This window comes from Streptococcus constellatus (genome assembly GCF_902167705.1).
In the GTDB taxonomy this organism is placed as follows: Bacteria; Bacillota; Bacilli; order Lactobacillales; family Streptococcaceae; genus Streptococcus; species Streptococcus constellatus_A.
Genome location: NZ_CABHMZ010000028.1, coordinates 1 through 95,281 on the forward strand (window position 1 = coordinate 1; position 95,281 = coordinate 95,281).

The 95,281-nt window shown below is 39.5% G+C and carries 88 protein-coding genes, 3 tRNA genes and 5 pseudogenes; 18 read left to right on the top strand and 78 right to left on the bottom strand.

Going from position 1 to position 95,281, the window contains the following annotated elements; all coding sequences use genetic code 11:
* Nucleotides 1-106 precede the first annotated feature (106 nt).
* Nucleotides 107-346: pseudogene (locus FQ204_RS08495) on the bottom strand (SLOG family protein); the annotation flags it as partial.
* Between the two features lie 68 nt (nucleotides 347-414).
* Between FQ204_RS08495 and recU the strand changes: the two are divergent.
* Both recU and pbp1a read left to right on the top strand, forming a co-directional pair.
* Entirely contained in the window at nucleotides 415-1,017 is a 603-nt protein-coding gene (gene recU / locus FQ204_RS08500; protein WP_144210649.1) for a Holliday junction resolvase RecU, read from the top strand.
* Nucleotides 1,010-3,184, top strand: coding sequence for a penicillin-binding protein PBP1A (pbp1a, locus tag FQ204_RS08505; RefSeq protein WP_144210651.1), 2,175 nt, complete (start codon nucleotides 1,010-1,012; stop codon nucleotides 3,182-3,184). The genes recU and pbp1a overlap by 8 nt, the downstream gene beginning before the upstream one ends.
* A gap of 156 nt (nucleotides 3,185-3,340) precedes the next feature.
* On the opposite strand, the gene pepC is transcribed toward pbp1a, so the two are convergent.
* From pepC to FQ204_RS08560, 10 genes are all read right to left on the bottom strand, one after another.
* Nucleotides 3,341-4,678, bottom strand: a complete 1,338-nt coding sequence (pepC, locus tag FQ204_RS08510) for an aminopeptidase C (RefSeq protein WP_144210653.1) — start codon at nucleotides 4,676-4,678, stop codon at nucleotides 3,341-3,343.
* Between the two features lie 303 nt (nucleotides 4,679-4,981).
* Nucleotides 4,982-5,806 (bottom strand): ammonia-dependent NAD(+) synthetase, encoded by an 825-nt coding sequence (nadE, locus tag FQ204_RS08515; protein ID WP_144210655.1) that lies wholly within the window; start codon nucleotides 5,804-5,806, stop codon nucleotides 4,982-4,984.
* Nucleotides 5,803-7,263, bottom strand: a complete 1,461-nt coding sequence (locus tag FQ204_RS08520) for a nicotinate phosphoribosyltransferase (protein WP_144210657.1) — start codon at nucleotides 7,261-7,263, stop codon at nucleotides 5,803-5,805. Before FQ204_RS08520 ends, nadE begins: the two co-directional genes overlap by 4 nt.
* Nucleotides 7,264-7,523: 260 nt before the next feature.
* Nucleotides 7,524-8,900, bottom strand: coding sequence for an amino acid permease (locus FQ204_RS08525; protein ID WP_144210659.1), 1,377 nt, complete (start codon nucleotides 8,898-8,900; stop codon nucleotides 7,524-7,526).
* A 380-nt stretch (nucleotides 8,901-9,280) separates the two neighbouring features.
* Entirely contained in the window at nucleotides 9,281-10,192 is a 912-nt protein-coding gene (gene trxB, locus FQ204_RS08535) for a thioredoxin-disulfide reductase (protein ID WP_144210661.1), read from the bottom strand.
* 62 nt (nucleotides 10,193-10,254) lie between these two features.
* Nucleotides 10,255-10,479 (bottom strand): DUF4059 family protein, encoded by a 225-nt coding sequence (locus tag FQ204_RS08540; RefSeq protein ID WP_144210663.1) that lies wholly within the window; start codon nucleotides 10,477-10,479, stop codon nucleotides 10,255-10,257.
* 108 nt (nucleotides 10,480-10,587) lie between these two features.
* A complete protein-coding gene (locus FQ204_RS08545; protein WP_144210665.1) occupies nucleotides 10,588-11,331 on the bottom strand; it encodes an amino acid ABC transporter ATP-binding protein in 744 nt (247 codons plus the stop codon).
* Complete coding sequence (locus FQ204_RS08550) at nucleotides 11,331-12,140, bottom strand: amino acid ABC transporter permease (RefSeq protein ID WP_144210667.1); 810 nt, start codon at nucleotides 12,138-12,140, stop codon at nucleotides 11,331-11,333. The genes FQ204_RS08545 and FQ204_RS08550 overlap by 1 nt, the downstream gene beginning before the upstream one ends.
* Before the next feature lie 159 nt (nucleotides 12,141-12,299).
* A complete protein-coding gene (locus tag FQ204_RS08555) occupies nucleotides 12,300-13,643 on the bottom strand; it encodes a DEAD/DEAH box helicase (RefSeq protein WP_144210669.1) in 1,344 nt (447 codons plus the stop codon).
* A 96-nt stretch (nucleotides 13,644-13,739) separates the two neighbouring features.
* Complete coding sequence (locus tag FQ204_RS08560; RefSeq protein ID WP_144210671.1) at nucleotides 13,740-14,489, bottom strand: AraC family transcriptional regulator; 750 nt, start codon at nucleotides 14,487-14,489, stop codon at nucleotides 13,740-13,742.
* Nucleotides 14,490-14,786: 297 nt separating this feature from the next.
* On the opposite strand from FQ204_RS08560, the gene FQ204_RS08565 reads away from it, so the two are divergent.
* Together FQ204_RS08565 and pbp3 are read left to right on the top strand one after the other, a co-directional pair.
* Nucleotides 14,787-15,359 (top strand): sugar O-acetyltransferase, encoded by a 573-nt coding sequence (locus FQ204_RS08565; protein WP_144210811.1) that lies wholly within the window; start codon nucleotides 14,787-14,789, stop codon nucleotides 15,357-15,359.
* A 212-nt stretch (nucleotides 15,360-15,571) separates the two neighbouring features.
* Complete coding sequence (pbp3, locus tag FQ204_RS08570; protein WP_144210673.1) at nucleotides 15,572-16,813, top strand: D-alanyl-D-alanine carboxypeptidase PBP3; 1,242 nt, start codon at nucleotides 15,572-15,574, stop codon at nucleotides 16,811-16,813.
* 96 nt (nucleotides 16,814-16,909) lie between these two features.
* Here pbp3 and sufU read toward each other — a convergent pair whose 3' ends face one another.
* The 8 genes from sufU to FQ204_RS08610 all read right to left on the bottom strand — a co-directional run bounded on the left by sufU (nucleotide 16,910) and on the right by FQ204_RS08610 (nucleotide 25,599).
* Nucleotides 16,910-17,362, bottom strand: a complete 453-nt coding sequence (gene sufU / locus FQ204_RS08575; RefSeq protein WP_144210675.1) for a Fe-S cluster assembly sulfur transfer protein SufU — start codon at nucleotides 17,360-17,362, stop codon at nucleotides 16,910-16,912.
* On the bottom strand, nucleotides 17,349-18,581 hold the full coding sequence (locus FQ204_RS08580) for a cysteine desulfurase (protein WP_144210678.1): 1,233 nt from the start codon (nucleotides 18,579-18,581) through the stop codon (nucleotides 17,349-17,351). The genes sufU and FQ204_RS08580 overlap by 14 nt, the downstream gene beginning before the upstream one ends.
* A 15-nt stretch (nucleotides 18,582-18,596) precedes the next feature.
* On the bottom strand, nucleotides 18,597-19,859 hold the full coding sequence (gene sufD / locus FQ204_RS08585; protein ID WP_144210680.1) for a Fe-S cluster assembly protein SufD: 1,263 nt from the start codon (nucleotides 19,857-19,859) through the stop codon (nucleotides 18,597-18,599).
* A gap of 39 nt (nucleotides 19,860-19,898) precedes the next feature.
* Nucleotides 19,899-20,669, bottom strand: a complete 771-nt coding sequence (sufC, locus tag FQ204_RS08590; protein WP_144210813.1) for a Fe-S cluster assembly ATPase SufC — start codon at nucleotides 20,667-20,669, stop codon at nucleotides 19,899-19,901.
* Between the two features lie 91 nt (nucleotides 20,670-20,760).
* The gene (locus FQ204_RS08595; protein WP_144210682.1) at nucleotides 20,761-21,927 is read right to left on the bottom strand and encodes a glycosyltransferase family 4 protein; all 1,167 of its coding nucleotides are present in this window, start codon (nucleotides 21,925-21,927) and stop codon (nucleotides 20,761-20,763) included.
* Nucleotides 21,918-22,673 carry an adaptor protein MecA gene (gene mecA / locus FQ204_RS08600; RefSeq protein ID WP_144210684.1) on the bottom strand — a complete coding sequence of 252 codons (756 nt, stop codon included), beginning with the start codon at nucleotides 22,671-22,673 and terminating at the stop codon, nucleotides 21,918-21,920. The genes FQ204_RS08595 and mecA overlap by 10 nt, the downstream gene beginning before the upstream one ends.
* A 125-nt stretch (nucleotides 22,674-22,798) precedes the next feature.
* Nucleotides 22,799-23,641: an undecaprenyl-diphosphate phosphatase gene (locus FQ204_RS08605; protein WP_144210686.1), complete on the bottom strand. Its 843-nt coding sequence runs from the start codon at nucleotides 23,639-23,641 to the stop codon at nucleotides 22,799-22,801.
* A gap of 68 nt (nucleotides 23,642-23,709) precedes the next feature.
* Nucleotides 23,710-25,599, bottom strand: coding sequence for a DUF2207 domain-containing protein (locus FQ204_RS08610; RefSeq protein WP_144210688.1), 1,890 nt, complete (start codon nucleotides 25,597-25,599; stop codon nucleotides 23,710-23,712).
* A gap of 125 nt (nucleotides 25,600-25,724) precedes the next feature.
* Here FQ204_RS08610 and FQ204_RS08615 point away from each other — a divergent pair, with 125 nt between their 5' ends.
* Together FQ204_RS08615 and FQ204_RS08620 are read left to right on the top strand one after the other, a co-directional pair.
* Nucleotides 25,725-27,269: an ABC transporter substrate-binding protein/permease gene (locus tag FQ204_RS08615; protein ID WP_144210690.1), complete on the top strand. Its 1,545-nt coding sequence runs from the start codon at nucleotides 25,725-25,727 to the stop codon at nucleotides 27,267-27,269.
* A gap of 17 nt (nucleotides 27,270-27,286) precedes the next feature.
* Nucleotides 27,287-28,027 carry an amino acid ABC transporter ATP-binding protein gene (locus FQ204_RS08620; protein WP_144210692.1) on the top strand — a complete coding sequence of 247 codons (741 nt, stop codon included), beginning with the start codon at nucleotides 27,287-27,289 and terminating at the stop codon, nucleotides 28,025-28,027.
* Nucleotides 28,028-28,381: 354 nt separating this feature from the next.
* Here FQ204_RS08620 and FQ204_RS08625 read toward each other — a convergent pair whose 3' ends face one another.
* The 22 genes and pseudogenes from FQ204_RS08625 to rsmH all read right to left on the bottom strand — a co-directional run bounded on the left by FQ204_RS08625 (nucleotide 28,382) and on the right by rsmH (nucleotide 46,356).
* A complete protein-coding gene (locus tag FQ204_RS08625; RefSeq protein WP_003025899.1) occupies nucleotides 28,382-28,597 on the bottom strand; it encodes a hypothetical protein in 216 nt (71 codons plus the stop codon).
* 109 nt (nucleotides 28,598-28,706) lie between these two features.
* Entirely contained in the window at nucleotides 28,707-29,597 is an 891-nt protein-coding gene (locus FQ204_RS08630; RefSeq protein ID WP_144210694.1) for an SPFH domain-containing protein, read from the bottom strand.
* A gap of 129 nt (nucleotides 29,598-29,726) precedes the next feature.
* Nucleotides 29,727-30,326, bottom strand: a complete 600-nt coding sequence (locus FQ204_RS08635; protein WP_144210696.1) for a response regulator transcription factor — start codon at nucleotides 30,324-30,326, stop codon at nucleotides 29,727-29,729.
* Nucleotides 30,323-31,423, bottom strand: a complete 1,101-nt coding sequence (locus FQ204_RS08640) for a sensor histidine kinase (RefSeq protein WP_144210698.1) — start codon at nucleotides 31,421-31,423, stop codon at nucleotides 30,323-30,325. Before FQ204_RS08640 ends, FQ204_RS08635 begins: the two co-directional genes overlap by 4 nt.
* A gap of 4 nt (nucleotides 31,424-31,427) precedes the next feature.
* Nucleotides 31,428-32,159, bottom strand: a complete 732-nt coding sequence (locus tag FQ204_RS08645; protein WP_144210700.1) for an ABC transporter permease — start codon at nucleotides 32,157-32,159, stop codon at nucleotides 31,428-31,430.
* Between the two features lie 13 nt (nucleotides 32,160-32,172).
* Nucleotides 32,173-33,048, bottom strand: a complete 876-nt coding sequence (locus tag FQ204_RS08650) for an ABC transporter ATP-binding protein (protein ID WP_144210702.1) — start codon at nucleotides 33,046-33,048, stop codon at nucleotides 32,173-32,175.
* Nucleotides 33,035-33,232 (bottom strand): hypothetical protein, encoded by a 198-nt coding sequence (locus tag FQ204_RS08655; RefSeq protein ID WP_144210704.1) that lies wholly within the window; start codon nucleotides 33,230-33,232, stop codon nucleotides 33,035-33,037. Before FQ204_RS08655 ends, FQ204_RS08650 begins: the two co-directional genes overlap by 14 nt.
* Nucleotides 33,229-33,396: a hypothetical protein gene (locus FQ204_RS08660; protein ID WP_260843578.1), complete on the bottom strand. Its 168-nt coding sequence runs from the start codon at nucleotides 33,394-33,396 to the stop codon at nucleotides 33,229-33,231. Before FQ204_RS08660 ends, FQ204_RS08655 begins: the two co-directional genes overlap by 4 nt.
* Before the next feature lie 159 nt (nucleotides 33,397-33,555).
* Nucleotides 33,556-35,223 (bottom strand): DAK2 domain-containing protein, encoded by a 1,668-nt coding sequence (locus FQ204_RS08665; RefSeq protein ID WP_144210708.1) that lies wholly within the window; start codon nucleotides 35,221-35,223, stop codon nucleotides 33,556-33,558.
* A 2-nt stretch (nucleotides 35,224-35,225) separates the two neighbouring features.
* Nucleotides 35,226-35,591, bottom strand: coding sequence for an Asp23/Gls24 family envelope stress response protein (locus FQ204_RS08670; RefSeq protein ID WP_003025907.1), 366 nt, complete (start codon nucleotides 35,589-35,591; stop codon nucleotides 35,226-35,228).
* Between the two features lie 192 nt (nucleotides 35,592-35,783).
* Nucleotides 35,784-35,972 (bottom strand): 50S ribosomal protein L28, encoded by a 189-nt coding sequence (gene rpmB / locus FQ204_RS08675; protein WP_003025909.1) that lies wholly within the window; start codon nucleotides 35,970-35,972, stop codon nucleotides 35,784-35,786.
* Between the two features lie 134 nt (nucleotides 35,973-36,106).
* A pseudogene (locus FQ204_RS08680) lies at nucleotides 36,107-36,771 on the bottom strand (LiaF transmembrane domain-containing protein).
* 5 nt (nucleotides 36,772-36,776) lie between these two features.
* Complete coding sequence (locus FQ204_RS08685) at nucleotides 36,777-37,223, bottom strand: LytTR family DNA-binding domain-containing protein (RefSeq protein WP_144210710.1); 447 nt, start codon at nucleotides 37,221-37,223, stop codon at nucleotides 36,777-36,779.
* A 212-nt stretch (nucleotides 37,224-37,435) separates the two neighbouring features.
* A tRNA-Thr gene (locus tag FQ204_RS08690) sits at nucleotides 37,436-37,508 on the bottom strand.
* A 50-nt stretch (nucleotides 37,509-37,558) separates the two neighbouring features.
* Complete coding sequence (locus FQ204_RS08695; RefSeq protein ID WP_144210712.1) at nucleotides 37,559-38,020, bottom strand: GNAT family N-acetyltransferase; 462 nt, start codon at nucleotides 38,018-38,020, stop codon at nucleotides 37,559-37,561.
* A gap of 97 nt (nucleotides 38,021-38,117) precedes the next feature.
* Nucleotides 38,118-38,999, bottom strand: coding sequence for a class II fructose-bisphosphate aldolase (locus FQ204_RS08700; RefSeq protein ID WP_003070319.1), 882 nt, complete (start codon nucleotides 38,997-38,999; stop codon nucleotides 38,118-38,120).
* Nucleotides 39,000-39,202: 203 nt separating this feature from the next.
* Nucleotides 39,203-39,288: transfer RNA gene (locus tag FQ204_RS08705), tRNA-Leu, on the bottom strand.
* 186 nt (nucleotides 39,289-39,474) lie between these two features.
* On the bottom strand, nucleotides 39,475-41,433 hold the full coding sequence (locus FQ204_RS08710) for a peptide ABC transporter substrate-binding protein (RefSeq protein WP_144210714.1): 1,959 nt from the start codon (nucleotides 41,431-41,433) through the stop codon (nucleotides 39,475-39,477).
* Nucleotides 41,434-41,829: 396 nt separating this feature from the next.
* Nucleotides 41,830-42,813, bottom strand: a complete 984-nt coding sequence (mraY, locus tag FQ204_RS08715) for a phospho-N-acetylmuramoyl-pentapeptide-transferase (RefSeq protein WP_144210716.1) — start codon at nucleotides 42,811-42,813, stop codon at nucleotides 41,830-41,832.
* 1 nt (nucleotide 42,814) lies between these two features.
* On the bottom strand, nucleotides 42,815-45,073 hold the full coding sequence (gene pbp2X, locus FQ204_RS08720; RefSeq protein ID WP_144210718.1) for a penicillin-binding protein PBP2X: 2,259 nt from the start codon (nucleotides 45,071-45,073) through the stop codon (nucleotides 42,815-42,817).
* 3 nt (nucleotides 45,074-45,076) lie between these two features.
* Complete coding sequence (gene ftsL, locus FQ204_RS08725) at nucleotides 45,077-45,397, bottom strand: cell division protein FtsL (protein ID WP_144210720.1); 321 nt, start codon at nucleotides 45,395-45,397, stop codon at nucleotides 45,077-45,079.
* Between the two features lie 8 nt (nucleotides 45,398-45,405).
* On the bottom strand, nucleotides 45,406-46,356 hold the full coding sequence (gene rsmH, locus FQ204_RS08730) for a 16S rRNA (cytosine(1402)-N(4))-methyltransferase RsmH (RefSeq protein ID WP_144210722.1): 951 nt from the start codon (nucleotides 46,354-46,356) through the stop codon (nucleotides 45,406-45,408).
* Between the two features lie 149 nt (nucleotides 46,357-46,505).
* On the opposite strand from rsmH, the gene FQ204_RS08735 reads away from it, so the two are divergent.
* The 3 genes from FQ204_RS08735 to FQ204_RS08745 all read left to right on the top strand — a co-directional run bounded on the left by FQ204_RS08735 (nucleotide 46,506) and on the right by FQ204_RS08745 (nucleotide 48,995).
* A complete protein-coding gene (locus FQ204_RS08735) occupies nucleotides 46,506-46,694 on the top strand; it encodes a helix-turn-helix transcriptional regulator (RefSeq protein WP_144210724.1) in 189 nt (62 codons plus the stop codon).
* A 268-nt stretch (nucleotides 46,695-46,962) separates the two neighbouring features.
* The gene (locus FQ204_RS08740; RefSeq protein ID WP_144210726.1) at nucleotides 46,963-48,318 is read left to right on the top strand and encodes a TrkH family potassium uptake protein; all 1,356 of its coding nucleotides are present in this window, start codon (nucleotides 46,963-46,965) and stop codon (nucleotides 48,316-48,318) included.
* Between the two features lie 11 nt (nucleotides 48,319-48,329).
* The gene (locus tag FQ204_RS08745; protein WP_144210728.1) at nucleotides 48,330-48,995 is read left to right on the top strand and encodes a potassium channel family protein; all 666 of its coding nucleotides are present in this window, start codon (nucleotides 48,330-48,332) and stop codon (nucleotides 48,993-48,995) included.
* A 48-nt stretch (nucleotides 48,996-49,043) separates the two neighbouring features.
* Here the strand turns inward: FQ204_RS08745 and FQ204_RS08750 are convergent, their stop codons facing one another.
* From FQ204_RS08750 to FQ204_RS08825, 17 genes and pseudogenes are all read right to left on the bottom strand, one after another.
* Entirely contained in the window at nucleotides 49,044-49,301 is a 258-nt protein-coding gene (locus FQ204_RS08750) for a DUF896 family protein (RefSeq protein ID WP_144210730.1), read from the bottom strand.
* Between the two features lie 15 nt (nucleotides 49,302-49,316).
* Nucleotides 49,317-51,359 carry a glycine--tRNA ligase subunit beta gene (glyS, locus tag FQ204_RS08755; protein WP_144210732.1) on the bottom strand — a complete coding sequence of 681 codons (2,043 nt, stop codon included), beginning with the start codon at nucleotides 51,357-51,359 and terminating at the stop codon, nucleotides 49,317-49,319.
* Between the two features lie 2 nt (nucleotides 51,360-51,361).
* Nucleotides 51,362-52,276: a glycine--tRNA ligase subunit alpha gene (gene glyQ / locus FQ204_RS08760; protein WP_144210734.1), complete on the bottom strand. Its 915-nt coding sequence runs from the start codon at nucleotides 52,274-52,276 to the stop codon at nucleotides 51,362-51,364.
* Between the two features lie 713 nt (nucleotides 52,277-52,989).
* Nucleotides 52,990-57,509, bottom strand: a pseudogene (locus FQ204_RS08765) (S8 family serine peptidase).
* A 384-nt stretch (nucleotides 57,510-57,893) separates the two neighbouring features.
* A complete protein-coding gene (nagA, locus tag FQ204_RS08770; protein ID WP_144210736.1) occupies nucleotides 57,894-59,045 on the bottom strand; it encodes an N-acetylglucosamine-6-phosphate deacetylase in 1,152 nt (383 codons plus the stop codon).
* Nucleotides 59,046-59,246: 201 nt separating this feature from the next.
* The gene (locus FQ204_RS08775) at nucleotides 59,247-60,878 is read right to left on the bottom strand and encodes a Na/Pi cotransporter family protein (RefSeq protein ID WP_144210738.1); all 1,632 of its coding nucleotides are present in this window, start codon (nucleotides 60,876-60,878) and stop codon (nucleotides 59,247-59,249) included.
* Between the two features lie 158 nt (nucleotides 60,879-61,036).
* Entirely contained in the window at nucleotides 61,037-61,387 is a 351-nt protein-coding gene (gene rbfA, locus FQ204_RS08780) for a 30S ribosome-binding factor RbfA (protein ID WP_144210740.1), read from the bottom strand.
* Between the two features lie 92 nt (nucleotides 61,388-61,479).
* A pseudogene (gene infB / locus FQ204_RS08785) lies at nucleotides 61,480-63,843 on the bottom strand (translation initiation factor IF-2); the annotation flags it as partial.
* A gap of 71 nt (nucleotides 63,844-63,914) precedes the next feature.
* Nucleotides 63,915-64,311, bottom strand: a pseudogene (locus FQ204_RS10790) (translation initiation factor IF-2 N-terminal domain-containing protein); the annotation flags it as partial.
* Between the two features lie 16 nt (nucleotides 64,312-64,327).
* Entirely contained in the window at nucleotides 64,328-64,627 is a 300-nt protein-coding gene (locus FQ204_RS08790) for a YlxQ-related RNA-binding protein (protein ID WP_144210744.1), read from the bottom strand.
* Complete coding sequence (gene rnpM, locus FQ204_RS08795; RefSeq protein WP_144210746.1) at nucleotides 64,620-64,916, bottom strand: RNase P modulator RnpM; 297 nt, start codon at nucleotides 64,914-64,916, stop codon at nucleotides 64,620-64,622. Before rnpM ends, FQ204_RS08790 begins: the two co-directional genes overlap by 8 nt.
* Before the next feature lie 12 nt (nucleotides 64,917-64,928).
* Nucleotides 64,929-66,122, bottom strand: a complete 1,194-nt coding sequence (gene nusA / locus FQ204_RS08800; protein ID WP_144210748.1) for a transcription termination factor NusA — start codon at nucleotides 66,120-66,122, stop codon at nucleotides 64,929-64,931.
* Nucleotides 66,123-66,172: 50 nt separating this feature from the next.
* Entirely contained in the window at nucleotides 66,173-66,661 is a 489-nt protein-coding gene (gene rimP / locus FQ204_RS08805; protein WP_144210750.1) for a ribosome maturation factor RimP, read from the bottom strand.
* A gap of 428 nt (nucleotides 66,662-67,089) precedes the next feature.
* Nucleotides 67,090-67,725 carry a tRNA (guanosine(46)-N7)-methyltransferase TrmB gene (gene trmB / locus FQ204_RS08810; protein WP_144210752.1) on the bottom strand — a complete coding sequence of 212 codons (636 nt, stop codon included), beginning with the start codon at nucleotides 67,723-67,725 and terminating at the stop codon, nucleotides 67,090-67,092.
* Entirely contained in the window at nucleotides 67,722-68,519 is a 798-nt protein-coding gene (ccrZ, locus tag FQ204_RS08815; RefSeq protein ID WP_144210754.1) for a cell cycle regulator CcrZ, read from the bottom strand. The genes trmB and ccrZ overlap by 4 nt, the downstream gene beginning before the upstream one ends.
* Before the next feature lie 50 nt (nucleotides 68,520-68,569).
* Nucleotides 68,570-69,616, bottom strand: a complete 1,047-nt coding sequence (locus tag FQ204_RS08820; RefSeq protein WP_144210755.1) for an ABC transporter permease — start codon at nucleotides 69,614-69,616, stop codon at nucleotides 68,570-68,572.
* Nucleotides 69,613-70,344 (bottom strand): ABC transporter ATP-binding protein, encoded by a 732-nt coding sequence (locus tag FQ204_RS08825; protein ID WP_144210757.1) that lies wholly within the window; start codon nucleotides 70,342-70,344, stop codon nucleotides 69,613-69,615. Before FQ204_RS08825 ends, FQ204_RS08820 begins: the two co-directional genes overlap by 4 nt.
* 69 nt (nucleotides 70,345-70,413) lie before the next feature.
* On the opposite strand from FQ204_RS08825, the gene FQ204_RS08830 reads away from it, so the two are divergent.
* Nucleotides 70,414-70,824: an HIT family protein gene (locus tag FQ204_RS08830; protein WP_144210759.1), complete on the top strand. Its 411-nt coding sequence runs from the start codon at nucleotides 70,414-70,416 to the stop codon at nucleotides 70,822-70,824.
* Nucleotides 70,825-70,833: 9 nt separating this feature from the next.
* Nucleotides 70,834-71,121: a hypothetical protein gene (locus FQ204_RS08835; protein ID WP_144210761.1), complete on the top strand. Its 288-nt coding sequence runs from the start codon at nucleotides 70,834-70,836 to the stop codon at nucleotides 71,119-71,121.
* A gap of 268 nt (nucleotides 71,122-71,389) precedes the next feature.
* Here FQ204_RS08835 and brpA read toward each other — a convergent pair whose 3' ends face one another.
* From brpA to FQ204_RS08860, 5 genes are all read right to left on the bottom strand, one after another.
* Nucleotides 71,390-72,508, bottom strand: a complete 1,119-nt coding sequence (brpA, locus tag FQ204_RS08840) for a biofilm formation/cell division transcriptional regulator BrpA (RefSeq protein WP_144210763.1) — start codon at nucleotides 72,506-72,508, stop codon at nucleotides 71,390-71,392.
* Nucleotides 72,509-72,515: 7 nt separating this feature from the next.
* On the bottom strand, nucleotides 72,516-73,037 hold the full coding sequence (locus tag FQ204_RS08845) for a GNAT family N-acetyltransferase (protein ID WP_144210765.1): 522 nt from the start codon (nucleotides 73,035-73,037) through the stop codon (nucleotides 72,516-72,518).
* Complete coding sequence (tsaE, locus tag FQ204_RS08850; protein WP_144210767.1) at nucleotides 73,030-73,470, bottom strand: tRNA (adenosine(37)-N6)-threonylcarbamoyltransferase complex ATPase subunit type 1 TsaE; 441 nt, start codon at nucleotides 73,468-73,470, stop codon at nucleotides 73,030-73,032. Before tsaE ends, FQ204_RS08845 begins: the two co-directional genes overlap by 8 nt.
* Before the next feature lie 86 nt (nucleotides 73,471-73,556).
* Nucleotides 73,557-74,996, bottom strand: a complete 1,440-nt coding sequence (locus FQ204_RS08855) for an NCS2 family permease (RefSeq protein WP_144210769.1) — start codon at nucleotides 74,994-74,996, stop codon at nucleotides 73,557-73,559.
* A gap of 109 nt (nucleotides 74,997-75,105) precedes the next feature.
* Complete coding sequence (locus tag FQ204_RS08860; protein WP_144210771.1) at nucleotides 75,106-75,705, bottom strand: DUF1361 domain-containing protein; 600 nt, start codon at nucleotides 75,703-75,705, stop codon at nucleotides 75,106-75,108.
* Nucleotides 75,706-75,812: 107 nt separating this feature from the next.
* On the opposite strand from FQ204_RS08860, the gene FQ204_RS08865 reads away from it, so the two are divergent.
* The 6 genes from FQ204_RS08865 to serS all read left to right on the top strand — a co-directional run bounded on the left by FQ204_RS08865 (nucleotide 75,813) and on the right by serS (nucleotide 81,846).
* The gene (locus FQ204_RS08865) at nucleotides 75,813-76,625 is read left to right on the top strand and encodes a Cof-type HAD-IIB family hydrolase (protein WP_144210773.1); all 813 of its coding nucleotides are present in this window, start codon (nucleotides 75,813-75,815) and stop codon (nucleotides 76,623-76,625) included.
* A 480-nt stretch (nucleotides 76,626-77,105) separates the two neighbouring features.
* Nucleotides 77,106-78,095, top strand: a complete 990-nt coding sequence (locus tag FQ204_RS08870) for a PTS sugar transporter subunit IIB (protein ID WP_144210775.1) — start codon at nucleotides 77,106-77,108, stop codon at nucleotides 78,093-78,095.
* A gap of 17 nt (nucleotides 78,096-78,112) precedes the next feature.
* On the top strand, nucleotides 78,113-78,916 hold the full coding sequence (locus tag FQ204_RS08875) for a PTS mannose/fructose/sorbose transporter subunit IIC (protein ID WP_144210777.1): 804 nt from the start codon (nucleotides 78,113-78,115) through the stop codon (nucleotides 78,914-78,916).
* Nucleotides 78,917-78,935: 19 nt separating this feature from the next.
* The gene (locus tag FQ204_RS08880) at nucleotides 78,936-79,847 is read left to right on the top strand and encodes a PTS system mannose/fructose/sorbose family transporter subunit IID (protein WP_144210779.1); all 912 of its coding nucleotides are present in this window, start codon (nucleotides 78,936-78,938) and stop codon (nucleotides 79,845-79,847) included.
* A gap of 137 nt (nucleotides 79,848-79,984) precedes the next feature.
* Nucleotides 79,985-80,356, top strand: coding sequence for a DUF956 family protein (locus FQ204_RS08885; protein ID WP_144210781.1), 372 nt, complete (start codon nucleotides 79,985-79,987; stop codon nucleotides 80,354-80,356).
* 212 nt (nucleotides 80,357-80,568) lie between these two features.
* On the top strand, nucleotides 80,569-81,846 hold the full coding sequence (gene serS / locus FQ204_RS08890) for a serine--tRNA ligase (protein WP_144210783.1): 1,278 nt from the start codon (nucleotides 80,569-80,571) through the stop codon (nucleotides 81,844-81,846).
* 40 nt (nucleotides 81,847-81,886) lie between these two features.
* Here the strand turns inward: serS and FQ204_RS08895 are convergent, their stop codons facing one another.
* The 14 genes from FQ204_RS08895 to FQ204_RS08960 form a co-directional block, all read right to left on the bottom strand.
* Nucleotides 81,887-82,546 carry a VTT domain-containing protein gene (locus tag FQ204_RS08895; RefSeq protein WP_144210785.1) on the bottom strand — a complete coding sequence of 220 codons (660 nt, stop codon included), beginning with the start codon at nucleotides 82,544-82,546 and terminating at the stop codon, nucleotides 81,887-81,889.
* A 190-nt stretch (nucleotides 82,547-82,736) separates the two neighbouring features.
* Nucleotides 82,737-83,507, bottom strand: a complete 771-nt coding sequence (locus FQ204_RS08900; RefSeq protein WP_144210787.1) for an acetyl-CoA carboxylase carboxyl transferase subunit alpha — start codon at nucleotides 83,505-83,507, stop codon at nucleotides 82,737-82,739.
* Nucleotides 83,504-84,367, bottom strand: coding sequence for an acetyl-CoA carboxylase, carboxyltransferase subunit beta (gene accD / locus FQ204_RS08905; protein WP_144210789.1), 864 nt, complete (start codon nucleotides 84,365-84,367; stop codon nucleotides 83,504-83,506). The genes FQ204_RS08900 and accD overlap by 4 nt, the downstream gene beginning before the upstream one ends.
* Before the next feature lie 19 nt (nucleotides 84,368-84,386).
* Nucleotides 84,387-85,754, bottom strand: coding sequence for an acetyl-CoA carboxylase biotin carboxylase subunit (locus FQ204_RS08910; RefSeq protein WP_144210791.1), 1,368 nt, complete (start codon nucleotides 85,752-85,754; stop codon nucleotides 84,387-84,389).
* A 14-nt stretch (nucleotides 85,755-85,768) separates the two neighbouring features.
* Entirely contained in the window at nucleotides 85,769-86,191 is a 423-nt protein-coding gene (gene fabZ, locus FQ204_RS08915) for a 3-hydroxyacyl-ACP dehydratase FabZ (protein ID WP_144210793.1), read from the bottom strand.
* The gene (gene accB / locus FQ204_RS08920; RefSeq protein ID WP_144210795.1) at nucleotides 86,188-86,667 is read right to left on the bottom strand and encodes an acetyl-CoA carboxylase biotin carboxyl carrier protein; all 480 of its coding nucleotides are present in this window, start codon (nucleotides 86,665-86,667) and stop codon (nucleotides 86,188-86,190) included. The genes fabZ and accB overlap by 4 nt, the downstream gene beginning before the upstream one ends.
* On the bottom strand, nucleotides 86,668-87,900 hold the full coding sequence (gene fabF / locus FQ204_RS08925; protein ID WP_144210797.1) for a beta-ketoacyl-ACP synthase II: 1,233 nt from the start codon (nucleotides 87,898-87,900) through the stop codon (nucleotides 86,668-86,670).
* 66 nt (nucleotides 87,901-87,966) lie between these two features.
* On the bottom strand, nucleotides 87,967-88,701 hold the full coding sequence (gene fabG, locus FQ204_RS08930) for a 3-oxoacyl-[acyl-carrier-protein] reductase (protein ID WP_144210799.1): 735 nt from the start codon (nucleotides 88,699-88,701) through the stop codon (nucleotides 87,967-87,969).
* A gap of 2 nt (nucleotides 88,702-88,703) precedes the next feature.
* On the bottom strand, nucleotides 88,704-89,630 hold the full coding sequence (gene fabD / locus FQ204_RS08935; protein ID WP_144210801.1) for an ACP S-malonyltransferase: 927 nt from the start codon (nucleotides 89,628-89,630) through the stop codon (nucleotides 88,704-88,706).
* Nucleotides 89,623-90,597 carry an enoyl-[acyl-carrier-protein] reductase FabK gene (gene fabK, locus FQ204_RS08940; protein WP_144210803.1) on the bottom strand — a complete coding sequence of 325 codons (975 nt, stop codon included), beginning with the start codon at nucleotides 90,595-90,597 and terminating at the stop codon, nucleotides 89,623-89,625. Before fabK ends, fabD begins: the two co-directional genes overlap by 8 nt.
* Nucleotides 90,598-90,860: 263 nt before the next feature.
* Nucleotides 90,861-91,085, bottom strand: a complete 225-nt coding sequence (locus FQ204_RS08945; protein ID WP_003026017.1) for an acyl carrier protein — start codon at nucleotides 91,083-91,085, stop codon at nucleotides 90,861-90,863.
* A 53-nt stretch (nucleotides 91,086-91,138) separates the two neighbouring features.
* Nucleotides 91,139-92,113: a beta-ketoacyl-ACP synthase III gene (locus tag FQ204_RS08950; RefSeq protein WP_144210805.1), complete on the bottom strand. Its 975-nt coding sequence runs from the start codon at nucleotides 92,111-92,113 to the stop codon at nucleotides 91,139-91,141.
* Nucleotides 92,113-92,547, bottom strand: coding sequence for a MarR family winged helix-turn-helix transcriptional regulator (locus tag FQ204_RS08955; RefSeq protein ID WP_022527109.1), 435 nt, complete (start codon nucleotides 92,545-92,547; stop codon nucleotides 92,113-92,115). The genes FQ204_RS08950 and FQ204_RS08955 overlap by 1 nt, the downstream gene beginning before the upstream one ends.
* A 90-nt stretch (nucleotides 92,548-92,637) precedes the next feature.
* Entirely contained in the window at nucleotides 92,638-93,429 is a 792-nt protein-coding gene (locus FQ204_RS08960; RefSeq protein WP_144210807.1) for an enoyl-CoA hydratase, read from the bottom strand.
* Between the two features lie 166 nt (nucleotides 93,430-93,595).
* On the opposite strand from FQ204_RS08960, the gene FQ204_RS08965 reads away from it, so the two are divergent.
* Nucleotides 93,596-94,945: an aspartate kinase gene (locus tag FQ204_RS08965; RefSeq protein WP_144210809.1), complete on the top strand. Its 1,350-nt coding sequence runs from the start codon at nucleotides 93,596-93,598 to the stop codon at nucleotides 94,943-94,945.
* Between the two features lie 180 nt (nucleotides 94,946-95,125).
* Here FQ204_RS08965 and FQ204_RS08970 read toward each other — a convergent pair.
* Nucleotides 95,126-95,199: transfer RNA gene (locus FQ204_RS08970), tRNA-Asn, on the bottom strand.
* Nucleotides 95,200-95,281 lie beyond the last annotated feature (82 nt).

Genomic DNA, 95,281 nt, shown 5'->3' on the forward strand with positions numbered 1-95,281 from the left:
ATGGGAGTAGCTCATAGTTTTTCCTCGGGTTCTGTTTGTGTGGTTACTTACAGTTTACACCAATGAAACGCTATGAGTTTTTTTGTTGAACTATATTTTACAATTTATCAAAAGTAAAAATCGTCGCAATTTGAAAATCGTAGTCTTGCTGTAATTTCTTTGCAATTTCTAGCGTCCAAATTTCAAAACCTAAATTTCCAGTGAAAATCAGCCACTCCACTCCTTCTTCAAATAAACGAGTCAAATCACGCTGAATTGCTTTTTTAATAATCTTGATTCGAGGGTCTTTTTCATCGAAAATTCCCAAATCAAAATTTCGATAGCCTACTACTAATATACTAACCACTTAAATTATCCCTTTATTTCCTTTTTATGTTATAATAGAGTGATGTTATTGTACCAATAAGGAGATATATGGTCAACTATCCACATAAAGTTCCCTCGCGCAATGCGCTGAAGTTTCCTAAAAAGAAGTCAGTCGATTTTGCGAACCGAGGAATGTCTTTTGAAAAAATGATCAATGAAACAAATGATTATTACCTTAGTCATGGGTTGGCGGTTATTCATAAAAAACCGACACCTATTCAAATCGTAAAAGTGGATTACCCTAGACGTAGTCGGGCAAAAATCGTAGAAGCCTATTTTCGGCAAGCTTCTACCACAGACTATTCTGGTGTCTATCAAGGACGTTACATTGATTTTGAAGCAAAGGAAACACGACAAAAAGCTTCCATGCCGATGAAAAATTTTCACGCGCATCAAATTGAACACATGGAACAAGTCGTCAAACAAGGGGGAATTTGTTTCGTTTTATTACATTTTTCAACCTTAAAACTGACGTATTTGCTTCCCGCTCCTTATCTGATTAACTTCTTCAAGATTGACAAAGGGACAAAGTCCATGCCACTTGACTACATTCAAACGCATGGATATCCTATCTCACCGAATGGACTTCCTAGCATTCCCTATCTTGAAATCATTCAACAAAACTTACTAGGTGGTAAAACAAATGAATAAGCAATCTTTACTGACAGCTGCAAAATATGCTGCTATCGGTCTCATCACATTATTTATGCTTGGAGTTGTTGCTGGCGGAGGAATCTTCCTCTATCAAGTTCACAAGGCGCCTGCCTTGTCAGAAAAGAAGCTAGTTGCCACAACTTCCAGTAAAATTTATGATAGTGAAAATAATCTCATTGCTGACTTGGGCTCTGAAAAAAGAGTAAACGCAGCAACGAGTGATATCCCAACTGGCTTAGTGCAGGCTATAGTTGCAATTGAAGACCACCGTTTCTTTAGTCATCGCGGTGTGGATTCTGTTCGTATCTTGGGCGCTTTTTTGAACAACTTGCGCAAAGGAAATCGGCAAGGTGGTTCCACTCTGACACAACAGTTGATTAAATTGACTTACTTCTCTACCTCAACTGCCGATCAAACGCTATCACGTAAAATCCAAGAGGCCTGGTTAGCAGTACAGCTGGAGCACAAAGCCACTAAGCAAGAAATTATTACTTATTATGTAAACAAGGTCTACATGTCAAATGGTAACTACGGCATGCAAACAGCTGCTCAAAGCTATTACGGCAAAGATTTGAAAGATTTGAGCTTGGCTCAAACTGCTTTATTGGCAGGGATGCCTCAAGCACCAAATCAATATGACCCTTATACACAACCAGAGGCTGCTAAAAATCGTCGGAATCTTGTCTTATCAGAAATGTATAAACTCAAATACATCTCTGCTGAGCAATACGAAAAAGCAATCAACACCCCCATTACCGATGGTCTGCAAAGCTTGAAAAATTCTGCTTCTTATCCAGCTTACATGGACAATTACTTAAAACAAGTTATCGAACAAGTTCAGCAAGAAACTGGCTATAACTTGCTGACGACAGGGATGGAAGTCTATACTAACGTCAATAGAGCTGTTCAAGAACGCCTTTGGAACATTTATAATAGCAATGAATATGTTGCTTATCCAGATGATGAACTCCAAGTTGCTTCTACCATTGTGGATGCTACAAATGGTAAGGTTATTGCTCAACTAGGAGCTCGAAATCAAGCGTCAAATGTTTCTTTTGGTACCAATCAAGCCGTTGAAACAAATCGTGACTGGGGTTCAACTATGAAGCCAATCACCGATTACGCTCCAGCCATTGAAAATGAAATTTATACTTCAACAGCTGCTTACATTAGTGATGCCCCTTATCATTATCCTGGGACAACTACTCCGGTTTACAACTGGGATATGCGTTATTTCGGAAATATTACCATTCAGTATGCACTTCAGGAATCTCGGAACGTCCCAGCTGTCAAAACGTTAGAAGCTGTCGGTCTCAGCAAATCTAAGAAATTCCTTAATGGACTTGGTATTGACTATCCAGAAATGGTATATGCGAATGCCATTTCAAGTAATACCACAAAATCGGATAAGAAATATGGTGCTAGCAGTGAAAAAATGGCTGCTGCCTATGCTGCTTTTGCAAATGGAGGAACTTATTACAAACCGCAATATGTCAGCCGTGTTGTCTTTAGCGATGGAACCTCAAAAGATTTCTCTAATCAAGGTACAACCGCAATGAAAGAAACAACAGCTTACATGATGACAAATATGCTGAAAACAGTTCTTACTTCAGGTACTGGGACCAATGCAGCGATATCTGGCGTCTATCAAGCTGGTAAAACAGGAACTTCCAACTATTCCGATGATGAATTGGCGAAACTAACAAAACCTTACGGTGGTTCAAGTGTTGTGACCCCAGATGAACTATTTGTTGGTTATACACAGAAATATTCAATGGCAGTGTGGACAGGTTACACCAATCGTCTCACTCCTGTTCTGGATGACGGTGTGAAAGTTGCAACAGATGTTTACCGTGCGATGATGTCTTACTTGTCTGAAAGTGGGACAGAAGACTGGGAAATGCCTAGCGGTCTCTATCGTAGTGGAAATTATGTCTTTTTAGCCAATGCAACTAATAGATATCAACAAAATTATTATAATTCTACTTCAAGTTCTAGCCTTGAAGAATCGTCTTCATCTTCAAGCAGTCAAGAAAGCTCTACCCCAGAGTCGTCAAGCAGTTCCAGTTCCTCTTCATCAAGTACGGAACCGAGTGCTTCCACCTCTACAAATTCTTCTAATAGCGGTGGAAATTCAGAAACTCCTCCTTCACGAAATCGATAACAGGAAAAATTCTGAAGTCAAAATAGAAAATCAAAAACACGAACAATCTTATAGCCAGTTATTTACTGGTCTTGATTGCTCGTGTTTTTAATATTTCATTCTCTTGCAGAGTCTTTTGAAGCAAGATTAAAAGTTTATCTTGCTTCTTTTTTATTCTTATTTACTAGCCAAAGCTCCCATTGGATCCCACGGAGCAAGCACTTTTGGCTCTGCTCCATAGGCAGCTAATTCTTCAGCCGTTAAAAATTCTTTGCGGACAACGATTTGATAAGTGTACTCGTCCATCCAGTCATCGCTGGCAACAAAATAACCTTTGTCTCCAACCTTGTCGCCCCAAGAATTTTCCACTTTCCATTTTGTTGATTTTCCATTTTCATCCAAATCAACACCCGTCAGGACCATAGCATGGGTCATAAGACTTTCACTGTAATCCAAGCGTCCTGCCTTATCTTGTGTCAAATTGATGTCCATGCTTGATGTGAAGTCGTACATGTCATTAACCATAACGCCCGCTTTGCGGTTACTAGATTGACCTACATCAGAACCGAACCAAACGGTTTCTCCAGCTTGCATTTGAGTAATAGCCAACTCTTTCAAACGCTCCATATTGACATTCAAATAACGAACATCGCGCGCTCCTATGACATTTCCCAACATCTCAACGGTGTAAGATTTACCGTAAGGTTTGTCAGCTGTAGGGGCATTGATGATGGAAACGTAATCATCTAGTGGAAGGTCTACATATTTTTTGTAAAATGCTTGTGGTGTTAATCCATTTTCGCTATGGAAATTGTTGTCTTTATCACGGTAAGCAAAATCAAAAGTACGAGGCGGGAGTCCAAGAGACATCGCTAAGAAATTAAAGATTTCTTGCAAGAGCTCTTCTTTTTTAGCTTGAATAGCTGTCACATCTGCTCCACTAGTAACCAAATCACGCAAGATTTGTGCATCTTGACGGAGTAATTTATTGAGGTATTGGTTAAGCTCATGGCTATTGCTAGATAAAATGGATTCTGGGTAAACTGATTTCGGAACAACTCCATATTTTTCAAAAAGTGCCACAACCATATCCCATTGACCACCGTCTTGTTGAGGCGTGTCTAAGAGGAATTTCACTTTGCGACTGGTTAATTCTTGATCAGCTGTCGCCAGAACTTGCTCTAAGAACCAGTTGGATTTTTCATATTTATCCCAAAAGAATGTGTGCGCTTGAGACAATTCAAATTCTTCTAATTGAAAACCTGCAATCATTTTATGACGGAATGTATTGAGCGCTGCAAACATCCAGCAACGTCCAGATGCTTTTTGATTGCTGACTTTATCTTTGGTTAAGTCAATAGAAAACACAGGATTGTTTTCAATCGTACTGCTGCGTTTTTCAAGTGATGTTAATAAGCCATTGTGGCTGACTGCATTTTCAATCGCAGCATATTTGGCAGTTGCTTCATAATTTGCATATAATGTATCAGTAAATTGTTGATCTATAGAATTCATAGATACCTCCTTCTAATTCTAAACACTATTATAGCTTATTTTCAAAATTCTTCAAACAAAGGGAGTGGGACAAAAATCAGTAATTTCGAAGAAATTTGATTTTGTCGTCCCACTCCCGCACAGTTGAGTACGGCTGTAAAGATTGATTTATCAACCGCATAGAGCCCACTCAACCACTGCGACTTGCAAGAAACTTATAAAAATCGACGAGGTTAAGGACTTTTGTCCCAGCCTCTTTTGTTATACAACTAATTTTAGTAGTCTTCATATTTTAAAAAACGTGAGTCAGAACAATTCTCCTGCTTATTTCCAAAAATCATCGAAGATTGTAATCGGCAAATGACGTTTATGCTCCCCTTTATGCCACCAAGATTCAATGGTAGCCTGTGCCTCTGCTGATACAGATTTACCTTCCAGATAATCATCAATTTCGTTATAAGTGACACCGAGAGCGACTTCATCTGCAATGCCTGGCTTTTCTTCTTCCAAATCCGCAGTTGGTACTTTCTCATAGAGGGCAGAATCAGCGCCTAAGGCAGCCAATAGTTGTTTTCCTTGCCGTTTGTTGAGACGATAAAGTGGCAGAATGTCTGCACCACCATCACCAAATTTTGTAAAGAAAGCTGTTACATTTTCTGCGGCATGATCCGTTCCAATCACTGCTCCTTTATAAGAGCCTGCTAAAGCATATTGCGCAATCATGCGACTACGAGCTTTAATATTGCCTTTATTGAAGTCTGAGACAGTTGCTCCTGTAACCTCAACTGCTCGCGTCATGGCGTCCGCACTTTCTTTGATATTGACAACAAGACTGATATCTGGCTGAATAAAAGCCAATGCACGCTGCGCATCGTCTTCGTCAGCCTGCACTCCATATGGCAAACGCACTGCGATAAATTGATAGCTAGCATCGCCAGTCTCAGCTCGCATTTCTTCTATTGCCAGTTGCGCCAAACGTCCTGCCAAAGTTGAATCTTGCCCGCCCGAGATTCCCAAAACATAGGTTTTCAAAAAGGAATGTTTTTTAAGATAATCCTTTAAAAAATCAATGGATTTACGAATTTCTTCCTCTGGGTCAATGACAGGCTTCACACCTAATTGCTGGATAATCGTTTCCTGTAAGGTCATTTTGTTTCTCCCATTTGATTCGCTTTTTTGCGCATTTGATCAATCAAATCTACCTTGTCTTGCCATACATCACGCGCTAAGTCCACAGGGTAATCTTGCGGATTGAGGACACGTTTGTATTCGTCCCACAACTTATCAAATTCCTTACGAGCGTATTTTTGGATTTCCATTAGGGTTGGCAATTGGTATACGAGTTGACCTTGTTTAAAAACATCTACCAAAAGAGGTACTGCATCAAAATTCGTCACTGTTTTATTGATGTAGGTGTAAGTTGGGTGGAACATTTCTAATTCTGTTATTGCATTGACATCTACGCCGTCATAAGTGATATAATCTCCTTCTGACTTCCCTTTTGCACGGCTAGTAATGCGCCAAACTTGTTTTTTACCTGGTGTTGATACTTTCTCCACATTATTAGAGAGCTTGATCGTATTACGCAAATGACCATTTTCATCTTCAATAGCCACAATCTTATAAACTGCTCCCAGTGCTGGCTGGTCGTAAGCAGTAATAAGTTTTGTTCCAACTCCCCAAACATCAATTTTGGCTTTCTGCATTTTCAAGTTGAGGATAGTATTTTCATCCAAGTCGTTTGACGCATAGATTTTAGCATTTGGGAATCCAGCTTCATCTAGTTGCTGACGGACTTTTTTAGAAATATAAGCTAAGTCCCCCGAGTCAATCCGCACGCCAAGGAAATTGATTTTATCCCCCATTTCACGCGCAACTTGAATAGCAGCTGGTACACCCAGACGGAAAGTATCATAGGTATCCACTAAAAAGACACAGTCACGATGTGTTTGTGCATAAGCCTTGAATGCTTCATAATCATTGCCATAAACTTGAACAAGCGCATGAGCGTGTGTTCCCAAGACTGGAATATCAAAGAGTTTTCCCGCACGAACATTACTGGTACCATTTGCTCCGCCAATAACAGCAGCCCGTGTCCCCCAGATAGCTGCATCCATTTCTTGTGCCCGACGCGTACCAAATTCCATTAAAGGCTCGTCTTCAATCACAGAGCGAATGCGTGCAGCTTTTGTCGCCACCAAAGTTTGATAGTTTACAATATTTAATAAGGCTGTTTCCACTAATTGACATTGAGCAAGGGGACCTTCTACTTGAACAATCGGCTCATTAGCAAAGACCAAATCACCCTCTTGTGCAGAGCGTACTGTCAATTCCAATTTTAAATTTGCTAGATAAGCTAGAAATTCTTCATCATAGCCAAGAGAACGGAGATAAGCAATATCACTATCTGAAAACGTCAAATGATTTAAATAATGAATCATCCGCTCCAAGCCAGCAAAAACAGCATAACCGCTATGAAAAGGCTCTTTCCGAAAATAAACTTCAAAAACAGCTCGCTTATTGTGAATATTTTTTCTAAAATAAACTTGCATCATGTTGATTTGGTACAAATCTGTATGCAATGTTAAACTATCATCTGGATACATAACGACTCCTTGTAAGATGTATTTTCACTTATTATACCACAAATCAAAAGAGCAAGAGGAAATCTTGTCAATCTTTGAATGACAAAACAATAACTTTTAGAAACTATAAGATTGTGTTTGACTATCTACTAGAATATTTATCCACTACTTTTTCATCAGGAACTTGTCTCTGTTGACAGTCTTCTTACCAATATAAAAAACTAAGAAAATCTTGAAACAACTTGAAAAAATCGTATCATTTTCTTAGCTTTATTGCATATTTATTTCGCTTTAAATTTCCATTGACTGTAAATTCCAAATCCAACGATCCAAATAGCAGATCCGATTGCTCCTACAACGGTTGACTTTTGTAAAAAGAGCGTGACAAATACAAACGCAAAGAAGAGCAAGGTGAGTGGGTTGAGAAACTTGTAAGCTGGCATTAGATAACCGTCTGCCATAAATTCTTTTGATTTCCTGTATTTCAGGTGAGCAATCATAGTAAGTGCATAGATAGCAATGTAAACACCTGATGAAGAAGCTGTAATCAAAACAAAGGAATCTGACACTCCCGGCAAAACCTTGATAAAAGCAGCAAATGCAATCACTACCGCTGATGTCAAAATAGCATTTTGCGGAACGTTTTGTCTGGATAATTTGCCAGCACCAATCCTATCCAGGAAGCGATTTGGCGAGTCATGAGCAATTTGATACAAATGGCGTCCTGTCGAATATAAAGTAGAATTCAAGGCTGAAGCGGCTGATGTCAGTACCACAAAGTTAATCAAAGCTGCAGCCCATTTCAAGCCTGCTAACTTGAAAACAATCACAAAGGGGGAATCTGTCGTCGCCAAATCTCTCCACGGAATAATCGCCATAATCGCTAGCAAAGATCCACCATAGAAAAGGACAATTCGCAAAGGAATTTCTTTAATCGCTTTGGGCAATACTTGACGAGGATTTGCCGTTTCAGAAGTTGTAATTCCAATAAATTCAATAGCTTGATAAGCAAAGAAGACCATTTGAAAGCCCATGACAAAACTCATAAAGCCATTGGGAAAAAGTTGGAAATTTTGACTGATATTACTTAAACTGGCTACACCATTTGGTGTCTTAAAGCCTGTCAACACCATAAAAATCGCTGTCACAATCAAAGCAATAATCGCTACAATCTTAACCATGGCAAACCAAAATTCAACTTCGCCAAAAACTCGTACTGCAATCAGATTGACCATACTCAAGACAGCCAGAAAGACAATTTGAATCAGCCATGCTGGCCAAGTCGGAAACCAAAATTGGACATACTGCGCAACTGCCGTAATTTCTGCCATACCGATAAAAATGAGGGAAATCCAATAGGACCAACCAGAAAAATAACCCCAGCCTTTCCCAAGATACTTGGTAATAAAGTTGATAAATGTGTGCTGATCTGGATCATAGTACAGCATTTCTCCAATCGCCCGCATCATCAAATACATAAATACACCTGTAAGCATATAAATGAGAATAATAGACGGTCCTGTCAGACTAATCGAACGCCCTGCCCCTAAAAAGAGCCCAGTTCCAATCGTCCCAGCAATAGCAATGATTTGAACATGACGATTTTTTAAGCCACGTTCCATTTTATTTTCATTATTCTCAGAATTCTTTTCACTCATACGAAGCCTCCTTTTCACATGAACTTTTCCATTGTACCACAATTCTGACAATTCCACTAGTCATTTATGAGGGCACGAGAATTGAACAAGCCCAAAGAAGCCCTTTCATTCCCAAACCATCAGTGCATTGATGTTTTTTTGCTAACCAGAAAAGAAGCTGGGACGAAAGTCTCCAGCTCCAATGTATATAGTGCAATAAACCAACGACGTAGTAGCTGATTGCTCAAAGCACGGCTTTGAGGACTTGCGAAGCAAGTATCAAGGCTGTTCGCTTTTTAAGCTCAGAAGAGTACTTTTGACAAAAACTTTGTTTTCTTCATCCACCACCTCAACAGTCTCCCAGACTGTTGGCAATCTTACGGGAGTGAGACAGAACTCCCTTAAAAATTCTCTGTAATATATTTATAAACTTCTTGCCCTGCAACTGCCCCGTCACCGACAGCTGTCGTTACTTGACGAAGGTCTTTTTCACGAACATCTCCAATAGCATAGATGCCAGAAATAGCCGTTTTCATATGATTATCGGTTACAATCCAGCCTGCTTCATTGGTAATGCCCAAATTTTTAGCAAACTCACTAACTGGGTCTAAACCAACATAAATAAAGACACCGCCAAATTTACGCTCTGACACTTCACCTGTTTTGACATTCTCTACCACAACGCTGCTAACGCGGTTGTCACCTTTGATTTCCTTCACAACTGAGTCCCAGATAAAATGAATTTTTTCATTGGCAAATGCACGTTCTTGCAGTAACTTTTGGGCTCGCAATTCATCACGCCGATGAATAATCGTCACCGTTTTTGCAAAACGAGTCAAAAATACAGCCTCTTCCACTGCCGAGTCGCCTCCACCGACCACAAGCAAATCTTCATCTCGGAAAAAGGCTCCGTCACAGACTGCACAGTAAGACACCCCACGGCTGTTTAATTCTTCTTCACCCGGAACTCCTAGATGACGATGAACAGCTCCGGTCGCAATAATAAGCGTCTTGGTTTCAAAAACCTCATCTTCTGTAAAGACTTTTTTTATTGCTCCTTGGTGTTCGATTTTTTCAACAGAGCCAAACAAATGCTCCACTCCCAAATTTTCGAGTGGTTCAAACATTTTTTCTGCTAGTTCCGGACCACTGATATTAGCATATCCAGGATAATTTTCAATATCTGAGGTATTATTCATTTGTCCGCCTGGAATGCCACGTTCCAAAAGAGCAACTTTGAGATTACTTCTAGCAGCATAAAGCGCTGCCGTCATTCCCGCAGGCCCTGCTCCAATAATAATTGTGTCGTACATAAATTTACTTCCTTTATTGTAATCACTATTATTCTAATGCTATCAAGCTCTTTTTTCAAACATTATGCTTTGAGGATAAGCAAAATCCCCATCATTGCAAAGGATAAAATCGGAATCGTCATCACCGCAATCAATAGCATATCATACAGATGAGCTTGTCGCTCTTTGAGTGTTTTATCAACACGCCGAACAGCACGAAGCCCAATCCATAATCCTAGAAAACTCCCTACCAATAGCGCCGTAATCAGTAAACTCTCTAAATAGAGTAAAAAAACTCGAGACAGCATAGTCACTCCTCTATTCCCTAACTTTTGTTAAAGGCATTCAAAACAAATGCCGCAAACTTGAAAATAAACCCAGCTAGCAAGGCCAACTGGGCTTCTTTTTCTATTATATCAAATATATGTCCGTTTGTAACTGGCAAAAAATTCTTTTGTGCGTTCTTCTTTAGGATGGTTCATTATTTCATCTGGAGTACCCATTTCAATGATGTGTCCCTTATCTAAAAAGAGTACCTTGTCTGCCACTTGAGACACAAAAGACATGTCATGACTAACTAAAATCATGGTCTGGCCAGTCTTGGCTGCATCTGCAATGGATTTTTCAACTTCTCCTACTAACTCAGGATCAAGCGCTGATGTTGGCTCGTCTAAAAGCAGAACATCTGGTTTCATCGCAAGTGCACGCGCTAAAGCGACACGTTGTTTTTGTCCACCTGACAGATGACGTGGATAGTGATTTTCACGGTCTGACAGACCAACTTTTGCCAGTTCTTCTTTGGCAAGATTCGTCGCTTCTTGGTCTGAGAATTTTTTTACAACCAATAAACCTTCTTTGACATTGTCCAAAGCCGTCCGACGCTCAAATAAATTAAACTGCTGAAACACCATAGCCAACTTTCGCCGCAAGGTTAGGATTTCTTCCTTGCTAATCGTAGAAAAATCAACAGTAAAATCATCAATGCTAATCGTTCCGCTGTCTGGCTGCTCTAAATAATTCAGACCGCGTAAGAAAGTGGATTTCCCCGCACCAGATGAGCCAATCAAAGCAACCACTTCTCCTTTTTGAATCTCTAAACTAAGATTGTTTAAAACCATTTGTCCAGAAAAGGATTTGCTGAGATTTGAAATACGAATCATTATCGAACATCTCCTTTCGCCTGTATTTGTGGGTTGAGATTATCAGGCGCTTCAATCGCCATTTTCTTTTCGATAAACCGCCCAAGTGCTTCAATCACAATATTCACGCCCCAATAGACAAGAGCAACTGAGATAAAGCGCTCAAAGTAACGGTAATCTGCACCGCCCAAAATCTGCGCTTGAGCAAAAATCTCAACAACTCCTGCACTGAAAGCCAGAGAAGTCCCTTTGGTCAAGCCAATCAAAGAGTTAATCAAGGTCGGTGTGGCAACCACCGCAGCATTGGGAATAATAACACGGCGGTAAACCTGCCCGTTTGTCATTCCCAAACTACGAGCCGCTTCAATCTCTCCAGAATCCACTGATAAAATCGCTGCTCGAATAGTTTCACTGGCGTAAGCTGCTTCATTAAAAGCAAAAGCTACAATCGCAAATAGATAGGCTGGAATAGCATTGATATTCAGACCCGTACCAAATCGCAAGTTAATGGCTTTCAGAAGCAAAGGAATCCCATAATAAGTCAGCATAAGCTGAACAAGTACTGGTGTTCCTCGCAAAAAACTAACGAAAAAGGCTTGCAGAGGATACAAAATCTTCACACGGTTGATTTTGACAATAGCAAAAATGAGAGCTAAAATCAAGCCAAAAAAAGCTCCTCCTAAAGTCAATAGCAAAGTTGTCGGTAATTTTTCAATAATTCTGGGTAGTCCGTCAAACACAGATCGCCAGCTAAAAAGCTGTCCGTCTGGAATCTTCTGAACCAATTCTTGATACCAATTAGAGGCTAGAATCGCTGTTGTAACAATCATTGTAACTTCCCTTTCTCAATAATGTCTAATTCTATCACAATTTTACAATTTCACCAATTATTTACTACGATAAAAATAGACTAGCAAGACTAGTCTATCACATTCGTTCTATAAAGAATAATTGTTTTTATTTATGAGAGTGATAAAGAAATTTTAAGACTAAAAACTTTGACGTTTCGCTTTTCTTTCTGCACGACCGCGTGCGCGATTTTCAGCTCGCTTCGTTTTTCGGCGTTTTTCATTGACAGCCCACTGGATTTTTTTCTTATAACCCGGTTTGATTTTCTTCTTTTTCTTTTTAACCAGACCAATCATTTCCGTGTCCAATTTTTCCTGCGTTTTTTCACGATTGGCACGACGATCGCGGTCATAGGTATCTTGAAATTCTCCGTTTTTGATCATCTTGGGAATGAAGTGAATACCCAATTTTTCCAACTCACGAATATCTGAATCATCGCTCGGTTGATAAAGTGTAATGGCCGTACCTGGTAATCCATTTCTGCCAGTTCGTCCCACTCGGTGAACGAAGAAGGACAAATCTTGCGGAATCGCATCATTGATGACATGACTAACACCTTCAATATCAATTCCCCGCGCAGCTAAATCTGTCGCCACAATATACTCAAAATCTAGGTTCTTCACCTGATTCATAATCCGTTTGCGCTCCCGCGGTGCAATATCCCCATGAATCTTTGCCACTTTGAGACCTTGCGCTGTCAGATAGCTATGCAATTCATCCGCTCGTGTCTTAGTATTGACAAAAATCATAGCTAAATACGGCTGCAACAACTGTGTGATTTCATAAATCTGCGCATTCTTATCACGTCCTTTTGTCGAAATCAGCCAATTTTCAATGGTATCTGAAATAACTGTTTTGGTCTTGATTTGCTCAATGACAGGGTTTGATAGATATTTCTTTAAAAATGGCTGCAATTTTTGCGGAATAGTCGCAGAAAAGACTAGAAATTGCAAATCCTTCGGCAAACTGGACGCAATCTTATCCACCGTCACTAAAAATCCCATATCAAGCGTCATATCTGCTTCATCAACGACAAAAGTATGTGCCTTATGAATGGCTAAGTCACCTGATTCGACCAAATCATAAATGCGTCCCGGCGTGCCAATGACGATGTGCGGCTGGCTGGAACTCAATTTCCCAATCTGACGGTTTTTATCAGTTCCACCAACGTAATGAGCCACTCGGATTTCCTTGTCCGAGAAAGCAGCAATTTGGCGTGCAGCCTGATAAATCTGCCTAGCCAGCTCACGACTAGGAGCAGTAATGACAACCTGAACACTATCTGCGTCTTCATTCAGCTTTTGAAAAATCGGCAGCAAGAAAGTGTGAGTTTTCCCTGAACCTGTTTTAGACTCTCCTACCAAGTCTCGACCAGCAAGTACAACTGGAATCAGTTTTTCCTGTACTTCTGTCGCCTCAACAAAGTTCAAATCCTTGAGTGCCTCTTGAATGTAATCTTTAAACTTAAATTCTGTAAATTTCATGTTTTCCTCTATTCGTCTCTTATCCTATCTATTATACCAGAACTTGCTTTAAAAATAAAAATGAATCATTTTTCGTTTTTTTCTATCAACCGACGGCTAATTTTTTGTTTGAATAGCCTCATTTGGCAAACTCTGCTGAAATTGTCGTGGAGTTTGTGTCGTATATTTTTTAAAAATTTTACTAAAATAACTCTGGGAGGAGAAGGCAAGAATTTCTGAAATTTCCAGCAAGTTGAAGTTTCTGGATTGAATCATATTTTGAGCAACTTCTATCTTTCGGCGAAGAATATAGCTACTCAGCTTTTCCTTCATTTCTTTTTGAAAGAGCTGAGATATATAGTTGGGCGAATAATCAATGTGACTTGCCAACATGTCCAAAGTGATAGTTTGGTGAAGATGATCTTCAATATACTCAATACAACGGAGAATCGGAAGCTGCTGAATCGTTTGTTTACGTTGCTTTTGCACACTTTCTGCAAAAGTTCGCATCATTCGTTCCTGCAAATGATTGATACTGTCTATGTCGTGAAGTTTATCCATCTCCTGAATGAATAGGTCACTAGTATTGTATGCTTCTTCCTCAGGCATGCCACCTTGAATAGCAAATCGGGTGGCTAGCGTAGTAGAGGCGACAAAAAGATAGCGTTTTTCTCGCAGAGGATCAGTAGACAAGGCGCCAGTCAAATCAGAAGTGAACATGGCTTGCCCCGCATTAGCAGCCTCTGTTGGATTCCCTTCTTTTATCCATAGATATTGTTGTAATTCCTCGTCATAGCGATGGTGGTGAAAATTACTTTCCCGATTAAGATAGGCTTGGTAACGGATTTTGTCTTGAAAATGATTCATTTGTTTTTTCCTTTTATCAGATATATTTTATCAAAAATAGAGGTTTTTTACCAAAAAAAGAAAAGTTTTTAAGCTATACTGAGTTAAATAAACAAAGGGAGGTACATTAAAATGGATATGAAAAAACCGAGCAATGCAAATTTGACAAAAGATGAGCAGAGCTTATACCAAACATTGAATCAGTTGCATGATTTAGAAGGCGGGACACAACGGAAAGAACATATTCGGACAGTCCTTCGTTCGGCTAAGAATCGTACCAATTTATTGTCTACATTTCATCAAAGGAGGATTGGACTCATGACAATAACAGAATTAGAAAAATTGGAGGCAGGCTTGCCTTATGATTTTACGGATAAAGAAGTGAACGCCCGTAAATTGGATGCCTTAATGGCTTGTCAAATATTGAACAGTATCACCCCAATGGAGAAAGAAAAACGACAAGAAGCAGTGCGAAAACTGTTGGGTTCATCTGGTGAATCGCCAACGATTCTACCTGTTTTTAACTGTGATAATGGTAAAAATATTCACGTTGGTGATCATTTTTTGATGAATTATAACGGTAAAATTCTAGACATTGCGCCTGTACATATTGGTGACTACGTGATGATTGGTCCAAATACCTTAATTACAACGGTAGGACATCCTCTGTCGCCCAAAAAGCGTAGAGAAAATCTAGGGATTGCTCAGCCCGTCACAATTGGTAATGATGTCTGGATTGGCGGCAATGTGACTATTTTACCTGGTGTGACCATTGGCAACAATGTCGTGGTAGCTGCCGGCGCTGTGGTAACCAAGGATGTGCCAGACAATTGCGTGGTTGGAGGTATTCCTGCAAAAATCATCAAAAAAATTAAAAATGATGTTGAATAGCAAGCAAGAGAGTCCATGTTGACAATTACTCACATCGGCAATAGAAAGCGTAGCAATCAGCATGTTCCTTTTTGTACTGTGGTCAATATGATAAAGGATAATAAAAGTAAAAACTTTGTTTTCTATATTGCTTCTCTTATTTCCTCCCTTTTCGATGAAGCTCTTCTTATTTTATGATACAATAATAATAAGTTCACAAAAAAGGGATTACCATGAAAAAATTTATTATTACTCTTGTTACGACTCTCTTGCTTATCTTAACTCCTACCGTTTGGGCCGATAATTTTGAAGTAGGTGCCAAGCATGCTATTGCAGTTGACGCTACAACTGGAAAAATCTTATATGAAAAAGATGCTAATCAGCCAGTTGAAATTGCTTCTATTACAAAATTATTGACCGCTTATCTGGTCTATGAAGCCATTCATCAAGGAAAATTCACTTTACAAACCTCAGTGGATATTTCTGACTATCCTTATCAACTAACCGTTAATCCAGACGCCAGTAACGTTCCGCTGGAAGCAAGACAATACACTGTCGAAGAGATGTTAGAAACTTCTTTAATAGCAAGTGCCGATAGCCCAGGGATTGCCTTAGCTGAAAAAGTTGCTGGTAGTGAGAAAAAATTTGTGGATTTGATGAAAGCTAAGCTACGGCAATGGGGTATCAAAGATGCTACTATCGTCAATGCTTCTGGACTGAATAATTCTGTTTTAGGAGAGGAACACCTTTATCCCGGTTCAGGCAAAGAGGATGAAAATAAACTAAGTGCTTACGATGTTGCAGTTGTCGCTCGGCGTTTAATCCTTGATTATCCAGAAGTTCTAGAAATCACCAAAAAAGCTACTTCTACTTTTGCAGGGATGACGCTTACATCATCCAATCGCATGCTCGAAAACATGCCAGCTTTTCGAGCTGGAGTAGATGGTCTCAAAACTGGATCTTCTGATAAAGGAGGCTCTTCCTTTGTCGGAACAGTTCAGCAAAGAGGCATGCGTTTGATTACGGTTCTTCTCAATGTTGATCATGCAGACGAGGACGAAAATGCCCGTTTTACAGCTACTTCTAGATTTATGACCTATATTTATCAGCAATTCACGGTCCAAACTCTTGTGAAAAAAGGCGAAGCCTACAATAAAAGCTCTGCCCGCGTCATTAACGGTCAGAAAGATGAAGTTACTGCTGTTGCCAGCGAGAAGCTCACCATTGTGCGGAGATACAATCATAAAAAACCGACTGTCCATTTTACAACTGATAAAAATGGTTATACTACTCCTTTAAAAAAGGGTGTCGTTATTGGGAAATTGACCTATACAGACAATGATTTGATTGGAAAAGGTTATCTTGACAAAAAACCACCAACTATTTCCATGCTTTCAGCAGAAAAAATAGGACGCCCCTTCTTCCTCAAATCTTGGTGGAATGAATTCGTCCAATATGTCAATGAAAAATTATAAGAGAGTGGGGCAGGCTCAAACTGCGTCTTGTAAGGATAGCAATATAAATAAAGGAAGCTGAGCACTTTTGTCTCAGCTTCTTTATTTTAGTTTCATTTACTCAACTTTTTTAGACTTTCCAGCTTCTTCAATCGCCTTTTTAAGAGCGTTCCAGCCTAAGGTTGAACATTTGATACGCTGAGGAAATTTGGCAACGCCAGCCAAAAAAGCTGCGTCTCCTAGTTCCTTTTGTTGCTCATCTTCCTTACCTTGAACCATTTGGGAGAAAATTTCTGCTAAAGCTAGCGCTTCTTCCTTTGTCTTTCCTAGGACTACATCCGTCATCATACTGGCTGATGCTGTGGAAATACTGCAGCCAAAATTCACAAAAGCAATATCCTCAATTACTCCCTGCTCATCAAACTGAACCGACAGACTGATAACGTCTCCGCAAGTAGGGTTATTGAGACTAACTTGTTCTGCTCCATCCAAACGACCTTGATGATGAGGATGAGCCGAATGGTCTGTCACAACTGCTTTATAAAGGCTATTTAGTTTAGAAAGTGCCATCGAAAAACTCCTTTGTTTTCTGCAAAGCTTCAACAAGCTTGTCGCAATCTGCTTTGGTATTATATAGATAAAAACTAGCTCGAACAGTCGCTGGCACTCCTAGGTAACTCAACAAAGGTTGAGCACAGTGATGTCCAGCCCGTACAGCCACGCCTTCATAGTCCAGAGCTGTTGCTACATCATGAGGGTGAAGCCCAGCTAGATTAAAAGAAATAACACCTGACCGCTGAGTCAATTCCTCCGAACCATAAATTGTGAGACCCTCAATAGCTTGTAATCTTGGAAATATATAAGCCATCAATTCTTGTTCATATTGATGAACTGTTTCCATTCCGACCTTGTCCAGATAGTCAATAGCGGCAGCTAGACCTATAGCACCAGCTATATTGGGAGTTCCTGCTTCAAACTTCCAAGGCAGTTCTTTCCATGTTGCCTCCTGTTCATAGACAAAATCAATCATTTCCCCACCAAATTCGACAGGCGACATTTGCTCAAGTAGCTCTTCTTTGCCATAGAGAACCCCGATACCAGTCGGACCTAGCATCTTGTGACCTGAAAACGCAAAGAAATCAACGTCCAAGTCTTGAACATCAATCTCCATGTGAGGGACTGATTGGGCTCCGTCCACTACTAAAAGGGCATTTTTCTGATGCACTAGCTCTGCTATTTCTTTTATAGGATTTACCACGCCCAATACATTAGAAACGTGAGCCAGCGCAACAAATCGCGTCTTTTCAGTCAATTTCGACTGAAAGTCAGCGAGGTCTAACATACCGTCTTTCAGATAAGCATAAATCAATCTAGCCCCTGTTTTCTTACAGGCTTCCTGCCAAGGAATGATATTGGAATGGTGCTCCATAACGGAAATCAGCACCTCGTCGCCTGGCTGCAAGACACTTTCAGCATAGCGCGCCACCCAATTGAGCCCAGTCGTTGTTCCTCTCGTAAAGAGAACTTCTTTCATCGAAGTGGCATGGATAAAGGAGCGCACTCGTTCCCGCGCAGCTTCATAAGCCGCTGTTGCCCGCTCAGCTAGCGTATGAACACCACGATGAACGTTGGCATTATCTTTTTCGTAATAAGCTGCAATCGTCTCTAACACCTGCGTAGGCTTTTGGGTTGTAGCCGCATTGTCCAAATAAACCAAGGGCTCATCATTGACGATTTGATCCAAAATTGAAAAATCTTTCCGAAGGACTGCTACATCAAGTTTAGACATTTCTTTTCCTATCTCTTATTTCTTAGCCAAAATTTCATCAATATTTTCAATCATCTCAGCACGCACTTCTTTGACTGGGATTTCAACGATAACAGAGCCTAAGAATCCACGCACAACTAAACGTTCTGCAGTCGCCTTATCCAGCCCCCGACTCATGAGATAGTACATATCTTCTGGATCCACCTGACCAATAGAAGCTGCATGTCCTGCTGTGACATCATTTTCATCAATCAAGAGAATAGGATTAGCATCTGAGCGTGCTTGGTCAGACAGCATGAGCACTCGACTTTCCTGCTGGGCATCTGCCCCCTTAGCTCCCTTTATAATGTGGCCGATTCCGTTAAAGGTCAAAGTTCCCTTTTCCAAAATAACTCCATGTTGGAGGATATTGCCAATCGAATTGCAGCCGTAGTTGGTGACACGACTGTCAATCCCCTGAATCTGCTTGCCACGAGAAAGAGCTACTACTTTCATATCCGCATGACTTCCGCGTCCAAACAAATCACTGTCAAAATCAGCAATTACATTGCCTTCATTCATGACTCCAATTGCCCAGTCAATCATCGAATCATCGTCCAACTTACCCCGGCGACTGATATAGGCGGTCACATTTTCCCCCAGACGGTCAATAGCTGAAAACTTTATCTGAGCTCCTGCTTGGGCAATGACTTCCACCGTAATATTGGCTGTCGCAGAAACAATCCCAGAGCCATAGGTTTCCAATCGCTCTAAATAAGTTACTTTAGAATGCTTTCCTGCGATAATCAGGATATGCTTGTTAAATGGCACATCACTTTCACTATCTTGGTAAAAAATGCCTTCAATGGGCTGATTGATTTCAACATTATCTGGGATATATAGCACCGCTCCGCTATTGAAATAAGCTGTGTGGTAAGCTGCTAACTTGTCTTCATCATATTTGACTGAGGACATAAAATGTTTTTCAATAATTTCTGGGATTTCCTCAAGAGCAGAATAAAAATCTGTGAAGACGACGCCCTGCTCCGCCAAGTCAGCTGGCAATTGCTCTAAAACAGTCTGCGTCCCCAACTGAACCAATTTCAAATGATTGTTAAGTGCTGTGAAATCAGGTACATTTGCAAGAGTTTCACTTTCTGACAGCGTGCCGTTTCCCAAGTTCCAGCGGTGAAATTTCACGCGCTCAATAACTGGTAATTTCAACTCTTCTATTTTATCAAAGGCAGCTTGACGGAGATTTGCTAACCACTCAGGCTCCGCATGCATTTGTGAAAAATGTTTAATGGTTTCTTTTGTCATTTCATTCTCCTATCTTTTTCAAGCAAAAAGAAAGGTCGACTAGACTTCTTCTTGGTAATCAAAACCAAGTTCTTCAGCCAATTTGGCATAGCCTTCCTGCTCTAAACGAACAGCTAAGTCTGGTCCGCCTGAAGCTACTATTCGCCCGTCCATCATAACATGTACCACATCAGGCGTAATGTAATTCAACAAGCGTTGATAATGCGTAATAATCATAGCGCCAAAATGTTCACCACGCATGGCATTGACACCCTTAGACACCACTTTCAGCGCATCAATATCTAGTCCAGAGTCGATTTCGTCCAGTAGCGCAAAGGTTGGCTCCAGCATCAACAGCTGCAAGATTTCATTGCGTTTCTTTTCACCGCCAGAAAAGCCTTCGTTCAGATAGCGCTCTGCCATTTCCTCTTTCATATTGAGCAGTTCCATTTTTTCGTCCAATTTCATGATGAAATCACGAACAGATATTTTTTCGTCGTCTTCTTTACCTGCATTCATAGCTGCACGCAGAAATTCCGCATTGGTAATACCTGGAATTTCACTTGGATACTGCATAGCCAGAAAAAGCCCCCTACGAGCTCGTTCGTCCACATCCAGTTCCAAAATATTGACACCATCGAGCAGTACTTCCCCTTCGGTTACCTCGTAATTTGGATTTCCCATAATGGCTGCCGATAGGGTTGATTTCCCTGTCCCATTTGGACCCATAATGGCTGCAACTTCTCCTGTTTTAAGAGTCAGATTGACTCCTTTTAAAATTTTCTTTCCTTCGATTTCTACATGGAGATTCTTGATTTCTAAGACAGACATGGCAAACGTTCCTTTCTTTGTAACCATAATATACCTTATAAGTATAGCAAAAAAAAGCCAAAAAGGCTTTTATTTTGTTTTAATTGAGACTCTATTTCTTTCTTCTATTTCTGAACTTTGTGCGAATTTCTTCTCGATAAGCAGAATTTCCAATAAAGCGAAGAATATTGAGAAATGGTGTCCGATTTTGGCCCAAAACACCGATAAGCTCCGCTAAAAGTTCCACTCCAAAAAGCAGACCAATCATCAATAGTACTCCACCGATACGACTTGAGACATTTAACAAAAGAGAAATCATGGCAAAAATCATAGAAATGCCATAAATAACCAAGACTGTCCCACGGTGAGTCAGGCCCAAAGAGAGCAGGCGGTGATGAAGATGACGTTTATCGGGGGTATAAAATTTTTGTCCAGATAAAGTTCTGCGCACAATCGCTAAAAATGTGTCTGTAATCGGCACTCCTAGAATAATCATCGGAGTAATCACAGCGACGGCCGTCGCATTTTTCAAGCCTTGTAATGACAGAACAGCAATCATAAAACCGATAAACAGCGCTCCTGTATCTCCCAGATAAATAATAGCTGGGTGGTAATTATAAGGGAAAAATCCTGCAATAGACATGACCAAGACAAAAATAGTTAAGGTTAGAAAAACATTGTGATCTGGCAAGAAAAAGTAGGAAACAATTCCCATTGTCACCAGCGAAATAATGGATACACCACTCACTAATCCGTCCAACCCGTCAATCAAATTGACGGCATTGGTAATCGAAATAATCCAGATAACCGTCAAAATGAAAGATAGCCAAGGAGCAAAGTGCAGTAGTGGCCCGCCAAAAGGAATTTTAAAATGATTCAAACGGAAATCCGTCAATAACCAAATCAAACTGGCAGCTAACACAATTCCTGACATCTTTGCTAAGGGCTTCAACTCTTTCACATCGTCAATCAATCCTGTCAGAGCAATGATTCCGCCTCCTAAGACAACAGGCCAAATATAATCAAAATAACTTTTTCCATGAAAGGTCGCCTGCACAATCATCGGCATAAAAACAAGCGTAGCAACCGAAAAAGCAATGACAATGGCTAAACCACCGCTGCTTGGCATTGGTTTTTTGTTGATTCTTCGAGCATTTGGATAATCAACCGCACCTATCTTAAATGCCAATAAACGCACCAAAGGCGTGAGAATCACACCGATGAAAAAGGTTCCAAGCAACACCAAAATGAATTTTAAGGGAAAAGGAATCATAAGCATTTAACCTTTTGAAGACTGGCAACCGCCTCGTTGACAAGCAATAAATAACCGTGCTCTTGCAAAACAGCTCTCGTCACATCTGTGTCTTCTGCATGTTCACGCATAGAGGCAAGGAGCCAAGCTGGATAACGCTTTGGACGTCCTTCAATATCAACCAAGATTGTCAAATAATAGTGACCGTCCATTTTGTACAACTCCGAAGTGTTGACAGCATAATCTACTGTTTTAGAAAAAACAATCGCTTCTTTCAGGCTGGAAAATTTCAAAATATAATAGATATATTTTTGTGTGAGCTCGTCACTATTTTCCTCTTGTTCTTCCATATCAGAAGTACTTGTATTACTTTCTGCTTCTGCCGTTTCCAAAGAACGCACAGCCTCGATATCGTCTTTGCTTTTCTCAAAAATATTTTTTTCTAATGTCTTTAAAAATTCATCAGGAGACATTTGAGACAGCTCTTCTACATCTGGCAAATCTGCCAAATCATCGAAGTTCAGATTCTTATCAATCTTAGATTTGGTGACAAAGACATCCAAACGGTCGGGCTTTGGTGTCACACGAAAACTAAGCATGCCACTATCTAAAAAGCTCTCTGGCATTTCCAACTCATCTAAAATCGCATAGAAAAACTCTTCTGTTTTTTCTTGTGGGACTAGAAAATCTGCCATTTCCATCCCACGTTCTTCTAAATCTTCTAATTTTATCGTGATTTTAATCGTTGTATCACTAATTTGCTTCATTTCCATAGCATTACCTCATACTTCTAGTCTTTTCATTATACTAAAATTTCGGTTTTTTTACAAAAAATAGATAGCCTTTGTCTTCTTTTGTCAATAAAAAAACTCAACAACATCTGCTGAGTTTTGAATGCTTAGAAAATGGCTTTAAAAATGCCGTAAACGATGAGCAGGACACCAAGTCCAATACGATATTTCCCAAATATTGTGAAGTCGTGCTTTTTCACATAGTCTGTCAAGAAACGAATGACATAGAGACTGACCCCGAATGCAACGCCCATTGCCACAAGCAATAAGAAGAACTGGCCAAATCCAAGTGTATTTCCTTTGATGATAAACTTCAAAATCTTCCAACCACTAGCGCCAAACATAACAGGAATTCCTAAGAAGAAGGTGAACTCTGTCACCACGGAACGACTGGTACCATTCAAGAGTCCGCCTACAATGGTTGCTCCAGAGCGACTGGTACCAGGAAAGAGTGACAATACTTGAAATAACCCAATGTAGAGAGCGGTTTTATAAGGCAAGCGATCCAAACTGGTAATCGCCGGTTCCACATTTTTATTGCGTTTTTCCAATAAAATAAAAGCAACACCGTAGATAATCAACATGCAGGCGACAGAAATGAAGTTATAAAAATGAGCATCAAACCAATCATCTAAAGGCAGTCCGATGATAGCAGCCGGTGCAGCTGCAATCACTACTTTCGCCCACAATTGCCATGTTTTTTGAACTTCACGTGCTGTCTTTCCCGGCTTAAACGGATTTAATTTATCAAAATAAATCACCACAACCGCCAAAATTGCTCCTAATTGGATAACGACATTGAACATCTCCATAAAGGCAGCATTCTGGTTTTTATATTTGAGAAATTCCTGCACTAAAATCAAGTGACCCGTACTCGAAATCGGCAGCCACTCTGTAATTCCTTCCACAATCCCAAAGATAATGGACTTCAAAATTTCAATGATAAACATTTTCTTCTCCTAAGATTGACTTTGTTTCATTATAGCATAATTTCAAGCGAGAGAATAGGGTACTTTTTTTAAAAAGCACCGCCACCACCTCCGCCGCCTCCGCCAGAGAATCCTCCTCCGCTGCTACCCCCTGATGAGACAGAGAAGCTGCTCGCCGAATTGGCGGCCGTACCATAACTAACAAAGGCATGTGAACTAGCGTGGAAGTTATACGACATATCCTGATAAACAAAAGCATTCATAGACGGATTATCGATTGTGATTTTGCGTAATTTCATAACCTTACTTACCTTATCTGCACAATTAAACAGAGCAGCATAAACCAACAATCTGTTCCATAAAATCACTCCGTCCACTTCTGTGTCCTTTAAATGAGCAATATCCCGCAGCATATTAGCAAAACTCTTCCAGTAATAATAGTTTTCTGCCCCTTCTTCATTTAGGACTCCGTCACGTTTCACCATTTTGTATTTTCTCAAAAGATAATACAGAATTCCACCAGCAATGAAGAAACTAACTGCAAATTGATAGAAAATGACTCTATACACCAAGAAAATCCAAGCCAGAGTACCAAGAGAAACAGCCATGACAAGCGCCATAAGAGACATTGAAAGATATAGATATAAGAATTCCTTTTTAGTAACAGGGCGATAATTATTTGGCAATTGTTCTCGCTCAATAATCTCATGTACATTTTCTGTAATATTTGTTAAATAACATTTCAAGAGGTCCTTCACCCTGTTTCCCGCTCTACGGACAGCCTGCTCACCTCTGCTATATACCTTATCGTCAATTTTAAAATCTGAAAAAAGCTCTTTTACAAGGACTTGCTTTCTATTCCCCATAGCCATTTTTAAAAATTCTTTTTCAAAATCAGATAAACCTTTAGCCGTTGCTTTTTGCAGCTTTGGTTGTTTTGTATCATCTATAAAAATAAGATTTCCTCGATCAATCAAGTCCAGTAAAGTAGCTTGTACAAGATTTTCAAATTTTAAAGACGTTGCTTGCTTCTCAGTTGGATCCAATTCTGTCAAATCTACCGAATAAACATTTGAAGCAATGACCATTGGTGGTAAATCTTGCGGTATTTCATATAAGCGAGCACGCTTAGGAAACGTTACACGAGGTTTTATAGTGAATTGAAAGAAACCGTAAAATGCTAAGCTAATCAGACCAAGCAGCACAAAAGAAAGCGGTAAGTCCCAATCCACGAATCTCTGGTATCTTTTTGTAGCTGTGGCAACTTCCTTTTCGACTCGATGAAACTCTTGTAGCTGATCTCGTTTTGTAACGGCTAAACTATCTTCAGGAACAGTCACTAGCGACCGATCCCAATACGCATGAAATTCTAACTTTTTCTTTTTAGCAACACTAGACACACGAACTAGATAGCTATCGCTTTCTCGTGTCACTTGAGCCGGCTTCATAAAATAGCCTGTATGAGCATGTAATTCGGTCTGTTTAGAAGTGCTCGGAGGAGTAATCCGAAATTCTACATTGTTTAATTTTTTATCCCAATCACTAATTGGAATCCAGTGCAATTCTACAATATCATTATAGACAAACAGCATATTTTTCAGTTTCCATGTAACCGCAATGATTACACGATCCCCTTTATTGCCAGCATTATAAATTTTATATTTATAGCCACCTGCAATATACTCTTGAACAGCCGTAATATCATTCTTAGGCTGTCCATTTCTCAAAGCCAGAAAACTTGGCTTTCCTTCCACATCAAATCCTAGAGGCATGTTACCCGATGTCCCCAAAGTAATGATTTGTCCATTATAGTTACTGGAGAAATGGTAAGTGATTATCTCAACAAAAGTTGCTGTATTATCAGAATGAATCTGCAAATTCCCTTGGTAGGATTCAATATCATAACTCACAGCCAAGACCCGCTGACTGAAGAACAAACATGAGAAAACAATTATGATACTCCAAAAAAACTTTTTCATCTAGCAATCTCCTTATACTAATTGTATTTATTATACCATTTTTTCAAGTAAGGGTTTACCAATATTGAAAAGCATGCCATTTTTCGGTACAATGGAAGGAAGATATTTTTAGATGAGGAGAAAATATGAAAAAATTATTCTTATCTCTATTAGCACTTCTGCTACTTAGTTTCGGATTTGCAAATAGAACTCAAGCCGATGAATACCTGCGCATCGGAATGGAAGCGGCCTATGCTCCTTTCAACTGGACGCAAGATGACGACAAAAACGGTGCCGTCAAAATCGAAGGCACCAATCAATATGCTAACGGTTACGATGTCCAAATTGCAAAACAAGTTGCAAAAGAATTGGGCAAAAAACCATTAGTGGTCAAAACTTCTTGGAATGGATTGATTCCTGCTTTAACATCAGGTAAATTAGACATGATTGTCGCTGGGATGAGTCCAACTGCTGAACGGAAAAAAGAAATCGCTTTTTCCAATAGCTATTACAGCAGTGAGCCAGTGGTACTGGTCAGAAAAGACAGCACCTATGCCAATGCCAAAACCTTGAATGACTTCAAAGGGGCAAAAATCACGTCCCAGCAAGGTGTCTATCTCTATAATCTGATTTCCCAATTGACTGGTGCTAAGCAAGAAACCGCAATGGGGGACTTTGCTCAAATGCGCCAAGCGCTTGAGTCAGGAGTGATAGACGGCTACATCTCTGAGCGCCCCGAAGCCCTCACCGCAGAAGCCGCTAACTCAAAATTTAAAATGATTCAGTTCAAAAAAGGTTTTGAAGTTAGTGAGGAAGATGCTACCATTGCAATCGGAATGCGCAAGAATGACAATCGTCTAGAGCAAGTCAATGCTGCAATTGCCAAAATCAGCGCCAAAGACCAAGTCGCTTTAATGGACAAGATGATCCAAAATCAGCCTGTTGAGACAGAATCTAATCAAGATAAGACAAGTTTCTTTGGACAAGTTACAAAGATTCTGAAAGACAACTGGCCCCAATTTCTGCGCGGAGCTGGTTTAACTCTTCTCATCTCCATTACTGGTACAATTGCAGGGCTCATCATTGGTCTCTTAATCGGCGTCTACCGCACAGCTCCTACTGCCAAGAATAAAGCTCTCTCTGTTTTACAAACTTTATTCGGCTGGTTCTTGAATATCTATATTGAAATTTTCCGCGGAACACCTATGATTGTTCAGTCTATGGTTATTTACTACGGCACAGCACAAGCTTTTGGGGTTTCTATTGATCGGACAATCGCTGCTATTTTCATCGTTTCAATCAACACCGGTGCTTATATGAGTGAAATTGTCCGCGGAGGGATTTTCGCCGTTGACAAAGGACAATTTGAAGCCGCGACTGCTCTGGGAATGACACATAACCAAACTATGCGCAAAGTTGTTCTGCCACAAGTCGTGCGCAATATTCTACCTGCTACAGGGAATGAATTTGTCATCAATATCAAAGATACTTCCGTACTAAATGTTATCTCCGTTGTTGAACTTTATTTCTCCGGAAATACTATTGCCACTCAAACTTACCAATATTTCCAAACTTTCACTATTATTGCTGTTATCTACTTTGTTCTAACATTTACTGTCACTCGCATTCTTCGCTATGTAGAACGCCGTTTTGACACAGATGAATACACAACGGGCGCTAATCAAATGTAAACGAAAGGAATCAAAGCATGAGTGATATTATTTTAGAAATTAAGCATCTCAAAAAATCCTATGGACAGAATGAAGTTTTAAAAGATATTTCTCTCACTGTCCACTCCGGCGAAGTCATCTCTATCATCGGAAGCTCTGGTAGTGGCAAATCAACCTTCTTGCGCTCTATCAATCTCCTTGAAGAACCAAGTGGCGGAGAAATCCTTTACCGCGGTGAAAATGTGCTAGAAGAAAATTATAATCTCACCCACTACCGTGAAAAATTGGGGATGGTTTTCCAAAGTTTCAACCTTTTTGAAAATCTCAATGTTCTTGAAAATACCATTGTCGCACAGACGACTGTTCTCAAGCGAGAACGAGCAGAGGCTGAAAAAATTGCTAAAGATAATCTTGAAAAGGTCGGTATGGGCGAGCTTTACTGGCAAGCAAAGCCAAAACAACTCTCTGGCGGACAAAAACAACGTGTCGCTATTGCACGCGCCTTGTCCATGAATCCAGATGCCATTTTATTTGATGAACCAACATCAGCCCTTGACCCTGAAATGGTCGGTGAAGTACTGAAAATTATGAAAGACCTTGCTCAAGAAGGTTTAACCATGATTGTCGTCACCCATGAAATGGAATTTGCTCGCGACGTTTCCAACCGTGTCATTTTCATGGACAAAGGCATCATTGCCGAAGAAGGCAGACCAGAGGACATTTTCACTCACCCTAAAAAAGAACGTACAAAAGAATTTTTACAACGTTACCTAAAATAACTCTCTAAAAGACGAGGCTGAAAGATTTACTTTCGCCTCGTCTTTTTCTCTCTGAAATTTCTTCTGAAAGAACTAATTTTTATTCAAACAAAAGAATATGTTTAAATGCACATTTCACAGAACATTCTTTTGCAAAAAATAAAATTCTATTTTTAAAGAATATTTTTTGAACAAATTCTATTTATAGAAATCGTTTTGTAATTTTTTTGTAAAAATATTCATTTAAAGTATCCGATATTATTTGAATAAATATGTTTTTTTGTTTATAATTATTTATTATTTTAATCTAAAATTTTGCTATTATACAATAACAAAATAAAAAAGCAGGCTGGTAGCCTGCTAAAAATTCAACATTTAGTTTTCGAATTTTTCATGATTTTTGTCGTAAAAATCAATCAAACCAAGAGCGGTTTCAAATGAAATATTCTTCACTTTAGCACGTCCTTGAGCAAGGGCGATAATAGACATTTCACGAGCGTTCGTCTCTTTACTGATGCGATAACCCGTGATTTTCTTATCACGAACCCAGCTAACAACTGATTCTACTTTTTCAAAGTTAGACTTAGCCATTTCCTTCTCCTATTTTATTGTTTCTAACTAAATATTTTAAATCTTTTTATTTCTTTTGTCAATGAAAAAGACTACTTATTTTGACGAATAAAACAATTCAGAATATTCCTTATTTAGCTTTGAGTGCTGATAAAATTTGCGTTCGAATACTTTCCACTCCATCAGGATTAGCCGGTAAGAAAATTGTATTATTTCCCTTATTATCTGCAAAATTATTCAATGTGTCAAGATATTGGTTGGTTAAAAGAATGGACATGATTTGTTCTTCTTTCAATTCAACATTTGCACCTTTTAACTCTTTGATAGAATCTGCCAAACCATCCACAATCGCTTTTCGTTGTTCCGCAATACCAACCCCATGAAGGCGGTCTTTTTCGGCTTCAGCTTCTGCGGCAGTTACAATTTTAATTTTGTCAGCTTCAGCTAATTCTTGCGCAGCAACACGTTTCCGTTGAGCAGCGTTAATCTCGTTCATCGACTGCTTGACTTCTGCGTCTGGCTCAACTTTGGTAATCAAGGTTTTTACGATGATATAACCATAAGTAGACATTTCTTCTGCTACTTGTTTTTGTACTTCAAGTGCGATTTCATCTTTCTTTTCAAACAATTCATCTAATGTTAATTTTGGAACAGATGAGCGCAGAGCATCTTCAATATAAGATTTAATTTGTGCTTCTGGACGGATCAATTTATAGTAAGCATCTGTTACATTATTTTCATTAACGCGATATTGTGTAGCGACATTCATCATGACAAATACATTATCTTGTGTCTTCGTTTCAACAACAATCTCACTTTGCAAGAGACGTAATTGCACACGTGCTGCAATACGGTCAATACCAAATGGCAAACGCAAATGAATTCCGCTATTGCTAAGTTTTTGATATTTCCCAAAACGCTCTATAATCGCTACAGACTGTTGACGAACAACATATAAGGAACTAAAAAGAATGAGAATAACTGCGACAACAACAATAATTGGCAATATGTAAAATAACATGATATGAAACTCCTATCTTCTTTTTCCAAAATTATAGCACACTTAAAAGTGTTTATCAAACAAAAGCGATAAAAATTAGCAAAATCACTATATTAAATCTAGTGGCATTCCTCTATCACAATATCTAATCTAGATCCATCCATTTTCTTGAGCAATCCGCACTGCTTCCAAACGATTTTCTGCTGTTAATTTCGTTAAAATACTAGACATGTAATTGCGGATAGTGCCATTTGATAGATAAAGCTTTTGAGCAATTTCTTTACTAGACAGACCTCTTGCTGCTGCTTGCAAAACCAAAATTTCCTGATTGGACAAGGGATTCTTACTTGTCATCATGACTTCCATCAACTCAGGAGAATATTCTTTTTTTCCGTCTAACACAGTGTGAATCGTTTTCATAAGGTCGGCTATGCTGCGTTCTTTTAAAACATAAGCATCCACATCAGCTTTTACCGCTCTTTCAAAATAGCCCGGACGTTTAAAAGTGGTAACAATAATCACTTTTATTTTTGGATAATGAGACTTAATCCATTCTAAAACATCTAAACCTGTTTTTTGAGGCATTTCCACATCTAAAATAGCCACATCTACCTTTTGGGATTGCAACAAATCCATTGCTTCCTGACCATCAGCAACTTGATGAACCATTTCAACATCAGGTTGCATATCCAGTAATTGACACAAAGCATCGCGTAACATGCTCTGATCTTCTGCGACTAATAACTTCATTCTTCTCCACCTCCAAAAGGTAATTGTACTCGAATATGAGTTGGGTGTTTCCTGCTTAAAATGTCCACTTGACCAAATAAAGGAAGCAAGCGATCACGAACAGAATGCAGCTCCTTAGCTGTCATTTCTTGAAAACCGATACCGTCATCTTGTACATCTAAAAAAATGGTTTTCTCGTCAGCAAAAAGTTTTAAAGTGCACTCTTTTGCTTGAGCATGCTTTATAATATTGGTCGTCAATTCCAGTAAAATCATACTAATCCCAGACTGCACAGCAGCCGGAATACTTGCAACATTTAATTGATTTTCAAGCTGAACTTGAATCCCGCTCATTTCCAGCATAGCTTGAATAGTCACCAATTCATCAGCCAGAGTTCGTGTTTTGAGATTATCAATAATCCGTCGCACATCTGCCATGGATTGCTTGCTAATCTCATGCACTTCCTGCAATTCTTTTCCAGCTTTCTCATAGGCTTGCATTTGAAGAAATTGCTGTGCCAATTCCGTCTTGACACTGAGCATGGCAAAGGTATGCCCTAGACTGTCATGCAAATCCCGACCAATTCGATTGCGCTCGTTTTCAGCTAGAAACAGATTGAGCTGCGCATTTTGTTTTCTTTTTTCCTCTTGGAGCAATGCAGCCACCTGCATACGATACAATCCAAAGGTTAATAAATCTGCAAAGATAAAGGTCACAATTAAAAATATCAGATAGGATAAATCACTCGGATTTTTCAGAAAAATAGAAAACAGAATGATTGGCTGTAAGGCAAAAAAGGACCAAAAGCGCCAAGATTTAAAAGAAAATTCATTAAAATGATAGATGAGCAGATTTGATAGATAAAAGATGTACCAAACATAACCTGGATTTAACCAGATTGAACTATAAAAAATGTAGGCAATCATGATCCACCAGGAAAGCCACTGATGAAATGGATGATTATCGAGTAAAAGATTGTAATAAGCTCCGATAAAAAATGCTGTCCACAGCAAGAGCAAAAGCGAGTAGTCCCCACCGATGACCCCCGCTATTGGAAAAATAATAAAAACTAAAGCAATATGAAACATGTAATGAATGTTTTTTAGTTTTTTCCACATAGAATTATTTTACCTCAATATGCTTTTTAAGTTGTAAAACTACAAGACTAACTCCTACTGTATAAACTAGAACAATCAGCACTGCAGAAACATTAAACTCACGATGTTCCAAATAAGAAGACACAACCTGCATAAGCTGATAACTAGGCATTAGTTTTCCGATAGGGCGAAGCCAATCTGGAAACATGCTTAAAGGAAACCAAAGACCACCCAGAACTGCCAAAGCCATATAGACAATATTGCCCACAACAGACATGAGCTGAGCGCTAGGAAGCAAGCTAACCAGTACCCCCATAGCGATAAAAACTAAGCTACCACCGAGTATTAAAACAGCAATCATCAACCAATCCACCATCGGTAAATTCACTCCACGAACAAAATGTCCAACAGAAAAAACAACGATAATGGAAAGAAGAAAAGTCAGCAAAGCGCTAAAAAGTTTGGATATATAATATTCTACCATAGAAACAGGTGAGTGTTGAATCATTTTTTGCCAATTATTGGTTTTATCAGATTGCAAAGAGCTCGGAATACTAAAGAAAGCACTCGACATGATACTGAAAACTGTCATTGAAAAGAGATATAGCTGAAGTACACTGGCTGGTGTGTCGCTTGACATCACTCCTGAAAAAATCAGATAAAAGACACTAGGTAAACCGATAGACAGTAGATAATAAGCCGCTTGACGCTTCATTAAAATCAATTCAATCTTCATTAAACTGGTCATATTTTTCATGGTGTTTCTCCTTTTACTCTTGCGTTGTCTCAAAAATACTATCCAATAGTGTCCGATTGCGCACCTCAATTTCTTCAATCGTACAACCTGCCTCTTGTAAAGCTTTCCACACAGATGTAGCTCCCTGTGTCGCAAAGGAAAGAGCATTTTGTTTTACTTCAATGTCAGTCACTTCAGGTAATTGTTCTAAAATAGCCTGGTAAGAAAGCGGAATAGTAAAGTGTTTTTCTTGCTCTTCGCTACGCATAGCATAAGGCGTCGTATCACGAATCAATTCACCCTTGTGAAGCACCAAAATACGATCTGCTGTATGCTCCACTTCCTCAATATAATGAGAAGAGTAAATAATGGTCACACCCTTTTTCTTCAATTCATTCACAATTTCCCAAAAATGCTGCCGAGTGGAAGTATCCATAGCAGAAGTCGGCTCATCTAAAAAGAGTATCTTCGGCCGACCGATAAGAGCTAAAATAAAGGAAAACAGGCGTTTTTGACCACCGGATAATTTAGAAGCCAACTGCTCTTTTTGCTTATCCGTAAATTTTAACAGAGCATCAATTTCCTGATTGGTTAGACTGTTTGGGTAAATATTTTGAAAAAAGTTCAATAGTTCTTTTACTTTCAAATCTTCCACTACTGTATTTTCTTGTGGCAAAATAGCAACCACTTGCTTTAACTGGTCATCTGTCGGTTTTAATCCTTGCACGCGAGCCTGTCCACTTGTAAGAAATTTATCCCCTAACAAACAATCCATGAGAGTTGTTTTCCCAGCTCCATTCAGACCAATCAATGCCACGCATTCTCCGTCGTTAATCGTAAAAGAAATATCTTTCAAAATTTCTTTCCCACGGATTTCTTTAGACAAATGATTCACTTCAATCAAATTCATGATAAAACTCCTTTATAACATCGAGTAGTGCAGGCCAGATGACATAAACCAGGACTAGAAGAGCCCATGCCACCATATAAAACTCTCTAGGCAATAGCTGGCTCAGAAGACCTGTCGCCATCTCAAGACCTGACAAGGCAAAACCAAAGGCAACAAAGAAAAGCAACTGTTTTTTCTCACTCATTTCTTCTCTCCTAACTTAAACAATTTGGCAACTTCCTTCAAGACATAGCCAGCGATTCCCAAAGTAGCAAAGACTTCCCAAGGGAAATGATAGATAGAACCTCCGTTAGTCATAGTCAGTCTATAACATACGATGCCAATCACTGTTAACATTATCGCTTTCATCAACCAAAGCCTCATACTTAACTCCTTACCTTTCTTTTATAAACCTATTATAAGCTTTCTCATTCCTTCTCACTAGATGATTTTGTCATTGCTTGGCATGACAAATGTCACAAAAAAAGACGACTTAATCAAGTCGCCCTTTGCAATAATTCCTTTGTTTTATTCAACACTAAAGAGGTATGGATAAACTGGCTGTCCGCCATTGTGGATTTCTACTTCTACATCTTCAAATTTTTCAGTAATGTCTTGCGCTAATTCATTGGCCAAGTCTTCACTTCCATCTTCACCGATGTAAATCGTCACAATTTCACTATCTGCATCTAACATGTTACTGAACGTTTCATTCAATGTTGTCAACATATCTGGATTAGAAACAACAATTTTTCCATCGACCATGCCAAGATTATCGTTTTCATGAATTTCAAGACCATCAATCGTTGTATCACGAACAGCTGTCGTCACACTACCACTGACAACATCTGCAAGTGCAGCTGTCATCCGATCATGATTTTCTTCAATGGATTTGCTTGGGTCAAAAGCCAGAAGACTTGTTAATCCTTGCGGAATCGTTCTTGTTTCAATCACTGCAGCAGGTTGTTCAATCACTTCCGCCGCTGATTGCGCCGCCATGAAAATGTTTTTGTTGTTTGGCAGGATAATAATGTTGCGTGCATTGACCTGCTCAACAGCTTTAATGAAGTCTTCTGTTGAAGGATTCATCGTTTGCCCACCAGAAATGATATAGTCCACTCCTTGTGCTTTAAAGATGTCTGACAAGCCTTCTCCTGCAACAACTGCAATGACAGCATATTCTTTTTCTTCTATTGGTTGGCTACTTTCGCGTTCTTCTTTTTCAACCTGCGCTTCGTGTTGATTGCGCATGTTGTCTACTTTGACTTTGACAAGGCTTCCGTATTTCAAGCCTTCTTGCATAACCAGACCAGGGTCTTCCGTGTGAACGTGAACTTTTACGATTTCATCATCGTTTACGACAAGAAGTGAGTCGCCCAGTTCATTCAAGTAGTTGCGGAATTCATCATAGTCAAATTCTTTAACATACGTTGGACCTTTTTTCAAAGCTACCATGATTTCTGTACAATAGCCGTATTTGATATCTTCTGTTGCCACATGACTAGCCACTGACTTATGGTGCTCTGCATTGATCATTTCCGTCATAGTTGCAGGCGTTGCTTGAAATTCTTCAGACGCAATGTATTCGCCTGTCAATGCTGATAAAAATCCTTCATAAATGAAAACAAGACCTTGACCACCAGAGTCCACAACACCGACTTCTTTTAAGACTGGTAGCATATCTGGCGTTTTAGCAAGTGCTGTTTTTGCACCCTCAAGTGCAGCTTGCATAACGGCAACTGCATCGTCTGTCTCTTCTGCTTTTTTCTTGGCGCCAATTGCAGCTCCGCGAGAAACAGTCAAAATAGTTCCTTCAACCGGTTTCATCACAGCTTTGTAGGCTACTTCCACTCCAGATTGAAAAGCAAGGGCTAAATCTTGTCCTGTTAATTCTTCCTTTTCTTTCACACTTTGAGAGAAACCGCGGAAAAGCTGAGACGTGATAACACCCGAATTCCCACGCGCACCCATCAAGAGACCTTTTGCAAAAATTCCAGCTACTTCACCGACAGTAGAAGCAGATTTGTCCGCAACTTCTTTTGCACCATTTTCAATGGTCATTCCCATATTGGTACCTGTGTCACCGTCTGGCACAGGAAAAACATTTAAAGAATTGACATATTCAGCCTGTTTATTCAAACGAGTAGATGCAGACTGCACCATTTCTTGAAATAAACTAGTAGTAATATTTGACACGATTATTCTCCTACAACTTTAATATTTTGGATATAGACATTTACTGTTTCAGCAGTAATTCCAAGCTGATTTTCAAGACTGAATTTCACACGCTCTTGAATATTTTTAGACACTTCACTAATCTTGGTACCATAGCTCAAAACTGTATAAACATCAACAGCAATGCTACCTTCTTCCGTTGTCTTTACTACAACGCCTTTCGCATAATTTTCTTTGCCCAACAAAGCTTGGAAATTATCTTTAATGGCATTTTTGCTGGCCATTCCGACTACACCAAAAATTTCAGTTGCTGCCCCGCCAACGATTGTCGCAATGACATCATCTGTCAGCTCAATTTGACCATCTTTTGTATTGATTTTTACAGTCATAATTTCTACCTCAAAAGTATTTTATAGTTTATTTTACCATATTTTACGCGGACTGTAAAAGAGAGAGTACATAATTAAAAAGGATTCCGTCAATATTGAATTCTTCTTTTACTTATCTTGAAAAGATAGACCCGTAATCCGCTTTCTTATGCAAAAGAAAATGAACCTCTCAAAGGTTCATTCTTTCGTTGATTAAACGCGTTCAACTTTGCCTGATTTAAGGGCACGTGCTGAAGCCCAAACTTTCTTAGGTTTACCATCAACTAAGATTGTCACCTTTTGAAGATTTGGTTTCACAGTACGTTTTGTTTGGTTCATTGCGTGAGAGCGGTTGTTTCCTGATACAGTTTTACGACCTGTAAAGTAACATACTTTTGCCATTTATACTTGTCCTCCTGATTAGTTTCACGGGCTTTATACCACATACTGTAAAATTTTATCACAATTTTTAAGATTTTGCAAGACTATTTCCTTTATATTTCAAAATTCAGCTAAATCAATAACTTTTCTAGATTTTAAATATAAATAATTCCTAAACGACCAAACGATACGTCTCCTTTTACATAGAGAGTCTTGTCTTTCACATTGATATTACGGGGATTGGTCACTGTCCCAAAAGCATTATCTACATTCAACTCCACATGCCAGTTGCTTGGCACATATAATGTAGCATTCCCAAAAGAAACATCAATATCAAAGGTCGCGGAATCGCCTTTAATCGTAGCATTGTCAAAATAAACAGTAGCATTCCCAAAGGCACAATCTAGCGTTTCATAGGTGAAATCTTCCGAATTGATATAGCGAGTACCACTACCAAAAGCAATATCTCCATCACCTGAAGTCATACTTCCTTCCATTGCTGATGACGAGACCAGATATTTTGAGGCTTGAAAATCAAACTCAGTCCGATACATGCCAAAACACTAGCACCAAATAATGTTCCGCTAGAAATTTGAAGGAAATGATAATGACTATTAGCAATGACTAAAGCAATATAGCCAAATATAAACCCAGCCGCCCAATTTCTCTTCAAGAAATTATCAAGAGAAAAATATCCAAATCCTGCAATGACCGCTAATGTCCAAATATTGATATTCAGATAGGGAAGGCCAAACTGCCCTTGGAATAAAACAAGCGCTGCTAATACAATAAAAGCGACTCCTATAATTGTTTTTCTCATAATTGTTACCTCATTTCATTTAACTTTTCTTTTAAAAATTGATAATAGTGACGAGACACATGCACTTGCTTATGCGTATCATAAAATTGAATAGTGTTCGTCCCAGAAAAAGAGCGATCTAGTGCATAGATGGAACGCGTATTCGCAATCGTTGACTTCGAAATCCTGCAAAAATAAGCATGCAGATGTTCTTCTAACTCATAAAGTTTTAATTTGACTTCATAAGCATTGTCCCTCGCATGCGCAAAAATCTTATTTCCATCCGTTTCAAAGAAGAGGATATCCGCTAAATCAACATAATATTCGCTCGTATCTTTGTAAAAAAGAATAGATGGTTTGGCAACTTCTTCCAGAGAACGCTGAATGCGCTCTATCTGCTCATCAAAACGAGGTGTCTTAATGACAATTTCTGCTTCTTCCAGATTAGAATCTAGTTCTACTCGAATTTTCATAAACGCTCCCCTCGTTTTTCTTTATTTTATTATAACAATTGTTTCGTGAAATTCAAGTGATTTTCAGTAAGTGGTTCATTTGGAGAGGTAAGTGGTCGTGAAATCTGAATAACTTACTTGCTTTTCATAAGCTGACCAGATTCTAGCACTTTTTTACGCAACAACACTTTACAAACAAAAAAAGCCTTCAATTCAATGAAGACCTTCAATGATGCCGATTATAGGGCTTGAACCTACGACCTACGCGTTACGAGTGCGTTGCTCTACCAACTGAGCTAAATCGGCATTCAACACATTCTTATTCTAACACGTCAAATTTTTTTGTCAAGAAGTTTTTAGGAAATTTTCTTGATTAAAACCATGCAGGGATTGTGTGAATCCCACAGCTGAGGGAAGATTTCTAATTTTTTAAAACCTTGAGCCTGATAGAAAGCATTAATTCTATCGTAGGTTGGATAATGACCTGGTGCCACTGTTTTGACTTGTAAATAGTCAACTTGTTGTCTTGCTGCCATTTCCAAGACATTCACTAGCTTTGCTCCAATTCCTTGTCTATGATAGTCTTTCTTGATAGCCAAGCAGTCAATCTCTGCACAGTCTTCACTGGAATAGGACAAACTAATGAAACCAAGCGGCTCAGCCCCCTCATAAGCTCCCCAGACACGAAGTTTCCTAGCCGCCTCAATATAGGCTTGAGTACTATCTGGAATACCAAACCACTCTGGTAAATCAGCCAAAATCTCAGCTGCAATCGCTAACTTCTGATCCTCTTTCTTGATTTCTTTAATCTGAGCCATTCCTCTCTCCCATCCCTGCCAACAAATTTTTATCTCTTATTTATTCAACAAAAATCCCGCACAAGGCGAGATTTTCCTGTTTATTTGGTAAGCGCAATTAAGCTTTACCTTCTGAACCGAATACGTCGATACGTTCTTCAACAGCTTCTGTAATTGCTTCGAAACCTGGTTTCAAGAATTTACGTGGGTCAAAGAGTTTCTTCTTATCGTATTCTGCTTCATTTGCTTCATATTCAGCAGCAAATTTACGAGTAGCTTTAGCAAAAGCAATTTGACATTCAGTGTTTACATTTACTTTAGCAACACCTAATTTAATAGCTGCTTGGATTTGGTCGTCAGGAATACCTGAACCACCGTGAAGTACGATAGGGAAACCAGGAACAGCTTCTGTCAATTTTTGCAAGTGATCAAGGTGAAGACCTTTCCAGTTAGCTGGGTATGGTCCGTGAATGTTACCAATACCTGCTGCAAGGAAGTCAATTCCAGTTTCAACCATTGCTTTTGCATCTTCAATTGGAGCCAATTCACCGTCACCGATGATACCGTCTTCTTCACCACCGATAGTACCAACTTCAGCTTCCACTGATACACCATTTGCATGCGCAAATTCAACAACTTTGCGAGCTTTTTCAAGGTTTTCTTCAACTGGAAGATGAGAACCATCAAACATAACTGAAGTGTAACCAACTTTGATACATTCAAGTGCATCTTCATAATGACCATGGTCAAGGTGAATAGCAACTGGTACAGTAATTCCCATTGATTCTACAAGGCTTTCAATGAGAAGTTTACATACTTTATAACCACCCATGTATTTAGCAGCACCCATAGAAGTTTGGATAAGAACTGGAGCTTTTTTAGCTTCTGCTGCACGCAAGATAGCTTGAGTCCACTCAAGGTTGTTTGTATTAAATCCACCAACTGCATAACCATTGTCACGAGCTGCTTGGACAAATTTTTCTGCTGAAACGATTGCCATTAGTATTAGGCCTCCTATTTATTTTTATGGGTTTCCCCATTTACATTGTTTATTTTATCACTTTTTAGGAAAAAATACCAGCATTTCCTAACCTTTTAAGCGTTTTCTCTTATAAAACTGTTTTTCTTTCCTCATATTTCAAAAATAATAAAATAAAATGTAACAATGCCAACAAAAAAACTGGCCAAAGCCAGCTTGTCTGATGCGGAGAGAGGGACTTGAACCCTCACGACCTAAAGCGGTCACAGGATCCTTAGTCCTGCGCGTCTGCCAATTCCGCCATCCCCGCGATTGAGTACTTTATTAGTATAACAGGATAGAAACACCTTGTCAAGAAATTTTTTTGAAAAAATGGAATTGTCAATAAACAATCCGAAATGTGCATTTTAGGCAGTATCATTTTAAAACAGCTCTTTTCGTACAAAAAAGAAATTTCTATGAAACTTGTCGTTCATAGAAATTTCTTGCATTTGTTTTATTTCACATGATTTTCATAGTCATCTTGTGCTTTTTTATTGGACACTTCTTTTTCTTTCAGCCATTTCTTTTTAGCATTTTCGTATTCTTTAGTTGTCACAATTTTGTCTTGTAATTCAACATATTTAAAGTAGTAACCTGAGCCACCTTTAATACCTACTAAAGAGTAAGAACGACTAAACGGAACAGTCTTTGTCACAGACGATGTTCCTCCAAGAGAGAGATTTGGCATTGTTAAACCGCTATCAATCAACCACGCTTGCGCTTCGGCATATTTTTCATAACGTGCTGTTTCATTGGTTTCAGCATTTGCCTCTTCAAGCATCGTAGTGTAGGTATCCAAACCAACAGCTTTTATCTTATCATTCTCTTGACCAGGTTCCAGACCAAAGTTTTGTAGACTACCGCCATTTTTGGTGTTCAAGGTATCCAGATAAGTGGATGGATCTTGATAGTCGCCAGACCAACCGCCATTATATAAGTCATAGTCTTTTTGAGCGGCAGTATTGGCAAAGTAACCAATATTATTCAATTCATCCGAGCTCATTTGCTGAATATCAATGACAACATTATCTTTCCCCAAGACAGATTCAACAGATTGTTTCATTGAACTTGCCCATTGAACACCAATTTTACTAGTCTGTTCAACTGGTACATCTAAATGAATTGGGAATTGAACACCTTTGGCTTGCAGCTCTGCTTTTGCCTGAGCAAATTTCGCTTTGGCTTTTTCTGGATTGTAGTAAGCATCCTGTGCATCAGCCAAATTCATATTAGACCATTCTGAACCGTAATTCACTAATTTAGAAGATACGACATCACCAAATGTTTTATCTCCAATAGAAACAAATGTTGGCGGTACCAGTGTATTACGCAATACTTTTGTCGCACCATCTTTCCCATTACTTTGTGCACCGTAAGAAGTACGGTCATATGCAAAGTTGATGGCTTGACGGAAAGCTTTGTTTAGCACCGCTTCTTGCGTTGAAGATTTTTGAGCGTCTGTCTTCTTTGATGTGTGATTATAAGACTGACGATTTAAGTTAAAGTTGTAATAGTAACTAGTTGCATCTTGTAAACTATAGATAATATTGTTCGCATATTGTTTCTTAACAGAAGCAAAACTTGAACTATTTGGATAAAGACGAGCTGTACTATAAGCACCATCTGTAAAATTCCGAATAAGGGCTTCTTGGTCCGAGCCATCATAATAGGTCAATTTTATATTGTCCAAGTGAACATTCTTTTTATCATAGTAATGAGGATTTTTGGCAAATTCCATAGAGGACTTAGCTGTCAAAGACTTCAACAGATAAGGACCGTTATAAAGAATGCTAGTTGGTTTTACAGAACCAAAATTCTTTCCTTGTGATTTCAAGAAATCTGCATTAACTGGGAAGAGGATATTATTGGTTGTTTTTGAATTCCAATAAGGTTCTGCACGACTTAGAGTGTATTGCACTGTATAGTCGTCGAGAGCTTTTACACCAACCGTTGAAAAATCTTTTGTTTCCCCGTTGACATAAGCATCTAACCCTTTGACAGAATCCTGCACAAGATAAAGAGCTTCGGATTTGTTATCTGCGACATATTTCAAGCCTGTCACAAAATCCTGTGCTTTTACTCCGGCATATTCTTCTCCTTCAGATGTGTACCATTTTGCATCCTTACGCAAAGTATACGTATAGGTCAAGCCATCTTTGGAGACTGTCCATGACTTAGCGAGCGCTGGAACTAAGTTTCCGTATTGGTCATTTTCCAACAATCCATCGACTAAATTGGTCACAACATCTGAAGTTGTTGCCCGATTTGCCATCAGATAATTCAGCGTGTCTGGATCTTGTGTGTACACGTATGAATAGGTTGACGTGCTAGAAGTTGACTTGCCACAACCTGCCAATAAGATTCCAGCACTTAGTACAACTCCTGTTGCAATAATCCATTTTGATGATTTCATAGATAAACCTCCTCTAATGTCACATCTTATTACATTGCATATTATACCGAAATGTTCTTAAAAAGTAAAGACCTATTTTTTTAGAGCCACGATGCTATTTATTCAAAAAGAAGTCATTTATTGCATTATCTAACCAATATAGTTCAAATAATGCATAAAGAATTAAAAATTGCAAATTCTATTTTTTGTCCTAACTTGAATAAACATTCTTTTTGAGTAAAAAAATAAGATACTTTACTTCGTTAAGATAGCAATTTCTCTCCTCCTTCAACTAAATATTGAACCTATTATACACTTTTTTTATACAAATACCAGAAAAATTATGAATTTTTAGAAAATTTTTCGGATATTACATAAAAAACTCATTTTAAATTACTTTAAAATGAGTCGTTTCTCTTATAAGTATAAAATCGCAAGTGTTAGTAAGCTAGCTATAAGACCGATTCCCCAGAAAAAGAAATCAACTTTCCATTCGCTCCAAGCTTTACCATGACCTGATAGACCTCCCAGTTCAAAATGATGATGAACTGGTGTCATCCGAAAAATACGTTTGCCACCGGTCAATTTGAAATAAGAAACCTGCATCATAACCGAAGTTGTTTCAAAGACATAGACAATTCCAATGATGAGCAGCGTCCATTCTTGATGAAGCGCCATCGAAATGGCTGCTAACATACCGCCAAGCGCTAAGCTCCCTACATCACCCATAAAAATTTTAGCTGGTTTATGATTGAAAATAAAGAAAGCAAGCAGACCGCCAATCATACTCAAAATGACAATTAAAATATCAAAACGATGCTGAACCACCGCAATAACTGCATAAGCTGCCAAACTGATTGTAACAGAAATGCTGGCTAATCCATCAATGCCATCTGTCAAATTGACCGCATTGGAAAAACCAACCAACCAAAAGAGGGCAAAAGCGATATAAAGATAACCTAAATGAAGTGGGAAACCAAAAACGTTAAGCAAATCGCCTCCACCGTGGGTGTCAAAGAAGAAGTAAAAAACAATACCACCGATAATTTGAAGAGCTAATTTTTGCTTGGGATTTAGACCTTCATTTATTTTGCGAAAAACTTTTAAAAAGTCATCTAAGAAACCAACAATGCCGTACAAAACAAGAATAAACAATATCATCAAGGCAGCGCTTGAGAGTTCTTTAGAAATGAGAGCTATCACAAAACTAGATAAGACAGAAGCTACTAAAAACACCGTTCCTCCCATAGTAGGAGTCCCAGCTTTTGCCTGGTGCTGTTTCACATCTTCGTGCATTTGTTGTCCAGAAATATGAGCTTTGTGATAAAAACGAATAAATGCAGGTATTCCAACTAAAGTTAGAACGAAAGTCACAATACCTGCAATGATAGCTTGTAACATGCTAATCTCCTAATGTAATTGTTATTTCTTTTATTTTTTTGAGCGATGCGTTGGTCTTAACACTTTGAGCTACGACTTTTGAGCCCTTACCTTTGACATGGATTTTTATGCCCAACCAATCACCAAATGTTTCAGCATTTTTCTTAGTCCAACCATACATATCAGGCATTTCCGTAAAATCATCTGTTAGGATAAGGATTTGCTGATTAGACTTCAGTGCTTCATCTGCTTTCACGGAAACTTTTTTAATATTCTTACCAGTTCCCAAAACGATAGGCTGCACAAGATTGCGTCGTAATTCCTCTGCAAAATCACCAGGACTGGTATTTTTAGTAGATGGCATTTTGTAAGTCATTTCCTTTGAAACAGATTTTAGAACAGGAGATTGTGTCGTCAAGTTCAAGGTATCTTTCATCGCTGCAGCTTCTTCTAAGACAGGATTGACAACCTCTCTCCAAAAGATTGGCTGAAAAGCTTCTGAAGGCTGTTTCAGGCTTACATACATGATAAAATCAGGATTTTCAGCTGGTGTCATGGCTACAACAGAATAGATATAATCATTTTCACCTGTTAGATAACCACTACCATGTTCACCTGCAATTTGCGCTGTACCTGATTTAACTGCCACATTTTGGTTTGGCACTTTGATAATGGGCTCGCCTTCTGCCTTGCTATATAAGGTTCCGTAAATAGGATCTGTACCAACACTCACCATATGGTCTCTCGTTGACTTGGCAGCCTCTTTTGAAACAGGACGTCCTACGACCTCTGTAGAACTCTTACGCACACGACCACTTTTTGAATCATAAATAGCACTGATGAATTTCGGTTCAACCATTACGCCATCATTGGCTATGGAAGAAAAAGCCCGTAACAGTTGTACTTGCGTAACTGAAATCCCTTGACCAAAGGCACTCATTGCATAAGTTACAATATTATCTGCCGGAAGGCCACCGTAATCTTCATAATTCATTCCAAAACGTGTGGGTAATCCAAATTTAAACTTGCTAAGGTAATCTAGCCATTTTTCATCACCCATTTTTTTCTCAAGAGAGGCCATTCCCACGTTACTAGAGAGAGCAAAACCTTGAGCATAGGTTAATGTTTGCCCTTCAGAAAGCCCCATATTGACAAGCCAGTCACGAATTGTCACATCTGCAATTTGCAAACCACTATTATCATAGGTTTCATTTGCTGGAAAAGTGTTATTGTCTATTGCTGCAGCAAGCGTCATAACCTTCATCGTTGAGCCCGGCTCATATTGATTTTGATAGAGAGCACTAGACCAAGCGAAGTCTTTTGTCAGATCTTGCTTCGTATCGGCATCAAAGCTTGGACGCTGCGTCGTTGCTAGAATTTCTCCAGTTTTTGCACTGACTAATGTGGCACTGGCATAAGTTCCCTTAGCTTTTTCCACAAAAGCATTCATCCGCGTTTCAAGGAAAGACTGTAGGTCTGAAGATAAGGTTGTATAAACATCTTTTCCATCTTGTGTTTGCCTTGAAACCTTGTCAGACCCCGGTACTATATTTCCGTTTTTATCTTTTTCATAGGTGATAACCCCATTTGTTCCGGCTAATGTCTTGTTTAAAGCGGCTTCTAAACCTGTCGTACCAACAAGCATTTTACTGCCATCTTTATTTTCCTGAAGTTGCGCTAATCCAATAAATACTGAAGCAAAATTCCCATTTTTGTAACTTCTATTCGGACTGGTGGTAAAATCAAGTCCTTTTATTTTTGCCTTTTTTAGCTCCTCACGAATGGTATTCATGTTACTATAACTGATTCCATTTCCTTGAGGACCAAACGAAACTTGCTGCAATTTTTTTCGAGATAGTTGTTTTTTGACGTAGTCCTTGTCCATGCCAAGATATTTGTTGAATACTTCAGCTACCGTATCATATTGAGATTCTTCTACATAGAGGATTTCTCCAGTTGCTGACTTATAACTTTTATCAATGACAGCATAAACATTATAGGAGGTTGCGTCTTCAGCTATTGGCAAACCATTGCGGTCATAAATCGTCCCACGCTTTGCGGGTACAATCCTTGTCACTTGATGCACCAAACTCGCTTGCTCAGCTAAGTTCACGCCAAACTTCTTTCCAGTTCCAATGATAATTGCAAAATTGATCAAGAAAACAAAAAAGACAAAAACCGTCAAAACGCTTAGGTTTTTCCCCACTCGTCTACGGTTATAACTAGGATTTCTCCGATTTTTCAAAGCATGGTTTAAAATTCGTCTTCTGAGTCCATTCATGCTTTACTCCGCCGTTCTGATATTTTCATTATTCTGGGTCATTTCTTGTGAACTCGCTAATTTTGACAAACGTTCACTACGGATCAATTCATTGACTTCTTGCTTGGCATCATCCAATTCTGTTCTTTTAGCTTCGATTTTTGAATTGACAGTTGTTAAATCACGTTGTACTTGCAATAATTTTGTCTGCATAAAGACAACACTTGCTGCTAAGATAACTGCTGTCAATACAATAGCACCATAAAATGCCTTTTCAACACGAGAAAATCTTTGAATACGCGCCTGAAGTATCTGGCTAGTCGTTCTTGGTCTATTATTTGCCATCTCAATCCTCACTTATGTACTTTTTGCGCCACACGCAGCTTGGCTGAATGCGATCGATTGTTTTTATCTAGTTCTTCTTTACTTGGTAAAATAGGTTTCCGAGTGACCAATTTCATTTTAGGCTGTAATTCCTCTGGAATAAACGGTAAGCCTTTCGGTACATCCACTGTTGATGCCTCTTTAAAAAGTTGCTTGGTTAAGCGGTCTTCTAACGAATGAAAAGTAATCACAGAAATCCGCCCATCAACTGCTAACAAATCCATAGCCTGTTGAATGGATTCATCTGCTGCGCCCAATTCATCATTGACCTCAATACGAATAGCTTGAAAAATCTGTTTAGCTGGATGACCTTTTTTCTTTAATTCCTTGGCAGGCTTAGCAGATTTAATAATCTCTGCCAACTCCGTAGTGGTCTCAATCGGTTTCTTTTCACGCATTTGCTCAATTTTACGAGCAATTTGTTTTGAAAATTTATCTTCTCCATACTTGAAAAAAATCCGCACTAAATCATGATAGCTATATTGATTAACTACTTCATAAGCCGTTAGCTTTGCCTCACGATTCATTCGCATATCAAGCGGAGCATCTTGTTTATAGGAAAAGCCACGCTCACGCTCATCAAGTTGCGGACTCGAAACTCCTAAATCATAACAAATACCATCAATTTCTTCAACACCCAGCTCATTCAAACGAGCCTTTAAATGACGAAAATTGTCATTGATAAAAGTCACCATTCCTCGCGCCACATAGGGTGCTAAGCGTTTTTGAGCATGCTCAATAGCGGTCTGATCTTGATCAAAAGCATATAAATGACCGTTTTTTCCTAATTTACTCAAAAGATATTCGCTATGTCCTGCTCCACCCAGAGTGGCATCAACATAGACTCCATCTGGTTTTACGCTAAGCTGATCAATAGTTTCGTGCAAAAGAACTGTTACATGATGAAATTCATTTGTCATATCTTTACTATTATACCACAAAGATTTAAAAAAAGAATTTTAGAATCATGTAAAGTTTTTTGTCAATTATACTTGACATATTTTCTAAGCATATTTATAATAAAATGACAAAAGTCACTTATAGTTGACACTAGGATAAGGAGCAATGCATGAATCACGTGAAAACTTTTCGGAAAAATCTAGGCCTCTCACAACTAGACCTTGCCAAACAGATTGGCGTTTCGCGGCAGACAATTAACATGATTGAAAACAACAAATATAATCCCACACTAGAACTTTGCATTAACCTAGCACTAGCTTTGGAGACTGACCTAAACACACTTTTTTGGAATAAGTAAAAAATAGAAAGGCTACATTCAAATGAAACTTCAACAATACAAAAAAATTATCTTACCTCTTCTAGCAATTCTCCTTATCATTTCCTTCTACTTTTTCTTCACCTTAACAGATCCGATCTTGTTCTGGATAGATGTGGCAGTAATTGTTTGTTGCATTTTTCTCGGTCGAAAACTTTTAAAGAAGGACTAGACTTCTTGTTCCTTCCTTCTCGTCTTTTATGCTGCTTTGTGGTAAAATAAAGTCATTATTCTATGAAGGAAAATACGAATGTCACATTTTTTATCAAGATTATCTCCTGCGAGGCGTATTTTGTTGAGCTTTGCCTTTGTGATTATGGTAGGCTCTCTTCTTTTAAATCTGCCTTTCGTGCAGGTAGCAACTTCTAAAGCCAACTACTTTGATCACCTATTTACATCGGTTTCAATGGTCTGTGTGACCGGACTTTTTACGCAGTCTGTTGCAGATACTTACAATATTTGGGGGCAAATGATCTGTATGCTCCTCATTCAGATTGGCGGATTGGGGCTGATTAGCTTCATCGGACTGATTTATGTACGTTCTAATCAGAAACTCAGTTTTTCTAATCGTACCACTTTGCAGGAAAGTCTCAGTCGAAATGAAACAAACTCTATTCGTGATTTTCTTCGCTCTATTTTTCTAATCACCTTCGGTATAGAAGCACTCGGAGCCTTGATTCTCAGCTTTCGTTTTATTCCTCTTTTAGGGTGGGGAAAGGGCGTTCTAACTTCCATTTTCCTTGCCATTTCTGCTTTTTGCAATGCTGGATTTGACAATTTAGGCAGCACTAGCTTGCTAGCTTATAAAACAGATGTCTTGGTCAATTTGACCATTGCTGCTTTGATTATCATGGGTGGTTTGGGTTTTTCAGTTTGGTTTGACTTAAAAACAAATATTCAAACAAATGGGCGAAAACGAAAACTACGTTTTCATACAAAATTAGTTCTGGCTTTGACCGCCATTATCTTAATCAGTGGAACCTGTTTGACATTTCTAACAGAATACCAAAATGCAGCGACTATTGGGCAACTTCCTTTTGGAAAAAAACTGTTAGTCAGCTTCTTTCAAACTGTCACTATGAGGACAGCAGGCTTTGCAACGATTGATTATACACAGGCTCGCCCAGTCACATTGCTCCTTTATATCATTCAAATGTTTCTAGGGGGTGCTCCTGGAGGAACAGCGGGCGGGCTGAAAATTACCACTTTTTTAGTTGTATTAGCTTTTGCTCGGACAGAAATCCTTGGCTTGCCTCATACTAACTTTGGATACCATACATTTTCTCCCTCCACCATTCAAAAGGCCTTTAGTGTTTTGATTGTCTTTACCACAACCTTTATCTTGGGACTGACACTCTTAACGCTGACTGCAGATAATGGGCATCGGTTTATTTACTTAATGTTTGAAGCCATGTCTGCCCTTGGAACGGTGGGCGTCACTGCCAATCTAACACCTACTTTAAATCATGCTGCTTTAACGGTAATCATGTTTTTGATGTTTATCGGACGTATCGGACCGCTGACTTTAATCGTCAGTCTCTCCAATCGAAAACCGAAGAAAAAAGACACAATTAAATTTGCCAATGCAAATATTATTGTCGGATAGGAAGGAATTTCATGGATAAACGAACAATTGGCATACTGGGACTAGGAGTTTTCAGTCGCAGTATCATTAACACGCTCCGTAAATATAACTGCGATATTATCGCTGTTGACGATCATGAAGATGTCATCAACCATTTTGAACCAATTTTAGCACGAGGCGTGGTCGGCGATATTACAGACCGCGATTTGCTGCAAGCTGCAGGAATTGATACCTGCGATACGGTAGTGGTCGCTACTGGGGACAATCTAGAATCGAGTGTTCTCGCTGTCATGCACTGCAAATCGTTAGGTGTTGAAAAAGTGATTGCTAAGGTGAAAAGCAAGACAACCAGAGAAGTCTTGCTGAAAGTTGGAGCTGACCGCTGCATCTCTCCTGAACGTGAGACCGGGATTTCACTTGCTAAAAACATTTTGCATCAAGCTACGACTGATGTCATCGAGTTAGATAAAAATGTATCTATTATTGAATTTTATCCACCTCAATCTTGGATTGGTAAAAATTTAGCACAATTAAAACTCCGTCAAAATTACAATCTCAACATCATCGGCTTTCGAAAAACTCCCGACGGCGTTCTCAATATTGATACATCACCTGAATACATGTTCAAAAAAAATGAATTGTTAATGGCGGTTATTGATAGTAAAACATTTGACCACTTTGAAGATATTACAAAATAGATGAAAACATCGCTGAGAAAAATTTTCAGCGATGTTTTGTTGTTTTCATTACGAATTTGGGTCATCCAAACTTCTGCCATGCAGACCTTTTTCTCGTTGGACTTGACGGAGCTTTTCTGGCGTGATGTCATTACCTTCTTCATCCACAATCTTAATCCCTTCAATATGGTGACGAACATTACGACGATATCCTTCAATGTATTCTTCACGTAGTTTCGCTTGTTCTATTTTTTCCTCTGGCGTCAAACCAACTGTTTTTTTCTTTTTGGCAAGTTCATTGATACGTTCAATTTTCTTTGGATCCATAAAATTCACCTCTTATCATTTTGTATTGATTTGGTTAAATTGTGCCACTTTTTTAGCTTTTGTTGTTAAGGCAGCTAAGAGTGCTAAACGATTTGCTCGGATAGCTTCATCTTCTGCCATGACCATAGTATTATCAAAGAAAGCGTCAATCACAGGGCTTAAAGCAAAGAGTTGCTCAATATTGTCTGCTAGGTCATCAGACAACGTTAAGTCTTCGATTGCCGCATGAAGGGCTTTTTCTTCTGCATTTTCAAAGAGGCTCTCGTCCACGACACTAACTGCTTCTGCTTTTTCTGCCAAATTAAAGACACGCGCCAAACTTTCGACTGACGATTTGAAAGAATCTTCTTGGGCTTTTTCTGCTAGGAGTGCAGCTACTTCGACCAAATCGCGTACAACAAACGTTGAACCGTTCAACACAGCTGCTACGATATCTTTCGGAACATCGCTGTCCATCATTTTCTCAATACGTGCACGGAAGAAATCAAGTACTTGTTCTTTGTTGCTGTATGTGAGACTGTCAAATTGCAGCGCATAGAGCTCTTCTACCAATTCATCTAAGGCAATATGCCAGCCAAATTTATCCAAAATGCGCACAACACCTTGCGTTGCCCTACGAAGAGCATAAGGGTCATTTGAACCACTTGGAATGAGTCCGACAGAGAAGAAAGAAAGAATCGTGTCCATCTTGTCTGCAATGGCTAAAATAGCACCAACTTTCGTGTCTGGCAATTCACCGTCACTAGCAATTGGCAAATAATGCTCCCGAATGGCTCTAGCTACTGCTGTGTTTTCTCCTGCAAGCAGGGCGTATTTTTCACCCATGATCCCTTGCAGCTCATCAAATTCATCCACCATGCCGGTCAATAAATCAAATTTGTAAATGGCTGCGGCACGCGCTACATCTTTCACCTCTTGCTTAGATAACTGAGCTTTTTCTGCTAAAAGAGCTGCAATCTTTGCTGTTCGCTCCATGTGCTCTGCTAGAGAACCGATTTTTTCATGGAAGGTCACATTTTTCAGCTTGTCCACCAAGTCAGAAATAACCAATCGTTGGTCTTCGCGCCAGAAAAATTCTGCATCTTCCAAACGAGCTACCAACACTTTCTGATTTCCTTTGACCACATTTTCAAGATGTTCCGCATTTCCATTTCTTACCGATACGAAATATGGAAGCAATTTGCCATTTTCATTGCGAACGACAAAATAGCGTTGGTTGACTTTCATGGAAGTCACGAGGACTTCCTCAGGTACCTCCAGATAACGCTCGTCAAAACGTCCACCAATAAAGGCAGTCGGATATTCAATCAAATTCAGCACTTCGTCCAGTAAATCTTCATCAATTTCCACACGAACATTGTGCATTTTCTCGATTTCTTTGATTTGATCCAAAATCATATTTTCGCGTTCCATGGGGCTGGTAATGACAAAAACTTTGCGCAGGTCCTCTTCATAAGAATCGGCTGACTGAATCTTCACTTCATGACCGAGAAAACGATGTCCCCGACTTGTCCGTCCGCTTTCAATATCGAACAAATTCATCAAAAATGATTCATCGTCCAACAACACGGTTAGGGTGTGAACGGGACGAATATATTCAAATGTATTGGTGCCCCAGTGCATATTGACTGGAAAGCTTAATGAAGTCAGCACATCAGCAACTCCATCAATCAATTCCTCAACAGGTTTTCCGATTTCTTGCTTGGTCACATAGACATATTCTTCGCCTTTGACTTCACGAAATGTGATATCTTCAACGGTCAAGCCTTTCCCACGAACAAAACCTTGCGCGGCTTTGGTGAAATTGCCATCTGCATCCAAAGCAATCTTCTTGCTTGGTCCTTTAAAATCTTCCGTTAAGTCTGTTTGCTTTTCACTTAGATTGGACACGCGCACAGCCAAGCGACGAGGAGTTGAAAACATTTCAATCTTATCAAAAGTCAAACGATTGTCTGTTAAAAAGGCTGCCATTTTATCGCGCAATTGTTTCATACTTGGTGTCACGACATAGGCCGGCATTTCTTCTAACCCTAACTCAACCAATAAATTCTTTGTCATTTTTATTCCTCCTCAGCCAATAATTTCTCACGTGTTGCTTCATCTAATAATGGATAGCCCAACCGTCTGCGCTCTGCCACAAAAGTTTTAGCAACAATACGCGCTAAATTGCGAATTCGAGCAATATAACCTGCCCGCTCCGTCACCGAAACCGCTCCACGAGCATCCAATAAATTAAAAGTATGAGAACATTTCAATACATAATCATAGGCAGGATGAACAAGATTGTACTCTAAACAGCGCTTTGCTTCTGCTTCAAAATGATCAAAATTAGCTAAAAGCAAGGCTTGATCACTCACCTCAAAACTGTATTTTGAATGCTCAAATTCTGGTTGGCGGAAGATTTCCCCGTATTTTACGCCATCAGCCCATTCAATATCATAAGCAGAATCCACTTCTTGAATATAAGATGCCAGACGTTCCAAACCATAGGTTACTTCAGACGTTACTGGGTTGGTAGGCAAACCACCGACTTGTTGGAAATAAGTAAACTGCGTAATTTCCATACCGTCAAGCCATACTTCCCAACCTAGACCTGCAGAACCTGTTGAAGGATTTTCCCAATTATCCTCTACAAAGCGAATATCATGTTCCAGTGGGTTAATCCCCAGCAATTCCAAAGACTGCAAATACAGCTCTTGAATATTGCTTGGGCTTGGTTTCATCACCACTTGAAACTGGTGGTGTTGGTAAAGGCGATTAGGATTTTCACCGTAACGTCCATCTGCTGGACGACGTGAAGGCTCTACATAAGCCGCATTCCACGGCTCAGGACCAATAGCGCGCAAAAAAGTATAAGGACTCATGGTACCAGCGCCTTTTTCATTGTCGTAAGCCTGCATGAGCATACAGCCCTGATCATTCCAGAACTGTTGCAACGTTAAAATAATTTCTTGGAAGGTTAACTTCTTCGACATAATGTACTCCATTCTTTTTATGATAATATTCTTGCGGCCTGAGTTTGTCAGTTTAGCTGATAAACAAAAAGCAGAACTGCACTTGACACATACCTATACAGATTTGCATAGGGGCGTCAAAACGCGGTTCCACCCTAGTTTATTACTTCATTGTTAATATAGTCTTAATGAAACATTTACCGACTAAAATTGACCGAAAGTTCCGTCCTCATCTTTCACTTATCTGGCTTCCACCACCCCAGACTCGCTAGAAAGTATCCTGACAAGACCTCTTTCACAATGACTATTATAGCAGGAAATGAAAAATTTGTAAAATAGAAATACTGATGAAATTTCTCGCAGATAAAAAAGAGAGTGGGGGACAGAAATCAATCATTCGAAGAATGTGATTTTTCAGCAAGTCCTAGTTTCTAGTTGCTGACCTAAAACAGTCCACTGGACTGTTTTACTCCCACCTCCGCACAGTCGGTTAGGATAGCCGCTATCACCGATATAGCAAGGGATAAGGATATCCAACCAAGCACTGCGTCTTGCAAGCCAAACTATAAAAACAAGAGGTTGAGAACTTTTGTCCCAACCTCTCGAACTGCTCTTGTAATAAATAAGTAGCGTATCAAAGCACTCTTGAAAGCGTAGATAGAGTTTGTAAAGTAAGCCTCAAGGCTACTGTTCACTTTGCAATCTCGGAAGAGTACTCCTCGCTCCTTTTTCGATTAAGAAACTAATTCATTAGAAGCAGCTTGCACTTTTGTTTTTTTCAAAACAGTCAATGTTTGAACCTTTTTGGGTCTTTTCCCATTTAGTTTTCGTTTTGCTTCTCTTAAATTTGCAGTAGCTACTTTTACTTCTTCTTGGCTTGCTCCAGGATTTGCCAATACAGCTTGCGCTTCTTCAAAAGCTGTTAAGTAAAGTTCTTTGACATCCTCAGAAGCATAAATGAATCGATAGTTACTTGCTTGGAATTCCACTTCTCTATCCACTAGTTTTTGCAAACTAGTAAAGTTCGTGTCTTTGCCATTCAGTCGTTGCTCTGCTGCTTTTAATTGGGCTAAAACTGTATCGATCTGCTCTTGAGTTACATAATCTTGTGCCAACAACAGCGCAACTGCTTGGAAAGCTTGGTCATAATTGCGACGATATTTTTCTGTGGCATTGGCATAACGTCCTGTTTTTGTCATAGCACCATAGGCAGCAATGGCTTGCTTCACAGAAGCAACATCAGAATCTCTACCGTCCAAGTCATTAGAAGCTGTATTTAAGGCTGCTAGAACTTTATCCACTTCAGCTTGAGTCAATTTGCCAGTCACAGCAGCTTGAGCTACTGCATAAGCCTGATCATAAGCCGTGCGTTTTTCTGCAGCTGCATTATAATACTGAGCAGATGCGACAAGACTAGCTTGTTTATTGACAGCCGCTAGTAGCTGCGTTTTGATAATAACCGCTAACTTAAGGAGATTGTTTTGACCTTCAAAAACTTCAACCGTTGGATTTTCATCCCACAATTCATAGCCTGTCGGAAGTTTTACAAGAATTGTATAACGACCTACTGCAACGGTCTTGCCAAAAGCATTTTGACCATATTTTTGCACTGGTAATACCAATAAATCTCCGTCTGCATTTTTTAAGACAACTGATGTATTTTTAGGAACCGCTTGGTCAAAAGCTACACTTAGTGGAGCATAGACGATTTCTTTTGCTAAAAATTCAATTGTTTTAAAGCTATCCTCAGCTGTCAAATCAAATTCTTGTATTTGAGGACTGTACAGTTTTAGACCGCCTTTATCATAAGTGAACAATTCAGCAACATAATGACCAAATGTCAAGAAATTGATGTCGTTTCCTTTATCAAGATTAACATATTTGCCATTTGCATCTTTAATACGATATACAAAGTTAGTATCTAAATCTGTGTGGCTTTCAGCGTCCACCATAGCCACACGAATCCGACCACTATTTTCATCTCCTACTAATTTTGCTAGAGAGATAACATCTTTATTTCCAGCAAAATCTTCGACTAGATAGAAAATATTCGTCTTCTCTACACCTTTTGGCAAAGTGTAGCTACCGTCTTGATTTGCAGCAATGTAAACACGACGTTCATAAACACGTACATTTCCCAAAGCATCTCTGGCTTGATAGAGAACTCTGCTGTTTTCATCTGGTTGAAAATAGAAAAGACTCTCTTTCAAAACGCCACCGTTTCCTTCATCTTTCACCTTACGCGCAACAAATGTTTCAACTCCTTCTTTGCTTGTAATATAGCCTGATGTGATAACTGGCTTTTGTGTATCAATTTGAAGTTGGAAAGCCACAAGCTGCTCATCTGCTCCAGGAACATCTGGTGTATAGCGAATCACGTAACTATATAGACCATCTGTCACAGCATTTCCGCTACTATCACGCCCATCCCATACGGTATTTTCGACCACATAAGATTTCGGTCCTTTACTATCAAAGTAATTTTTACGACCATCTAAAGCTTTGCTGCTCTTCCAAATTGGTGAACGATAATCTGTATCCGTACTTGCATAAACACTAGCAGTTAGATTCGTGAAATTACGATAAAATACTGAGCGATATTGGATCAAGTCCTTATTTCCGTCATTGTTTGGAGAAAAGGCAAGGCGAACATTTCCATTGGCATCCAACTGCAAGACATTGACACCTTGTTCATTTTCCACCGTACCAAGGACAATCGGACTACGAGCTGTTGTTTGCCCAGTTGAATAAAGCGTTTCATTAGCCGTTGTTAAAATAGTAGTCGCATTGTCACCAGCTGAAATGCTCTTATCTTCAGGAACATCGTAATAAAATCCAGATTTTCCTTCTCTAACTAAATTATAAATCGGTTTTTCAGCTGCTGGTAGATTTTGAAATTCGCCACGGAAGCCCATAAATGGCAGGCTAACCACATCACCATCATCAGCTGGGTCAACAAAACGAACAAAACCTTCTAAGAAGTAGCCATTCGGCATAAGCTTGCTCAACTCTTCGGCAAATTTTGAAGTATTGACTTTGACCGTTACCCGTTCACTACTGTTCGCTTTGACCGTAACTTCTGGCCAGACGGTTTCTGTTAATTTTCTAGGAGTTAGTGTAAAACGTCCATCTTTAACATTGTCCGTATTTGTATTGACAATCATTTTCAATGTCCGATCTTGATCTGAAAGATTGTGAACTGTCACATCAAATGTGAATTCATCCTTAACATTTCCAAGTGATACACTAGGATAGTTATTTTCACCCGTCACATACAAATCTGTAGATACGGCTGCTGCTGTGTCTACAATACCAGCTCCTTGTTGACGTGGAGATGTGTAAGCGCCTGTCTCTTCATTGACATGAGCTTTCGCCGTAGACATGATTAAGGCTTTCACTAATTCTGAAATTTCCGCTGGAGATTTACTTGGATATTTCTGCAGTAAGTACTGTTTGACAAGAGCGGCTACGCCAGCTACGTGAGGTGCTGCCATACTGGTTCCGCTCATATTGCCATAGGTATTATCATTGAGAGATGAAAAGATAGAGCCACCAGGAGCAGTTACATCTGGTTTGAGTTGCCCATCTGTTGTCACACCCCAGCTTGAAAAATCAGACATTTCTTTCGCCTCTGGATTAGGCTGATTAGCCATATCTCCATTAAAAACTATCTTGTACTGACCAGCTTTCAGCGCTTCACCATATTCTTTGGAAATAAAGACTGCTGGATGTTTCTTTCCTTCACCATCTAAGGCCATTGCGACATTTGCACCTGCAACATTATTATAAACCAATATTCCAATTGCGCCGTATTTTATTGCGTTATTTGCTTTTTCTGCAAATGTCATACTGCCACGTTGAATAAGAGCCAGTTTTCCTTTGACATCCACCCCATTAAAGTCTTCTTCACGTCCAAGTCCAGCATCTACATACTCATATTCTTTTCCTTTTTCAAACTGTTCTTCTGTTTCAGCTGCTGCGTATGTGAATTTTCCATGATTTAATTCTGCATTGTTTTCCAATCCAAGAACATTAAAGACCTCTTCTGTAACCACTGTGTTATTGACGGAAGCAACAGAGATTGACTCTTCTACCGTAGAAGTATTCCCAACCAATCCATAATCAGGGTTTTCCGCTAGTGGTTTATCATACCCATATCCAAATGTGTTGCTGTTTCCTGCAGATATGAGGTCTGAAACTCCTTTTGCACGAGCACGTTTAATCGCATCCACAATGCTTGGGTCTGCATTTACAGTGGAACCAGTAGAAGAACCCAAACTCATATTGATAGAATCCGCACCAAGGGCAACTGCATCATCAATAGCCTTTGCATAAATGGCTGAACTAGTAGTTCCGCTGCGGTCAGAAAAGACCCGCATAAACATAACTTGTGCTTCTGGTGCAACTCCATACACATATTCACCATTAGCACTTTTCTTATCTGGATTTCCTGTAGCAATCCCTGTTACATGCATCCCGTGCGATGACGTTTCTTTTTCTTTGATGTTATCATCGCCATCTATATAATCATAAGCAAAGACTACTTTGTCATTGTACCATTTCCCATAGTCAATGCCAGCTGCCTGCTTGACAGCTTCCATCTCTGCTTCGTTCTTATATTTTCCTTTTGAGGGGTCAGTAATCCGCAACACCTCATGGTGGACATCCAAACCAGAGTCAATAACCGCTACAACAGTGCCTTCACCTTTATAACCTTGATGCCATGTTTGAGGAACCTTGATGATTTCATTACTGCTGACACTTGCAGGCGTTGCTACATCTGAAGCAGGTGCCTTAGTTGGCTCAGCTTTTGTAACTGAAGTCGTAGGCTCCGCATTCGTAGTAGAACCAGGTGCTGTTGATGAGGTTTCTGATTGTGCAGTTCCTTCATCTTTTTGTCTTACAGCACTGACGTCTTGTGAAGTGAAGTGGACTGCACTTCAGTATTTGAAAGCGTTTCAGCAGAAGATGAAACCGTGTCAACTTGTGCAGCCTCTGTTTGTTGAGGTGTTTCACCAGGAGTAGCTACCGAAGCATCTGTTTTCTCTACTGCAGATTCTGTATTTGCAACCGAAGTAGTTACTTGACTGTTTGACTCTGCTGTTGTAACAACTCTAGCTTCCTGTGTCCCAACGGGATTGGCTGCTTGTTCATCCGCTTGAGCTTGTGCCGCTCCAATGACTAAAAACGTTCCTAAAACGACCGAAGCCAAACCAAACTTATACTTTCTCAATGAAAAACGTTGTTTTTGCATATAAATCTCCTCATTTTTATTTTTAAAAGATATTATACCGTAAATTTTTCTGAAAATTCATACAAAACAACAATTGTAATGAAAACGTAATATTTCCTTATGAACATATATAAAAAATAGAAAATATTAAGTTTTAAACATGAAGTTATTTAATTTATTGAATTATTGTTCGGAAATAAAGAGTTAATCATAAGAGAACTTAAAAAAGAGGGGAACAAAAGCTAATAACATCAGCGCATTAGAAACCATTCAATTACCGTGTATTGGGTTTTATTTCAGAAAGCAAGCGAGACTGGAACACTTGGTCCCAGTCTCGCTGAAAAAACTAGTTGATATATCTTATGCAACCCAACTGAAAATCATCAACATTTCAATGCCGTGTTTTCACGCTTCGTATCGTTTTTCACCATCTAGATAAGTCGCAATAAGCTCCAAGTCCTTGTCCAAAACGATAAAGTCCGCATCATGACCTTCTTTGATTTGACCACAAACATCATCAATATGAACGGATTTGGCTGGATTAAGCGTTGCCATCATAACTGCTTCGTGTGGGTTTGCAATGCCCCATTTGACAACATTCTTCAATCCGTCTTTCAATTTCAAGATAGAGCCTGCGAGGTTGCCTGTCGATTTGAGACGGGCAGTTCCGTTTGCGACCACTACTGGAAATTCTCCCAGCATATAGTCTCCGTCTTCCAAGCCGCCTGCAGTCATACAATCTGTAATGAGCGCTACGTTTTCATGTCCTTTTTGTTTCATCAAAATATCACAGGCTTTCGGATCTACATGGTGTCCATCGCAAATCAATTCCGCATAAGTATGAGGCAGCTCGTACATAGCACCAACCATTCCAAGTTCTCGGTGGGTCAGTCCACGCATTCCATTATAAGCATGAACCCAGACACTAGCACCCGCGTCCACAGCTGCTTTTGCTTCTTCAAAAGTTGCATTTGAGTGCCCCAGCGCAACCGTTACACCCTCATCGGTAATGGTCCGAACAAAGTCCTCCACACCTTCTCGTTCTGGCGCCAGAGCGATTTTATTGAGCAAACCATTTGAAGCTTTTTGCCAAGCGCAAAATTCATCCATTCGAGGATCTTTCATATAAGCAGGGTTTTGAGCCCCTTTGTATTTTTCTGTGAAATACGGACCTTCAAAATAAAGCCCACGAATCTTAGCACCTGTTGCTTCTTGATAATGAGCACCAATATTTTCTGTAACAGCTAGCAACAATTCAAAAGTTGAGGTCAAGGTTGTCGGTAAAAAACTAGTGACACCTGTTGACAGCAAGCCTTCACTCATGGTGTGAAGCGTGCCTTCGATATTATTGTCCATCACATCCACACCACCAAAGCCATGAATATGTGTATCTACCAAGCCCGGCGCAATAGAATACCCTGTGTAATCTATCACATCCGCATCTGCTGGAATTTCTTTGAACCATTTTCCAAATTTGCCATCTACTAATTCCAGATAGCCACCTTGACGAATGCCATGGGGATAGAAAAATTGATCGGCTTGAATGTATTTAGGCATAATAAAACCTCCTTCATTCGATGAGAGTTTATGTAAGTTACCATTTTGGGCAACTGCAAGTGTTATGTTGAATTACTCTCACACTATTCATTATGTCCCTTTCATTATATCGCTTTCTTCTCTTTTTGTAAATGGTATAGACCTATTTTGTTGAATTTTACTACAAAAAAACAAACTACATCAGCAGTTTGTTTCTCAATCTTAAATTTGTTCCGCTTGAACTTTCTCTGCCAAGTTCATAGCATGGTCTGCTACTCTCGTATAGTGAGAAATAATATCAATGAAGTTCACTCCCGCTTGCGTAGAGCATTCACCTCTATTCAAGCGACGAATATGCGTTTTCCGCAATCTGCGTTCCATTTTGTCAATTGCTTCGTGTTTAGCCACCAAACTATTTGCCAATTCAATATCATTATTTTCTACAGAAATCAGAGATTCTTTAATGAAACTGAGGGTCATATTGTAAATCAATGCCAGCTCTTGCAAGGCTGCTGGAGAAAATTCTACCTTTTTCCGACGGATATAGTCTGTCAAATTGATGAGCGCTTCACCGTGATCTCCGATTCTTTCCAAATCGCGCGAAGAGTCCAGAATATTTGTCAGTATTTCGCTTTCTTTTTGGCTAAGAGGCTCACTAGACAAATCAATCAGATAGCGCGTCAGATCTTCATCAATCTTATTGATAGCCTCTTCCGTTTTATGCCCTCTATCTGCTGACTTTTCAGTATTGTTCGCAATATAATCATAAGCCAACTCAAAGGAGTGCATCGCATAATTTCCCAAATGAAGCAATTCTTTTTTAGCATTTCCTAAAGCTAAAGACGGAGCTTGCTTAATCAAAATCGCATCCAAATAAAGCGGTTCATATTTCACGACTTCATCTTCTCCTGGAATCAGCTTCGTTACTAAAGTCGCCAACAAGCCAATAAATGGAAATTGGATAATGGTATTAGCAATATTAAAAGTTCCGTGGGCAAAGGCAATGGTCATTTCTGGGCTTAAATGGAGAGTTGTTTGGAACCATTGAATCAAACTTGTAAACGGTCCTAAAACAATCAAACATAAGATAGTACCGACCACGTTGAAAGCGACATGGGCGCCTGCCACACGTTTGGCAGCAATATTGGCCCCTAAGGACGCAATGATCGCTGTAATCGTTGTCCCGATATTGTCCCCAAAAAGAACTGGCAAAGCTCCTTTTAGTTCAATCAATCCGCTCGCATACAGATTTTGTAAAATACCAATGGTTGCCGAAGATGCTTGAATCAGTAATGTAATCCCTGTTCCTACAAATACTCCAAGGACTGGATTTCCACTTAACTTTATCATATACTCTCGAAAAGCATCCAAATCTTTCAATGGCTCCATAGCGCCACTCATCAAATTCAAAGCAAAGAAAATCCCACCAACCCCAAACAAGACGCGACCAATGTTATTGATGGAGCGCTTTTTGGTAAAGAAGAGACAAACCGCTCCTAAAAAGAGAATGGGTAAAGCATAATCTCCCAACTTAAAACCAATGATAAAGGAGGTCACGGTTGTTCCGATATTGGCTCCCATGACGATACCAATCGCTTGTCTGAGCGTCAAAAGTCCCGCACTCACTAATCCAACCGTAATAACTGTCACACCTGAACTGGACTGAATCAAGGCTGTTAGACCAATCCCAACTAGAACACCTAAAAATGGATTGCTTGTATATTTGTCAATGAAATAACGAAGCCGATCACCTGCAGCTTGCTGCAAACCATCTCCCATCATCCGAATACTATATAGGAAAAGTCCTAAACCGCCTAAAAAGCTAAATATAATTTGCTGCCAATTGATGGACATCTTTTTCCCTCCGAAAAATATGTAGCGGATTATCTCCTTTTCTATTTTAATGGATAAGTGTAAAAGTAACAAGCCTTTTTTAGTATTTTTATCAAAAAAAGAAAGAAAAATAGAATTTCCTTTCTTTTTAAATATATTGATCTAGTTAAAATCATGTTTTATTTTTGATCTAAATCGCGGAGCATTTGGTCAATTTTATTCCCATATTCAATCGATTCATCTTTGATGAAGGTCAAATCAGGAATTTTATACATCTTCAAGTTGTGACCCAATTCACGTCTGATGGTTCCTTTGGCTTTTTCTAAACCAATTTGAGCTTTTTCTTGCTCCGAAGCAAGGTTGCTCATCAGCGTGTAGTACACTTTTGCCATTGACAAGTCGCCCAACATTTGCACATCTGTAATGGTAATTCCTTGAACACGCGGATCACGAACTTTTTTTTGCAGAATTTCATTGACTTCGCGTTTGATTTCCATGCCTACACGATCCACACGAAAATGGTTTGCCATGATGTCTCCTTTCACTTATGTTTTATTAAAGTAAGCAGATAAGGCTATCCTCATATTTATATGCACGCACCTAGCTTACTCTCATTCACTGATTATTTTGTGATTTCTTCCATGATATAGGCTTCAATCATATCATCCACTTTGATGTCATTGTAATTCTCAACCATGAGACCACCTTCTTGCCCATTTCCAACTTCCTTCACATCATCCTTATAATGTTTAAGACTGGCAAGAGCACCATCAAAGATAACAACGCCATCACGAATCACACGAACCTTAGAATCACGAGTTACTTTACCGCTCACCACCATAAAGCCACCAATGGTACCGACTTTAGAAACCTTAAAGGTTTCACGGATAACAGCTTCACCGATAATTTTTTCTTCGTATTCTGGATCCAACATCCCTTTCATAGCATCTTCTACTTCTTCAATCACCTTGTAAATGATACTGTGAAGACGGATTTCGACATCGTCAGCTTCAGCTTGTTGACGAGCTTGTGGGGTAGGACGAACGTTGAAACCGATGATAAAGGCATTTGAAGCTTCGGCAAGAGTCACGTCAGACTCGTTAATAGCACCAACCGCTGAGTGAACAATCGTTACTTTAACGCCTTCTACTTCAATCTTTTGAAGAGAAGCTGTTAATGCTTCTGCTGACCCTTGTACATCTGCTTTGATGATGACATTCACAGATTTGACTTCGCCGGCTTTAAGGGTATCAAAGAGATTTTCAAGACTAACACGGTGAGTTGCTTGACGTTGCTTCATGAGAGCACGTTTTGCACGTTCTTCACCAGCTGCACGTGCTGCTTTTTCATCTTCATAAACTGCAAAATGATCACCAGCCATCGGTGTTTCATTCAGACCTGTGATAGATACTGGTGTAGATGGTCCAGCAACTTTCACTCGGCGGCCACGGTCATTTGTCATCGCACGTACACGTCCAAAGGTATTTCCGACAACGATTGGATCTTGTACATTCAAGGTACCTTGTTGAACAAGTAGAGTTGCAACCGCACCTTTTCCTTTATCCAAACGCGCTTCGATAACTGTACCAATTGCACGGACATTCGGATCAGCTTTTAACTCTTGAATTTCAGCTACAAGGAGAACGGTTTCGAGCAATTCCTCAATATTTTGATTGAATTTCGCTGAGATTTCAACAAATTCAGAATCGCCGCCCCAAGCAGTTGACATAACGCCATATTCAGCTAATTCACCGATAACCCGTTCAGGATTAGCACCTGGTTTATCAATCTTGTTAATCGCTACAATAATGGGTACATTTGCTGCTTTTGAGTGGTTAATGGCTTCGATCGTTTGAGGCATTACCCCGTCATCTGCTGCCACGACAAGAATCGTGATATCTGTGACAGAAGCCCCACGCGCCCGCATGCTTGTAAAAGCCGCATGTCCCGGCGTATCAAGGAAGGTAATCTTCTTGCCATTTTCTTCAATCTGATAAGCTCCGATATGTTGTGTAATACCACCTGCTTCACCTGTGGCAACACGAGAGTTACGTAGCGTATCCAATAGTGTTGTTTTACCATGGTCAACGTGTCCCATAATGGTCACAACCGGCGGACGTTCTACCAAAGCATCTTGATTTAGATAGTCTTCGTCAACAAAGAAACGTTCAATATCTGCATTGTCCACTTCAACTTTAGCATGTGCTTCAATGCCATAATCCACCATCAAAAGTTCAATGGTATCGCCGTCCAACGATTGATTTTGCGTTGCCATCACTCCCATCATAAAGAGTTTCTTGACAATTTCAGCTGGCTCGCGCTTAATCCGTTTTGCAATTTCTGCAACGGTCATGCCTTCTGTATATTCAAATTCTTTTGGCAATTCATGGAACTTGCGTTCTGTAACCGGTTTTGGACTTTGATTTGTATTCCGATTGTTCTTGCCTTTTTTATTTTTCTTGTTATGATTCCAATTACTATTCTTTTGATTTCTCACTTGATTTTGACTGCTTCGATTCTTTTGTTGTTTTCTTGGACCATCTTCTTCGCGATCAAAGTCATCGCGTTTCTTGTCTGGTCGAGCTTGTTTTTTCCGACGAGTATCAACTACGGGAGTCGAACTCGCTTCAGGAGCAACTTGAGGCTGTGGAGCTGGCTTCGTAGCTTCCACAATAGGAGCCGCTGCTTTGAATAATTCTTCTACAGGTTCTTTCCGTTTATTCTGTTCACGTTGAGCTGCTTTTGCAGCTTGAGCCTGTTTGAAACGCTCCTCACTTCCACGAGCATATTCGGCATTTTGTTCAGCTTTCAGAGCTGCTGCACGTGCTTTAAAATCAATGCGTGGTCCTTGATTCATTTGAGGGCGATTTTGATTTGTAACATTTGAACGGTTTTGACCTTGACGACGATTATCTTGGTTGCGATGATTGCGATTGTCACGTTGCTCTCCGCGATTTCCACGGTCATTTCGGTTTTGGTTGTTTCGATCATTACGCGGATTGCGCTCTTCTCGATTTCGCTTCTCACCACTTTGTTGTTTTTGTGGCCGATTTTCTCGCTGTTTCTTTCGTCGTTCTGCCTGTTCTTTTGCTTTCGCTTCTCGCTCAGCCTTAAAATTACGACTTTTTGGCTTTGCTGGTGCAACCTTTCTTTCTACTTCCGACTTTTGCGTCGGCGCTATTGGCTTAGGCACCACTTTTTCATCCATTGTTACTTCTTTGGCTGCTGGAGCTGGCTGCTGCTCTTTAACCAAAGGTTGAGCTGGTTTTTGATTCGTTTCTTTTTTAGGAGTTGCTGCTTGAGAAAAACTGGCTGTGATACGTGCGGCCACTTCATTTTCAACGCTACTGGCATGACTTTTCACCTCAATACCAAGTTCTTTTGCACGCGCCACAACTTCCTTGCTTTCTTTTCCCAGTTCTTTCGCGATTTCGTACAATCTTACTTTAGACAAATCTTGTCCTCCTCTTCTATTCCATAAGAGACCTCATTTTCTTTGTAAATCCAGCATCAGTGATAACAAGCACTTTTCTTGCCTTGCCCACTGCGGTGCTTAATTCCAGTGTTGAAAACACGGTTGATACTTCTACTTTGTAATAATGACTTTTATCAGTAATTTTCTTGGTCAAATTTGGAGCAGCATCATTGGCTAAAAAGACCAACTTTGCTTTCCTATCTTGTATTGCCTTAACGACCAATTCTTCACCCGATATGATGCGACCTGCTCGTTGTGCTAAGCCAAGTAAATTGGCTAATTTTTGTTTATTCAAGACCTAACTCTCTTCTTTTGACTTTATGATCCACATAAGCAATCAGCTCATCGTAAAAAGCGTCTTCCACTTTCATATTGAAACTACGGTTAAAGACTCGTTTTTTCTTGGCTTGCAGTGCTTCTTCATTGTCTAGCTTGATATAAGCTCCACGCCCATTCGCCTTGCCTGTTGGATCAATGAAAATTTGACCTTCTTTATTTTTGACAATGCGCAGTAAATCACGCTTGTCAATGACTTCATTTGAAACTACTGATTTTCGTAAAGGGATTTTTCTTGTTTTTGCCATTCTTTCCCTCCTTTAGTCTGCTGCTTCAACTTCACTTTCTACAAATTCTGTTTCCACAGGACTTTCAACTGTTGCAAATTCTTCTGCTTCTTCGGCAAATCCGCCAAGCTCGCCAGCTTCTTCCATTGCTTCAAATTCACTTGCAGATTTGATGTCAATTCTGTAACCTGTCAAATGAGCTGCCAAGCGTACATTTTGTCCACGACGTCCAATAGCAAGAGACAATTTGTTATCTGGCACAACGACAAGAGCATGCTTGCTATCTTCACTATCAAAGATAACTTGATCCACTTCTGCCGGAGCAATCGCATTGTAGATAAATTCCGCAGGATCTGCCACCCACTCAATCACATCGATATTTTCTTCGACAGGAGTCATCCGATCAGATTTTGCATCATACTTAGCTGGATGAAACTTGCTAGTGATTTTCTTGATATTCGCACCACCACGACCAACGATTGTACCAATTGCATCTACATTTGGATTGTGACTGCGTACCGCAACCTTGGTTCGATCACCTGCTTCACGAGAAACGCTCATGATTTCAACTGTTCCGTCATAAACTTCAGGAATCTCCTGCTCCATTAAGCGTTTGATCATTTCTGGATGACTGCGGCTAACAAAGACATTTACACCGCGAGGATTATCTTCTACTTTATAAACAAAAACTTCAATGCGGTCGTGTGAAGCAAAGACTTCACCAGGAATCTGGTCCTGTTTAGACAATTGCGCTTCAATACTGCCCAGATTGACATAGATGAAACGATTATCAAAGCGTTCGACTGTACCGCTCATAATCTCGTTTTCATGCTCTTTGTACTTATTATAAGTAATCGCACGAGTTTGCTTGCGCATTTTCTCCATAATCGTTTGCTTAGCAGATTGAGCTGCTACCCGACCAAATTCAGTTGGTGATTCTTCAAATTTGATTTTATCACCAAGTTCATAAGCCGAGCTAATGGCAAGAGCGTCTTTTAAGCTGATTTCCAAACGGCTATCAAAAACTTCGTCCACCACTTCACGAACTGTATAAACACGAAAATCTCCTGTTTTTTCGTTAAATTCAATGGCTGCGCTATCTGCTTGACCATAACGACGACGATAAGCCGAACGAAGTGACTCAGTCACTGCTTCGATAATGTCTTCTTTTTTGATCCCTTTGTCTTCTTCCAAAATGCGGAAGGCCTCTAGCATTTCTTTACTCATGTTTTTTTAGCTTTTGCGGAAACAAAAGCAATCCTTTCTTTTTATTCTTGCTAAAATTTGACTGCTAATCTTGCTTTAGATACTAGTTTGTAAGGAATTTGAACAACTTTCTTACGAGTCTTATCCATATATTCCATTGTTAAACTATCTTCCTCAAAAGAAAGCAATGTTCCTTCAAAGGTTTTACTTTTATCAAGTGCTTGATACAGACTAACATGGATATATTGCCCAACTGCATCTGCTAATTGTTCTTTCGTTTTCAGCGGACGTTCCAACCCTGGGCTCGTCACCTCAAGGAAATACTGCTCAGGAAAAGGATCCGGCTTAATCGTGTCCAAAAGTGGACTGATGATGTCTGTCAAGTCTGCCGTATCATTTACGGTAATCCCTCCCGGCTTATCTACAAAAATACTGAGAACATGGTCGCTCCCCATCTTACCATACTCAATATCCACTAATTCATACGGTTCTTGAATGACTGGCTCGACAACCTCTTTTACCAATTCTACAATCGTTGCGATAAGACTACACCTCCTCACAGATAAGAGGCGAAGATATTTCCTCGCCTCTCTTTCATATTCGTTACTTGTATTATAGCATAAGAAAAAATAAAATGCAAGAAAATATATTCCTGTATTTTATTTGATGTCACGCTGGACAATCGAAAGAAATCCAGTTAAATCACTTCATATTCTCGTAAGAGTTTTTCGATATCTTTGCTTTTCCCCTTTTTCATCAGATTTTTAAAGCAATCTTTTCTCCTGAAAATCAGAAAAGGGGGTGATTAGGTGCTCTTCCGAGCTTGAACAGCGAATGAAGAGCCCAATCACGGTGGCTTGCTGTGCAAGGCTGATTTCCCGCCTTCAACAATTCAGTGAATTGTTGAAGCTGTGTTATTCGTTTATTACTAAATTTGATAGAAGCTAGGACACTTTTTACTCAGCCTCTTTCAATTATCTATTTCATCTTAAAACTCTGCCTCAACCCGATAGATGACTTGACCTTTGTTGGCAAATTTTTGCTCGTACTCTGTCAGCACATTATCTTCAAAGTCGCTCGCGTGCAAATCCAACCAAACACCATTTAGTTTCATCCCGTATTGAGAAAAGCTCACTAAGCTATATTCAAAGAGACCACGATTATCTGTTTTGAAATGAATCTCACCATGTTCTGGTAAAATTCGCTTAAAGGTATCAAGAAAAGATTTGTAGGTTAAACGCCGTTTTTCATGACGTTTCTTGGGCCAAGGATCAGAAAAATTTAGGTACAAGCGATCAATCTCCCCATTTTCAAAGTAGTTGGTCAAATCAGAACCATCTACCCAAAGCAGTTTGATATTGGGAACATCAGCTACTAAAACTTTATCCAAAGCGTAACTCAAAACAGATTTTTGAATATCAATCCCGATATAGTTAATTTCTGGATGAGCTTTTGCCATTCCTGAAACAAACGCACCTTTTCCACTTCCCACTTCAATATGAATAGGATGATTATTGCCAAAAATCTCGTGCCATTTGCCCTTTGCTTCAGCAGGATTTAAAATTACATATTGCGGGTTTACTTCTAGTAATTCCGTTGCGCCTTTGCGATTTCTAACTCTCATGACACCTTTCTTCCGTATTTTGAACGGAAGTTACGTAGTGCATAAATCTCCCGATTCACATTTTCTAAGTCTGCATTCTCATAATACTTGGCAATTTGGCACAAGTAAGCATACTGACCATACCAATATAATTTCTTCAATACGGTCGCATTATACCGATAGCCATAATAGGTCAACCATTCCTTCCAACGCGCTTCTGGAATATAATGGCTTAACATATGAGCCACATCAAACATTCGATCTGTCAAACGCACAGAATCCCAATCTACCAAATACACCAAGCCGCTGTCCGTTTCAATCCAATTGCTATGCCGAACATCTCCATGTACAATCGTTGCATAATCCTCACGAAATTGTGGCAGATTGCTGCGCATGTCTCTTAAAACAGACCGTAAATATTGATTATTACTAAGTGCGATCGGAGCATGTTCCAACCAAGATTCCACTAAATCTGCTGGCGTCTCCAAAGCATAACCCAGCCGGCGCAGTTGTGTCATCAAGGGACGTGAGCGATGCAAACGCGTCAAAATATTGACAATTTGCTTTTTGTCCATTTCAGCTGGTGTCAAGATCTTTCCTGACAGCCACTCTTGCGCACTCATAACGTTGCCGTCTGCCCTGCGACGACTCCACAATAGTTGCGGTGCGATTTGTTCTCTAGCTAAACCTACTAAGATTGGGGTTGTATTCATCTTGACGAAAACGCGCGCCCCATCTGGATAGGTGCCCATGTAGGCTTTTCCACTCTTACCTGCAATCGGCGTCAGAGTTAGCTCATTATCAACCAAGTCCATTATTCCCCTCCGTAAAAAGTTTCCTATCTATTTTACTAATTTTACTTCCTTTAGTCAACCAAACTTCTTAATTTAAATGGCAAATAGATGAAATAAAGTAGCAATGTGATTCCAATCATAAAAAGCAAAGCTACTCTATCTTGGAAAAACAACAAAGCCATCATTGTTTCCACAAAAAGCACGCTGTAGCCAATAAGAGTAATCACTTGTTTCACTCCTTTTAACTTCAATCCGGTTTCCAAAGGAAATAAGAACGTCAAATATTGATAATCAAAAGCATTGTACAAAGCTGTCAATTGAAATAGCAAGAGATAATTCAACAAAGCCACGAAAATAGCTGCAATCCACGATTGACTGATAAAGCCAATTCCCAAAAGAGACAGAAACAGCAATCGTATAGTCAAGGCCAGAAAATCACCATTTCGTAAATAAGAACGCAAATACATATTTTGCCAAGTAGTTGACTGTCTTTTGGGTAGAATATTTGTCAAACCATCAAGATACGCACGGCGTTTCACACTATTGGAAATTCCTTTAACATTGGTAAAGAGAGCAAAGAAACGTAGGATTGTCTGCTTGCGTCTTTCTTCATAATCAATGAGATAGCTCCAATTCACCCCTGCACCTTGGTAAAATTTTTGACTTTTCTGCAAAAACACGAACCATTTTGCTATCAACATAAGAAATACAAGAATGAGCCATCCCCAAAATGGCAGACCTAAAGCAAGAAAAAGTGGCGCTGCTAGTAATAGAACAGCCGTTTGAAGCAAGGCCCATAATCGATAAGATAAACGTGTTTGTTCTTGTAAGTAGCTTTTTAATTCCTCTTCTTTGACCAATAAAAACAGACTATCTGGTTTTTCCATATAAGTTGCAATTCGTCCCAAAGGCAATAATAAAACCAAAAGAACCGCTAAAGCAAGAATGATTGGCAGGTGATTTTTAGGAAAATTTCGCAACAGTTGACTGTATTGGACAGCTAAAAAACCAATGAAAACCAGTAAAAACAAAACAAAATGATCGTTAAAAACATAGCGTGAATACTTCAAACATTGATTGCGAAATACTTGCTTGCGCTTCTGAAACACATCTCTCATAAGTCGGCCTCTTCTGTCAATGCAAGGTAAATATCATTGAGACTAGCGTCTGGCATGGCAAATTTTGCTCGCAACTCTGCTAAATTGCCTTGAGCACGGATTTCTCCCTTATGCAAAATCACGAATGCATCACACATTTTTTCTGCCGAATCCAGCACGTGCGTACTCATGAGAATAGACTTCCCTTTGGACTTTTCATCTGCTAAAAGTTCAATCAAATCAGCAATGGCAACTGGATCCAGTCCCAAAAAAGGCTCATCAACGATGAAAAGACTTGGATCGACCACAAAGGCACAAATAATCATGACTTTTTGCTTCATTCCTTTAGAAAAATGCACCGGAAACCAATCCAATTTCTCTTTCAAGCGAAACATGGTCAGTAATTTCTCCACGCGCGCAAAAGCCACTTCTTGCTCTACATCATAGGCCATAGCAACCGTTTCAATATGCTCACGCAGCGTTAATTCCTCATACAAACTAGGTGTTTCTGGAATGAAACCAATTTTCTTACGATAAGCCGTAGGACTATCTTGCAGTTTAGCACCGTCAATTAAAATCTCACCCTTGTAAGGAGTTAAAAGTCCGATAATTTCATTGATTGTAGTGGATTTACCTGCACCGTTCAAGCCAATCAGTCCCACCAGTTCACCATTTCCCACCGTGAAACTAATGTCTTTTAAAACAGGGATATTCACATAGCCCCCTGTAAGCCCTTTTATTTCTAACATATTTTCTCCAAATTCTGGTATAATGTTCTTATATTATAACAAAATCTAGCAAAGTGGAGGTAAAATTTGATGGAAGATTGCATTTTTTGTAAGATTATCGCAGGAGAAATTCCAGCTTCTAAAGTTTACGAGGACGAACAAATCTTGGCATTTTTAGATATTTCACAAGTTACTCCTGGACATACCTTAGTTGTCCCTAAAAAACATTTTCGTAATATGCTTGAAATGGATGGAGAAGCTGCTAGCCAACTTTTTGCACGAATACCAGATATTGCTCGGAAAGTGATGAAGGCGACTGATGCAAAGGGAATGAATATCATCAATAACAACGAAGAAATCGCTGGTCAGACTGTCTTCCATACACATGTCCACTTAGCGCCACGTTATACTGAAGATGATGATTTAAAAGTAACCTTTGCTGCTCACGAACCCGATTTCCCCGCATTGGCAGCTTTAGCCGAAAAAATTTCAAAAGCATAAGGAGAAAACATGAAACTTAGTAACCTATTGTTATTCACTGGTGTAGCAGCAGCCAGTTTTTGCCTTGTTAAAAATAGAGAAAAAGTCATAAATGAAGCAATTGAAAGTTACGATTTAATAGACAACATACAGCATGACCTTCAAAATATTCAAAAAAATCTACAAGTCATTCAAGCACAAAAAGGCAACCTAGAAACCATTACACAGGATTTGTCCTACCAATTTAGGCTCTTTGAACAAGAAGCTACCGCACGACTTCGTCAAATCCAAGACGTCTGGAATGCTCATCAAAAATAGATATAAAGTAAGGCAGGGACAATATTATCCCTGCCTTACTTTATCATGCTACTAAGATTACACACAGTAGCTGATTGATGTTGAGGTTGCAGATAGAACTTGCAAAGCAAGTGCCGACTTTGCTCACTTTTCGCACTTAGAAAAGTCCCTTTGACAAAAATTTCGTTTTCTTCATTCACCACCTCAACAGTCCAAAAAACTATTGAGCAACTCTGCGGGAGACTAAGAACTAAAAATGTTCAACTTTTAGTTCTGTCTCACTCCTTTTTCATTGTTGACCGTATTGCCCATAATACTGCCCGTTCGAGTCTGCTTCATAAGGGCTGCTGGAATAAGCTGATGAATCAGCTACACCACTTGCTGATCCATTTCCTGATTGACTGTAGCTAGGAGCAGTACCGCCATACAATTCTTCATACAAAACAGCGTTTGTCTCCAATTCAGTCACTTCTTCTAAGCCAAGTGATTTTCTCAGAACATTTTGCATTTCTAACATATGCTCTGATGTAACAATTTGATAAGAACCACCATCGGATAAAGTTGCATCTTCACCTTTTAACTGCTTACTTTTAATATTCTTGAAAGCATCTTGATAACCTAATAATTGCGGAATACTACCAGAAGATAACTCAACATTGGTCTGCATGTTGTTACTAACAGCTTTTAAAATAGCCTGATAATGGCTGACACTATTTAAACTCAGCACTTTTTGGACTACTTTTTGAATCACTTCTCGTTGACGTTTTTGACGGCCATAATCTCCTTCTGGATCTTGATAACGCATGCGAGAATAAACCAATGCCTGGTCTCCGTTGATGTGTTGCTCACCTGGTTCAACGACTGCTTTATACTCTGGTTCATTTTCTTCAATCGAAATAGGGAAACCAAGAGTATTGTTCACGGTAATTCCCCCCACAGCATCAACCAATTGTACTAGCCCCTTCATATTGATGAGCACATAGCGGTCAATATGAATATTCATCATCTTTTGCACCGTGGAGATAGCCAATTCAGCTCCGCCGTTTGCGTAGGCAGCATTGAGTTTGGCTTGCATTGTTTCATCACCATTTTCAATTTTAGTAAGGATATCCCGCTCTAAACTCATCATCGTTGTTTTTTTTGTTTTAGGATTGACCGTCATGAGAATCATAGAGTCGCTATTTCCAGCCCACCGATCTGAGCGTGAACCACTACCCGTATCCACCCCCATTAAGAGCAACGTAAGAGGTTTGGTCGCCGCAATAACATCTGTATCTTTCCCAAAGCTCTTGTATGTTTTAGATAAGACATCCGTCGATTGATTATAAATTGTAAACCCATAAACGCCCAGCCCCGCAACAGTTACAATACACAAGCTCAAAAACATTAAGATAATTTTTTTAAACATATTTATTCTAGTCTATCAGTTTTCCCATTAGGTAAACATCAAGAAATTTCCCTTCTGCAAGATAGGCTCCTCTTTTTTGAATGCCCTCAATCTCAAACCCAAACGCCTGATACAAATGAACAGCACGTTCATTTCTTACTTGTACAGTTAATTCTAATCGCCGAATCACTCCAGAATTCTCTGCCCAGTCAATTGCCTCTTCCAAAAGAAGTTTTCCTAAACCTTGATTCCAAAATGCTCTTTTAACCACGATAAAGACCTGTCCAATATGTCGAATCCGCTCATGAAAATCAGCTGTAATACTTACAAGACCAGCAATTCCATCATCTAATAGTGCAATTAGATAAATCTGATTATCTGACACAGCTTGATGTTGAATGAAAGAGCTCATCTCCTCTTCTGTCATCAAAATCCCTGCGTCATCTAATGTCATGTAATCTGACTCTTGCCCAACCTGATTAAGAAAATCAACCAAATGTTTGGCATCCTGAGCTTCCGCTTCTCTTATCAGCAATTCTAACTCAGCCATTGACAAATTCCTCAAGCAAATTCTCAGCTCGAGAGCCTTTTGCGTCAAAGACCAATTCTCGACCATCATTTTTTCTTAGAATTGTCAATGTTAGATAGTCGCTTGGCAAGCTAGCTCCCAACAATTCGCCCCATTCAATAACCGTCACCCCATCTCCAAAGAGAAAATCGTCTAAATCAATAGAATCTGGATCTTCTCCAATGCGATAAACGTCCAAATGATAAAGCGGCAGGCGTCCGTCATATTCTCGTACAATAGTATAGGTCGGACTTTTAATCATTTGTTTGATACCCAGGCCACGCGCTAAACCTTTGGTGAAGGTTGTTTTCCCAGCACCCAAATCACCCGTTAAAATCAACACATCTTGTTTTTGGAGTAAAGCACCTAATTTCTCGCCCCACGCCATCAACTCATCTTCATTATGGCTAAACATTCTACTATTATATCAAAATTTTTCTGTTTCTGCTAAAATTTGACAAAAGAAAAGCTAGTTCCAAAGAACTAGCGATTTCCCAATCATTAAGCCAAAGCTAGACTGATAAAGTTTAGGATAAACAAAGCATCCAATACCCAGATAATAGGGTGGACTTCCTTGGCTTCACCTTTGATGATTTTCACAAAAGCATACATGGTAAATCCTGCGGCAATACCATGAGTAATACTGTAAGTAAAGCCCATGAAAATCGACGTGAAGAATGCCGGTATCGCTTCTGACAAATCATCCCATTCGATATCTTTCATACTGGATAGCATCATGACCCCAACAATAATGAGAATAGGAGCTACTGCTACTGTTGGTACAATGGCAAGAAGTGGACTAAAGAAACTTGAAATAGCAAACAAAGCCGCAACAACAAGTGCTGTCAATCCAGTACGGCCTCCTGCTTCAATCCCAGCTGCACTTTCTACATAAGTTGTGACATTTGAAGTCCCTGCAATCGCACCAATCGTTGTTCCAACCATGTCTGAAAACAGCGCCTTGTCCATTTTAGTTTGAAGACCAGACGAATCTTTAGCGGCTTCTTCGTCTGCAACATTAAAGATACCTGCTTTGCGCCCTGTACTAATCAAAGTTCCAATATTATCAAAAATATCCGTTAATGAAAAGGCCAAAATGGCAAGAAGCACTTCTGGAATGCGAGCTGGTTTTGCAAACAACGCCAACAAGCCATCTTTACCTAGAGCCGCACCAAAAATCTTTCCTAAATCCTGAACAGCCGCTCCGATATTATTGGAAGCAAAATTGATTTTTGAAAGGTCTACAACCCCTACCAAGATAGCTACGATTGTAGTTGTTGCAATGGATAGAACAATCCCTCCACGCACACGTTTCAAGACAAAGAAAATGGTAATGAGAATTCCAAACAAGGCGACAAGAACAGCTGGATTGTTAAAATCTACCAAGCCCGGTGTTGCCATTCCATTAGCCGTAATAGCTGCTTGTGCCTTATCAGCTCCTTTTCCCGCAACAGTATAGGTTCCTGGATCGATTGAAAATTTCAAAAGTCCTGCTTTTTTCACTCCGATATAAGCGAGGAAAATTCCAATCCCACCAGAAATCGCATATTTCAAACTTTCAGGAATTGCATGAATAATAATCGTACGAACTCTAGTCAGCGTGACAATAATACTAATAATCCCGCAGAGGAAAACCATTGCCAGCGCCTCTTGCCATGTATAACCAAGTGCAAATACAACGGTATAAGTAAAGAAAGCATTGAGTCCCATACCAGATGCCTGAGCATAAGGAATATTGGCATAAAAAGCCATCATCAGCGTCCCTGCAACAGTCCCAATGATCGTTGCTAAGAAAACACCTTGTGCGGGCATGCCCGTTTGACTGAGCATTTCAGGGTTGACAAAGAGGATATAACTCATTGCAAAGAAAGTGGTTAAACCAGCAAGAACTTCTGTACGAACAGTCGTACCGTTCTCTTTTAGTTTAAAAAACTTGTCCATTTTTAAAAATCTCCTTATATTTACGAACGATAGTAGATATAATATCACAAAACATTCATGATTTCAATATATTTTCAAAAAAACAAGCATATATTCTCACTAAAAACCGTTATTTTGACTTATTTCTACTCAAAAAGACTAAAGACATGATTTGAATGAAGGTAAACCCTAAAATAAATAGCAGACGCTCTCTCTGCAAAGCAGCTGCCAACCGCTCAAAGACCAGCCTAGGATGACTGACTAGATCCCAAGAATTGAGCCGATCATAACGCCCAATATAAATGGCTAAACTGGATAAAAATGATACGGCTCCGATAGCTAAATATTCCAGCCACCATTTGAGCTTCAAATAGCCAGAAATCAAGTTCCAGCTCTCAATTCCACATAAGACTCCAAAGAAAATACTTGGAACAAAGGCCATAAAGAGATGCAGACTTTCTCGATTCCACAAAGTATCACTTACCCAATGCATATGCACCAAGTCCGTAATCATATAAAAAGTATTCGGATAAAAAACAAACCAAAGAATGGCTACGGGCAAGAAAAACCATTTTTTCTTAAACTGAACCGCTATAAAAGCTGCATCATAGGCAACCAAAGCGAGAAACATATTCCAGATTAAATCCGGTCCCTGAGTCAAAATTCCTTCGGCATAAACGATAGCAGAAATAATCGCAAAGAAAATATGAATGATAATTGTTTTACGCATACTCGATCTCCTCCTTCATTTATATAAGAAAACATTATATCACAAATTCTGCACTTTCATCTTAAAATCTGCTATAATAGAAAACAGCACAAATGAAAGAGTAGACTATGACAAAAAAAGTAATTGCAGTAGATTTAGACGGGACTTTGCTCAATTCTGACAGCAAACTGTCTGAATTTACAAAAGAAACAATCAAAAAAATTTCTAAAAAAGGACACCATGTTGTTATCACAACAGGACGCCCTTATCGAATGGCACATGAATTCTACAAAGAATTAGAGCTACATACCCCTATGATCAATTTCAACGGCTCCTTGACCCATATTCCAGAAAAAAATTGGCAGCAAGAAAGATGTATCACCTTAGATAAAGAATATCTATTAGATATTGTCAAAAGGAAACAAGAGATTGAAGCAGATTTCATCGCTGGCGAGTACCGAAAGAAATTTTATATTACAGCACCAAACGAAGCCATTGCCGATCCAAAATTGTTCGGTGTAGAATCCTTTCGGCCTGAGAATCAGTTCATTCCTGACTTAGTGACTAAAAATCCTAACTGTATCCTCTTGCAAACACATGCCAATGATAAATATGCCTTGGCGGATGAATTGAACCAATTTTATCAACAGCAGCTCTCTATCAACACTTGGGGCGGTCCACTCAATATTCTTGAATGCACTCCAAAAAGCGTTAATAAAGCCTCAGCTTTGAAATATTTGTTAGAGGTTCTGAATGTGGATCGGAAGGATTTGATTGCTTTTGGCGACGAGCACAATGATACAGAGATGTTAGCATTTGCTGGTACAGGCTATGCCATGAAAAATGCTAGTCAGACACTTCTTCCTTATGCAGATGAACAGCTGCCACTTACCAATGATCAAGATGGGGTCGCTCATCAATTGTTGAAACTATTTTTATAATAATGCCTAGAGTCGGACAGTTTTTCTGCCTGACTCTTTTTACTAGCTTGTCACAGAATCATGCACCAAAAAGTTGATTAGGTAAATTTCCAAAATTATTTACCAAAAAAACAGTTTCTTAATCTAGTTATTTTCAATCAGCTATATCGTTTTTTGTGCTAAAAATTCTATATGATGAATTTTGCTTTTTGAATTTAAAATTTGTCTAGATTATTTATTGATGTTTCTTTTTCTGCTCAATGTTTTCAAAGAAAAGAAAGAATATTTTTCAGACTTTCATAATTTTTTGTAAGCGTTTTTCAAGGTTAATATATTGTTTAAATAACTGGTTTTATTCGTTTACAATCTGTCAAAAATATGAAATAATTTGACTTTTTTTAGCTCAAACTATTGCATTTTTCATGAAAACGTTTTATACTTAAATAGTCTTAAATTTTTCTTAAACTTAAGTCAAACATTTTATAAGGAGGAAAGACAATAATGAGTATCGGAATCATTATTGCAAGCCATGGTGAATTTGCTGCTGGTATTCATCAATCAGGTTCTATGATTTTTGGTGAGCAAGAAAAAGTTCAAGTTGTAACTTTTATGCCAAACGAAGGTCCTGACGATTTGTATGCTAAGTTCAATGATGCTGTGGCTGCTTTTGACGCGAACGATGAAGTTCTAGTTTTGGCTGACCTTTGGAGTGGTTCTCCATTTAACCAAGCTAGCCGCGTAATGGGTGAAAATCCTGACCGTAAGTTCGCGATCATTACAGGTTTGAATCTGCCAATGTTGATTCAAGCTTATACAGAACGGATGATGGATGCCAATGCTGGCGTTGACGCTGTTGTCGCAAACATCATCAAAGAAGCCAAGGAAGGAGTAAAAGCTCTTCCTGAAGAACTAAATCCTGTAGCTGAAGTTGCAAGTGCACCTGTTGCACCAACTGCTCAAGCTGCTATCCCAGAAGGAACTGTTATCGGCGATGGCAAGTTAAAAATCAATCTTGCTCGTATCGATACACGTCTTCTTCACGGTCAAGTTGCAACTGCTTGGACACCAGATTCTAAAGCAGACCGTATCATCGTTGCTTCTGACTCCGTATCAGCTGATGAACTTCGTAAAGAGTTGATCAAACAAGCTGCTCCTGGTAATGTCAAAGCAAATGTTGTCCCAATTGACAAATTGATTGCGGTAGCAAAAGACCCTCGTTTTGGTAACACACATGCACTTATTCTTTTTGAAACTCCTCAAGATGCACTCCGTGCTGTTGAAGGCGGTGTTGATATCAAAACACTTAATGTTGGCTCAATGGCTCACTCAACTGGTAAAACAATGGTCAACAACGTCTTGTCAATGGATAAAGATGACGTTGCAACCTTTGAAAAATTGCGTGACCTAGGAGTTGAATTTGACGTACGTAAAGTACCAAACGACTCTAAAAAAGATTTGTTTGTCTTAATTAATAAAGCCAACGTTCAATAATAGAAAGGATTTAGAATATGTCAATTATTTCTATGATTTTAGTGGTCTTCGTTGCCTTTCTTGCTGGACTTGAAGGAATCTTGGACCAATTTCAATTCCACCAACCACTTGTTGCATGTACCTTGATTGGTCTTGTAACAGGACACTTGGAAGCAGGTGTCATGCTTGGTGGCTCACTACAAATGATCGCTCTTGGTTGGGCAAACATCGGTGCTGCTGTTGCGCCTGACGCTGCTCTTGCCTCTGTTGCTGCCGCTATTATTATGGTACAAGGTGGAGACTTTACAAACAAAGGTATTGCTGTCGCAACTGCTGTTGCTATCCCACTTGCTGTTGCTGGTCTTTTCCTTACAATGATCGTTCGTACTATCTCAGTTGCCCTTGTTCATGGTGCTGATGCTGCTGCTAAAAAAGGTGACATCGCAGGCGTAGAACGCGCTCACTTGTTTGCTCTTGTCCTTCAAGGTTTGCGTATCGCTCTTCCTGCTGCACTTCTTCTTGCAATCCCTGCTGAAGCTGTACAAGACTTGCTTGCAATGATGCCTTCATGGTTGTCAGACGGTATGGCTATCGGTGGTGGTATGGTCGTTGCCGTTGGTTACGCTATGGTTATCAACATGATGGCAACTCGTGAAGTATGGCCATTCTTTGCTATCGGCTTTGCACTTGCAGCTGTTAGTCAATTAACTCTTATCGCTCTTGGTACAATCGGTGTTGCAATCGCTCTTATCTACCTTAACCTTTCTAAAAAAGGTGGAAACGGTGGTGGCGGTTCTGCTACATCAAATGACCCAATTGGTGATATTTTAGAAGACTACTAAGAAAGGAGCTACTAATATCATGACAGAAAAAATTCAATTATCAAAATCAGATCGTCAAAAAATTTGGTGGCGTTCAACTTTCTTGCAAGGTTCTTGGAACTATGAACGTATGCAAAACTTAGGTTGGGCTTATGCGTTAATTCCAGCTATCAAAAAACTTTATACTAAAAAAGAAGACCAAGCTGCTGCTCTTGAACGTCACTTGGAATTCTTTAACACTCACCCATACGTAGCTGCTCCTATCATCGGGGTTACACTTGCTTTGGAAGAAGAAAAAGCAAATGGTGTTGAAATTGATGACGCTGCTATTCAAGGGGTTAAAATCGGTATGATGGGACCTCTTGCTGGTATCGGTGACCCTGTATTCTGGTTCACAGTTCGTCCTATCCTTGGTGCTCTTAGTGCTTCTCTTGCCTCAACAGGAAACATCATGGGGCCAATCCTCTTCTTCGTTCTTTGGAATCTTATCCGTATGGCCTTCTTGTGGTACACTCAAGAACTTGGTTACAAAGCTGGTTCTGAAATTACTAAAGATATGTCAGGTGGTATCCTTCAAGACATCACTAAAGGAGCTTCTATTCTCGGTATGTTCATCCTTGCTGTGCTTGTTGAACGCTGGGTAAACGTAAGCTTTGCCCTTCAACTTCCTTCAACAAAACTCTCAGAAGGAGCTTACATCAATTTCCCTAAAGGTGCTGTAAACGGTGAACAACTTCAAAAAATCTTAGGTGATGTTGCAAGTGGACTTAGCTTAACTCCTGAAAGAGCAAACTCACTACAAGGTCAATTGAATTCATTGATTCCTGGTTTGATGGGACTTCTCCTTACTTTCCTTTGTATGTGGTTACTTAAGAAGAAAGTTTCACCAATCACTATCATCATTGGATTATTCATCGTTGGTATTATCGCCAAAGTTATTGGTTTGATGTAAAACGAAAAGAAGGCAAAAGCCTTCTTTTTTTGCTGTTAAATTGCTCAATCAAAAAGCACCTTCAAAGAAGAAAATAGAAATTTTTCAATGCAAATATGGTATAATGGAAAGGAAAGATTTAAGAAAAAGAGGGAAAGATGGCACAATCACAAAATACAAAAATTGATTTTCAAACAACGGGGACTTCTTATCTGGGAATTGGAGGGAAAGTTGGAAAATTCTTAGTGGGAGATAAAGCGCTTGAGTTTTATGCCGACGCTAATGTCGAAGACTACATTCAAATTCCTTGGGATACTATCAAACAGATTGGCGCCAATGTTTCGGGCAAACGAATTAGTCGTCATTTTGAAGTCTTTACTGACAAAGGTAAATTTCTCTTTGCCTCAAAAGATGCTGGAACCATTCTAAAACACGCTCGAAATCATATCGGTAATGAAAAAGTCGTTAAACTACCGACACTGATTCAAACAATTGGTCAATTTTTTAAAAATCTATTTGCAAAAAAATAAGAATTTTTGTATAATCGTAAGAAACGGATAAGTAAATCTAGAATCTCTTTCAGAAAGTCTGCGGCAGCTGTGAGCAGATAGAGAGCTAGCTTGAAATTCTACCGTGATACTAATTTCATAAACAATCAAGTGCACTTATGTGAAGTTGGATGGAACCGTGGCTCTGCCACTCCAACAGTTTCACAGGTGCATTTTTATTCTAGGAGGTCCTTATGTTAGATATTAAACGCATTCGCACAGATTTTGATACTATTGCGCAAAAATTAGCAACTCGTGGCGTTGACGCTGCAACACTTGATGAAATGAAAGAGTTTGATAGCAAACGCCGTAAACTCTTGGTCAAAGTTGAAAATTTAAAAGCAGAACGTAATACGGTGTCAGCAGAAATTGCCCAAGCAAAACGCAATAAAGAAAATGCTGATGATAAAATTGCTGCCATGCAAAAATTATCTGCTGAAGTTAAAGCATTAGACGCAGAATTAGCAGAAATTGACGCTGCATTAACCGAGTTTACAACCACATTGCCAAATATTCCTCACGATAGTGTGCCAGTAGGTGCTGATGAAGACGATAATGTAGAAGTCCGCCGTTGGGGGACACCACGTGCATTTGACTTTGAAGTAAAAGCTCACTGGGATCTTGGAGAAAATCTTGATATTCTCGACTGGGAACGCGGAGCAAAAGTAACTGGTGCTCGCTTCCTCTTTTACAAAGGACTTGGAGCTCGTTTAGAGCGCGCTATCTACAATTTCATGTTAGACGAACATCAAAAAGAGGGCTACACAGAAGTCATCCCTCCTTACATAGTCAATCACGATTCTATGTTTGGAACTGGGCAATATCCAAAATTCAAAGAAGATACGTTTGAATTGAGCGACACAAACTATGTTCTCATTCCAACTGCTGAAGTTCCTTTGACAAACTACTACCGTGGAGAAATTTTAGACGGAAAAGACTTGCCAATCTACTTCACAGCTATGAGTCCGTCTTTCCGCTCTGAAGCTGGTTCTGCCGGTCGTGACACCCGTGGTTTGATTCGTTTGCATCAATTCCACAAAGTGGAAATGGTCAAATTTGCCAAACCAGAACATTCTTATGAAGAATTAGAAAAAATGACCGCTAATGCTGAAAATATCCTGCAAAAATTGAATCTTCCTTACCGTGTCGTTGCACTTTCTACAGGGGATATGGGCTTCTCTGCGGCGAAGACCTACGACTTGGAAGTCTGGATTCCAGCTCAAAACACCTATCGTGAAATTTCTAGCTGTTCCAATACCGAAGATTTCCAAGCTCGTCGCGCTCAAATTCGTTACCGTGATGAAGCAGACGGCAAGGTCAAACTCCTACATACTTTGAATGGATCTGGTCTTGCAGTTGGTCGTACCGTTGCAGCTACTCTTGAAAATTATCAAAATGAAGACGGCTCTGTCACTATCCCAGAAGCACTTCGTCCATATATGGGCGGTGTGAAAGTGATTGCTCCAAAATAACATAAAAACTCTGAGATTCTCAAATCATCTCAGAGTTTTCTTATCTTTTCATTTGATTGTTTCGCTTTTTAATCATTGCACTTCGAACAACACTTATCACCGTTGGGAGTAAGGTGACAATGACAATCCCCAAAATAATAGCTGAAAAATGAGTTTTTACAAAAGGAATATTCCCAAAAAGATAACCCGCCCCTGTCGCAATCAAAGACCAAGACAAGGCCGCAATAAAAGCTCGTTTCAGAAAAGACTGAACAGGGAATTGACTAATGCCTGCTACAAAAGGCACAAAGGTACGAATAATAGGAATATAACGTCCTAAAATAATGGAAGTAGAACCATGTTTTTCAAAATACACTTCTGCTTCTTTGATATTCTCTTCTTTTATCAACTTACTGAAAAATTTATAATGTACAAAACGATAGCCCAAGGTTCTGCCAATAAAAAAATTACAGGTATCGCCAACGAAAGCTCCAACGAAAAACAGGAGCATAAAAAGCAGAACATTAAAATGCATTTCTGGATTGGCTGATAAGGCACCAGCTGCAAAAAGTAAGCTGTCTCCTGGCAAAAACGGAAATACAACAGCAGCTGTTTCAATAAAAATCACCAAAAATAGAATCAGATAAGTCCAGCTACCCACTGCATTGGCAATATTGTAAATATGCTCGTCAATATGCAAGATAAAATCAATAATAAACATCTCTTCTCCTTCCGCCCATTACTTATTATATCAAAAAATGAAGCACAAAAAGCACATTTTTAAAAATAAAAAGAAGCTGAAATAAAAGAATTCAGCTTCTTTGGTTTATATCGTTATAACTACAAGACATTGTAACTTGAAGAAACTCTATTGACTTTCAATTTAGAGTGTCCCACTCTCTCTTTTGAGATTAGTATTTTCTAAATCGTTGGTAACGCGCTTCTAACAATTGATCAAGCGGCAGTTGAGATAAGTTGGTTAGCTCAGCAACAATTTCTTGCTTCACAGCGTTCAGTAAATCTTGATTGCTAAGCCCTGTCTCAGCAATGACCTTATCCACCACTTTCATGTCAAGAAGTTCATGAGAGGTGATTTTCATAAGTTCTGCAGCTTCCATAGCACGACTGCCATCTTTCCATAAAATGGAAGCGAAGCCTTCTGGACTAAGCACTGCATAAATCGAATTTTCGAGCATCCACACTCTATCTGCGACCGCTAAAGCGAGCGCTCCGCCAGAACCGCCCTCACCGATAATAATAGCAATAATCGGCACCTTTAAATCACTCATTTCGAGCAAATTACGCGCAATAGCTTCTCCTTGACCGCGCTCCTCAGCCCCAACTCCCGGATAAGCACCAGCTGTATTGATGAATGTCACGATAGGACGACCGAACTTCTCTGCCTGTTTCATCAAACGAAGAGCCTTTCGATACCCTTCTGGATGAGGCTGACCGAAATTACGTTGCAAATTATCCTGTAGATTACGTCCCTTTTGAATCCCAACAACGGTGATAGGTTGACCATTCAGAGTTCCAATACCGCCAATGACTGCCCCGTCATCTCGAAAAGAGCGATCGCCATGCAATTCAATAAAATTTTCACAAATTCCTTGCGCAAAATCCAAAGCTGTCAACCGTGTCTGATCTCGTGCTTCTTTAATAATTCGAGTAATCTTCGTCATTGTTTACCTCCATGGAAAGCAAGTAGTTTGGCAATGGTGGAGCGCATTTCTACTCGTTTGACAATGGCATCTACAAATCCATGTTCTAGCAAAAATTCTGCCTTTTGGAAATCATCAGGTAATTTTTCACGAACAGTCGTTTCAATCACTCGACGACCTGCAAAACCAACTAGTGCTTGCGTTTCAGCAAGAATGATGTCTCCTTCCATAGCAAATGAAGCCGTCACACCACCTGTTGTCGGATCGGTTAAGATTGTCAAATAAAACAAGCCAGCATTAGAATGACGTTTCACCGCTGCGGATACTTTAGCCATTTGCATCAAACTCATAATTCCTTCTTGCATGCGAGCGCCACCAGAAGCTGTAAACAAAGTGACTGGCAACTGATGTTCTGTAGCATATTCAAAAAGACGAGTAATTTTTTCTCCAACGACCGTTCCCATAGAAGCCATGATAAAGTTGGAATCCATAATCCCCAAAGTCGTCTTTTGTCCGTCAATTGTCGCAATTCCTGTGAGTACTGCTTCATCTAAACTCGTTTTTTCGCGAATCTTTTTCAATTTCTCACGATAATTCGGAAAATTCAGTGGATCCGTTGTTTCAATTCTCGTAAACAATTCCTCAAAGCTGTTGGCATCTACAGTCAGATTGAGACGTTCAAAAGCTGAAATACGAAACGTATAACCACACTGTGGACAAATACGTTCGCCTCCTAAATCTTTTTGGTAAATGATATGCTTACATCCTGGGCATTTTGAAAATAATTCATCGGGAAACTCAGGCTTTGCTTGAGGTATCTCACGACTTGAACGATTGGGATTGATACGAATATATTTATCCTTTTTGGAAAACAAAGCCATGATCTATATCTTTACTCCTCTAATTTTTCTTTTGATAAGCTGGTAAAAATTTCTCCATAAGAAAAGCTGTATCATAGTCTCCAGCGATAACATGCGGATCCGAAATCAAATCCAGTTGGAAACCGCTATTTGTCACAACACCGTCAATTTCTAATTCATAGAGTGCGCGCTGCATTTTCATTAGTGCATCAAATCGATTTTCACCATGCACAATAATCTTGGCAATCATACTGTCATAATACGGCGGAATCGTGTAGCCTGGATAAACTGCCGAATCCACACGCAGCCCCACACCACCACTTGGTAGATAGAGATTTGAAATTTTTCCTGGACTTGGCGCAAAGTTAAATGCAGGATTTTCCGCATTGATTCGACATTCAATAGCGTGACCTGTTATATGAATATCTTCTTGACTAAAAGGCAATTCTTGCCCCGCAGCAATTTTTATTTGCTCCTTGACAATATCTACACCCGTTACAAATTCCGTTATCGGATGTTCCACTTGAACACGAGTATTCATTTCCATGAAATAAAATTCTCTTTTGTCTTCGTCAAATAAGAATTCAAGCGTTCCTGCATTTTCATAGCCAACCGATTGAGCAGCTCGCACAGCAGCTTCGCCAATTTTACGACGAAGGGTCTTGCCAATCGCAACCGACGGACTTTCTTCCAGCACTTTTTGATTATTTCTTTGAAGTGAACAATCGCGCTCGCCTAAATGAACGACATGACCATGTTGATCAGCCAAAATTTGGACTTCAATATGCCGAGCTGGATAAATGACTCGCTCCATATACATGGCGCCATTTCCGAAAGCCGCTTTGGCTTCGCTGGAAGCCGATTCAAAGGCGGCTACTAAATCTTCTGCCTTTTCGACTTTCCGAATGCCTTTACCACCACCGCCAGCGGAAGCTTTTAGCATGACTGGATAGCCGATTTTTTCTGCAACTGCAAGTGCTTCGTCTGACGTATGAACTTCGCCATCAGAACCTGGGATTACAGGCACATTAGCCTTAATCATCTGAGCACGCGCATTGATTTTATCACCCATTAAATCCATTACTGCTCCCGAAGGACCGATAAATTTAATACCAACTTCCTCGCACATGGTCGCAAACTTAGAATTTTCACTCAAAAAACCAAAACCTGGATGAATCGCCTCTGCCCCAGTCAAAACTGCCGCAGAAAGAACCGCATTCATATTGAGATAGGATTCCGTTGACTTTGCTGGACCAATGCAAACCGCTTCATCTGCCAGTAAGGTGTGGAGAGCTTCTTTATCAGCCGTAGAATAAACTGCGACTGTCGCAATTCCTAATTCTCTGGCTGCTCGAATAATTCTAACCGCAATTTCCCCACGGTTGGCAATTAAAATCTTACGAAACATGGTGAAATCTCCTTTTATTGTCCGAGGGCAAAAGTTAAAATACCACTCGCTGCCAACTTCCCGTCAACTTCTGCTTTGGCTTCCACAACAGCAATCGTTCCACGGCGTTTCACAAATTTCGCTGTCATGATGAGCTGATCCCCAGGAACAACTTGCTTCTTAAATTTCACCTTGTCCATCCCGGCATAAAAAACCAATTTCCCTTTATTTTCTTCCTTGGACAATTCCAAAACGCCGGCCGTTTGAGCCAAAGCTTCCATGATGAGGACACCAGGCATGACAGGATATTCAGGAAAATGACCGTTAAAGAAAGGTTCATTAATCGTAACATTTTTCAGAGCCACAATCTCGTCTTCTTTTATTTCCAAAACACGGTCAACCAACAGCATAGGATAACGATGTGGAAGAGCTTCTTTTATCGCATTGATATCAATCATTTAATCCGCACCAGACCTTTCCCAAATTCGACCATTTCTTCATTCTGCACAAGAATTTCTGTCACAATACCGTCTTTAGGTGACGGAACTTCATTCATCACTTTCATAGCCTCAATAATCATCAAGGTTTGCCCCTTCTTCACTTGGTCGCCAACGGAAACAAAGGAAGGTTTATCAGGTCCAGAAGCAAGATAAGCAACTCCAACCAAGGGACTTTCAACCACATCGCCTTCAGCTGTTGGTACTTCTGGACTAACCGTTTCCTCCACAATTGGAGTAACAGTTGGCTGGGCAACTTCTACTGGTGAAACAAGATTGGTGTTCACTGTTGAATCCTCTGCAGAAGGAGCAATTGATTCAACTGTTCTTTCGTTTTTGCTGAACGTTAATTCATCACTTTGATTTTTATAAGAAAATTCACGCAAACTTGATTGGTCAAATTGAGCCATCAAATCTTTGATCTCATTGATATTCATTTAAGCCTCCCAGCGCTTGAATGCAAGAACTGCATTGTGCCCACCAAAACCAAAGGTATTTGAAATCGCATACGGAATATCATATTCTTGTCCCTGACCATAGATGACATTTGCCTCCATGTAGTCTGAAAGCTCTTGTGTTCCCGCAGTCATCGGCACAAAATTATGACGCATCGCTTCAATCGTTGCAATGGCTTCAACGGCTCCAGCTGCTCCAAGCAAGTGACCGGTAAAGGATTTCGTAGAAGAAACCGGTACCTCTTTTCCTAAAACTGCAACGATTGCTTGACTTTCACCTTTTTCATTAGCTGGAGTTGAAGTTCCATGAGCATTGACATACGCAACGTCTGAGGGTTCAATTTCAGCTTCATCAAGCGCCAATTTAATCGCCTTAATCGCACCAGCTCCTTCTGGATGTGGAGACGTCATATGATAAGCATCACAAGTATTTCCATAACCAACGATTTCTGCCAAAATCGTTGCTCCACGTTTTTCAGCATGTTCCAAACTCTCTAGAACCAACATACCAGAACCTTCACCCATAACAAAGCCATTCCGATCTTTATCAAATGGAATAGAAGCACGAGCTGGATCTTCTGTCGTAGAAAGCGCTGTTAAGGCTTGGAAACCAGCAATAGCAAACGGTGTAATGGAAGCTTCAGATCCACCAACTAACATGACATCTTGAAAACCAAATTTTATAGAGCGAAAAGCATCTCCGATAGCATCGTTTGAAGAAGCACAAGCCGTGTTAATGGATTTACAAATTCCATTTGCACCAAAGCGCATAGCGACATTCCCCGCTGCCATATTCGGCAAAGCTTTTGGCAATGTCATTGGCTTGACACGTCTTGGACCTTTTTCATGCAAACGAAGAACTTGATCTTCAATTTCTTTAATACCACCAATTCCTGATGCCACAATAACACCAAAACGATCATGATCGATTGTTTCAACATCTAATTTTGCATCATTTATAGCTTCTTGAGAGGCATAAAGAGCATAAAGGGAATAGTTATCAAATCGATTGGTATCTTTTTTGATAAAATATTTATCAAAAGGAAAATCCTGAATTTCTGCAGCATTGTGAACTGCAAAATCACTATGGTCAAATTTCGTGATTGGACCAATTCCAATCTTGCCTTCTTTTAAACTCTTCCAAAATTCTTCTGGTGTGTTTCCAATAGGGGAAGTCAAGGCATATCCTGTTACAACAACTCGATTTAGTTTCATTTAAAACTCCTTTATTAAGAAAATATGTTGAATACCTAGACTGAACTCATAAGTTCTAGTCTCCTTCTACTGCATGGTTAGCCCACCATCAATAGCAATGACTTGCCCAGTTAAATACTCTTGACGAGCTAGAAAGGCTGCCACTTCTGCTACTTCGCTGGTATTACCAAAACGCTTCATCGGAATTTGAGCTAACGTAGCTTCTTTCACTTTATCAGACAAAACATCGGTCATATCTGATTCAATCATACCTGGCGCAATAGCATTTACTCGTACATTACGAGCTGCTACTTCACGCGCCACAGATTTTGTGAAACCAATCAGCCCAGCTTTAGAAGCTGCATAATTTGCTTGACCGATATTCCCAGTCAATCCAACAACACTAGACACATTGATAATAGCTCCCTGACGAGCTTTGGTCATCGGCTTCAAAACTGCTTGTGTCATATTAAAAGCACCCACAAGATTCACTTTCAAAACCTGCTCAAAATCTTCCTCAGTTAATTTCAACATGAGTTTATCTTTTGTGATACCTGCATTATTGACCAGAATATCCACACTTCCAAGTTTTTCGATAGCTTCCTCTATCATTCGCTTGGCATCTGTGCTATCTGACACATCACCAGAAATCGGAATCACTTGTACCCCATAATCTGAAAATTCAAAGATGAGCCCTTCATCAATCTCACGGCGACCGTTTAAAACAATGTTGGCACCTAGACTCGCAAACTTATGAGCCATTGCAAGCCCAATCCCACGTGTCGAACCAGTTATAAAAATATTTTTTCCTTTAAGTTCCATACCTATTCCTTATCTTCTAGAAGAGCAGACAAGCTAGTTATGTCTTCTACTTGAGCTACCTTCGCTGATTTGTCAATTTTTTTAATAAAACCAGACAGAACCTTACCTGGACCAATTTCGATAAAATCAGTTACACCAGCTTTTTGCATCGTTGCAATACTATCATAAAACCGAACTGGTTCCATAACTTGACGAGTTAAGAGTTCCTTAATTTTTCCTTGTTCCATGACAGTTGCTTCGGTATTTCCTACCAAAGGAAGTTTGAAATCAGCAAATTCAACTGTTTCTAAAACTTTTGCCAATTTATCACTTGCTGGCTTTAACAAAGCTGTATGAAATGGACCAGAAACTTTAAGCGGAATTAAGCGTTTCACACCAGCTTCTTTTAACAATTCCACAGCTTTGTCAACCGCTTCTGCTTCGCCACCAATGACAATCTGACTAGGTGTATTGTAGTTTGCTGGTGATACAATTCCTAGCTGACTAGCTGCTTGACAGGCTGCTTCAATTGTAGCTAAATCCGCATTTAAAACCGCAACCATTTTACCAGAGCCAGCAGGAGCCGCCTCCTCCATTAAAGCACCACGCTTCTCAACCAAAGCAACCGCTGTTTTAAAATCCAAAACACCTGCTGCTACCATGGCAGAGTATTCTCCAAGAGAAAGGCCTGCTACCATATCAGCTTGCATTCCTTTTTCTTGCAATAGTCGGTAAATAGCAACCGAAGTGGTCAAAATCGCTGGCTGAGTATAACGTGTCTGATTGAGTTTTTCTTCTTCATAATCAATCAAAAAACGTATATCATAGCCTAATACTTGACTTGCTTCATCATAGGTTGCCCTCACTACATCATACTGATCGTAAAGGTCACGAGCCATTCCCAGATACTGAGCACCCTGACCTGCAAATAGAAAGGCTGTTTTAGTCATTTCTAGTTACTCCTGCCCAACGGCTAGCTTCTTTTTGGATTACCTCTGCTGCACCGTAGTAAATATCTTTCAAAATTTCTTCAACTGTTTCTTCTTTGCTGACAAGCCCCGCAATTTGTCCTGACATGACAGAGCCATGTTCAACATCACCGCGAACAACTGCATTTGCAAGAGCGCCAGCTCCTAAATTCTCAAAAACAGTTAAATCAGGATTTTCTTGCTTAAAAGCATCCTTTTCTGCTTGGTCAAATTCTCTAGTTAGTTTATTTTTCAAAGCTCGTACTGCATGACCAAAATGTTGAGCAGAAATGGTTGTATCAATATCCCGAGCTTTCAAAATCATATTTTTATAATTTTGATGCGCATTTGACTCTTTCGCAACAACGAAACGCGTTCCTACTTGCACAGCTTCTGCACCAAGCATAAAGCCTGCAGCTGCGCCATGACCATCGGCAATTCCTCCTGCTGCAATCACAGGAATATCAACAGCTTCAACGACTTGACGAGTTAATGTCATCGTAGTCAATTTCCCGATATGGCCTCCTGCTTCCATTCCTTCAGCAATCACCGCATCTGCACCAATTTTTTCCATTCGCTTAGCCAATGCTACACTTGGTACCACCGGAATGACTGTGATGCCTGCATCGTGGAAACGAGTCATATATTTACTTGGATTTCCTGCACCAGTTGTCACAACCTTGACACCTTCTTCAATAACCAAGTCAACAATATCTTCCACAAAAGGAGACAACAGCATGATATTCACACCAAAAGGCTTGTCTGTTAATGATTTAATCTTATCAATATTAGCTTTAACAACTTCTTTTGGTGCATTACCACCACCAATAATTCCAAGACCTCCAGCTTTAGAAACTGCACCAGCCAAGTCACCATCAGCAACCCAGGCCATCCCACCCTGGAAAATAGGATATTTAATATTTAACAATTCTGTAACACGTGTTTGCATAATACCTTCCTTTATATTGCTTAAGTAATGGCTCAATCCTTTCAATTCAAGCACTTGTATACTTTGAAAATCAAACTATTACCTAAACAAGAGGGAGTGAAACATGCCATCCAACCATAGATTTTATTGTTCCACCCCAGCAAAATTAACTGTCTCTTGATCTTTTCTCAAAAGAAAATCGGTTATACAGTCAACTTTACTGCCTACCTCAATACCTTTTTCAAAAGAGGGCGAGAATCTTATCTCAGCCCCGTTTCATCTTTTTATTTTGTTTTTTCTTCAACGTAGGCAACTAAGTCACCAACTGTGTTCAATCCTTCTTCGGTTTCGATTTGAATATCGAATGCATCTTCAATTTCTGAGATGACTTGGAACAAATCCAATGAATCTGCGTCAAGATCATCAAAAGTTGACTCAAGAGTAACTTCTGAAGGTTCTTTACCAAGTTCTTCCACAATAATTTCTTGTACTTTTTCAAATACTGCCATGATAGACTCCTTTAAAAATAAATATTTATATTCATGTGTTTACCACATAATAACTAAATTGTAACAATAAGTGTGCCCCATGTCAAACCTCCACCGAATCCTGACAGCAAAACTGTTTGACTGCCATCAAGGTGAATAAGTCCTTTTTCAACACACTCAGATAAAAGAATTGGAATGCTCGCTGCACTCGTATTCCCATATTCCATCATATTTGCAGGAAGTTTTTCCCTCGCTGCACCAATCTTTTTCGCCATTTTATCTAAAATACGAATATTGGCCTGATGTAATAGTAAATAGTCAATATCCTGTACTTGAATATCACTAGATTCAATCGTATTTTTTATAGATTTTGCCACATCTCGAATAGCGAAATCAAAAATTTTACGACCATCCATCGTCAAATATGGTGCCGCTTCTTCCTTTTCAGAATAAGGTGAAGATAAACCAAACTTACCACAAGTCAAGCTTTCCCCGCGCGAACCGTCCGTATATTGACTTTCAGCTAAAAAATGCTGCCGCTCTGAGCTCTCTAGCAAAACACCACCAGCACCATCACCGAAAAGAACCGCAGTTGAACGATCAGACCAATCAAGAACTTTTGATAAGGTTTCACTTCCTATAACAAAACCCTTCTGATAACAACCTGAGGAAATCAACTTTTCAGCTGTTGACAAAGCGAAGATAAAGCCACTGCAAGCCGCTGTCAAATCAAAGGCAAAAGCATGATTTGCACCAATATTCGCTTGAACTCGTGCAGCCGTTGAAGGCATCATAGAGTCTGGGGTGATAGTTGCCACAATGATAAAGTCTAACTCATCTGCATTGATGTTCGCCTTTTTCAACAATTGTCTTGCCACCTTAGTAGCCAAATCACTCGTTGATTCTGTCTGTGATAGATGACGACGTTCTATTCCTGTTCGACTTGAAATCCATTCATCGCTCGTATCCATTATTTTTGCCAAATCATCATTTGTAACCACTTGACTCGGAGCATAATGAGCGACTTGACTAATTTTAGCATAGTTCATTATTTCAAATCCTCTAGAAAATGATACAGATTAGTTAACCCTTTCCCCATGACCTTCATCTCTTCAGCATCCATTCCTTCAATGATTCTTTCAACCATTCTCTTGTGAAATCTTCTATGCAAGCGATAAATCAGGCGACCATTTTTTGTCAAATTCAGATGAACCACACGACGATCAACTTCTGAACGTGTCCGTTCAATATAACCTTTTCTTTCGAGGTTATTTAAACTAGTTGTTACGGTTCCTAATGTCACCATCAATTCCTTTGCTACGCTACTAGGAGTCGCATTGGGATTTTTTCCAACAACATCAATCGTGTGCATTTCTTTGATAGAGATATCTTTGAAGCGACTGCCTCTCAAACTAGATTCTTCAATAACCAACACATTATTGAAAATAGATGTTAAATAATCATTGACCAATTGGTAATCCAAAAATCTATCCTCCTCTAACAAAAACTTTTACTATCAAAACATTTGACTAAAAAAGTATATCAGATATCAAAATAAATTGCAACTATTTTTTTACTTCCCAGAAAATTTTGGTCGACGTTTCTCAGAATAAGCTCGAACGCCCTCTTTAAAATCCTCTGTAAAGGCTAAAGTTTTCTGTAGCTCCAATTCGAGATTGGCGTATTCATTCCAGCCAGTAAATAAACTTTTCCACACTAATTCTTTAATAGCACGATATGAGTTGAGTGAATGCCGTTTTAACTTTTTAATCAACTGATTTGTTGTAGTTTCTAACTTTTCAACCTCACAAACTTTATACAAGAGACCATAATTTAAAGCTTTTTCAGCATTTAATGGTTCTCCCGTCATTGCTAATTGAGTTGCTCTCGTCACACCAATCGCTCTTGCAAGCAAATACAGTCCTCCTGCATCCGGAGCAAGACCTACCCCCACAAAAGCTTGAATAAAACGAGAACGCTCCGTTGCAATACAGAAATCCGCGGCGACTACCATATTAGCTGCTGCACCAGCGACTGGCCCATCCACACTCATAATGACTGGCTTAGATAGTTGTTTCATTGAGTAAGAAATTTCATTTACCAATTCAGCGATTTTGACCAAAGACTGAACATCATCTGCCTCCACCGCACGCTGCATTTCTGCTAAATCACCACCAACAGAAAATACTTTCCCATTTGCATTGATGAGCAATATTTGGATTTCTTCATCTTCAGAAGCCATTTTTATCGCTCTTAAAATTTCTTCACACATGGGAACATTAAACCCATTGGAAACCTCTGGGCGATTCAAAGTCAATGTTGCAACACCGTCATTGACACTATATAAAATATTTTCAAATTGCATTAAATTGCCTCCGACAATTCTTTTCTTTGTCAATTAAATTATTTGACTATCAAATAATTTATTATATTCTAGCATAAACAATTTGCTTTCGCAAGTATGCACAAACAAATTTGAAAAGATTTCAGAATTTTGCTATAATTTAAACAATCAGCTAATAGGAGAAGTTATGAAAGTTGTTAAATTTGGAGGAAGCTCACTTGCTTCTGCTAGCCAATTGGAAAAAGTATTACAGATTATTAAAGCAGATTCCGAACGTCGCTTCGTGGTTGTATCTGCGCCTGGAAAGCGAAGCACTCAGGATACAAAGGTAACAGATGCCCTCGTTAAATATTATCGAGACTATGTTGCTGGAAATGACGTAACAAAACACCAACAATGGATTATTCAGCGTTATCGAGATATGGCGATAGAACTGCAGCTCAAGCCAAATATTCTAGAGAGAATTTCAAAAAGTATCCAAAAACTCGCAAGCCTTCCCATCGAAGACAATAAATTCTTGTACGATACTTTTCTTGCTGCAGGTGAAAACAACAATGCGAAACTCATTGCGGCTTATTTTACCCAAAATGGTGTAGATGCTCGCTATGTTCATCCCAGAGAAGCAGGACTCATTGTGTCCAGCGAACCAGGAAATGCGCGACTTCTCCCCTCCAGTTATGATAAAATTGAAGAATTAAATGAAGCCGATGAAGTCTTAATTATCCCAGGATTCTTTGGAGTAACAAAAGACGATCAAATTTGCACCTTTTCACGTGGCGGGTCCGATATTACTGGATCCATTATTGCTGCCGGTGTAAAAGCTGATCTCTACGAAAATTTTACAGATGTTGATGGTATTTTTGCAGCTCACCCTGGCATTATCCACATGCCACACTCTATTCCAGAATTAACTTATCGTGAAATGCGCGAATTAGCTTATGCAGGCTTTACTGTATTACATGACGAAGCACTCATTCCAGCTTACCGTGGGAAAATTCCACTCGTTATTAAAAATACAAACAATCCCACTCATCCTGGGACAAAAATTGTTTTAAAGCACAGCAACAGGGACTTCCCTGTAGTAGGTATTGCTGCAGATGCCCATTTCACAAGCATCAACATGTCTAAATACCTCATGAACCGTGAAATCGGTTTTGGTAGAAAAGTTCTGCAAATATTGGAAGATCTAAATATCCGCTGGGAGCACATGCCTACCGGTATCGATGACTTATCTATTATTCTTCGGGATCGTGAATTAACCCCCATTAAAGAGGAAGAAATTCTTCGGCAATTAAGACAAAAGTTAGAAGTCGATCACGCAGAAATCGAACATGATCTCTCAATCATTATGATTGTCGGTGAAAAAATGAAAAGTCATATTGGTTTGACCGCTACTGCAACAAAAGCATTATCAGATAATCATATTAATATCCAAATGATTTCACAAGGATCTAGTGAAGTTTCAATCATGATTGTTATCAATTCCGAACAAGAAAAAGCAGCTATTAAAGCACTATACCAAGCATTTTTTGCATAAAAATTGACTCTATCATCATGATAGAGTCAATTTTTATTGTTTTAGAAACATATTACATTATCAAAGAACAATCAAAAAACTAACAAGCTTACAAATCTTTACAATAAAAGATTAGTTAAGCAAAAAGTTGAACACAAATAAAAGAAATCTTGTTTAAACAAGATTTCTAATCATATGCAACTCCGGCAGTAGGACTCGAACCTACGACATCATGATTAACAGTCATGCGCTACTACCAACTGAGCTATGCCGGATAAATGCTAAGCGACTACCCTATCTCACAGGGGGCAACCCCCAACTACTTCCGGCGTTCTAGGGCTTAACTTCTGTGTTCGG

Excerpts from the sequence above, each read along its gene's own strand:
- FQ204_RS08565 (WP_144210811.1), top strand. The coding sequence starts at position 14,787 with ATGACAATAACAGAATTAGAAAAATTGGAGGCAGGCTTGCCTTATGAT.
- fabD (WP_144210801.1), bottom strand. The coding sequence starts at position 89,630 with ATGACTAAAACAGCCTTTCTATTTGCAGGTCAGGGTGCTCAGTATCTG.
- FQ204_RS08625 (WP_003025899.1), bottom strand. The coding sequence starts at position 28,597 with ATGGCTAAGTCTAACTTTGAAAAAGTAGAATCAGTTGTTAGCTGGGTT.
- FQ204_RS08685 (WP_144210710.1), bottom strand. The coding sequence starts at position 37,223 with ATGAAAATTCGAGTAGAACTAGATTCTAATCTGGAAGAAGCAGAAATT.
- accB (WP_144210795.1), bottom strand. The coding sequence starts at position 86,667 with ATGAATATCAATGAGATCAAAGATTTGATGGCTCAATTTGACCAATCA.
- brpA (WP_144210763.1), bottom strand. The coding sequence starts at position 72,508 with ATGTTTAAAAAAATTATCTTAATGTTTTTGAGCTTGTGTATTGTAACT.
- FQ204_RS08825 (WP_144210757.1), bottom strand. The coding sequence starts at position 70,344 with ATGTTAGAAATAAAAGGGCTTACAGGGGGCTATGTGAATATCCCTGTT.
- FQ204_RS08945 (WP_003026017.1), bottom strand. The coding sequence starts at position 91,085 with ATGGCAGTATTTGAAAAAGTACAAGAAATTATTGTGGAAGAACTTGGT.
- FQ204_RS08865 (WP_144210773.1), top strand. The coding sequence starts at position 75,813 with ATGACAAAAAAAGTAATTGCAGTAGATTTAGACGGGACTTTGCTCAAT.
- FQ204_RS08750 (WP_144210730.1), bottom strand. The coding sequence starts at position 49,301 with ATGGATCCAAAGAAAATTGAACGTATCAATGAACTTGCCAAAAAGAAA.
- FQ204_RS08745 (WP_144210728.1), top strand. The coding sequence starts at position 48,330 with ATGGATAAACGAACAATTGGCATACTGGGACTAGGAGTTTTCAGTCGC.
- FQ204_RS08950 (WP_144210805.1), bottom strand. The coding sequence starts at position 92,113 with ATGAACTATGCTAAAATTAGTCAAGTCGCTCATTATGCTCCGAGTCAA.
- rpmB (WP_003025909.1), bottom strand. The coding sequence starts at position 35,972 with ATGGCAAAAGTATGTTACTTTACAGGTCGTAAAACTGTATCAGGAAAC.
- fabZ (WP_144210793.1), bottom strand. The coding sequence starts at position 86,191 with ATGATTGATATCAATGCGATAAAAGAAGCTCTTCCACATCGTTATCCT.
- pbp2X (WP_144210718.1), bottom strand. The coding sequence starts at position 45,073 with ATGAATGGACTCAGAAGACGAATTTTAAACCATGCTTTGAAAAATCGG.
- fabG (WP_144210799.1), bottom strand. The coding sequence starts at position 88,701 with ATGGAACTTAAAGGAAAAAATATTTTTATAACTGGTTCGACACGTGGG.
- FQ204_RS08595 (WP_144210682.1), bottom strand. The coding sequence starts at position 21,927 with ATGCTTATGATTCCTTTTCCCTTAAAATTCATTTTGGTGTTGCTTGGA.
- FQ204_RS08550 (WP_144210667.1), bottom strand. The coding sequence starts at position 12,140 with ATGATTGTTACAACAGCGATTCTAGCCTCTAATTGGTATCAAGAATTG.
- FQ204_RS08555 (WP_144210669.1), bottom strand. The coding sequence starts at position 13,643 with ATGAAATTTACAGAATTTAAGTTTAAAGATTACATTCAAGAGGCACTC.
- pbp1a (WP_144210651.1), top strand. The coding sequence starts at position 1,010 with ATGAATAAGCAATCTTTACTGACAGCTGCAAAATATGCTGCTATCGGT.
- FQ204_RS08855 (WP_144210769.1), bottom strand. The coding sequence starts at position 74,996 with ATGGACAAGTTTTTTAAACTAAAAGAGAACGGTACGACTGTTCGTACA.
- sufU (WP_144210675.1), bottom strand. The coding sequence starts at position 17,362 with ATGGCACTTTCTAAACTAAATAGCCTTTATAAAGCAGTTGTGACAGAC.
- FQ204_RS08710 (WP_144210714.1), bottom strand. The coding sequence starts at position 41,433 with ATGAAATCATCAAAATGGATTATTGCAACAGGAGTTGTACTAAGTGCT.
- FQ204_RS08540 (WP_144210663.1), bottom strand. The coding sequence starts at position 10,479 with ATGCTGTCTCGAGTTTTTTTACTCTATTTAGAGAGTTTACTGATTACG.
- FQ204_RS08835 (WP_144210761.1), top strand. The coding sequence starts at position 70,834 with ATGAAACTTAGTAACCTATTGTTATTCACTGGTGTAGCAGCAGCCAGT.
- FQ204_RS08545 (WP_144210665.1), bottom strand. The coding sequence starts at position 11,331 with ATGATTCGTATTTCAAATCTCAGCAAATCCTTTTCTGGACAAATGGTT.
- pbp3 (WP_144210673.1), top strand. The coding sequence starts at position 15,572 with ATGAAAAAATTTATTATTACTCTTGTTACGACTCTCTTGCTTATCTTA.
- glyS (WP_144210732.1), bottom strand. The coding sequence starts at position 51,359 with ATGACAAAGAATTTATTGGTTGAGTTAGGGTTAGAAGAAATGCCGGCC.
- FQ204_RS08670 (WP_003025907.1), bottom strand. The coding sequence starts at position 35,591 with ATGACTGTAAAAATCAATACAAAAGATGGTCAAATTGAGCTGACAGAT.
- FQ204_RS08740 (WP_144210726.1), top strand. The coding sequence starts at position 46,963 with ATGTCACATTTTTTATCAAGATTATCTCCTGCGAGGCGTATTTTGTTG.
- FQ204_RS08525 (WP_144210659.1), bottom strand. The coding sequence starts at position 8,900 with ATGAGTGAAAAGAATTCTGAGAATAATGAAAATAAAATGGAACGTGGC.
- tsaE (WP_144210767.1), bottom strand. The coding sequence starts at position 73,470 with ATGTTTAGCCATAATGAAGATGAGTTGATGGCGTGGGGCGAGAAATTA.
- ccrZ (WP_144210754.1), bottom strand. The coding sequence starts at position 68,519 with ATGGACTTGGTTGATAATGAGCTAACTCTGACGCCGATTGCAGGTAAG.
- FQ204_RS08655 (WP_144210704.1), bottom strand. The coding sequence starts at position 33,232 with ATGAGTGAGAAAAAACAGTTGCTTTTCTTTGTTGCCTTTGGTTTTGCC.
- FQ204_RS08870 (WP_144210775.1), top strand. The coding sequence starts at position 77,106 with ATGAGTATCGGAATCATTATTGCAAGCCATGGTGAATTTGCTGCTGGT.
- sufD (WP_144210680.1), bottom strand. The coding sequence starts at position 19,859 with ATGACAAAAGAAACCATTAAACATTTTTCACAAATGCATGCGGAGCCT.
- FQ204_RS08775 (WP_144210738.1), bottom strand. The coding sequence starts at position 60,878 with ATGTCCATCAATTGGCAGCAAATTATATTTAGCTTTTTAGGCGGTTTA.
- trmB (WP_144210752.1), bottom strand. The coding sequence starts at position 67,725 with ATGAGAGTTAGAAATCGCAAAGGCGCAACGGAATTACTAGAAGTAAAC.
- FQ204_RS08965 (WP_144210809.1), top strand. The coding sequence starts at position 93,596 with ATGAAAGTTGTTAAATTTGGAGGAAGCTCACTTGCTTCTGCTAGCCAA.
- FQ204_RS08830 (WP_144210759.1), top strand. The coding sequence starts at position 70,414 with ATGGAAGATTGCATTTTTTGTAAGATTATCGCAGGAGAAATTCCAGCT.
- FQ204_RS08640 (WP_144210698.1), bottom strand. The coding sequence starts at position 31,423 with ATGTGGAAAAAACTAAAAAACATTCATTACATGTTTCATATTGCTTTA.
- FQ204_RS08630 (WP_144210694.1), bottom strand. The coding sequence starts at position 29,597 with ATGTTATTTTACATATTGCCAATTATTGTTGTTGTCGCAGTTATTCTC.
- FQ204_RS08700 (WP_003070319.1), bottom strand. The coding sequence starts at position 38,999 with ATGGCAATCGTTTCAGCAGAAAAATTTGTCCAAGCAGCTCGTGACAAT.
- FQ204_RS08875 (WP_144210777.1), top strand. The coding sequence starts at position 78,113 with ATGTCAATTATTTCTATGATTTTAGTGGTCTTCGTTGCCTTTCTTGCT.
- pepC (WP_144210653.1), bottom strand. The coding sequence starts at position 4,678 with ATGAATTCTATAGATCAACAATTTACTGATACATTATATGCAAATTAT.
- recU (WP_144210649.1), top strand. The coding sequence starts at position 415 with ATGGTCAACTATCCACATAAAGTTCCCTCGCGCAATGCGCTGAAGTTT.
- fabF (WP_144210797.1), bottom strand. The coding sequence starts at position 87,900 with ATGAAACTAAATCGAGTTGTTGTAACAGGATATGCCTTGACTTCCCCT.
- rsmH (WP_144210722.1), bottom strand. The coding sequence starts at position 46,356 with ATGACAAATGAATTTCATCATGTAACAGTTCTTTTGCACGAAACTATT.
- trxB (WP_144210661.1), bottom strand. The coding sequence starts at position 10,192 with ATGTACGACACAATTATTATTGGAGCAGGGCCTGCGGGAATGACGGCA.
- FQ204_RS08910 (WP_144210791.1), bottom strand. The coding sequence starts at position 85,754 with ATGTTTCGTAAGATTTTAATTGCCAACCGTGGGGAAATTGCGGTTAGA.
- FQ204_RS08610 (WP_144210688.1), bottom strand. The coding sequence starts at position 25,599 with ATGAAAAAGTTTTTTTGGAGTATCATAATTGTTTTCTCATGTTTGTTC.
- nadE (WP_144210655.1), bottom strand. The coding sequence starts at position 5,806 with ATGACCTTACAGGAAACGATTATCCAGCAATTAGGTGTGAAGCCTGTC.
- FQ204_RS08880 (WP_144210779.1), top strand. The coding sequence starts at position 78,936 with ATGACAGAAAAAATTCAATTATCAAAATCAGATCGTCAAAAAATTTGG.
- nagA (WP_144210736.1), bottom strand. The coding sequence starts at position 59,045 with ATGCCTAAATACATTCAAGCCGATCAATTTTTCTATCCCCATGGCATT.
- FQ204_RS08900 (WP_144210787.1), bottom strand. The coding sequence starts at position 83,507 with ATGACGAAGATTACTCGAATTATTAAAGAAGCACGAGATCAGACACGG.
- ftsL (WP_144210720.1), bottom strand. The coding sequence starts at position 45,397 with ATGGCAAATAATAGACCAAGAACGACTAGCCAGATACTTCAGGCGCGT.
- rbfA (WP_144210740.1), bottom strand. The coding sequence starts at position 61,387 with ATGGCAAACCATTTTCGTGTGGATCGTGTAGGCATGGAAATCAAACGC.
- FQ204_RS08845 (WP_144210765.1), bottom strand. The coding sequence starts at position 73,037 with ATGGCTGAGTTAGAATTGCTGATAAGAGAAGCGGAAGCTCAGGATGCC.
- nusA (WP_144210748.1), bottom strand. The coding sequence starts at position 66,122 with ATGAGTAAAGAAATGCTAGAGGCCTTCCGCATTTTGGAAGAAGACAAA.
- FQ204_RS08695 (WP_144210712.1), bottom strand. The coding sequence starts at position 38,020 with ATGGCTCAGATTAAAGAAATCAAGAAAGAGGATCAGAAGTTAGCGATT.
- rnpM (WP_144210746.1), bottom strand. The coding sequence starts at position 64,916 with ATGGCAAAAACAAGAAAAATCCCTTTACGAAAATCAGTAGTTTCAAAT.
- FQ204_RS08605 (WP_144210686.1), bottom strand. The coding sequence starts at position 23,641 with ATGTTTATCATTGAAATTTTGAAGTCCATTATCTTTGGGATTGTGGAA.
- accD (WP_144210789.1), bottom strand. The coding sequence starts at position 84,367 with ATGGCTTTGTTTTCCAAAAAGGATAAATATATTCGTATCAATCCCAAT.
- FQ204_RS08660 (WP_260843578.1), bottom strand. The coding sequence starts at position 33,396 with ATGAAAGCGATAATGTTAACAGTGATTGGCATCGTATGTTATAGACTG.
- mecA (WP_144210684.1), bottom strand. The coding sequence starts at position 22,673 with ATGGAAATGAAGCAAATTAGTGATACAACGATTAAAATCACGATAAAA.
- FQ204_RS08960 (WP_144210807.1), bottom strand. The coding sequence starts at position 93,429 with ATGCAATTTGAAAATATTTTATATAGTGTCAATGACGGTGTTGCAACA.
- serS (WP_144210783.1), top strand. The coding sequence starts at position 80,569 with ATGTTAGATATTAAACGCATTCGCACAGATTTTGATACTATTGCGCAA.
- FQ204_RS08820 (WP_144210755.1), bottom strand. The coding sequence starts at position 69,616 with ATGAGAGATGTGTTTCAGAAGCGCAAGCAAGTATTTCGCAATCAATGT.
- FQ204_RS08895 (WP_144210785.1), bottom strand. The coding sequence starts at position 82,546 with ATGTTTATTATTGATTTTATCTTGCATATTGACGAGCATATTTACAAT.
- glyQ (WP_144210734.1), bottom strand. The coding sequence starts at position 52,276 with ATGTCGAAGAAGTTAACCTTCCAAGAAATTATTTTAACGTTGCAACAG.
- FQ204_RS08735 (WP_144210724.1), top strand. The coding sequence starts at position 46,506 with ATGAATCACGTGAAAACTTTTCGGAAAAATCTAGGCCTCTCACAACTA.
- FQ204_RS08580 (WP_144210678.1), bottom strand. The coding sequence starts at position 18,581 with ATGTCTAAACTTGATGTAGCAGTCCTTCGGAAAGATTTTTCAATTTTG.
- FQ204_RS08615 (WP_144210690.1), top strand. The coding sequence starts at position 25,725 with ATGAAAAAATTATTCTTATCTCTATTAGCACTTCTGCTACTTAGTTTC.
- fabK (WP_144210803.1), bottom strand. The coding sequence starts at position 90,597 with ATGCAAACACGTGTTACAGAATTGTTAAATATTAAATATCCTATTTTC.
- FQ204_RS08560 (WP_144210671.1), bottom strand. The coding sequence starts at position 14,489 with ATGAATCATTTTCAAGACAAAATCCGTTACCAAGCCTATCTTAATCGG.
- FQ204_RS08860 (WP_144210771.1), bottom strand. The coding sequence starts at position 75,705 with ATGCGTAAAACAATTATCATTCATATTTTCTTTGCGATTATTTCTGCT.
- FQ204_RS08520 (WP_144210657.1), bottom strand. The coding sequence starts at position 7,263 with ATGTATCCAGATGATAGTTTAACATTGCATACAGATTTGTACCAAATC.
- FQ204_RS08635 (WP_144210696.1), bottom strand. The coding sequence starts at position 30,326 with ATGAAGTTATTAGTCGCAGAAGATCAGAGCATGTTACGCGATGCTTTG.
- FQ204_RS08645 (WP_144210700.1), bottom strand. The coding sequence starts at position 32,159 with ATGAAAAATATGACCAGTTTAATGAAGATTGAATTGATTTTAATGAAG.
- FQ204_RS08650 (WP_144210702.1), bottom strand. The coding sequence starts at position 33,048 with ATGAATTTGATTGAAGTGAATCATTTGTCTAAAGAAATCCGTGGGAAA.
- sufC (WP_144210813.1), bottom strand. The coding sequence starts at position 20,669 with ATGTCTGTCTTAGAAATCAAGAATCTCCATGTAGAAATCGAAGGAAAG.
- FQ204_RS08620 (WP_144210692.1), top strand. The coding sequence starts at position 27,287 with ATGAGTGATATTATTTTAGAAATTAAGCATCTCAAAAAATCCTATGGA.
- FQ204_RS08885 (WP_144210781.1), top strand. The coding sequence starts at position 79,985 with ATGGCACAATCACAAAATACAAAAATTGATTTTCAAACAACGGGGACT.
- mraY (WP_144210716.1), bottom strand. The coding sequence starts at position 42,813 with ATGTTACAAGCTATCATTGCAGGTATTGTGACTTTCGTTCTAACTTTA.